Here is a 112,711-nt window from a genome sequence, read left to right on the forward strand (position 1 = left end):
ACGATTCCGCCAGAGATCAAGAAAATCCATAGCTCGAGGCGGATATCATGAATGACCAGGCTCAACGAACCATCACACCCATCTGGCGTATCCCTCTGCCCGATTTCCTCACGAACAACGGCAGTCCGCGCATGGCCTCGGATGCCTTTACGGCGAAATATGAGGCGGACGTGGCGAAGAAGTGGCCATCCATTATGCTCGAGGCAGAGAATCTGCTGCAGGACGACAGTGTCCCGCTCCGTACGCGGGCCGGGCTTCCAGGTCTCGTCCTGAAGACCACCGGGACCAGCTGGGCAGGCGGCATCATCGCCGTCTGGGACGCCACGACACGCGACCTGATCGCCTGGCAAGATGGCGGTGTGCCCTATGTCCTGCCCCAGTTCAGGGGGCGCGGCATCGGTGGCGAACTGTGCCGCATCACGTTCGAAATCGGCCACAAGGATCGCAGGTCGGGGGTATTTTTCTCAGCCGGCGGACTGGCCTCCAGGAAGGCGGCTCATCGCGAGGCGGTGCGGGACGCCCTGCTCGCCGGCGAAATCGTCCCGCACGAGGTCCTGATCGACTACCCGGCTTTCGCCGCGGGCGATCTGAAAAGCCCAGCCGGGGCCGCACGCCCCGATCAGGTTACCCAGCGGGAAGAAGCCAGTCACGAGCTGTTCCCCTCGTCCTGAAGGGCCGGGCTCACCGAGAAGCAGGAGGATCGTTCACCGGATAACGACGGGGCACCGCCACGGTGCCCCAAGCAGCCAGGAGAGAGAGATGCTGGACGTCAACACGCAGAACCTCGATCAGCGCAGGGCACTGCTGCTGAACGGGGATTTCCGACCGATGTCGGTATCCCCGCTGGCAACCCTTTCATGGGAAGACGCCATATCCGGCGTACTGTCTGACCGGTTGACCGTGGTCGCCGAGTACGACGACTGCGAGGTGCGCTCGGCGAGACGGAGCTTCCGGATCCCGTCCGTGGTCGCAAGCCGCGAGTTCGTGAACCTGTCCCGCCCGGCGCCCAAGACCCGCTGGAACGTGATCCTCGCGTACCGCTTCACCTGCGCCTATTGCGGTGCCTCCAGACTTCCGGTTGAGGATCTGACTTTCGACCACGTGATCCCGCGCTCCCGCGGCGGCCCGTCGACCTGGATGAACATTGTCCTGGCCTGCAGGCCCTGCAATGAGCACAAGGCCGATCGAACACCTGCGGAGGCTGGGATGCCGCTGCTCGTGAAGCCTCACCACCCGACCAAGGCGAAGCTGAACGCCCTCGCCCTGCGTCACCTCGATCACAAGGCCAGCCTGCACCGGGACTGGGTCGACTACCTCTACTGGGACACCCGGTTGGAGGACTAAAGCGATGCCGCACTGCCCATCGGTGCGGCATCTAATTTCCCATGATTTTTATTGACTTGATGCTACCGTCAATGTATTCATGGCGCATGCGACAGACACGTCAGCATAGCGGCAGAGCCGTCAGCGATATGCACAGCACCGGGTGGTCGATCCTTTCGACGGCCGGTCAAGCCTGGTCAGGCGCCGTGAGGACGGCGGCCGGGTATCGCATGTTCGCGACACGCAGCCGGATGCGGGGGTAAGGGGCGATAAAGCCCCCTCCCCTGCTCAGACGAGCAAGGGGAGACCTAGATCCCGGTCCACTCGACTCAAAGGACAAAGCTAGGGGCCTCAGGAGGGCAACAAGCCGGTCTCCGGATCGGTGGCAACCAATCGAGGTGTTCCAGATCGGGGTTCAGTGCGCCTGGCGTAACAGCACGAAGCGAAAGCGCCCCGTTTCTGGACAGACCAAGTTCAACGGCTTGGGCTGTCCAGAAACATTCCCGGCCATCCCGGCAGGGCATCTGGAAATCGGGGAAGCGGCAGAGATGGCGCGCTGCGGCGGACTGTAAATCCGTTGCCGACCGGCAAGTTGGTTCGAATCCAGCCTTCCCCACCACCATCAGGCGGATAGCTTAGTGGCTAGAGCTGGCCGCTCATAACGGCCGTGGCGCCGGTTCGAATCCGGCTCCGCCTACCAGACGCGTTGCCTCCGTAGCTCAACAGGACAGAGCGGTCGCCTTCTAAGCGAATTGTTGCGTGTTCGAGTCACGCCGGGGGTGCCAGATCGCGGGTGTAGCTCAGAGGTAGAGCTCCTGCCTTCCAAGCAGGATGTCGTGGGTTCGATCCCCATCGCCCGCTCCACAATCACAAGAGTTCAAAGGATGGCCGCAATGTCAAAGCCGAAGAACGCGGTCACGATGATCGCACAGGGCCTGCTCTATGATGTCTGGGCCCTCCGCGGCGACCAGATCGGGATCGTCAGCCGCCGGAGCGGCGAGATCAGGACGATCCACGAGCGCGAGTGGAAGGGCGCACTGGGCGATCGCGTCGCTGACCCTGCCAATCCCACCATCGACGCCGTGCGCCATATCGATGCGGCCTGCAGGAGGCTGACGTTCAGGCCCGAACCGGCGATGTGAGTGCGGATTCCTTGCGGATCAGGGCGTTCAGCCAGGTGATGTGCTCCCGTCCCGGTTGCCGCCCGGCCGTTCGCCAGGCTTCGATCAACCCGAGACCCGGGAGTGCTTCGAGGAGCCGCTGAAGCCCCTCTTCATCGATATCCGTGAACCTGCGGCCGCCCTCGAACCTCTCGCCCCTTCCCGCCTTCATGCTGAGGTACCAGACGCCGGCGGGCCGCAACGACCGCGCCAGGCGTCTGAATACATCCAGCAGATCTGCTGGGCGGACGTGAAGCAGGGACGCACAGCACCAGATCCCGTCATAACGATCGACGTCCTCGACGGCCTCGAACCTGAGATGACGGACCGGATGCCCGAGCAGCTGCGACGCGTGCTTGGCCATGGCGGCAGATCCGTCGATGGCAGCAACCCGGTATCCGAGGTCGAGAAAGGCCCGTGCATCCCGGCCACTGCCGCAGCCGGCATCAAGAATATCCGCCGGCGGACACCTAACCTCGGCGAGAAAGCGAGCTCGCACTGGCTCCATTTCCACCTTGCCAGTTGCCTCCACAAAAGTGGCGGCATTGCCGTCATACCAGTCGATGCTGTCGGCCATCTCGCGCCCTCTTGGTCGTGGTGGCCTGATCATACTCTACAGGGGTCGCGAGATCCCAAGGAAATTGGAGGATAGTTTAGAGGTAGAACACCCGGCTCTGACCCGGGCAGCCCTGGTTCGAATCCAGGTTCTCCAGCCAACACAACATCGAGGGAGCGCGGTATGCCCGGGATCAGGGTCGTCGGACTTGAAGGTGTGCTCAGTGCGGTAAGGGCACGATACCCCACTGCCTGGCAGGAGGGCAGCACGGGGTTTTCGAGAACCTATTTCGTCAGGAAAGATGGCGAAGCTGTCCTGGTCGCGCGGGCAACCCCAAAACGATTTAGGGGTGATCCGTGGACGGAGATACCGTTCAACCTCGAGTTCGAGGAGCCTGAAACGCTCCCGGGGGTGGCCATGGCCACCCCCGGCGAATGACAGCGCGAATTTCGCCGGCGTAGCTCAGGGGTAGAGTACCCGCCTTGTAAGCGGGTGGTCGGGGGTTCGAATCCGCCCCGCCGGCACCATGGCAGGCTCGTCTCTAGGAGCCGGCTGCGACCATGCGGAAATATCCGTGCGAGCCGCCGCACGATTGGTCGTATTGGTCCTCGTAAATGGCGACGGCGAAATATGGCATCTCGGCATTCGCTACCGCAAAGGCGCGGCCCTGCCGATCGAGCGGAATCCTCAGGATCTGCTTGTCCATGGCAAGCGCAAGGGACTTCACCGCGATGTCCCACTTGCCGTAGTAGTCACCGTCCAGCGCGTCTTTGTAGACCTGTGCGCCGACACAGTGGCATACGCCTTTTCCCTGGGGCTTCTCGGCAAACTTCGCACCCCTTTCGCATGCTGTCTCCATGCGGAAGGCAAACAGCTTGGCCTGATCGGCCGAGCTAATCTGCGGAGGGGGGACAGGGTCAATCATCTGTGCACGCGCCGCGGCAGGAGCCACAAGCAGTGCGGCAAAAACGAAGATCCTGATGGTCATGCTCGAGCGTAATGTCGAGATCCGCCCAGGGTCAACAGGAATCCACTGGCTGCCATCAATACCGGGCAGCCCTCAGGAGCCACGGCTCCTCCAATCACGCCAGGATAGCTCAGCAGGTAGAGCAGCCGCCCGAAAAGCGGTGTGTCGGTGGTTCAATTCCATCTCCTGGCACCAACAACAGGTGGGGTCGACGGGCACCGTGTCGCGCAAGTGACCAGGACCGCCCTCCTTCACCTGTCCTTCAACGGAAGCGTGGCCGAGCGGTCTAAGGCATCCGCTTTGAAAGCGGGCAGGCGCTACGACGTCTCGCGGGTTCGAATCCTCGCCGCTTCCGCCATCACCTCCAAGGAGACCCGACAATGATCCGACCGTCCCCTCCCGAGATCAGTACCAGGCCCGCCGATCGGGGCGGGCCGTCTGGAGGATCTCGACATGAAATCAGAGGCACGTGGCCGGGCGTGGCGCCGGCATAATCGCGATCGCATGATCTGCCGTGCGATCGGCATCGTCAGCCGCGAACAGCCTTGCGGGACGCCGGACGAGATCCGGCGATCGGCGCTGCTGAGGGCCGACAACTTGCGGGACTGCACATGCTCTGCATGCGGCAACCCGCGGAGATACTGGAAAAGCCTGACCCTGGCGGAGCGCCGCGCGCGCAGCGCCGGTCGGCAGGATGGTACCGACTAACCGAAACGGGCCCGTGGCTCAGCGGCGACAGCACCTGCTTTGCAAGCAGGCAGACGAGGGTTCGAGTCCCTCCGGGTCCACCAGACTTCCCGGGGCCATAGCTCAGCCGGGAGAGCGCGTGAATGGCATTCACGAGGTCGGCGGTTCGACCCCGCCTGGCTCCACCAGTATAGGAGACGTGGCCGAGAGGCCGAAGGCACCGGTTTGCTAAATCGGAGGGCCCGAAAGGGCTCCGCGGGTTCGAATCCCGCCGTCTCCGCCATACCCTTTCAAATATGGTTAGCTAATATTGCACACCATCGCGCTGTTAAGGCTCACGCCTGCGTCCTAGAACCATTTTTGGAGGGGCGGGTATGTGCCATCAGAAATTTGCTGGCTTTTGAGTTTCAGTTGGTCATTTGCTTCGATCTCCGCATGCAGAGACTCACACAACGATTTCCAGCCGGGCCAATACGCGTCAGAATCTTTTTTGGCCCACATGTTTTTATCCCAGATATCTTCCCACCAATGCAATTTTGCTATTGATCTGTCGAATATAGCGGATCGATTCACCTGACCTTCACTCAATTCATTCCATATATTGTCTGATACAATATGACTCGAGATCATCGTATCAGATAGCAAATTTGACTTTGTATAAAGCCTGTAAAGTGCTTTCCAGACCAATAGAAGGTGAACCAGATCAAATCTACCCCCGGCACCGGTCTCAGCACTAACATGGTAAGGTGTGTGAAAGGCATCTGTCTTCACGCCCCACTCCCGGACCACCATCAGTTCGCCAGCCTTGCTGTTCCGCCGCACAAAGTGCAGGCGCTTCAGACCTGTAGGGCTGTCGTTATCCACGCCAAGCAACCAGAGCGCCCCCTCAGCCGGCTCGAGCGGGATCCGCTGGTTCCGAATCAGATATGGCGCGCCTCTGCCGAAATTGAGCCATTCGTTTGACACACCGCACCACTCGGCGATCGCCTCCACCTGGCTCATCGTCGGTTCCGCCACCCCCTCGAACCACTGGTCCACGGGAGTCACAAAATCGAGTCCGATACCTCGTGCGAGGTCCGCATGTGTGAACCCCCCTCTATCCTCATACTTACTCGGCGGGGTTTGAGCGGCCAGCGCCAGAGCGGCCTGGAGCCGCGCAGACAATTCGGCGAGTCGGCCGTGCATACTTGGCCTTTTCACCCACGCGTGGAGAGCCTCTCTGGCCTCTGCCTCCATGGATCGTCGGTTTTGAACCGCGAGCTCCTTGAGCTGCGCGACACCAGACTCATCAAGGCTTCGGATTACTATTTGTGCCATTTTTGGTGCCTTTGCAATCAGAATGCAATCAATGTTGATAGCATATCGCCCCATGTCAAGCCCTTTGGAGGACGGAATGAGCAAGCCTCGCTTGGCGCAAGCCAAGCCAAAGCCCCGGAACCACATGGTCCGGGCACTCCACGATCCTCTCTTCCGGTCGCGCTGCGTGCCGACGAAGAATGCGAAGCTGCAGATCCGACGGAAGGGTTGTCTGCGCCGGCAGCTCGCTGCCGCAGCCGACCTTTTCGCCGGATCCCGGCAACTCATGCTGCCTTAGCTCAGATGGCCAGAGCGCCGGTCTCATAAGCCGGATGTCGGTGGTTCGATTCCACCAGGCAGTCCCACGATGGGCGTAGTGCTAACTGGAAACACGCCGGTCTCCAAAACCGCGCAACGCGGGTTCGATTCCCGCCGCCCGTGCCACCCCCTCGCCGCCGTAGCTCAGCAGGTAGAGCAGCCGTTTCGTACACGGCAGGTCGCCGGTTCGACCCCGGCTAGCGGCCCCACAACGACTTGCGAAGCCCATTACGGCATCGCAAAATAAAGGACGTTGGATCCTGGACTCAAATCGTGGTCGTTGCTGACATGATGGCGCCGGACGGGCGCGTATTCCTGAAGAGTGAATTCGCGACGGCGGATTCCAACTGGCCGTGCTTCTCATACTCGAAGCGCAGCCTCGGCGATTTCCTTCGCAGGGAGTACCGGACGGGCCGCGATGTCGTCGTCTATGCTGGAACCGGTGACCCAGAGCGGACGGCCGACCCCGCACATCGGAAGCGCCTGCTCTCGGCCGTCAGCGTAGATCCATCCTCGGAATACGAGACGAAGCGCATCGTGCCACCGGAAATCTGGGAACGGGTCGCACCCAGGTTCGGCGGCAACCCATGGCAGTTCTCGATGCTGATCGTTCGGGCCGCCACCATGACCCGTCGCCCCTTCCCCGCCGCCCAGGATGTCGCACCGGGCGCCTATGCAAGCCTGGGGCAGCCGCGGTACCGCGGCAACGTGGTCGAGGTGTTGGGACGCGAGCGGGAGATCATCATGGATCTGCCGGTCACCCGGGCAGAGCTCAACTTCACCGAGGCTGCCCGGCATTATCTCGACACGAGGGCCGCGGTCGCCGCCGAAACGCCGAAGCTGGTCAAACAGGCCGCCTACAGGATGGCCGAGCGGATCGCCCAGCGCATCGCCCGCAGCGGCACTGTTGATCCGCGGACGAACCCCGTCCGGTTCGGAGCCAATATCAGCGACACGATCGTGATCATCACACGGAAGTGGATGCAGGAGCAGGGCGGTCTTTGCGCCCTCTGTGGCACAGCCCTGGAAGCCACGGATCATCCGCTTCTGCAGCCATCGCCTGACCGGATCGACAGCTCGATCCCGAGCTACGCGGCGGACAACCTCCAGATAACCCACCTGGCCTGCAATCTTGCCAAGAACGCCTGGTCGAATAACCAGTTCGCGGAATGGCTGGAGCACGTGCGCGGCACGGGGACGATCCAGACCGAGAAATAAGCGACAGACAGGCGCATATTTATTGAAATCATAACGACGTTTTTATATACTTCGAGCCTCTTCGAAGGAAGGAAGGCTCATGCCAGACACGAATATCGGCAACATCGAGAGCGTCAGCTTTTCGGACACCCTCGCCGAGCGTTATCTCGCTTATGCGCTATCGGCGACGATGTCCCGCTCGCTGCCGGATGTCCGGGATGGGTTGAAGCCGGTCCACCGGCGCCTCGTCTACGCAATGATGCAGCTGAAGCTCGATCCTGGATCGGGCTACAAGAAATGCGCGCGCGTGGTCGGCGACGTGATGGGCAAGTTCCACCCCCATGGCGATAGCTCGATCTACGAAGCCCTCGTCCGCCTGGCTCAGGATTTCGCCTCCCGCTACCCGCTCGTGGACGGTCAGGGGAATTTCGGGAACATCGACGGCGATAATCCAGCCGCGATGCGCTACACCGAGAGCCGGCTTACCGCCGTCGCGGCGGCCCTCATGGAAGGCATCGACGAGGACGCGGTCGACTTCCGGCCCACCTATGACAACGAGGAGCGCGAGCCGGTCGTCCTTCCGGCGGCATTCCCGAACCTCCTGGCCAACGGTGCGACCGGCATTGCCGTGGGCATGGCCACCTCGATCCCGCCGCACAATGTCCGCGAGGTCTGCCGGGCGGCGCATCACCTGATCCACTACCCGAGCGCGTCGGTGGCCGACCTGCTGGCGCTGATGCCCGCGCCTGACTTCCCCACCGGTGGCCAGATCGTGGACGACCCAGCTGCCCTGTGCGCGATCTACGAGACCGGTCGCGGGGCGATCCGCCTGCGGGCCCGGTGGAGCCGCGAGGAGCTTGACGGCGGTGCGTGGCAGGTCGTCGTGACCGAGATCCCCTACCAGGTGCAGAAGTCCGCGCTGATCGAGCAGATCGCCAACCTGCTCGAGAACAAGAAGGTGCCTCTGCTTGGCGATGTCAGGGACGAAAGCTCGGATGTCGTGCGCATCGTTCTCGAGCCGAAATCGCGGGGCGTCGATCCGGAGCTCCTGATGGCCAGCCTGTTCCGGGCCAGCAACCTGGAGACCCGGTTCAACTTCAACATGAACGTCCTCGACGCCAACCGCACCCCCCGGGTGATGGGGCTGCGTGAGATCCTGCAGGCGTGGCTCGATCACCGCCACGAGGTCCTCGAGCGCCGCTCCCGGCATCGGCTCGAAGCGATCGCCAGGCGGCTCGAGATCCTGAATGGCTACCTGATCGTCTACGTCAATCTCGACGAGGTAATCCGCATCATCCGCGAGGAGGACGAACCGAAGCCGGCGTTGATGACGGCGTTCGGCCTAACCGAGGTGCAGGCCGAGGCGATCCTGAACATGCGGCTGCGCAGCCTCCGCCGGCTCGACGAGATCAGCCTGCGGAATGAGCATGAGCGGCTCACCGCCGAACAGGCCCGGCTGCATGGGCTTCTGGCTTCGGCGGATCTTCGCTGGGCCGCGATCGCGTCAGAGCTCGAGGGTACTGCGGACCGATTCCGCGACCCGCGGCGTTCTCTCATCGCCCCTGTCGCCGACGTTGACGAGGCTCTTCCGGCCGCCGCTGTGATCGAGAAGGAGCCCGTTACGGTGATGCTGACGCAGATGGGGTGGATCCGCGCGGTCCGCGGGCATGTCGCCGTGGACGCCCTGCCAAAGGTGAAAGACGGCGACGCCCTGCACCTCATCTGCCACTGCCAGACGACGGACCGGGTGACCCTGCTCGCCGCGGGCGGACGTGTCTTCTCGGTCGGCGCCGGTGACCTGCCGCGGGGCCGCGGCGATGGCCAGGCGCTGAGACTGCTGATCGACCTGGACATCCAGGACAGCGTCCTCACGATGTTCGTCCCCGACCCCGGGCAGCGCTACCTCCTCGCCCGGTCCGATGGGCGCGGCTTTGTCACGGCGGGGACCGAGCTCTCGGCCGAGCGGAAAGCCGGGAAGGTCCTGGTGGTCACGCAGCCCGAGGCACTGGTCGCCTTCTGCAAGCCGGTCACCGGAGATCACGTCGTGCTGGTCGGCGAGAACGGGAAGATGCTGGCCTACCCCGTGTCCGAGATCCCGCAGATCCAGCGCGGAGCAGGCGCGATCCTGCAGCGCTACAAGAGCGGGGGTCTGCGCGACCTGCAGATCTTCAACCTCGCTGACGGCTTCCGCTGGGTCGCGGGCGGCGCGGCGCGCACCGAGGCCAACTCGGCTTACTGGGTGGCCGGCCGGGCGACCCAGGGGAAGGCCGCACCGAAGAAGTTCCCCGTCAAGGACGGGTTCGGCCTGCCGGGCTGATCGGCCGGTAGCTCGCGGCGACCAGGATTTCATCGATCCTGGTCGTGTAGCGCGGCGATAGGCGCATCGCCCTCGCCTTCCATGGCCGCTCGATCCCGGCCGCGAGAGGCCGTATCGTGTCACGGCCGAACCGGGCATTGATCGCATCGAGCGCCCCCATGATGCGCTTTGACCGCGCGGGTTCTCGCGTCGGGAACAGGTTCGCCGGCTGGCTGGCCTCATCGACGAGATCGAGCAGCATCACACCGGTCTTCGCGTAGCTGAGACCAGGCCGCCAGATCGGCCGAAGCAGCCGCAGTGCCTCGCCGATCAGCGCGAGGGTGTCCGATGTGGCCTCGATGCGGGCGCTGTTGCGATTGCTGTACCACTCCCCCTTCCCGAAAGGCGGGGTGTGCAGGAATACCGTCATTCCTGTCGCCTGCAGGCCGGCCTGACGAAGCTTCTCGGCCGCGCGCGTGGCATAGGCCGCCAATGTCTCGCGCAGCTCGCCCCACTCGGAGACCGGGCGCGAAAAGGCCCGGCTCACCGTAATGCCCTTTCTCGGCGGGGCCATCATGCTGATCGGCAGGCAGGATACCCCACGCAGCTCGGCCTGCACACGCGCGCCCACCACGGTCATGGTATCCCTCACCTTGCGGGAATCCATCGCGACCAGGTCGGCAATCGACCGCACACCCATCCGGTGCAGCGTTTCCGCGGTCCTCCCCCCAATCCCCCAGACCATCGATACCGGCAAGTCCGGATAGACCGCCTCCCGCTCCAGTGGGTCCCGCAGATCGCAGACTCCGCCGAGTTCTAATCTGTCCTTTGCCAGCTTGTTCGCCAGCTTGGCGATCGTCTTGCTGGGCCCGATCCCGATGCATGTCGGGATCTTGGCGACCCGGCGCACCTCCTCGCGCAGCGCGCGGCAGAATGCCGGCAGGTCGGCGGCCACATCTCTCAGGTCGAGGAACATCTCGTCGATCGAGTAGGGCTCGACCCGCGGCACCCGACTGACCAGGATGTCGTACATCCGGCGGCTCATATCGCCATAGAGGCTATAATTCGAAGAGCGCCAGTCGAGGTCAGCCGCGTCGCGCCGCTCGCGGACCAGGTGCCACGGCTCGCCCATCGCCACGCCGCGCTCTTTTGCTTCTGCCGAACGGGCGATCACGCACCCATCATTGTTCGACAGGACGACAAGCGCCCGGCCGCGCAGGGATGGCGCGAAGGCGCTCTCACACGACGCATAGAACGAATTCCCGTCGATCAGCCCGAAGACAGCCATGGTTGTGTGCCTCAGATCGTCGTCCGGACGAGTGCACGGGCGACGGCCCAGACTTCCGCGTCTTCCGGGACCTCCCGGCCAGAATCAGCCCCCTCTCCGCGGATCCACCATGCGCCGCCCCGGCGCTCGATCTCGGCGACCAAAACATCCCCATCTACCATGACCACGACAACCGCCCCATCAAATGGCCGCTCCGCCGCATCCGTAATCAGGATATCGCCAGACCGGATGCCCCGGCCGATCAGGGCATCACCAGACACGCGCACGGGGTACCGCCCGGGTTTGCGGAGATCCAGGGCCTCGGAGAGGTCGATGGGGCCGTCCAGGTGATCGGCCGCCGGCGACGAGAAGCCGGTCGTATTCCCACCGTTATATGAGCGCCTGACATCCATACCGACCTCCGATTCCCGGAACATAATGAGAACATCGACAGCCGGTCAAGCCACCAGACTTGCGAATCCGACAGTATTTGACTCGAACGGGCTCGGCGCATACAGAAAAGCACGTTTTCACGACACAAATTCGAGGAAATTGTACGATATGCCAAAGCTTCCGAAGAAATCTGCAAATTCAAGGAAACAGACCACCGCACGCGGCGAGAGGCCCGCCCGGCGCGAAGCCAGCAAGCCGCTCGCGCGGTCAGATCGCGAGATAGCCGGGAAATCCGCACGAGCGGGGCGTGAGAAGCGCGAGGAGGGCGCGACGGTCCAGCGCCGAAAGAGACCCAGCCGGGCGCTTCCAGCCAAGCCGCCTGCCACGATTTCAGTGAGTGCAGCACGGGACAGGATGACAGGTCTGGTCGATTCGATCATCTTGCATGGCGGATCGACAAACATCCTCTACCACGACAAGGTCGCCGCAACTCTTGCACCACCTGAGGCTGTTCCCGCGGATCAGATTACGAGGGAGTTCACGGTGGACGGCTTGAAAAAATTCCCTCGTGCACTCACAGGGGTTGGTCTCGCGGGGCCCTACGCGCTGGTGCGCAAGGGCGAACGCGTGGCCGTCCTCTACGCACCCACGACTGCCGAGAGCGGTGTGCTGGCAGAAGACCAGATCGCGCTCACCATTCGGACGATGGCGGACGCGTGGACATCTCTCGGCAAACACATCTCAACGGCCAAGGACCACATCCGCGCCGTCAACCGCCTGCGAGCCAACGCGATCGAAGCCACACGCGCTCAGATCGGCCTACTCGAGCGGTCAGGGCGGAAAGATCTCGCGCGCCAGCTCCGCGAAGACATCGACGCGATCGAAGCCAAGGCCGCACGCGACGGATTCGTATAGAAGGGCGGGCAGCCTGACCGGGCTACCCGGTCTATCTTGAACCAGCCCGATGTAAACACCGTCGGGCTGGTTGAAGTCCTCAGGCGGACTCCATCTCGGCGCTGATGCCGGCATAATGCCGGCCTTCGGCAATCTCCCGGACCAGGTCTTCCACGGCGCCTGCCGTGGCGTTCTCTTCGCTGACGTCATCGGACTGCATCGCGGCAAGCTTGGCGCGGCGATTGATCTCCTTCGCCGCACTTCCGCCGGGATAGGCCGCTCCGAGCAGGCGGCGCGCCTCGCGAGGTCCGAGAATCTCGGAGAGGCGCGAGCGGATGGCGCGGTCGATCTGGCTGGTCGAGTAAGCCCAGATCTCGCGCGGCCCCAGAGTGTTGAGCAGCACGTGCTCGTGCTGGCCGTCTCGCATGCGGAAGAGGCCGAGAACGGGTGCGCCATCCCGGCCGGGCCCAAGGACGGTGCGCCGCAAGGCGCCCTTGGCGGATTCAGACAACCCGAAGACCTTCACGGCCTCGTCAACCTCAAAATCGCGCCCAACGCCGCAGATCCAGATGTTCGACGTCGCCTTGACCATGTCCTCGTCGAAGTCCTGGTACTGCTGCGATGCAACCGAGACGTGCAGGCCGTATTTCCGCCCTTCGCGCATGAACTGCGTGGCCATCCGGCGGACAATGTTGACGCCGGTCGTACGGTGGAACTCGTCGAACACGAGACGCTTCGGCGTCTCGTTCAGCATCCTGATCTCCTTGGCGTGGTATTCCCTGAACTCCTCCGGGAAGTAGGCCAGGTCATCCTTGGTCATGAAGAAATCCGACGACGTCAGATGCATCGCCAGCAAATACATGATGGAAGTCTGCTTCAGGTTCGTCTTCGGGGCGAGCTCCGTCAGGTCGATGCCAAGGACGCGGGCGCTGCTGACGTCGATCTGGGTCGGGCCGTCGAGAATGGGGTATTCGTTCTGGGCGCCCTGGATCATCCGCTCGAATGTCTTGGTGAGCGACACGCCGTCCTGATCGGAATAAAGGGCCGTGATCTGCGGCTGGTCCGTCAGCAGAAGGTCCGACATCTGCGGCACCGCGTAGCGCTGAGCGATCTTGGCCTCACGCGGTGCGCCGCGAAGAAGCAGCGCGCGGGCCACCCCGTACCATGTCCGGCATTCGCTGTCCGGGATATTGAGGTGCTCGATCATGAAATCGACGTCGAAGTCCTCGCCCCGAACGTAGCGCCTTGGGTTGCCGCTGCGGGGGTCCTCGCTGGCGATCTCGTAGGCGAGGTCGATGATCCGCCCTACTAGCTCGATCATCCCCGGCGGCGTGCTGATGCCGCCTTCCTGGTCGGCCGGCGAGGCCATGATGCTGATGATCGCGACAATCAGGGCGCGCTGCTGCGGGAGAGGCTTCTGCAGTCCGAGCGGCAGGTCGAAGGGGTTGATGCCGTCCTCGCGCAACATGCGCAGCCGCCGGAACAGGACCTGCTGCTTCATCTCCTCGGGAAGGACATCGCGCAGCAGGTCGAGTGGCCCTTCGATCGACCCGCCGATATCGATCGTGGCGAGCCGCGGCAGCACAGGCATGCCCGTTCGGGTGGAGTTCGATGACAGCACGAAGGCGGTCGCCAAGGAGTTGAGCAGGACGGATTTGCCCCGGCCCGGCGCGCCATAGACGATCTCGGACCATGAATCCTGCAATGGGGAGGCAATCTCGAACGGGAACGGGCGGCCGTCACGCGTCCGCAGCACGAAGCTCCCCTCATCGAACGGGCTGGCTTCGCGCATCCATGGCAGGACGTACAGGATCTCCTCGATGGGGGCGATCCCGGCTGGTGCCGTCGACCTGACATCGATTGCCGGCACGCTGGACAGCACCCCCTCGAGGCGATCACCACAAACCGTGCTGGTGGAAATCGTGCCCCAGTTCTCGACGGCGCGCTGCAGGCGGCTGACACGCTCCTCGATCAGCTGCACATCTTTCTGAGGGCCCCAGGTAGCGAAGGAGATCCGGGTCCTGACCGCGGCGCCGTCATTATCGGCGTAGTCGCGCAGAGACTGAATGGCATCGCGATAAAGTGCTGACTGCGTGGCACCCAGCTTGAAGGGAGCCGTAAGACCGGCCACTGCGTAGTTCACGAGCGTTCCGACATTCGAGAGGCCGCTGCCCTCGATCAGGAAGGATGCACGCCAAGGAGGCTCGTTACCCATCCCGCGCATCGCGGCAATCAGACGGTTGAAAGACCTCAGCTTCACCGGGCCGCGTGTGATATCAACATTGGCATAGCGCCGACCACGGATGACGACCCCGGGGCCGCTATCCTCGATAGCGCCCTCGTCAAAGATCTGCTTGCGCAGCTGCGGCCACATGACATGCGATGCGTCCGGTGCCGGTGCCCCAGGATAGGTCATCCAGGGCATGCGGCCGCCGGCAGATTTCGACGCCTTGGGGTTTGTCACCTCGGGAACGATTAGCGTGTAGCCGTCATGCCCCATGCCAGGGTAAAGCGCATCACGGATCACCCTGGCGGCGCCATGGATGGTGAGCGGCACAACCCTCACCGCCGCCTCCTCGTTGCGAGACAGCTCGAAGGTGACCGCATTGACATACTCGTTGTGCCGCGCGGCCAGAGTCTTGCTCACCCGGTCCAGTGCCTGGGCGTCGACAGCCCGCGGCCACCAGGACGGCCGCGTCTCCTGCATCTCCTCACTGATCCGCTTGCGCTCCAGCCCGCTGAGAACGGAAGGTCTCGTCCAGAGCACGATATGGGTGGCTTCCCGCACCACGTATCTGCGCATGTGCGAGACGCGCTCGTCGAGGATGTCGTGCATGCCATCCATCTGAAGCGCGTCCGCCACGCCGCGCGCGGGGGCAACGGCAGCCTCCATGATCGCGCCGGACTGGTCGGGGTCGCGCTGGAAGCAAAACTGCATGGCATGGCCGCTCGAGGTCATGAACGGTGTGAACGTCTCGGCGGCGTGCTTGCAGAATCGCACGAGATCGCCATCGCTACCAAGCGCGCTGGTGCCGCGGACCTCGAGAACCGTCGCGAGCGAGCCGTCCGATCCGACAAGGTTCCGCTCATACCCGGTCTCAAGCAGGCAGAAAGACGCCATGGGCCGGCTGGTGATCGTGTCCGCCACAGCTTTGGAACGACGCAGGAAGCGGCTCAGCGATGATTTTGCCATAGAAATTCGATACCCCTAATTTCAAGCCAGTCTATGAAATTCAGGAACCGGATTGCAATGGGAATCACTGAGCGAGTTGGCGAATATCGAGCGGGTTCACGTTGGACCAGTTCACCGCCCCGGAGATGGAGGCGACGACGAGCCCGTCTGACCTCACGATTGAGGTATGGGGCAGCACGGAAGCGCGGAACGCCGCGAACGCGGTGTTGTCAGGGCAGGTCAACACTGGCAGTCCAACGATCTCATGCCGGGCGTAGAACGCCTTCACTGCAGCGGCGCCACCGCTGTCGCACGCGATCGGCAGGAAGTTGATGCCATAGATCGAAACCGTCTTCGCCAACGCGATCAGGCTCGGCATCTCCACGGCGCAGGGCTGGCACCAGGTGGCCCAGAGGTTGACGATGGCGCCGCTAGCGGCCAGCCCGTTCAGGTCGACCTCGTCGTTCTGACTGTTATCCAGACGGAACCAGCCTGGCCTGAACGGCGCCGAACGGGGGATGTCCACATCATGCAGCATCGACCTGTCGAAGGCAGTGGCCGGAAAAGCGGCCGCGGGCACCCCTAGCGCCGCAGCAAGCGCAGCGGCACTGCGCAGAAACCCGCGGCGATCCCGCCGCTGTGCGAGAACCTGGTGTAGTGGCCCGTCAGGCTGGGGCGAGCGCTCCATCACGCGGGGAGATCGATCAGGTCGGTGAGATCGGGTTCGTCGCACTCTCCAGAAGGGTCGATCGCCTCGACTTCTCCGAGCACATGACCGGGGCGATTGGCGCCGAATACGTCCTGGAGGATGTCTGCCACATCTTCCTTCAACCCCTCGGCTGTAATGTAGCAGCTCGGCACCTCGGAAACCAGGACGCGGCGCCTCATCCAGTCCTCGATATTACGAAGGCGCACGTGCTGTACGCCGAAGACATAATCGAACGCGTTCATGCGGCGAGGCAGCCGTCTCCACATGTGGCCGATCCCGATCCCGCGCCACGCACTGTCGAGGGCAAGCGCGACACCGTCACACCCGTTCGCGGCGCGCTCAGATGAGATACCGGCCGCCAACAGGGCCTTCTCGATCTTGGGGTGTGACCTCCGGGCGAGAAGGTAGGCCCCAATGATACGAGTTCCGATGCGAGCGACAGGGCTGATGCCGTAGTCGATACGGGCGCCGCCGATCACCGGCTCAACGATTTCCCGCCCCGTGGCATGCTCGAACGCGTCCTCGCAGACGGCAATAACGGCCCTGTAGTTTTCCGGCGTTTCGACCCGGCCGAAGCTGAGAAGTTCACCGCCATGCAGCCCCGTAAGTCCGAGACGGGCTTTCACGAGATCGCCGTCGAAGCCGTCGGGGCCGGTGCCCAAGTCGACAAAGGATCGCGGCTCGAGACCAAGGCCCACCCCACGATCCTCGTATATTTTGGCGACACTTTCGTATGCCGCGATTTCGATTTCCTTCATTTTGTCCTCTAGTTCAGGTCTGCGTTGACCATTGTCGCGGATGAGTCGTTCTGCGCGATGACGACCCAAAGACCATGGCCCCGCGGCTTCCGCGCCTCGCTGCCCGCGAGCGCAATCACTCTGTCCGCATAGCGGATGGACTGAGGCGGCGGGTGTCCGGAAACAACAGCCGACGGCCCGGCGTTGTAGGCAACCAGCGCCTTCCTGACCGATCCAAAGCGAGAGATCAGCATCGCCAGGTAATGAGCTCCGCCGGAGATGTTCTGGCGCCGGTTCCACGCATTGACATTGAGGACTTTTCGCGCCGTTGTCGGCATCAACTGCATCGGCCCGATCGCGCCGGCGGAGCTGACAACGATACGCGGGTTGGCATGCGTCTCGACATGCACCACAGCGGCGACGATACGAGGGGAAACGCCGTACCGATGAGCAGACGCCTCGACAAGCGGAGTATACGACCCGGCCAGATCGCGCAGGCTCTGCTTTGGGCTGACGTCGTGAAATCCGATCGGCGCGCCGACATGTGCGCCTCCCGTCATCGTCGCGCGCGTCTGCCGGACGACTGCAGACATCGGGATCGTCGCCCGCCGAGCAAGGCTGCTCATCAGAAACCTTGCGGGCCGGTTCATTGTGGCTGCAAGCTGGCACGAAATCCCACCCCCGGGGCGCGCTGCGGCCTGGGCCCATCCAGTCAGCCCCGTGACAAGGACTGCTGCCACAAATGTGGTCAGGACACGCCGGCTTTGCGTGAATACCATTCGGGATTTCGAAAACAAAACATCGGCTCCTTGCAGTGCTGCATGGATTATACCTTATGCCTTGTTATGTGACCTAGCTTTTTATATTGCGTTGATCGTCCCGCCTGCAAGCTGATGTCCAGCGCGGACTTCACCCTCGCTCGGAACCGCCCTCAGAAGGACATTTCTGCCGCCGGCGACAGGTTCTGCGCCAGGGGTGCGAAAGTGGTCCGCAGGATGGCTGCGGCACAGTCCTCGGGCGAGGCGGAGCCTTGGAAAATATCTTCTGGTGCCGATGCAATCAGACCAGCAAGATGCTGATGGGTTGTCCTGGAAAGGTCTTCCCGCGCAAAGGAATGCGTCGCGACCTCATCCGGGGTTGGCAACCAGGCAAGACCTGGGTCGGGGCGGGCCTGGATCCCCGCCTGGCGGACGTGGTGCGACAGGATGGCGTCAGCCATTGCCAGGGATGCAGATGCGCATGGCAAGACGGTGCTGCGGGTCGCCCTGATCCTGGCCTTCTGCGCCAAGTAGCCACCCCACCATATCGGACGACGCAGCAGGGAGATGCCGGGGAGCGTGGGCAGTGTCGGCCGCCGATCGCAGATCACTGCGACCTCGAGTCGGATGTGGCGCTGCATCGTCAGGCCACTGTCGACCAGGGCCGACCCGCCGACCTCTACCAGGGGCAGGTTGCCAAGAGCCATATAGAGCGCCTCGGCCACCATTGTATTCGCGGCGTCGGGGTTCTTGAGGAGATTGAAGTAAACCCCTGTTCGGCCGAAATTCTCGACTAGCCCCTTCTGCCGCCACCGAAATGCATAGACGGTCATGGTCTCGATCTCGAGATCGAGTGCGGTTGCGGCCGTGCGCAGGGAAAAGACCTCAGGCAGGTCCCTCAGGCGCTCGAGCGCGCTGACTCTGGATGCGGCCCGGATCTGGCGTCCGGCTGACGGCATCACAGCCCCGCCTCGAGCACCTGGTCGCCCCTTCTCTCCGCGTCTCCAACCCCGGGCAGCGCCGTCCAGCCTGATGCCTCACAACAATCCCGAGCGGCCGCCGCGGCAGACGTGAAGCCTTGGCGCTCTGCCGCGGCGGTGCACCACCCGTAGTCGCCGGATGGCAGGCGTTCGATTTCGCCCCCGCGCATCTCGGCCGTCACCTCCCACGCCGTGCGTACACCGTCGCCATGCGCGAAATAGTACGCGATGAGATCGTGCGCATGAGCGAGGTCCGCCTGTGCCCGATCAAAATGGGCCCTGAAGCTCCCAGTGCCATCGAAGGCCGCGAACATGTCCGGGGCGAACCAGCGCTCCAGGTCGGACATGTAGCGCCCATACCCGTCAACCCCGCCGATCTCGGCAATGCGGGACTCGAGACCACGATACACCGTCAGCAGAGATCCCCGGTGCAGGCGGGTCGCGACATTGATAGCCCGCAGCCGGTCATGCACACTCGCATCGACGACACCCCGGTGCTCAGACAGGAAGCCGAGGTCGAACAGGTCCCGCCATTTCAGGTCCTGCCGGCAGGCGACCGCCTTGACCTTGTCCCCCCAGAGCCCCACCGGCGCCCCGAGCAGCAGTGGAATCATGCCGCCTCCGGGAAGTACGCTCAGCTTCAGCATCACCGGATCCTGACGATATGCCCGGGTGATTGAGGCCGGCACGGGGTGGAACTCAGCGGCAACACGCACTTGGCCGTCACGACGCGCGTGCTCCCAGACGATGTCGATCGTGCTCTGGATCTGATCCGAACCCGACACCCTCGGGTCGCCATTGCCGCAGCGAAAGCTGACCTGGCTGCCGGAAATCTGGGCGCGCAGGCTGGCGGTTACACGGCGCGCAATCCGCTGGCCTGCGCGCCCAAGCGTTTCGGCCTGGGCTTCGGCGATCAGAAAGTCGACATCATTGGAGAGGCGGGGGCTTCCATAACCATAATGCAGGGCGCCGCCCCCCTGCATGATCAGCTGGCCGGGACGGATAGTCAGGGCACGCGTGATCTCGGAGAAGAGCAGCTCATGCATCAGCGTAGCCACCTGCAGGCGCTCTGGATGGGAGAGCGGTGTCCCTCTCCGGCGTGGTTGACCAATTTCGCGCGCGATATCCGTCATCAATCCAATCCTCGGCTAGGCTTCCACCAGATGCTGATTTTTAATATACAAATATGTATATTATCGTTCAATCAAAAACGGTCTCGGAATATGCAATTCTCACCGGCAGTCACGCCTAAAGCCTGTGATACCGAGAATATGGGCGAGGCCAATCCGCTAAAGCCTGGCCATTCGGAAATGATGGCCAGGCAGGAAGAACATGAGCCTTCTGGTGGGTATATAAATTCGAACACCGAATTACCCGCAAAGATCGATACCCAGGTTGAGAAATCAACGATTTTCCCTCGTAATTCGGAATTTTTCCGACTAAATTCTGAATATCGATAACGCTGCAGAAAAAGTGCGAATTATGGATATCATCAGGGTCGCCGACACGGAGACCACCGGGCAGGCGCCAGATTGCGCCATTATCGAGATCGGCTGGACCGACGTGTCGCTCGACGGTGAAATCATTGCTCCACCGCGCTCGATGATCGTCCGCCCCAGCCGCAAGATCGAGGTCGGCGCGATGGCGGTCCATCATATCACCCAGCTCGAGGCCGACGCCGGGTGCGACGAAGCAAGCTGGCACGCCGCCTTCGGAGCACCACCGCCCGGATGCCGGATTGTCGCCTTCGCTGCCCACAATGCGGATTTCGAAAAAAGCATCATCACACACGTCTCGCCGTGGGTCTGCACCTATCGCTCAGCGCTTTCGCTTTGGGATGAGGCAGAGAAGCATAGCAACCAGTATCTCAGGTACTGGCTCGATCTCGATATCGATTCCGCCCTCGCGCATCCGGTGCATCGGGCGGGCCCGGACTCCTACGTGACTGCGGGGATCATGACGCGACTCCTGCGTGAGATGACCCTCGAACAGATGCTGCACGCTACGAACTCACCAATCCTTCTGAAGAAGATCGGGTTCGGGAAGCACTTCGGGATGCGTTTCGAAGATCTCGACGCGGGCTATCTTGGCTGGCTCCGGAACAACATAACCGACAACCCTGATCTGACCTTCACGGTTCAGCACGAGATGGCGCGCCGCGCCGGGCTTGCCCGTTCCTTTGCCACCAATCGCCAGCAAGGGGGGCAGCCCCACGGACCGCAAAGTCCGGCGCCGGCTGCCGGCCATCTCGCTGCTGCATCAGGTTCGCTTGGCCTGCCGGCTGTGCCGGATAAGGTTCCGGCTACCCAGCCAATCCCGCCGATCGAGCCGAAGCAGGGCAATCCGTTCGATCAGGGCCTCGACTTCGGATCCCTGTTCAGCACCGACGTGTCACCACCGGGGCCGACATGACCATGTATGGAATCGACATCAGCCGAGATCGCCAACAGCAACGCTTCGAAGTCGACAGCGTGGAAGAGATCCTGATTCTTGCCCGCGCTGCGGTCCAGGACCAGGATCGCAGCGCGCTGGAGACGGTCGAGAGCCTTTGTCTCGACGCTGTTCCGCATCTCGATCCCACCCGCACGACAGTAATTGCGGGTGCGTCCTTCGTAATCGAGCTCAGCCTCCTGGCGACGGCTCCGGTGGCAGCTGCCTCTCATGCTCCTGCATGACCGTTTCGGGTATCCGGACCAAGTCGCGGACAGGGCGTACCGGCGCGCCAGGCACCGGTGAAAATGACCGCCGCCGAGCCTGCATCTCCAGCGTCATGGATCTGAACCAGGTGTAGACCATCGAGAGCAGGCGAGCGTCGACCAGAGCGCCGTGCTTCTCTCGCTCGTACTTCACCTTCAGCTGGTTCTTCAGCAGCATGTCGAGGCTGACCTTCTTGCCCGGGTCGAGGGCGAGGCGTGCCAGCTCGATCGTGTCGATGATCCGGTTGTCCAACGGCTTGTGCCCCGCGGCCATGAGCTCGGTCTGCAGGAACGCCATGTCAAACTGGGAATTGTGGATGACCAGTGGTAGGCCCTGAATCATGCCAACCATGTCGCCCGCGATCTCTGGAAACCGAGGTTTGCCGGCGACGTGCCGGTCATAGATGCCGTGCACCTGAGACGCATCGCGCGGGATCGAGCGCCCCGGATTCACCAGCCACTCGCGCTCCGCCACGATGTCCTGGCCCCTGAGAATGACGACACCGATCGTGACCAGCTTGTCTCCGGCTTCCGGGGAGAAGCCCGTGGTCTCGGTGTCGATACATGCGACGACATCGGGGACGTCGAAGTCGACCGGCTCGACACCGCCACCGGCAAAGCCTGACGACGCCACTGCATCGATCGCCGCCTGCGCTTCGGCCAGGCTTTCCTCCTCGTCAGGCTGATCATCAGCCTCGGGGTGAAGCCCGTAATAACTGTCACGCTCAACCTGGCCATCAATGCCATGGTCGAGTGGGCTGGGCCCTGTATCGTCAGCGCTGCTCATTGCCTTGACCTTCCATTCAGGGCGTCGGGGCGCCCATGCCGGGGACGATCTGATGCTCCTGCTCGAAGCCCGCCCTGATAGATCCCAGGCGATATTCCATCTCGTCTCGGAGCGCGTCCGGGTGCATGATTTCGTCGACCGAGCCCACGAGGTGGTAGAGCTTCGCGAGATCCGCGTCGGCCATACCGATGAAGTGCTCACGCACTTCAGTAACTGATGAGAAACACCACCTTACCCCGTCGATCGCCTCCAGGCAGAGAAGCGAACCATCGAGAATGGCAAACTCGAACTTGCCGAGGTGCCGGCCCGCGGCCGGCGTGAAGCTGCCCGAGAGAAACAGGTCCATAGTCTCGCGCCACGCCTGCCGAACCACCCGGCCCTCCGCGAGCATGGTGTTCCACACATTGTCAAATGCCGGGTTCGGGGTGAAGTCCTCGAGAGTACCACTTCCGTCATGAGCAGGGATCACGGCATCCCACGAAAGTCGGCACCGACCGTCCGACAGGCGATCAACTCTGTGCCGGAGGAGCCACGACAGGATCTCCGCTCGTGTGCGGTGTCGGAAGGCAAATCGGTGTCCGGATGTGTGGATGCCGGCCGCCAGCTCTGCGGCCTCACGCGTCTCCCTCAGCCTGATGTCCCGATCTGGCAGAGGAGACGAAGTGATCGCGTGTGCCGCGCGCGGTCTTGCCTTGGATTGCAGGGCCGTCGCCGCACGCGCGGGGGCAAAGGTCATGCAGATCGATGCGAATTCAGACGGCGTCGCGCCCTTGAGAGCCTCAAAGACGGCCATCCGCAGCGCCATGTTGTCACTACCCACACCGTCAAAGACAATGCTGCCACGAGTAAGGTTGAAGACTGCCAACCCATCGCGGGCTTGGCCATGCCGCCGGACGATTGCGATCAGGTATGAAACACCGTCGATGCACCGGTCGACCGATGCCGCCGCCTCGAAATTGTAATCCGCTGCGCCCGGCATTCCAGACCCCTCATGCACTACCATCTCAACGGTAGCCGGAGAATCTGTAAGCAACGCCCTATCGGCCGACCGGCACGCGGATATCGGCAGTGCCGTGAAATCGGCCACTTGAGACCCGACACATTCACAAAAAAAGGGGGGTGTAGCCTGAAATGTCGAAAGGCCGTCCATATGGACGGCCTTTCGGTTCATGCCTGAGACGCTAGGAGTGTGGCGAAACTTTAGTTGCCGACGTTCATGGTCTGAACCTGAGCTGCCTGACCGGTGCCGCCGGAGAACAAGGTGTTCACGCCGAGACCAGTGACCCAGGGCAGCACTGTGAGAGCAGCTCCAACGAGGAAGCCGACAACCGGCAGCTTCATTGAGGTGCGCGAATTTTCCTGGTTGGCTTCCCAGATCTTCCAGATGGAAATGCCGGTCACGAAGACGCCGATCACGAAGGCGATCTTGATGCTGAATGAGAGCATCGGGTCAACCTGGCTTGTCGCATCGGTGGTCATCAGACCACCGAGCCCTCCCGCGGCATGAGCGAGCGGAGCGGCGAGCAAGGAGAGCGTGAGCGCGCCAGAAGCAGTCATGAGGACGCGACGAGCGGAATTGCGCGCAAGGGCCGCCGCATACCTGATCGAATTGATGCTCAGCATCGTTCTTTCCTTAGAATATGGCAGCGACGGCTGCCTTGATCCGACCGGCCCGTGCCGATCTCCTGATAGAATATAATATTCTGACCATTTTTCAAATTACTTTTGACTGCGCCACGTCATTTTCATCGATTCTGGAGGTGTAGAGTCTATGGCAGTAAGCATCCACAGATGGGGCGGCCGAGTCCCGCGGCAGGTCATCCGCAAGATCTCTCGGATCCATATCGAGCCGGATTTCCGTGCTTTCAGGCCCTGTGACAGCGGGGCATCCATCTTTCAGTATCCAGATAGCCCAGGCTTTCCCTGAAGCGTAATTTGTGAGAGCGTGGCGAGGACGATGCATGTTCATGCTCCGAATTCGGAAATGATCCGGGGTCCACAGCGAGGCACATTACCGCGCGGTGGTAACCCCCTCCTGTAACTGGTATTTCGGGACGCTGCGCCGACCGTATGGCAGCTCGGGCGCCTCGTCGAGGTAGGCAAAGCATAACTGTGCGATCCCCATACCTGGCGTGAGCAGGATCGGCCGCGGAGCCATGTTGAAGAGCTCGATCGTGATCTGGCCACTCCAGCCGGGCTCGATCAGGGTATTCTGGACAGAGAGTCCGAGACGGGCGAGCGACGACTTGTCCATCACGAAGCCCAACACATCGTCCGGCATCGAGATCCTCTCGACGGCATAAGCCAGCGCGAAGCTTCCTGGCGGCAACCGGAAAGCGGCACTCTCGGTCCAGGAATAGGCATCAGCTGCGGGCGGCGAGTGGGGATTCAGCTCTTCACCAGCCCGGGTGTCCGCGAACATGGCGAACTGGGAGCCCAGCGTCAGGTCGTACCCGGCGCAGCTGAGCCCCTTGGATACTGTACCATCCCGTTGCTGAACGCGCTTGAAGGGTGCGATCATGCCATCGGCGGCGAGCCGGGCGATCGTCCTATCGCTGAGGAACATGCCCAATGATCAGCGCCCTTTGATGAAGCTGCGACGATGATGGGGCGTGAGGCCGCTTGACCGGATTGCCGCGAGGTGTGCGGGCGTACCGTATCCAGCATTCCGCTCCCACGCGTATACCGGGTAGCGCCCCCCAAGAGCCGCCATCAGCTCATCTCGCTTCACCTTGGCCATGATCGAGGCAGCAGATATTTCAGGAACGGCTGAATCGCCCTCCACGATGGCGCGCGCCTCGGCAGGCAGGCCGACCGGGATGAATTCGCCGTCGATCAGGATGGTCGAGATCAGATCCGGATTGATCGGAAGGTGGTCCACAGCGCGCAACATGGCGCACATCGTCGCACGCAGGATATTGATCTCGTCGATCTCGGCGACCGATGCGGCGCCATACGCATAGACTGCTCCGCATTCCTCGAGCCCGCGTGCCACCATTGCACGACGTCGCGGCGAGAGTTTTTTCGAATCCCTGATCCAGGGCCTGATGTCGTCGGGAATGTCGTCCTCATCGGGGAGGATGAAGGCGCAACACACCACTGGGCCCGCGAGACAGCCACGACCGACCTCGTCGATACCGACCTGGAATTTGCGGCGGCTCGGTTCGGTCTGATAGCTGGAGGCCGCGGGCACTGGCGCGGTCCCGCCAGACTGGCTGAAAACAGCTTCAAGCCCGAGCGGGTCGTCCGCGTGGTGACCAAGTGCCTCGGGCGTCGGGACTGACATCACCGTCGTCTCTTTCGTTGCTGAAGCCGGCCCGTGGGGCTCGTGCCGGCGGTGTCACTGAATCTTGAAAATACAAATCGGGGGACGTATTGTCAATTATTTGTATGATTTTACTTGTTTGCGTAGATATTTTTTATATAGCGATTCCAATACAGGGAAGCTCATGAAACATATGATCCTGCTGGCCGTGCCACTCACGGCCGTGTCGCTCGCACCAGTGCCGGCCCGGGCCTGGTATCACAGCGAGACCTCCATTCTTGGCGACATCGCCCGCCATTACGCGATGGAGCACTACGAGCATCACCGCTCAGAGAGCGGCGGCTATCGGTCAAGCGAGCGGAGCTCTCGGACCGTCGGCTATAATCCGCTCCCAAACCCACGGATCACTCCTGGCGCGATCAACGGTGCCGTGACGCAGGCCGACATCGACACAACCATCTGTGTTCGCGGCTGGACGCGTACGGTCAGGCCGCCCGAGTCCTATACCGAGCCTCTGAAGAGACGCCTTATCCGCACCTATGGTTATGCCGACCACGAATTGCGTGACTATGAGCTCGATCACCTAGAGCCCTTGGAGCTGGGAGGTGCCCCGGGCAGTCCGAAAAACCTCTGGCCTGAGCCACATGTCGCCCAGGGCGGATGGGGCAGCCGGGCGAAAGATCGTCTCGAGAACAAGCTGCATTACCTGGTATGCTCCGGCCGGCTGTCGCTCGCCGCGGCCAGGCAGATGATCGCGACAAACTGGATTGCCGCGTTCAAACGCTTCATCGGTCCGAGGCCGTGAGACTCTGCCGTACGTCAGCCCCTTTGTCTGATCAGAGCCACCGGCGGGGCTGACTCGACTTCGGTGGCCCCCGCTTGGGGGCGCTCGACGTAGTAGCCAAATCCGCGCTTGTTCTTGATCAACGCGGCGCCGCCGTGACTGATGAATTTCCGCCGTACCAGCGAGACGTAGACATCGATCACCTGCAGCGCGGGATTGTCTCCGGCGGAGTACATTATATCCATCAGATTCGACCGTGCGATAACCGACCCGGCGCGCAGAGCAAGCGTTTCCACCAGGTCATATTCGCGCGCGGTAAACGGCACCACCTTCCCGTTCATGAGAATCTTGCGTGCGTCCGGGTAAAGCTCCCCTTCCCCGGCACTTCCAAACCTGACACACGCTTCGGATCCCGTTGGAGCCTTTCGCATGACGACATTGACGATTCGCGCCAGCAACTCGTCATCGTTGATTTCCGTGGCGACCAGCTCGTCAACACCGAGCCTCAGGAAGTGGATCCGGTTTTCTATATCGAGGCGCCAGCCCACCACAATAACCGAAAGCGCGGCGTTTGCCCCTTTCAGCTGACTTACCAGCCCAGGATAGGTTGCATCGCCATGAGGGGCGAGGATGACCAGCGCATCGTAAGGGTACAGTCTCGCATGCTCGGCGAGAGCTCCAACGCCAGAGACAAGCTCGAAAACGTCCCGCCTTGCCTTGAGCTTGAAAATCAGCCCCGGGTTTGTCTTGGCTAGTGACCTGTCCAGAAGCAGCTTCATCTTGAAAACTGCAGGGCACACGCCGAGATCGGGACTGCTTCACTTGCTTTCACGCATTGATTGTTAAATCTTATTCATGTGCAACTCAAGAAGGTGAAGCCCCTCCCCTTCAACATCCTTACGTTGGCGGTTTCGCTGGGATGTTTGCGACGGAATCAGGGAAAAATCCAAGTTTTGAGCAGAGTGTTTCAGAGACAAAAGGGATTACAAATCCCACGATTTCGTGAGGTCGACGCCCGAATGGCTGGTTGACCAGAACAGTTCCGATCCTGGAGAGGCGCCGCTCGCCAACCTGGTCTCTCTCAGCAGGCCGCCGGGCGCAACGCATCCTGTGAGCATTATTCGACCCATTCACGCTGAATCCGGGCGGTTGGATTCAGGACCGGTCCCCTCCGGCCGTCCGGCCTGACGGATCCGATCGAGGCTGATCCTGGTTTCGCGGATCGCGGAATCGGCTGCCGCCATGGCTTCTTCCAGATCGCTGAAGTCGAACGCGAGCCGAGGCAGGACGCCACCGGACGGCGCCGGCGGAAGATCGGCGGGCGGAGCAGAGTGTGGCATTTCGGGCTCGATCCGGGGCCGTCCCCTTCCCCGCCCCGGCTGCGGCCGGCGTGGCGGCGCCACGTAATCGCGCATCCGGCCCATGCCCGACAGGCCGAAGAGCCGGCGCTTGCTGCGGTGGGTCAGCTCGACGACCAGCCCGGCCTCGAGCAGTTCGCCGAGCAGGGCGTGGGCGTTCGCCACGTTCATGCCGAGCCGATCGGCGAGCGATTTCGCGGAGATGATCGGGGTTGCCGCCAGGATGTCGATCGCCATGGCGGCCCGGCTGTTCTTGCGCCGCTTGCCGATCGAACCGCGCGCGACCTGCCAGGCCCGATCGAGATCGCGGAGGAGGTCCTGGGCGGCCGCGGCCTCGTTCGCCAATGCATTGAGCAGAAGCGGGATCCAGCTCTCCCGGTCGAAGGGAAGGTCGCCGCCGAGGGCCTGCGGTCCGGTGATCGGAACCGGAAGGTGAAGCAGTCCGCTCTGCTGCCAGAAGCGGATGAGTGCGCCCCGCAATGGAGCTCGTCTCCCGCCCCCAGCCAGCCAGGCATGGGCCGCGTGTGCCGCGCCGAGCAGCGGGGATGCGCGCTCGACATCCCGCTCGATCGCCTTCATCGCCAACTGGATCTCACCCTCCTGATCAAAATCAGGCTCGACGATCCACTGGTGCATCGAGAGCGCGTGGCGGGCCGCATCGAAGATGTCGCCCCGCTCGGCGAGGCTCAGCCATGGGTCCATGCGGAGCCGAACCCCCTCGAGCAGGGCCGCGAGATGCCACGGCTCGATCAGCTGCCCGTCCACCATCGCCTGGCGGCGCACCGCATCGAGGCGAAACCGGTAGAGGAAGGCGCCGCGGAGCGGGTGCATCGAGAGGGCCTGGTCAAGCCGCGCCATGGTGCCGGCCGCTCGCTCAAGTGCGATCATCAGCCGCTGCTGGGCGGACATCTCAGGGTGAGCCATGAGACGCGCCTCCACCATGAAAGACGTCACTTACACATCTCGTCCGTAGCCTCCGGGGGACCGCTCCCATCGCCCCGAGGCCCCAATGCCCAGCATCTCCCGCAGCCGCGACTCGATCGAGGTCCAGCTCGCGACCAGCCGTGACCTCGCCGATCTGGCCTACGAGATTCGCTACGAGGCGTATCGCGCGAGAGGCTACATCGGCGAGCGCGCCGGCGGGTTGTTCAGCGATGAGGAGGACACGCGCGAGAACGCCCAGACCGCCGTGGTATTTCGCGACGGTATTCCGTCCGGCACGGTGCGCGCCCTCCTCCTCGACCCGGGCTCCGACAACCCCGACTTCCACCACATCCCGGCGCTCGACATGTTCGGGCCGGAGATCCGCGAGCTTCTCGCCGTCCGCGGGACCGCGGCGCGCCCGGCCACCGCAATCGAGGCCACCAAGCTGGCCCTGGCGAGCCATGCGGAGCGGGATATCGCGGTGCTGCAGGCCCTCTTCCGGACGGTTCGCTATCTCGTCCACGCGCATGACGCGAATGTCGTGTTCAACGCGGTCAAGCATCATCACATGCCGTTCTACCGCCGCCTCGGCTACCGCAAGATCGAGGATCCCCGGCCCTACCCTGGACTCGCTGTCCAGACCGGGTTGATGGCGTGCTTTCGTGAGGAATTCGCGGACACGGTCGACCGCGTGCCGTTCATGAGTGGCCTCGCCGTCACCGACCCGACCTGCCAGGCGCTGCTCGCCGGCCACCGGGTGCAGATCTTCTCGACCGGTCGGCCAGACGAGCGGCCGGCGCTCGAAGCCCCGAACCGTCTGGGGCGCGCCGCCCCGGCGCCGGACCCTGATGCGGATCAAGAGCCGGGCCCGGGCTGAGCGGAAAGCTTCGACAATCCTCGAACGGAAAATCAATATCTTGATCCGTATTTTTGCGCCATATGCGGTGTAGCACAAAATAACCGTCTTTTTCAGGGGCCTATCAGGCTTTTTTAATTGATTTCCTGATAAATTCGGTTGTCGCTACTACAGAAATTTCATAGGATTCCGGGCGCAGAACCGACCGATTCGCGCTCAGGAGAGGCCACTCGTGCCCGACGACAACGAATTCGCACCGCAAGACCGCCCCGACGCGCCATCGGCCGGCAGCCTGGTGCCCTCCCCGCCCCCGCTCGCCGGCGACGGGCACGCGGTCCGGCGCTGGTTCAGCGAGATCGAGGACGAGCCGGTCCCGGTGGCCGATGGCACGCTCGCCGGTGCCCGCAGCGCCGCCAGCGCCTATGCCCGCCGGGCCAAGGCGGACAACACCAGGCGGGCCTACCGCGCCGCGGTGCGCGTCTGGTGCCTCTGGTGCGACCGCCACGGGCTGACACCCCTCCCCGCCTCAGGCGCGGATGTCGCGGCCTTCCTCGCCGATGAGCGCGGCCGCGGCGTCTCGACCGAAACGCTGAAGCTCCGGCGCGCCGCGATCCGCTACCTGCATCGCCTCGCCGGCTGCCCGGTGCCCACCGATGATGCCTGCGTCGCCGAGACCATGGCGGGCATCCAGCGCGATGCCGCCTCCCGCGGCGAGATCCGCCGCAAGAAGGTGGCGGCGACAGCGACGGTGATCCGCCGGCTGCTGGCGCCGATCGGCGATACCGAGCTGATCGACCTGCGCGACCGCGCGCTGATCCTGGTCGGCTTCGCCGGCGCGCTGCGGCGCTCGGAACTCGCCGGCATCAGGATCGAGCACCTGACACCGTCAGAGCGGGGACTCCGGCTGACCCTGCCGCAGACCAAAGGGAGCCAGACCGAGGCGGTCACCGTCGCCCTGCCCTACGGCGATACCGAACTCTGTCCGGTGCATGCCCTTGAGCGCTGGCGGGTCGCCGCGGGGCTACAGCGGGGCCCGTTGTTCCGCCGGATCTGGTCTCCGCCATCCGGCCGGAAAGGGCGCGAGCGGACCGCGCCGCCGGGGCCGGTCATCGGCGAGCGGGCCCTCACCCCGCAGAGCGTGGCCCTGATCATCCAGCGCCGGGCCATGGCGGCCGGGTTCGGCCGGCGCGACCTGGGCGGGCACAGCCTCAAGCGTGGGGCGCTGACCACCGGGATGGAGCGCGGCGTCCACCCGGCGCGCCTGAAGCGGCTCGGCCGCCACAAGAGCTATGATGTGCTCGGAGAGTATCTGGAGTTCGGCGACCTGTTTGACGGGCACCCGCTGGATGGGGTGCTCTAAATCCGTCTCCTAGCTTAATGCCGCGGCGCAAGTATGCGTGGGTCGTACAGCCATTTCCGGCGCTTGTGAAACTGTATTTTGCGGGCACCTGGATGGGTCGGGTTGATGAGGACGTTCAGCTCCTCGGGAACGATAACGGAGGGGACGAATAATACCGCCGATCTATTGTCCCGGACCCAAGTGGTTCCCAAGTCGATACTCACCTTCCCGGGAGGCTCCGCATCCCACCCCACAAGCAGAGATTCCTCATCATATGCCTCTGCCGATCTGACCAGATCATCCGGGATGATGATCTCGACCAGATATCGGTTCAGCGGCAAACCGCTCCCGTTCAGATGCACCACAGTTTCGAGGCAAGCCAGCGCGCGTGAGGATGCTGCGTAAACCATTGGGGTGCCAACGTCATTCCAGCGTCCGCCCGTGATCTCCGCCCCCTTTCCGCTCCTGTCGTCCGCCGTATAATCCCGAGTGTCTGTCCCGATCCTCCAGAAACTCGCGGTCACGCATAGGCCCCGCTCTGAATGCGGGACAATGCCTGTGAGACGAGGGCTTGCCCCGCCATCGTGTCAAGCAATTTGATAGGCATCTGACCGCCGAGCGCTGGCAATGGCTCGCGCAACCAGCGCGAGAGCCATTCTGCAGCGTTAAATCCCTCTGGATCACCGGATTCCTTCACCATCGCCTCGACCTGCCCCACCAGTCGCGCAATACCGGCAATGCGCTCGCTCTCATCGGCCGGCAGATTCTTCGCCTGGGCGACCTTACGATTCAGGGTGGCTACACTCAGGTTGAGCGCACGGAGCAATGTGTCCTGCTCGATCCTGAGATCACCTGCGATCCGCTTTACGGTGAGCGCGGGAATCCCCCTCCTGATCATCTCGATTTGGCGCATAGGCGCCTGACAAAAGTATTCCAGGTAGGTCATATCGGTCCCACCTTTTGCCGCCGGGGATCCGCGTGATGTCTTGGGAACCTTAAGCGCGCGAGATGTCTTGGGGGCCTTGTGCGAAGGCTTGTTTGCCTTCGTACCTGAAGGTGTTCTGGTCGCGGCCTTGCTCACAGTCGTGGCAACCATGACGATACTCCTTTGCGCAATAATTTAGCGCATTTGCGCATTTGTTCAACATCCCCGCCACGAGGTCAGAGATCCAACACGCTCCTTACAGACCCGGCGGCTATTCTGACCGGACCGATCCCCCGACGATCGTCCGACAGGAGAATCCGCCTTGGCCCAGAACAAGCCGCCGCGCTTCATCGCCGAACTCGAGACTGTGCAGGGGCACGCCTGCTTCTCGGTCCATGTGTCCGTCCGCGCCGCGACGGACGCGCCGGAGGACGCCGTGTCGACCCACCTTCTCCCCGCCGGTGACCCGCAGAGGGCGATCCTGACCGAGGCGATTTCCGCCATCCGCCAGACGCCCGAAGGCGCGCGGGTCGAGCTGCGGACGAACAGCGACTATCTGACCGACGGCATTCTTCGCTGGCGTAGCGGCTGGGAGCGCCGGAACTTTCAGACCGCGAAGGGCAGGCCCGTTGCTCTCGCCGACGTCTGGAAGATCCTGTTCGCCGAAGTCGACGCCCGGCAGGTCCGTGCGGTGTTGAGCACCTCAACGACAAAGAGCCGGGAAGCGACGCACCATGCTCATGACGCCATCTCCGTCGCGGACCATGCGCCACAGATGAGTTGATCCACCGGGTGACGGGACGATCAACGCCTCCGGCGTCCGATCCCGGCACCGATGATCTCGGTACACCCCCCTCACCCACCATCTTGGCCGGCCGCCCGTTCCTTTCACGTCCAGTCGCTATGCTGGCGATGGAACAACCGGTGGCGCCGTCATGAACTCGATATCCCCCTCCCCGCTCGTCCGTAACCAGCAGCTCGTCGTCAACCTGTTCGGCGGTCCCTGCGCCGGCAAGTCGAGCCTGGCGGCGATCCTGTTCGGGCGTCTGAAGCGCGAGCACTACGAGGCGGAGCTCGCCGTCGAGTTCGCCAAGGACCTCGCCTTCGAAAACCGGCGCGACGCGCTGAAATGCCAGATCTACGTCCTCGGCAACCAGTACTGGCGCATCCAGCGCGCCTTCTCCGGCGGCGCCCAGATCGTGGTGACCGACAGCCCCTGCCTGCTGTCTTGCGCCTACCAGACCAGCCCCGGCATCGAGGCCGCGGCACTGGAGGCGCATTTCGCGTATCCCTCACTGAACCTCTTCGTCGACCGCTCGGAGCGATACAGCGCCTATGGCCGCGTCCACGAGCGCGACCAAGCCGAACAGATCGATGAGCGGATCATCGGGATCCTGAACCGGTTCAGCATCCCCTTCACCCGCGTCTCGATCGAGCATGGCGAACAGCAGGCTGTCGCGATGGTGCTCGAGCAGGCACGACGGGCAGCAGAGGCAATCGAGGTGGGTAGTGTCCGGGGTCGTGGTGGACTTTTGGGCCCTGTAACGGTGTAGTTTGAGGTGGCCATCGGATCAGTCGGCTATGGTGGAGTTGCGAGACTTCATCCTGAAGCCTGGAGAACCCGATGACCGAAGATAGATTACCACTGGCTGAGCTACTGGCCAAAGCCGGGGACGGCGATTTTCTGCGCAGCGTCGCGGAGGCGGTGGTTCAACTGCTGATGGAGACGGATGTGGATGGGCTGATCGGCGCCAGCCGCTACGAGCGCAGCGGCGAGCGCGCGACCTATCGCAACGGCTACCGGGAACGCGCATTGGACACGCGGCTTGGCAGCTTGCAGCTTCGGATCCCGAAGCTGCGGCAGGGGAGCTACTTCCCGCCGTTCCTGGAAGCTCGCCGGACCTCGGAGAAGGCGCTGGCCGCGGTCATCCAGGAAGCCTGGATTGGCGGCGTCTCGACCCGGCGGGTAGACGAGCTGGTGCAGGCCATGGGGCTGACGGGGATCAGCAAGAGCACGGTCTCGAAACTGTGCAAGGACATCGATGAGAGGGTGAACGCCTTCCTCGACCGGCCACTCGCCGGCGAGTGGCCGTATCTGTGGTTGGATGCGACCTATCTCAAGCAGCGCGAAGGTGGGCGGATCGTCTCAGTTGCAGCGATAATCGCAGTGGCGGTGAACACCGACGGTCGGCGCGAGATCGTCGGCCTGCACATCGGCCCGTCCGAGGCGGAGACCTTCTGGTCGACCTTTCTCAAGAGCTTGGTCCGCCGTGGGTTGCGTGAGGTGAAACTGGTGATCTCCGATGCTCATGAAGGATTGAAGGCGGCGATCCGCCGGGTGATGGGGGCATCCTGGCAAAGATGCCGCGTTCACTGGATGCGCAACGCCTTGTCCTATGTGCCGAAGGGGCAGCAGAGCATGGTGTCTGCAGCGTTGCGTCAGGCGTTTATCCAGCCGGATCGCGTCAGTGCCAGCCAGACCCTGCGCCATGTGGCCGACCAGCTCCGGGGCAAATGGCCAAAACTTGGCGCGTTCATCGACGACAGTGAAACCGACGTGCTGGCGCACATGGACTTTCCCGCCCAGCACCGAACCAAAATTCACTCGACGAATCCGCTCGAACGCCTGAACAAGGAGGTCAAGCGCCGCGCCGATGTCGTCGGCATCTTTCCCAATGAAGGTTCGATCATCCGCCTGATCGGAGCCGTGCTGCTCGAGGCCAACGACGAATGGCAGACACAGAACCGCTATATGCAGATCGAGGGAATGGTCGAACTCATGGCACCCGCCATCGATGCCGATACACCACGAATTTCCACCGTCGCCGCGTGACCATTGGCCGCTTCAGCTACACCAGAATTTCCACCACATTGACGGACGCTATCATCGAGGTGGAGCCGCTGAGCAGCTTCGACCAGGATAATGCCCCCCTCCCCTGCTAGGCCCAGCCACCCCATGGATGCGTGCATCGCGCTGCGTGCATCACCCATCACGCAGCACGCCTAACCAAGTCCTGCCATCTCGCCTGCCACGGCGAACAGCCATGAAGATCGCACTACGCATCACGCATCGTTCCTCACGGTGCACGCATCACGGTGAACGACTCGTGATGCGTCAGGCACGCATCACGCCCGCCTATCAGGATCCGGCCAGATCCGCCTCCCCTCGGAATATGTTGCAATTCAATGGGATAGCCCCAAAAAGACAGACTCACGCATCACGCCGCATCAATCACGCTTCATGCACCACGCATCTCGCATCACCGGATTACCACCCACGAGCCGGATCAAGCGGCAGTTTGATGCACGCACCACGCATCGTGATGCATCATGCCATCAGATCACATGAACAAGCAGGTCCAACACACTGATCCAAGCCTATAACGCATGGCCTGCGCATCGTGCATCACGCATCCCGCATCACCAATTAATTCAAAAACAGATTTGAATTTCTTGACAGCCATCCGATGCGTGGTGCACGCATCGTGTATCACGAGTCACGCGTCACGGCTCGCGTCTTTGCGGGTCGGGCGCGAGCAGAGGGAAGGGGACATTGATGCGTGCATCACCAATCACGATGCAGTGCGAGCGGCCATGAAGCGGATTGCCCTGGTGCAGCAGAAGGGCGGGGCCGCGAAAACGACCCTGTGCGTCCACCTCGCAGTAGCAGCAGATCAGGCGGGGACGCGGACCGCCATCATCGACACCGATCCGCAGGCAAGCGCATCAGCGGTCTGGGGGCAGGCGAGGGGGGATAGGACCCCGCCGGTCGCCCCGGTCCTGGCTGCTGAGCTGAAGGAGGCGATGGACGCGGCCGAGGCTGATGGCTTCCAGCTGATATTCGTCGACACCCCGCCACACACGGCGCCCGCGCTCGAGGTGGTCGCGCGGAACATCGACCTCGCTCTCGTGCCGGTGCAGCCGTCAATCCTCGATGTTGCTGCCACCCAGGCCACACTTGACCTGCTGCGCGCGAACCGGGTGCCATCGGTCGCGGTGCTGACGAGAACATCTCCCAGACCGGACGAGGAAATCGTCGAGACGGTCAGAGCCCTGAGAGATCTCGAACTGCCTCTACTGAACACCCGCATCGTCGAGCGGAAGGTCTACCGCCGGGCCCTGACCCAGGGGCAGGCCGTCGGCGAGTTCGAACCCACCAGCAAGGCCGCGCGGGAGATCCGACAACTCTGGAAGGAGATCGCGGTCCTGGATGCGATCCAGCTCAAGCCCGCCACAGCACAGAAGAGGAGGTCGTAATGTCGGCACCCCAAAAGCGCAGCTTTTCGAGCTTCGTGAAGCGTACGCCAGATCATCTCACCGAGGCTGGCGGACGTCATGACCAGGCGCCCGCGGGACGCCCCGATCCGGCACAGGCGCCCGCCTCACACTCGAGGCCGGCCGAAGCGGGTTGGCCCGAGGAGCGCCAACCGACCCCGGCGCAGAGCGAACGGCCCGAGGTAGACGAAACAGGGGAGGGGGGTGATGGCCGGCAGAGGGTACGCACATCCACTGGACGTGTTCGAACCTATTCCGCTTCACGGAGCCTGCCGGGGGTCACGTTGCGGCTTTCGGAGGAAAGGTGGGAGCGGCTCAAGCTGCTTTCCGTCCAGGAAAGGCGGCCCATCCAGGAGATCCTCGGCGAGGCCATGGACGCCTACATGCGAGGGCGAGGGCTCAGATGGTAGCGGATGATGCGTGCTTCGTGATGCACGCATCATCCGCTACCGCGTCGCGTGGTCGGGAGATCGCTCCGACTCGAATTGTCCACAATATCCACATGGGATTTCCTGACTTCGCGCTGCACAACTGATGCAATCCACAGATGAGCACGGTTTTCCACGGGGATTTTTCAACCGAAGCATGGGATTTTCCGACCAAAACACGAGTCGCCCCGTGGGAATTCCTGACCATACTACTAATAGAATCAAACTAATTACTAATAGCTCGGTCGAGAAATCCCACTCGAAATCGGTCGAGAAATCCCACAATACTTTGGTCAGAAAATCCCACATTTTGCAGGTCAGAAAATCCCACAGTTGACATCGACTCGATGAGAAGGCGAAAAGTCGCTTTGGAGGGTGGCTATGATCAATCGCCTGGACCAGAACGTCGCACAGCTGGTGCTCGATTATGGCAGTGAGAGGGCCCGGGAAATCGTCGGTCCCCGCTACCGCGCGCTTGTGGATATCGCCAACGAGGTGCTGACAGACGAGCGTCAGCAGATCGGCATCTCGTATTCTGGATTCTGCCTGACCAGTCTGCCCCACAAGCGCCTTTCCGACAGCGCCGTGTGGCAGCGGAAGGGGCACAAGGTTACCCTGCTCGTCGAACCCGGGGTAATGCGCTCCAAGGGCCGCACGGTCCTGTATGGCGTCCCGTTCGGGGCTCGAGCCAGGATGATCCTCCTCTACCTCCAGACTCAGGCGATCCGGACGAACTGCCGCGAGATCGAGCTCGGCCGGTCCATGAGAACCTGGATGGAGCGCATGGGGATCGCCATCGGGGGAGAGACGACACGAGCCCTGAGGGAACAGGCGGCGCGGATATCGGCCTGCAGCCTCAAGTTCTTCTGGGAAGGCGACGGCGCCGAGGGATGGACCAGGGGCGGGATCGTCTCATCCGGCCTTCGCTTCAAGAGCGTGGTTGATGACGACGACCAGGGGAAGCTGTGGGACGACCGCGTCGTGCTGGACGAGACGTTCTGGCGTGCGCTGAAGGACCATCCTGTTCCCCTGCAGGAGGCTGCAATCCGGGCTCTTGCCCACCGCTCCCTGGCGCTTGACGTCTACATCTGGCTTGCCTGGCGTTGCCACGAGATCAAGGGTCCAACGGACATATCCTGGATCTCCCTGGACGCGCAGTTCAACACGACAGGCCGGCCGCTGAAGTACTTCAAGCCCCTGTTCACGGACGCTCTGCGAGCGGCCATGGCGGCCTATCCCGACTGCCGGCTGGATGTGGAGGATCGGGGCATTACCCTCCGGCCCTCCAAGCCGCCAGTGCTCAAGCTGATCACATAGGGTCGCGGCGCCGTGGGATTTCCCGACCGATTGGGGATTTTCTGACCAAAATGGGATTTCCCGACCGGACTTGCTGATCAGCCGGGCGGGCGAGGGCACCAAACTCAGAAGCCAAGGCCGAAAATTCGAATTTATCTCGGTTTGACATGCGGCTCCGATACGCAGGGCACTTATTTCGCCGTGGGTGTGGGATTTCCTGACCAATCGGGGATTTTCTGACCAAAATGGGATTTCCCGACCGAGGCGAGCCTGAACTGGAGATCGCGGCGGCAAAACCCGGCTATCTCAACAAGATCTCTCTCCAAAAATCGAATTCTGTCGGTGGAAATCGTCTCCAACGTCCTGAGGTCAGACAAAAATATCAAATATTTTCATGGTGTTGCAGAGTTTGTCTGGCTGATGGGGGAAATGTGGGATTTCCCGACCGCTCTGGCCGAGTCGCGCTCCGTCGCCTCCTGAATTTATGGGATTTTCCGACCGAAATAACCCGCCCTGGCATGGTGTGGGAATTTCCGACCGGCCGGAACTGAAGCACCAGCATGGTGTGGGATTTCTTGACCATCGGGCACATGAATCCCGCCACTCGAAAAATATTTCATATTTTCAGTAAGTTGTTATGGATGTGCCGCCCGGGTGAAGGTGGGATTTCCTGACCGGCGGACGATCTCGCCTGTGGCAGCAACATGCGACCAGGCGGTCAGGAAATCCCACATACCGGCAATGGCCCGTGAGGGTGGCAGGCTAGAGGCCCCAGTGGCAGGTGTGGGATTTCCTGACCGCCTGGAAAACCACGAAAAATCAAAAGGATTCCAAAACACCGGAGTTCGGGCGCAAGGCGGTCGACAGCCTGTATGACTGGGGTAGATCCACGGTCGAGAAATCCCACACCGATCAGCGGCCTGAAACTCGGCGATGATGCCGGTCGAGAAATCCCACACCCCTCATTCAGTGCACGCAGCCGGCCGAGGTAGCCACTCTCTTTGGGTGTGGGATTTCTCGACCGGCTGAAAAATCCGCGGCACATACATCACGGCGTCAGATTCGCCGCGAATATAAGGATGAGGTGACCGCCTCCAGAGGGTATCAGCCGCAGCCGGGGGCCAGGCCATCTGGGGCAGGCTGGTCGGGAAATCCCACACGCTGCTGTTCCACCCAAGCCTTCACGACCGGGCCTTCGCCGTCGAACCAGCGCCGGAGGGCGTCGACCGAGAACCAACCGAAGTTGTGGTGGCGCTGCTCCATCGGGTTGAGCCAGACGGTCAGGTCGTCCTCGGTCGGCCGGGCCGCTAGGTCGGCCTTCCGGCGCTCGATGAATTCCCGGGTCCAGGTCGGCCGGATCCCGAAATAGGCAGGCTTGGCGTTCGGGCCGAACAACGGATCGGTGCCGCGGCGCTCGGTAAAGCGGGCAGGGAGGCCGGTGGCCTTGAACGTCGCATCGAGGAGGTCCCGATCTTCATCCTGCTCGCGCAGACGGTCGAGGTCGGCCGGCTGGATCCGTGAGGCAATCACGATGGCCAGGCCACCGCGGCCGAAAGGCGTGAGGGCGCGTGTCGTGCTGAGCGCGATGTCGCAGCCCAGAAACGCGTTGTAGACCGCCTCGAGATCCCGGCGGGCCTCTTCACCGAGCGCCCGGACCATGAACGACCGCTCGCTCCAGGCCCCGATGGTCCCTGCGTTGTACGCCTTCCAGGCTTCCCGGTCGGCGGCCTTCGAATGGACAGGCAGGACCCGCACCCTGTCGTCCTTGTCCCGCCAGGTCGGAAGGAAGGCGACCACACGGTCGGCGACCACGATGTCGAATCCCTCGTGCCGCGTTGCGAGGCCACCGGTGATGCCGGGCTTGCCGACCAGCTGGGAGACATTGGACGGGTGCGAGCAACAGAGGATCGACTGGTCGAGGTCCGGGCGGTCGCAAAACACGAGTGCCGACCGGCTCGACAGTCCGGATATCCGGTACCGCTCTATGCCGGGCGGAGCCTTGCTGGAGATCCCGAACTCCCGGCGGAGCTCCTCGATCCCGGACTCGTGTTCTGCGCAATAGTCGCCGCCGAGCACCAGACCGCCCACCTCGCTGGCCTCCCCGATCCGGAAGAAGCCCGTGCTTTCCTTGCCTGTCCGTGCCGCGCGCATCGCGAACTCCCTGCCTGAATCGAGTTCTGCTCAACCCAGGCCGAGGCCGAGATCGAGATCGAAGATGGATTCGTGATCCTCGAGAACCGGCGCCGGCGCTTCCGCTTGCTCCTCTCGGATGGGCGCAGGCGGCACCGCGAGGCCATCGCCGGCGGCGATGCCGTGCTGACGGGTGAACTCGTCCATCACCTGCTCGACGGTGTGGAAGTACCCGGCCTCGCTCCAGTCGGCGCGGTTGCCGACGATGTAGAGGACTTCCTTGGCCCGCGTGACGGCGACGTTCGCGATGTTCGGGCGCCCGCCCGCCCAGCCGCGTGCCCGCTTGAATGCCTCGCCCTGATGGCCCAGCACGAAGATGACACCTTCCGCCTCCCGACCCTGGACCTTGTGCACGGTGCCGATCCGTCGGGTCAGCTCGCGGGCCTCGGCGAAGGAGATGCCGATCCCGGCATGGTTCTGGATGACCATGTCGCGCAGCCGGCTCTCGATGATCCGGAAGGGGCTGATGATGTAGAGGTCGAGCTTGCCACCGCGGGCGACGATATCGCGGAGGAGATTGAAAACGACCATGCCCTCCTGCTCGGACCATTTCTCGTCCACGGGGTCGTGGACATCAATCCAGCGCGACGGCCCGCAGGCATCCCGGATCGCGGAGGGCGAAGGCCGCTTGGCGTTCACCATCAGGCCGCCGTAGCCGATCTGGTTCGAGATCGAGAACATCGGCTCGGCGCACCGTCGATGGGCCAGCAGCGGCATGCCGACCCGGCGCGCGCCGCCCTCGCAGGGGTATTCGGCGAACACTTCGGATGCCGCGTCCGCGAAGGTCTGCACGGACCCCCAGGGCGCCATATCGACCTCATGGTCGATGCCCATCGCCTTTGCGATCTCGACGATCATGGGTTCGTTCAGCGTGACGACGGGCTCGACCTGGATCGGGTCGCCCACAACGAGCGCGTTCCGGCTGCGCTTGATCGCGCCGACCGCCGATTGCGGCGTTGCCTGTCCGGCCTCGTCGATGAACAACCAGCCGATCATCGGCTCTTCAACGTCGCGCAGCATCCTGCGGACGCTGGCGAAGGTGGTCGACAAGACCGGAACCGCGATGAAGAGCGTACTGAGGACAGACTGGACGACTTTCGGCTTCCGCCCGTTAAACCGACCGGCGAGGAGTTCCATCGCCGCCGAGAGGTTGGAGCCGACTTCCGTGGCCGCACCCTCCATAAAGGCGCGGTGAAGATCGACTGCCGCCTCGAACAGATCCTCGCGCTGTCTGTGGTCTGCACCGGAAAGCCACGGCGAGGAGGTATGGAAGTGAAAAGGGTCACTCTGGTCGAGTTCACCGGTCGCCGCCTTGTTTACGTCAGACAGGCTTTTCCTGACCGTGTCGAGCAGCTGCAGGAAGCGATCCCGCTCCCGGTTCCAGCGCTCCAGCGCCGCATGCCGGCCACGCGCGGGCCGGTGTGCCTCAAAGGAGGCGGGGATCCGTTTCGCTCCAGTCTTCTTATCCACGATGACCGGCGAGCGGCCGGCTGCCAGAGCGAGCTGGTTCCTGAGACCCCAGTCTTCATCAAACCAGAATTGGTCACGAAATTTCGCCCGGTTTGCCGAATTGCCGAGCGCGGCCGAGACCAGCCCCCAGCTCTCGCGCTCATGCAGCCTGGATGCTGTTCCCGGGTAGTATCTGGTTGTCGCATCATCAGCGATCGCGCCATCGTCCGGCCATTCGGTCGAGACGTTTTCGACTGCGCCGTTGTTCGAGGAGGCAACCAGCATCTCGAAGCCGATCAGCTTGGGATCGAGCTCGAACAAGGATGGGCCGGCGCGCCCGGAGGAACGCGTTCCTCCGGATCCGTATACACGAAAGGCGTGGGAGGGGTGGATGAAATCGCTCATCGCGATAGCGCGACGGACGATCAGCGCCGCGGCAGCATCCTTCAGCAAAGTGGTCTTTCCGGTGCCCGGTGGACCATTGACACCGATCACCTTGTTCCGGCGGGCCTGCGCGGGGTGCAGCGCATAATTGATGATCGACTGCTGCATAGTGACCAGCTGGTTGCGGCCCGCGTGTGGCCACTTCCCCTCCGGGAAAAACCCGGGGCGCAGCAGCGTGTTGATGGCCTTCGGGTCCTCGAGAATGTTGATCCGGCGCACCTGCTCCTTCACGCCGAGATACCGGTCGAGGAGAGGCTGCTCGATACCCTTCGCCAGATCGCGACGGGCGTCGAGCAGGTCGCTGAGAAAAAAGCTGTTCATGATCAGGGCGTCGGGCATTCGCTGTTTCGGCACCGGCGTGCCGTCAGGGCTTACCCTCTGGTAGTAACCGATCACCTTCGCGGGCTTGCTGACCACGTCGGACTCTCGTGATGGCCGTGAGACCTGCTTCTCATCGAACCCCAGGCTGTCGAGCATCCAGTAGTAGATCTCGAGGATGGCAGCCTTGTCGATCGGCTTGTCCTTAAACCGGTCGTCGAACAAATCGCGGAAACTCTTGCTGATGTCAGCGGCGGCACGCTTCCAGCCTGGCATTGCGCCCAGATCCCGGTTCAGCGCGCGCACGAGCCCCCATCCGTAGGCCGATACAGAGAATGGCGACCCCCCCTCCTTGAGATCGAGCGTGCCGTTCGGCGCCACGCGGAGCGTGGCGAGAATCGAAACGCCCGACCCGGCGCCACCATCTCCAAAGCTCTGGCCATAGACCTCCTCGAGCCTGACGGCTGCCTTGGCTTCCGGGATCGACCCGAAGATGACATCATAGGCGAGGTAGCCAGCACGCAAGTTCGGGAACTCTGTCTCCGGATAGCCCTCTTCCCACGGCAGCGCATCTCCGTAGACGAGATCGAGCGCCGCCATGTCGCGCTCGCGGCCCGAGACGATATCCTTCAGGTCCTTCACGGTCTCCGGCGTCAGGACCTCCGCGGCGATCCACGCATCGAGCACCGCCAGGCCCTTCTTCTGCGACGGACTGAGTTCGACAGGTTGCTCTGCCGAATTGGCAGCTTGAGCCGGCTGGGCGGGCAGAACAGACTCATCGTCCTGAGGCTGCACGGGCTGCCCGGCGGGCGCGGCCCGCTGTGATCCGGCCACGCGGATGGGCTGGCCAGTACCGATCTCGGCCTTGCGGCTTTCCGCGACGATCTCCGCAACCTCGGGGACATCATCGTCTGTCGCGCCGATGAATTGCGTCGGCGGGCGTCTGCGCTGGGTCGTGCTCATACACAGCAGTATCGGCGCCAGATATGAAAGGGACTAAGGACGGATGCAGCAGGACTTCAGTCGATAAATCCAAATTTATTTCGAATTTTCCAACGACTCCTCCAACAAGCCGCGAGCAGGATTCATTGGAATCGGGCCACCGTTTCTCCTATGTCTGATGAGCGGCTGAGATGATGGCCGCGTTCAACCGGGCGCGTCATGAGCAGTAATTCCGACCAGAAAATCGATTTCTCCGCGACATTCGGACTCTCGAAGAGCGTGCCCGCGATGATCGAGGCTCGAGATCATCTCGGGCGGCATTTTCCGACGCGGCCTTGGGAGGACATTCTGCTTGGTGCGGTCCAGCCGCCGGCACCGATCGAGGTCGTGCACTACAGCACTGGAGCGGTCGCGATCTTCTGGACGCGTGGCGCATCGATCGTCTGCCTGCTCTACCAGGGCGACGGGTGCGTCTTCCATGGCCAGGGTTCGGACGGCCGGGACTGCGCCCGGCTTGGGACGATGAGCTATGTCGAGGAGGTGCTGCCTCGCTCGGTGATGCTCGAGATCCTGGCGGTGTGCCGGCAGAAGGGGTGATCGACGAGGCTGGGTCTCGCAGGACGTTCAACACATAATTCACAAAACCGTTGGAAATTATGCCCAACGGCAACCACAAACACTCTGCACACCGGTCTCCAGCCGCGCATCGCGCGGCGCCATAGCAAGGAGACCCACGATCCATGAAATCTCGCACCCTCATTACGTCGTCAGCGCTCATCGTGATGCTGACTGCCGGCAGTGCCCTCGCCCAGACATCTGCCGGAGGCCAGGCCGGTGTCGGCGCCTCTGTGGGTGTCGGAGCAAACGCCGGTGCCGGCGGGCTGGTCGGCAGCACGCTGGGTGCCGCACGGTCGACGGCCGGGAATGTCGGCGGTGCGGTCGGCTCAACCGCCGCGGGCGTGACGAGCAGGGTGGGCGCGCAGGCGAATGGCATGGCAAGATCTGCCGAAGCAACGTCTGCCGATTTCTCGGCGGCCACTATATCCAAGGCGAGATTGGCAACCAGGCAGATCGCCGTTCTCGAATCGCGTGAGCACCGTGAGATGCGGACAGCGAAGACGACCAGCCGCCGCCATGCCATTGAGGCCAAGGCGCGGGCTGAACGTATTCGGGTCATCAGGAGCCATGGGATGTCAGTGTCGGAATATGATCATATCGTGAGCGAGGCCCGGAGCAATCGCGGCCTCGCCAGTCGCATCGGGCTGAGCGTATCTGCAGGTGCCGGCGCGCAGATGAAGTGAGGCGCATTCGATAGCCGGAAGGCAGAACGCCCGGGTGCCGTAGCTCCCGGGCGTTTTTTTTGTGCGGTCAAACAGGATGACGCCCGCGGGCGCCATACGCGCATGACATAGAAGTACAGAAGCTATCATGTGGGAAGCCACACAAAAGCCGCGGCACCGCATTCTGCTGACATCAGCGATCGAAAGGAGACCGTTGATGGAACGCAAGACGATCGGACTTATTGGGGCGATTGCCGGGCTGGCTGCCGCCGCCCCCTTGTATGCCGCGAAGGCCGAAGCGGCGCCCCTGCCAGAGGCAGGCTCATATGCCGAACTACTCGCACCAGTGTCGGATCCCGGAATGATCCTGCGGGCACATGATGCACATCTGGAGCACGCAAGGACTGAGGAACCAACGGCGCGGTTGATGCAGGTCGACGAGTATCAGCAGCATCACCACCACCACCACCACCACCACTCATACCAGCGGGGCGATTACCGTCCCTACAATCGCCGCTACGAACACCACCACCATCACCATAACCAATTCCGTGCTCACTACGGCTGGAATGTCTGGGCTGGCGGGAACTGAACGTCGAGCAGGTTGCCTGATGGTCCCGACTGACGGGAAGGGGCCGGACGAAGGTCCTGCTGGAAGAGGCGAGCCACCGTGGTGTCTGGCCTCTTCCTTGGTTGCTCCCGCCTCTAGTTCGGCGTCGCCTTGATCGGGGATGTCCGCGGATGCGGCACGCTCAGGCTGGGCTCGGCGATGATCTTCACCACCCGATCGCCTTCGCGCATGTTCTGACCGGTGCCGGTGACGCCGAGCGTCTTGGCTTGGACGACCGGAGCCGAGACCTTACCTTCGTCATAGAGCTTGCGGTAGCGGATCATCCCGGTGAAGTCGCGGTTCAGCTGGTCGAGGTCGAGGCGGAAGATCGTCTCGCCCTCCTTCACGCCCGCCCGCCAGCCGGCCTTCACGTAGTGCTTCCAGACCGCCTCTTCATCGGAATTATGGGGCAGCCCGGCCTCGAAGGGGCGGTGCGGCGCCTGCCAGGTCCGGTAGAGATAGCCGTACCAGAGCGGTGCTGATGGAACGAAGCGGGCCTGGCGGACGATGTCGTAATAGGTGTCAGCCACCCGGATCGTCCGGCCGAAATCGGAGGACTGGTACAGGTTCCGGCTTTCGGAAATCACCGGCGGCAGGATCTGCACGCCGCCCGGCTGATAGGTGACCAGCCGCGAGAAGTCGTAAATCTGGCTCAGGCGCGCGGCGTTCGCGCGAAGCTCGCCGTCGATGATCCGGGTCGCCCAGGCCACGCCGCCCTCGGCGCCGTAACGCAGCGCGGTGTCGCGGATGACCGGAAGCTCGACCATCTCTTTCGCGGCTTCCTTGCTGGCTCCCGAGCCATTGCGGTGCATGCGGCTCATCGCGGCGAGGCTCGGGAGCTTCTGCCGGGCGGCGTTGCCGGTCTGGACCGGGAACATCGAATCACCGTCATTGATGTGGATGCCGACCATGTCCGGCGGGACGGGCTTCGCCGACGCGGCCTTGCCGGGCGCACCCTGCAGGTTCGCGCAGCCGGTCAGCCCGAGGAGGATGACCGCGGCGGGGAGGGCGGCCGATCGGAAGCGGATGCGCGCCATGATCAGGTCCCGGCTGCCTGGTTGACGTCGAACTGGATGGTGCGGGCCGCCGGCGAAACCACGAGCTTGCCGTAGGTGCGGATCCGCGCGCCGATGTCCTGCAGCACGATCGCCGCCGGCACCTTGTTCTTGACCAGGACGATCGTCGGCGGGGTCGCGGGCGTGTGGGTCGGCGGGAGGACCTTGTAGTTGATCTGGGCCGCGAGTTTCCGGATGGCGCCCTCGACCGGCCCGTTCCAGCGGATCGTCACCGGGCGGCGAAGCTGGGCGGGGAGGCGGGCCAGATCGATCTTCGGCAGGGCCGCCTGGACCGGTGCCGCGGGGGCGGCGATGGCGACGCCCTTGGGGGTGGCCACCTGCTGCGGGTCGACCGGACCATTGTCGAGCTGGGAAAGCGCCTGGCTCGCCTCGGTGAACGCCCGGGCGAGATTGCTTTCAGCCTCGGCCTGGACGGCCTGGGTCTCGGTGGTCATGGCGTCTGCGTGGGCAAGTGCCGGCATACCGGCAACCAGCGCGAGCACGGCGAGAACGGCCTTGGAGCGAATGCGTACCACGCTCTGATCCTTCTGTCGGTGAACCGCCGCTACAATACAATAGTATGCCGGTTATTTTCCACATAAAAAATACCGGCCGCTATCGCACCCGGTTGAGCATCATGAGCGTGATCTCGACCACGAACCGGTGGGGCGGACATGCACGATAATGGCGGCGACGTCGTCACCATTGCGCGGAAGCTTGAAAGGCGGAGAAATGTCGAGATCTGATAAATGTGCAATTTTGCACACCTTGGCGAAGTATAAGCGCCGATTACCTTCATGAGTGTCGGACTTCTGCAACCTCGCGGGGGCGAATTATCATCTATTTTGCGCTGGAATGTGCTCTATTTTACGAAGTAATAGGCTACATTTTACCAAGGACAACCATACAATTTAGGCTCAGATATCCTACATCTTATGTCGGAATATCCTACATTTTACCTCGGATTATGATACATTTTACCAAGGAATGTCCTTAATTTTACGCAGGAGTGCGATTAGGTAACGGGGGGTAGAACAAAATCGGGTGGAAATTCCTCCTCAAACAGCCATCCCGCGCCATAAGCGGAAAACCAGCGCCAGGGGCGTCACCGGAAACCAGCAAAATTCGGAATATCAGACGGAAGCGGGAAAACAGCGGAAAATAGCGTAGCAGGGGAGTGGAAATTCGAATTAATCGGAAAATCAGGGCGGGGAAGGGGAGGGGTGAATCGGAAATCGGGTTTCCCGTCGAGGCGGGCGAACAGCATACACACCTAAAATGCACCTTAAAAGACAGCTGCTAAACACCACCCCAACGGCCGCGCATTTCCCAAAATAAAAGCCGACCCCGGACGGAAATCCAGGGCCGGCTCGGCAGCACGAATGCGGCCTACTGAGGGGTGGGCATATCCTCTGGCACCACTGCCAAGCTCCCGTCCGGTCGCATGAAGGGTGCCGGATTGTCCGACCGAATACGGCTCATGATCCGTTCCACATCGACCCTCGACGGTCGGATCATGATTCCGCCGGTTCCCTTGCCGGTCCACCCATCCCGCTTCCGGCCGTAATGCTCGGTCGCCGTCTCAGGCACCGAATGCCCGGCCAGCGCGGCGACCTCGACGGGGCTGTAGATCGTCTTCCAGTTGGCGATCGCCTGGTGACGGAAGGAGTAGGGGGAGTATTTCGCCGACATCCCGGTGGCTGCCCCGATGTGATTGATCGCCTGGCGCAACCGCCTGATCGTGGGCTCCGTCCCCTCCTTGGGCGCCTGGCGCTGGAAGAGGGCCATCGTGAATCGGATGGGCTCGATATCGATCCGAGACAGGGGAGACAGGTCGAGCACCCGCACCAGCCCGTTGGCCCGCCCGTTCGACGCCTTGGCGTTGCAGACGAAGAGCCAGACATTGCGGCCGTACGGCGCGTCGGGGTTCGGGCAAGTCCGTAAATCGCAGGTTGCCCACTCCGAGGGCCGCATGCCGGTTCGGATCGCGGCGCGGGCGAAGTGGAACATGTTGTCCGCCCCGACACCACGGCCACGGTCGAGGCAGAACTTCAGGAGCTTGTTGTAATCCTCGAGCCGGAAGAACTTCGTCCCCTTGACCCCCTCGGACGCTGCTGCCTCTCCATCATCGGCGCTCACACCATCAAGGATAGCAGCCGCTGCCTGTGCCGAGGGGTGGGTTGAGTCATAAAGGTAGAAGGCGATCGCGGCCTTGTATGACCGCCATGTCGAGGAACTGATGTCCGGCTTCATCCTGATCAGCCACCTCACGAAGTCGACCGGGTCGATGCGCTCGTCCTCATGGATAGAGGTGGCGTCATCCACCAGTGGGATAGCGCCCGGCCGCCGGATATATCGGGTCAGCAGACTGTGGGCGCGGTCCCGATAAAGCTGCACCGTGGACGCGCTGATTGTCTGCAGGCCGCGCCGTTTGTGAAAGCTCTCGACACCACTCAGCCGCCCGATATGGTCACCCATTGACCATACGGCCCGGCGGGATGCGGTCTCGAAATCAGGGCATTCCGACACCTCGACGTCAGGAACAATCTGAGCCTCCGGCGGAACCAGCGAAGACAGGTGAGTCGCCTTCAACTCCAGGGATTCCGGCAACACGGATGTCGAAACACTCGGTTCACGTGCCAGGTCCGGCAAGGCAACATCCGCCGCGCGAGCCGGATCCATCCACTTCGACGCGGCGCGATCGGCTTCCGCGGTATCGCGTCGGCCATTCTGCGCAGGCTGGACATGGCCCACCTTGATGTTCCTGGAGAGGGTGACATCGAGCGGGCTCGCCATGGCAGCGGCCGCTTGCTCCTCGGTTCTGTCTTCAGGCACTGGATCATCCTTCCGGTTTGGTGCGCCAGCCTCATCGGGATGCGCGCAGATGCTCCAGTATATCGAGCAGAGGCGATCCAACCAAAGAACTACTTTCAGAATTCGGATTTTGTGAGCTCGCTGAGATCGTGAAAATAATTGATAATTATTTTTGAATTTATATGCTATAAGCATTCCACGGGCGGATCTTCGCCCAGCCAGATCAAGGATCAGGATCGTGACCACCACAGCCGCCATCCCCGTCGACCGGCCGTCTTACCACGAAGGCAAACGGCTTTACCGCCGCCTGGTCGCCGGCGACCTGTCGCACCTGGCGCCCGTGCTCGCATCCCTGCAGCCCCTCGTCGGCGCCGCCGCGGCGGGCCTGGCCGCCCGACTCATCGAGGCCGGGGTGGATGCGGATGAGCTCCTAGTCCGGGCGACTCTTGCCCATCACGTCCGCCGGCCCGGCTACCTGGAGCGGATGGCCGCGCCGGACAGTATGCGCCACGACCTGGATGGCAATCCGGTGGAGCCGGTGTCAGCGCGCCACCGCGACCATGCGGCTGCGACCCGGAAGGCAATGGGCCCCAGTCTGGCGAAGGGCAGGCAGCAGGCGCGGCGCCGCACGGAGCGGGAGGCTCGCTCGAGATGGCGTGCAAACCCGGCTCCGGTCGTCGAGGTGAAGCAGGCCGGCCGACGTCGGCTGGCGGCTCCGGGCGGGGCAGGGGGCTGTGGCGAGCCTTCGCGATCGGCTGGGCATTGCAGCGCGCCTGTCGCTGGGCTGAGATCCTAGTCCTTATGTTGGTAATCAATCCACAGTGTCGCCGGGCGGAGATCTCGGAAGCTGCCGAAATTGCTCAACTGCTGCGGTCGTCAATTATCGAGCTCTGTGTGGCGGACCATGAAAATCGCGAGGCGCCACTGCAAGCTTGGCTGGCCAATAAGACGGCTGCGAACGTAGAAACATGGATTTGCAATCCGGCCAACATCATGCTGGTGGCGATCATCGAGAGGCGCATTGGTGGAGTTGGCTGCCTCCGCGCGAATGGCCGTGTGATCCTGAACTACGTCTCCCCGCTCTACCGGTTCAAGGGAGTCAGCAAAGCTGTCCTTGAGGCGCTTGAGCAGCACGGCCAGGCATTGGGCTTGCGATCCTTAGGACATGAGCCTGGATAACCGCTTCAGACATCAGGGGCCCTTGGGATGAAGGTGTAGTTCCACTCGCCGTGGAAGTTGGCGGGTTGGATGTTGAGGCTGGCGATGTCGGCGTCGGAGACCTTGATTCCCTTCTCGTAGCTGTTGGTGTCGAGCCGACAGGCGACGGTGAGCCCGGTCTTGGTGGTGGTGCTGGCGATCAGCTGCACGATGACCTGGTGGCTGACCAGCGGCTTGCCGCGCCAGTTCTGGGTGATGAAGGCGAACAGGCGGTGCTCGATGCGGTTCCACTTGCTGGTGCCCGGCGGCAGGTGGCAGACGCTGATGGCGATACCGAGTTCGTCGGCCAGGACTTGCAACTCGCGTTTCCACAGCCGCACCCGCGCGCCGTTGCTGCCGCCGCAATCGGCGGTGATCAGCAGTTTCGTCGCGGCGGGATAGCGGGCGGCGCCAAGTTCGTGCCACCAACGACGTATGGCCTCGACGGCGAAAGCGGCGGTGTCGTGGTTCATGCCGACACTGACCCACCCGGCATTGGCGGCGATGTCGTAGACGCCGTAGGGCACTGCCTTGCCGAGTGCGGGGATGACGAAATCGTGGACACGCACGGCTTCGGGCCGACCCTTGGGCCGCAACTCTCGTCCGCCATTCTTGAAGTCCCCGACAAGCTCCTTCTTCTTCGTGTCGACGGAGATCGCCGGCTCTCCGGCGGCCTGGAAGTCAGCCACGGTGGCGTTGATGTGCTCGAACTGCGCGTTGCGGTCGGGGTGCTGCGTGCCCTCTCGGGTCTTGCGGTTGGCCTGCAGGCTGAAGCCCAGCCGGCCGAGCAGGCGGCCGACCAGCTTCTGCCCGGCGCCGAACCCACACGCCGTCAGTGCCGCCGAGAGATGGCGCTGGCTCTTGCTGACCCAACGCAGTGGAGCCTCCGGATCACCGCGAATGGAGGACTGCACCAGTTCCTCCAGGGCGGCCAAAAGTCCAGGCTGCGTCTCGGTCGCCGGCTTACCCCCGCCACCGGGTCGGCGCACCCGCGAGTTGCACAACGCAGAACCAGAGCGCAGATCCGTCAGGCCGCGGCCGATCGTGCTCCGCGCAATGCCGGTCACCTCCGCAACAGCCGCGATCCCGCCGCGCCCGGCCGCACGCGCCTCGCTCGCCGCAAAGAGCCGTCGGTCCCGCTCGTTCAGAAATGGAGCCAATGCATCGAAACGAGCTTTGATGCCGGATTTGTCGATCACACCCGTAGGGTAGCAGAAGACCCGCCCGCTTCATCCAGTTTTCCGGATTCGTTCCTTGCGTTCTTTCGGCCGTCCCGATTCTTTCCTGCCGATTCGGTTGTCCAGGCTCAAAGCCTTAGAATTGGAAAGCACCAAGACGGCACATCGCTTCTACCGGAGGGCGGGTTTTGCAGACACCGGCGCGCCTGAGACCAAACATGGTATTCCCGCCTACCCGATGGCGAAATCGTTGGTTTAGATGGAGTAACGTGCCGCCCCCGGAGCGGGTTCGGGAGGTGATTGATTGGGTGGCTGTCCCTCGGAATGATGGTGTCATTTGACAGGACGATGCAGGTGAAGACCGATCGCAAGGAAGCCCAAGGCATCGCCCAGCTGCTACGCTTGGGCTGGTTCCGGCCCGTGCACTGCAAGTCAATGGCGGCGCAGGAACTCCGGGCGGTGTTGACGGCGCGGAAGTTGATCCACGGCAAGCTGCACGATGTGGAGATGAGCCTGCGCGGCATTCTCCGCAGCTTCGGATTGAAGGTTGGCCGGACCACGCCGCGCAGCTTCGCCCAGCGTGTCCGTAACCTTGTGGCCGGCCATCCGACCTTGGAAGGTGTCGCTGCGGCCCTTCTGTCGGCGCGGGCCGAGCTGAGCCGGCAATTCAACGGGTTCCAGGCGCAGGTTCGGGCCCAGGCTCGGCGCGATGCGCGGGCTCGCCTGCTGATGTCGACACCCGGTGTCGGCGCCATCGTCGCGCTGACCTATGTGGCGGCGATCGACGATCCGGCGCGGTTCCAATCGTCGCGCGACGTCGGGGCACATTTCGGCCTGACGCCGAAGCGATATCAATCTGGCGAGACCGATGTGAGCGTGCGGATCTCCAAGGCTGGCGATGTCGGCGTCCGCACCGCGCTATATGAAGCGGCGAATGTCATCCTCACCCGACCGGTGAGGGGATCGCGGCTGAAGAGTTGGGCGATGCGCGTGGCTGGTCGCGCCGGCATGCGCAGGGCCAAGGTGGCGTTGGCCCGCAAGCTCGCCGTCGTGCTGCATCGGATGCTGGCCGATGGCACCGCCTTTGACGCCACGCTGGCCGCCGCGGCCCGCGTATCGGCATGAGCACCGTCTAGCACAGGAGGAGATCCCGAGTTCGGGCGAGGCCGACATCTCTCGTCCGGAGCAGGTCAGGGAGTGCCTTGCGGCCGTTGTTGACAATTAGATCTCCGGGGAACGCGTGGCCGCTGGATGCGATCGCCGAACATCATGGCTCCGCGCCCCGCTGGCTCGGCGGCTCCCATTCCTGATGTGCTACGGAGCCGAACTCACCCCGAACGCCATGCTGAAATAGCAGCGGGATCGCGGTGTCGCATGGCACTACATCGCGCCAGGAAAGCCCATGCAAACGGCTTCGTCGAGAGCGTTAATGGCCGCCGCAGGGACGAATGCCTCAACGAGCATCTGTTCCGCAGCTATCGCCACGCACGAGACATCATCGAAGAATGGAGGATCGGCTACGACCTGAACAAACCACACACGAGCCTCGACGGTCTCACCCCGACCGAATTTGCAACCCGGTCCAGAGCGGACCAAAACACGAACAGCGCCAACTTATGGACGCTGACAAATTGGGGAGCAGGTCAATTCCCTCATTTATTCGACATTCGGAATCGACTCAGCTCGGTTGCCTGACCGAGGATCGAGCGATCTCCGAAGCGGACGCAGCCTGCAATAGCGGCACGACCTGCGCCCGCAGCCATGCGAGTGCCGGGTCACGGTCGTTCTGCATCGACCACACCAGAGCCACTGAAGGCAGGCGAAGGTCGAGTGGAATCGCCGCGATCGTGAGGCCGAAGCGCGGCGCATAACGTGCTGCCATTCGCGCCGGCAACGTGGCGATGACCGGTGCCTCGGCGGCAGTAGCCAGAACGGTGAGAAAATCGGACGCCGCCAGCACCACATGCAGCGCCTTGCCGGCGCGCGCCAAAGCCTCGGACAGGCAGCCCTGGATATCGTCCTTCAACGTCATCAATGCATGCGGATGCGCAATGTAAGCGGCAGCGGTCAAAGGCAACCCGGGCTGCACGAGATCCGGATTGAAACAGCAAGCAAGTGACTGTTCAAACAGCGGCGTGCCGCAATGCCGTTCCAGCTCGTAGTCGAAACAGCCGATGGCAAGATCGAGTTCACCGTTATCCAGCATGCGATGTGCGTCACCCCGCGCAACCGAGCGGGTCAGCAAGCTGATGCCCGGAGCATGGGCCTGCAAATAGGCAGTCAGCCTGGGGAGCAGTAGAATCTCCAACTCAGACGAAAAGCCAAGCCTTACTATTCGCGTTTCGGATTGCGGGTCGAAGGGCTTGCCGTCTGTCAGGGTGTTCTGAATCTGCAACAGAAGCTCGCGCAGCCGCGGCGCCAGCGCGATCGCCTTGGCAGTCGGATTCATCGCCGTGCCGACACGGACCAGAACCTCGTCATCTAGGAGAAGCCGCAGCGTTGACAGCGCGTGGCTCATGGCCGGTTGACCGAGTTTCAGCCGCTGCGCCGCCCGCGTCACGCTGCGCTCGGTCATCAGGGCGTCGAAGGCGACCAGCAGGTTGAGGTCGAAGGAACGGAGATTGAAGTGATCGATAGAGCGCATGACCGAAATCGATTTGCATGATGGCTCTACGGACCATAGCTTCCCGTTCATGACGCAGCAATCCTCCAACGGCGCAGAATCCCCGCTCTCCTTCCGGGTCGGCGATGCGCTCGTGACCCGTATCCCTGAACTCCGCTGGACGAATGCCGATCCTGCCCGGCTCTATCCCGATCTCGACGCCGCAGCACTGGGCGCCTATGGCAGCCAACTTTCGGCCGGCTCCTACAATCCTGATACGGGCAAGCTCGCCCAGGGCACGCATTCCTGGCTGGTGCGGCATGCCGGGCGCGTCATTCTGATCGACACCGCCACCGGCAACGACAAGCCGCGGCCCAGCGCCCCGATGCTGGACCGTCTCGACACGCCCTATCTGTCCCGCCTTGCGGCCGCCGGGGTGACGCCGGAACAGGTCGATCTCGTCCTGCTGACGCATATTCATGCCGACCATGTCGGTTGGAATACGGTGCTGCAGGATAACACCTGGCAACCGCTCTTCACCCGCGCACGACATATCTATTCCGAAACAGAGGCGCGTTACGCCGCCGCCTTGGACGGCTTCGCGCCTGCGCCCGATCTGCCTCCAGCAGATCTCGGCCGCGCGGATCATCCGCCCATGCCGCAGGTTTATACCGATAGTCTGAAACCCGTGATCGACGCCGGGCTGGGCCAGGCCATCGCGATCGACGGCAAGGAGATTGCGGACGGCCTCTCCTTCCATCCCGCACCCGGGCACAGCATCGACCATGCCGTTATCCGCCTACGCTCTCGCGGTGAGGAAGCCTGGTTCATCGCCGATATCATGCATCATCCACTGCAGGCGTACCGGCCCGATCTGCGGTCGGTCTACTGCGAGTTTCCCAAGACAGCAGAGCAGTCGCGCCGCGGTGTATTGGCGCAAGCCGCTGAAAGTGGTGCTCTCTGCTTTTCCGCCCATTTTGCCGAAAGCGGCGCCGGCCGTATCACGCGGAACGGCCCCGGGTTCGCCTGGAATTTCGTAAATCCCAAGGAAAACTCTGTATCATGAGCGACCTCACCACCGAAAACCGGCTCATCCCGAGTGATACACCGGGCATTTCCCTCCATCTCCGCCGCAAACGCCGCACCGGCATTGCCGCCTTCGGAGCAGAACGCACCCTGCTGCTCATGCATGGCGCGACGCTCCCGGCCGAAAGCCTCTATGACGTGCCGGTCGGCGAAGGCGCTTTCATGGATGTGCTGGCAGAAGCAGGCTTCGATGTCTGGGCGCTGAATGTGCGCGGCTTTGGCGGTTCGACCCGCCCCGCCGGCATGGATGGGGCGCCGGACGCAGCGCCGCCTCAAGTCTCCACCGCGGATGCGGTACGCGACCTGGCTACTGCTGTGGATCACATCCGGGCCGCGCAGGATCTTCTTCAGTTGACTCTCATCGGCATGTCCTGGGGCGGCACGGTGACTGGCACCTATAGCGCAACTCATCCCACCAATGTCGCGAAACTCGTCCTCATCGCCCCGCAATGGCTGAGCGACGGGCCGCCGCGAATTGATCCTGGTGGCCCGGTGCCGGCCTATCGCCGTTTCGATGTCCATGCCTTCCGCAACCGCTGGCTTGAAGGCGTGCCGACCAAGCGGCAGGAGGAGATTTTGCCCAGCGCATGGTTCGCCGCCTGGGCCGAAATCATTCTGGCGAGTGATCCGGCGTCCAAGGACGGCATCATTCGCGCCCCTGCCGGCGTCATCCAGGATGTGCGGGATTATTGGTCCGTTGGCCGTCCATTCTATGAGCCGGAAGCGATCACCGCGCCTGTGCTGCTGCTGCACGGCGAATGGGATCTGGATGTGCCGCTGCCGCGCATGTCGGCCCTCTTTCAGCGCCTCACTGGTGCCCGCTATCGGCGCTGGATCGAGATCGGCGAAGCCACACATATGATGGTGATGGAACGCAACCGCTGGCAAATTCTGAGCGAAATCCTGCTTTTCCTCCGCACATTGCCTGGATAGCCGCCGCTCGCGATGCATCGCGAGTGGTCCTGAAAGCCTTCCCCTAATCTCAGGAGGGTCGGCATCCGCATCATCACTTTCGGGGCCTGCTCAGGCTTCATACCAGTTACGGCCCGCTGGATCGCTCAACCGCCCAAGGCGGCTTTTGTCACGAGGCTCCGGCCCGGCCGGTTACCCTGCCACGCCGCTCGTCAGCTACCAGACCTATCGACAATTATCTGGGTGGAACCTCCCTCCACTGGTGTTGCGCGCCGTCGGGGCGCACTGAGAAATCCGGGTTAAGTTCGCTTGTTGCCATCAATCCGAGAACCGGGACCGCCAGCCCTGCCATGATCGCCAGGATCACGAAGGACAGGTAGCTCTGCACGAAATAGGCTGCGAGCAGACCGGCCCGTTCGTGATCCTCCGCCAGAGGCGGCAGCGTTCGGAATGTGCCTGTCTACCCGCTGCCGAAGCCCATACCGGCGATCAGCGTGCCGAGCAGCATCACGGTCGTCGACCCCTGCGGCAGCGCAGCATGTCGCCGCGATGCCGCCGGCCTCATCCGCCGTGGTCCTGCGTCTTCGTGTCGATCCACGCCGGTGCAACCGACGTGCCGTGGCCGAGGAAGAAGCCCATATGGATGTTGAACTCACCGATCGGCTCGAGCAGCCTCGCATTGCTCAGCGGGCCCGCCTCGACCGGCTCGAAGCCCGCCTTCCGCGCCAGATCGGCAACGGCATGCTTCGCGCCTTCGTCGTCGCCGGCGATGAAAACCTGGACGGCCGCCACGTCCTCGCGCGTCGCTTCCGGCAGGATTGCGGCAAAGATCGTGTTGAAAGCCTTGACCACCCGTGCCTCTGGCGCGGCCTTCCTGATCTCCTCGGCGGCGGAAGTCGTATGGCCGATCGTCAACGCCTTGTAGTCGCCGGTGATCGGGTTCGTGATATCCACAAGGATCTTCCCGGCCAGCGGACCGGCGTCACTGACGACCGCCGGAACGGCATCGAACGGCACAGCCAGGATGACCATATCGGCGAGTGCCGTCACGGCGGCGATGCCGCCGCCTTCGACACCCTCCCCGATTTCCTGTGCCAGCGCAGCCGCCCTGGCGGGATCACGGTGCCCGATCGACAGGTGAATACCCTTGCAGGCGAGCAGCCGCGCAAGGCCCGCGCCCATATTCCCGGTCCCGATGATTGCAACATTCATTTGCGTATCTCCTTTGAGTGGATGCACACGCTATGAATTCGAACCTGATAGCGATAAATAATGGCTATGTGAATTTACTCGAAATGGAACGTTTGTAATGGATCGTTTCGCCAGCATGGCGGCCTTCGTCAGTGCCGTCGAAACCGGCTCGTTTGCCGCTGCCGCCGACGCGCTGGATTGTTCCGCGCAACTCGTTGGCAAGCATGTCCGGCTGCTGGAGGAGCATCTCGGTGTAAAGCTCATCACGCGAACGACGCGCCGGCAGAGCGTCACCGAAATCGGCAGGACATTCTACGAGCGGTGCCGCATTATCCTGGCTGAAATGGAGGCAGCCGAGGCACTTGCCGACGAGAGCCGTGCCATACCGCGCGGCCGGATCCGCGTGAACGCGCCGGTCACCTTCGGCGCGCACGAGCTGGCACCGGCGCTTCCGGATTACCTCACGGCGCTGCCCGACGTTTCGATCGAACTCACCCTGGCCGATCGCGTTGTCGACCTTGTCGATGAAGGGCACGACATCGTGTTCCGCATCGGCCCCCTCGCCGACAGCGCCCTGATCGCCGTGCCGCTGAAAAGCTACGAGCTGACGCTATGCGCCGCCCCCGCCTATCTCGCCGCCCACGGCACGCCGCATCGCCCGGAGGATCTCCGCGCACACCAGTGCCTCGGCTTCGCCTATGGCGGCGTTTCAGACCGCTGGACATTCGAGGGGCCGTCCGGAACGGTCAGCGTCGAGGTTGCCAGCAGGTTCTCTGCGAATAACGGGCAGGCGCTGCTCTCAGCCGCCCTGGCGGGCCTTGGCATCATCCTCCAGCCCGCAGCACTCGTCTACGGCGAGATCGAAAACGGACGCCTTGTGCCGGTGCTTCCGGAATTCGTGCCGCCCGCCCGCCCGATGCACCTTCTGTACGCTCCCGACCGCCGGATGACACCGAAGCTCCGCTCGTTCATCGATTTCACGGTCGGTCGTTTCGGCAGATCAACGTGTCTGAGGGCCTGAGGGCGGCATTGCGGTGGGGCTCATTAGCGGCTTTTCGGCCGGTCTGAATCGCGAGGGAATTTCCATTGGCGTTGATTTCTGTTGGGGTGGACGGCCCAACGGCATCCAATGTGCCAATATAGGGTCGAACAACGAACCTAATGAAAGGGCCGCCCAATGGAATTTAAGCGGATTTCTATAGACACGTCCAAGCATGTTTTTACGATCCATGGGGTCGATGACCAGGAGCGCCCGTTACTCCGGCGCGAGATCAGGCGGGCTCAGGTTGAACCGTTCTTCGTCAAATTGGCTCCGACGGAGGTGGTTCTTGAAGCTTGCGCAGGCTCGCACCACTGGGGGCGGGTGTTGGGCGGTATGGGCCACCGGGTCAGGTTGATCCCACCGCAATATGTGAAGCCCTTCGTGAAGCGGAGTAAAAATGATCGCAACGACGCAGAAGCGATCAGTGAGGCAGCATCCCGCCCGACCATGCGCACGGTTCCGGTCAAATCGGTGGATGAGCAAGCGGCAGCAATCATCGTGAAGCACCGGGAACTCTTGGTGAATCAACGAACCCAGGCGATCAACGCGTTGCGGGGGCACGCGGCGGAATTTGGCATCGTTGCCGCCAAGGGCTGCGCGAACGTCTCAGCATTGCTTGTTCTCCTGTCTGCCGAGGAAGCGATTCCAGCAATTGCAAAGGCGATGTTTGAGCAAATGGGTCAGCATGTGACGGATCTCGATGCAAAGATCGACGCACTGGAGAGACAGCTGCTCGAACAGCACAAGGCCAACGCGGTCAGCAAGCTCCTCGCCGCGATTCCCGGCGTTGGGGCAATCACCGCGATCACCATGGCGCTCAATGTGAACCCCGCGAATTTTGAGACCGGGCGGCATTTTGCAGCGTGGCTCGGGCTGACTCCGCGAGAGCATTCCACCGGCGGCAAGCATCGTATGGGAAAGATAAGTAAGGCAGGCAATGAGAGGTTGCGGCAGTTGCTCGTGGTCGGGGCGATGGCGGTGATCCGCTTCGCTAAACCAGGCAGCAAATCAGCGACCGCTTGGCTGTTGCAATTGCTGGAGCGGAAGCCGCGCAAGGTCGCGGCGATCGCTCTGGCCAACAAGATGGCCCGGATCATCTGGGCCATGATGGCGCGTGGTGAAGCGTATCGGCGTCAGCCGGTAGCCGCCTGATCCGCGCGCCGGTGCCGAGGGTTTAGGGGCAAACAGGAGATGGTTATCGGTCGAACCGACGAGCAACAAAATCCGTCTGAATCTACGGCAGTTCCATGCCGCAATTTCTGTTTGGATGTTGCTCGCGGCACCCATCTGGGCCAGCGGTCAGACCACCGCGTCAAAGGCCGGACACATGACCGCATTCGAACCGATACCAAATTCTGCTTTAACGACTTGAACCCAACGGGCCGTCCACACATGATTCAGGATCCGTGCTGGTGAAGGAGGCCGGCATGGATGGGCCAACCACTATCGATGGATCTTCGTCGGCGGCTTTTGGCAGCGATTGATGAGGGGATGAGTCGCCGGGCAGCGGCAGCCCGCTTTGGAGTGGCGCCGGCAACGGCAATCCGCTGGCGAGCGCAGCGTCGCGATACCGGCGGCTTCGCTCCGAAGCCTCAGGGTGGCGACACGCGCGCATGCCGGGTTGAGGAACGGCGGGCGGACATTCTCGCGATCTGGGAAACACGTAAGAACATCTCGCTTGTAGAGCTGCGCCTGGCGCTCATCGAGGTCGGCTTGCACGACTCGGTGGCCGGGCTTCACCGCTTCTTCGTCCGCCACGGCAGACAGTGCCGGGCGTCGGCCCGCTGACGGCGTTGGCGTTCCGTGCCACGATCGACCAGCCGGGCCGTTTTTCGAAGGTCGCGTGATGTCGGCGCGCATCTTGGCCTGACGCCGCAACGCTACCAGTCCGGCGAAACCGACGTGCAGGGCGGCATCAGTCGATGTGGTGACGAACTGGCCCGAACGGCGCTGTACGAGGCAGCCCATCCCTTGCTGATCCGCAGCACCAAATGGTCGGCGCTGCGGGCATGGGGCATGACCGTGGCCAAGCGCCGCGGCATGGCGCGCGCCCGCGTCGCTGTGGCGCGCAAGCTGGCGGTGATCCTACATCGCATGTGGGCCGATGGCAGCGAGTTCCGCTGGGGCAAAGAGGCCACCGTAGCATGATAGAAGGAGTTGCAGCTTTCGCCTGACGAGGGCGGAGTCAGTGTCGTTCCCGTGGGGACGATGGACGAGGTGATCTCGTTGAGAGTCCGGAACCCCGTGACTGGATGTATGTCACGGAGGTCGCGAGTCAGATTGAGACATCTCATCCTCCTGACCCCATCATGCGGCGGCCACGCGCCGACTGCGGAGAGAAGCGAGTGACCTACGGGAATAGCCTACGGAAAGAGGTGCAGCTTGACACCAATAACCCCAATCAGAGAGGGCTCTGAAACGGCCGCTCCATCAGAAAACCTTCCATTCCAGTGGGCATTTATTATTGAAGGCTTGCTCCAAATTATCCATTATATTGGGTGCCAAATATGATCGCGCCCACCCGGCCGGCCGACCTAATCTGGAGATCTTCGACCATGCCAAAGCTCAGCCCCCTGTCGCGCGAGAAGATGATGAGGCTGCGCACCCAGTTGGCCGACGACGTCGAGGCCGGCGGCCTGCCCCTGTCGCTGGCCGTCAGGCGGATGCGCAAGGCGATCGGTTTCACGCAGGTGCAATTCGCCAAAGCCATGCGGCTCACGACTCGCCAGATCTGGGAGATCGAAAACGGCAAGGCCAACCCGTCGCTCGAGACGATGAACAAGCTCGCCCACCCGTTCGGGTTCCGGGTCGGCTTCATCTCCCGGCATCGGGCCGCCGCGATGGAAGAGGCGGATCGAGCACCCTGAGGGCTCTCAAGACTGGGGTTAGCCAGGTTCGTGGGGAATTCCGCCCCCGGATCAGCCGCGCTCTACAAGAGCTAGTAACAGCCCGACCCACCTACCGCAAAAGAGCGTTGCCCCGAGGCGTGGCCGGAATGGTCAGATGGGCAGCAGCAGGCCGGCCGATGAAAGTCGGTTATGGCCCGGCCACACTCGACTGAGCGGCAAGCGTAGGACGGCCCGAACTGTCAGCCGGCGGGTTGGCTAGAGCCATCGTGAAATCTTGCCAACGACACGATCAATGAAACCGGCAGGTGGGATTAAGATAGGACGCAGAGTATCCGCCAGCTGCCCCTCTGCTTTGATCAAGTCCGCCCCAACCAAGTCGCTGCCTGACAGTCCGTAGAAAGTGCTGTGGGCCGCTTGGTAGCGCTGCTTTTCCTGAGCGCCTGCCCCCGCCGCTACTATCGAGCCACTGCCCGGTGACTTTGGTTCTCTAAACTCAAAGCTCTTCAGTTCGCGGAAGCTGGTGTCCAGCGTCGCAAAGCACCTTTTGAGTGTATTCGGAATATCTTCGCTTATGGGCGGCGTTACATAGTAATTGAGCCTCAAAAACGCCCTTTGTAATTCCAGAAGAGAATTGCGTATTTCCTCCATCTGTTGATCGAGGTTCGTTTGCTCCATTCGCGCTACCTTGATCCGTACGGCAAAATCGCGCACGCTGTCGAGGCACCGCTCTGCGAGTTCAATCTTTCGCCCCCCCAGGACCCGAACGCGCCATGTTCCGAGCGCGCCCATCGCGGCTACAAGAAGCCCGACCGAGATGAAGTCTCCCACCCAGATTGCGACACTGCCCATGGTTGGGATTATACCAGAAAAGCGATCCGTCCCCAGTGACACCACTGTTGCCGCGCGTCCCACATAGTGAACGGCGCCGATGCGAAGTAGCCCCCAGACCGCACCAACGAGAAAGCAGGCAGGGCTGGCAATTCCTAGAACATTGATGGCCCGGTTCAGGTGAGGCAATCCCTTGCGCTCGACGCGAGAGAAAACCGACGGCAGAGTCGGCACGATCACACCGGCATCCTTGAGAGCCTGGAGCGCGCGCTGCCCGTGTTCCTCGGAATCCCGCACAGCGCGCACACGCATCATCGACACAATGAGGCTTCCGAAAATCAGGCCGAAGAGAAAGAACCACATCGGACCCGTCAGTGCCGCGTAGGAGATTAGGCTTGATGAATCCCTGCCGCCGGCGAGTGCATCCGCGATGCCGAGGCACGCGACCAAGCCGCCGGCGTTCGCCAGGATCAGAAGATGCACATAGCCTTCCGTCAGCCGTTGCGCGGTGGCGTCGGCAGTGCGCGCATCAGCAATCGCCTGGCGGATGACGGGGCCTTGCTTGGGGTCTGGTTGTTCTGTCACGCAATGACGCTCCCGCCCGCGTCAGGTCGGGCACGCCGCTTCACATCATGGGAGCAACAGTTACCAGACCAGAAGCCGAAGAGCCTCAAGGACCGGCCAGATCAGCGCCCTACGATCCAGCTTATCGGGCGCTGATGTGCTCCACAAGGGCTAGTAGCGATCCAGGCTCCGAATGCCCGCTCCGGGTAAGGGCCAGCGGCACCTACAGCGTTTTTTCGCGGCCAGGAAACTGGACAAGCAATGCCCGTTCGCAAGCCCCTGTCTCGCACACAATCGCACCACCGGGGATTCCAGGCGGAGCCCCTTCGCCAATTTCACCCACTAGACCCGCCTCTCACCGCCCCGCCGGCGCCGGCCGCGGCATCCCGCTAGCCGCCCGGATCCCCCAGATCGACCGCGCCAGGTTCAGCTCGCCGGCCCGCGCCCGGGCCACCATCCCGTGGAAATATCCACCCGGCGAGCCGCGGAAATGGTCGCTTGGCTTCGTCGAGACGATGGCCAGTGCCACGGCCGCCTGCTCGCGCCCCATCGCCAGGCACGCATCCCCCCATAGCGGCTTCGAAACACCGAGGTCATGACGCAGCCAGTCGGCCGCCTCCACGATTTCCGGCCATCCGGGCGATGATTTCGCGAGGTAAGCCCGCAATCGGGGCGCCAGCCTGACCAGCTCGTCCGGCGTCATGCGGAACACCGTGCCGTCCGGCGGGATTTCAGGCTTTGTCGCCCGACTGCCGGTCGGCCGATGCCCGGCTTCCTTCCCATCTCCATTCCTGCCGGTTCTCGTCGAGTCTCCAGCGCTCGTGCCCGCGCCACCCGAGGTCGAGCTACGTTTTCTCGATGCAGATACGTGATCCGTAGGATCAAGAGTCTGGTTTGTATGTGTAATATGAGGCTCATCCGCGAGCCCCTTGGGGCTCATATTTGTTGATTCGACACCAGCCTGCGCGGCCTCTTTCAGCGCGTCCATCGCCGCCTCGAGCCTGCCACGAAGGTCCGCCTGCCGGTTTTCCAGCGTCGTCACGCCGAGCGTCACCTCGTCCAGCTCCTCGATGCGACGGATCCGCGCGACCAGGCGCCTCGCCTCATCCGCCTGGCGGGCCCATCCTTCGGCGATCCCGAGCTCTGTCGCCGTCTCCACGATCTGCTGGATCCCGCGCACGGCGATCGTCGCACGCCGGCGCAGCTGCTTCAGCGCCTCGAAGCGGGCCCGGCCACGCTCTGCGATCTCCCGGAACTCGGCCTGGCGGACCGCAATGGGCGAGAGATCGAAGCCGTACGCCTCGACGATCCGGCCGCGCGGGTCCCGCCGGCCATACCGCTTGCCGTTCGGACTGTCGCGCATGGTGATCAGCCCGAGATGGGCGAGCAGCCGGTTCAGCCGCTTCACCTGCGCCTCGCTCAGGCACAGCGCCTCCATCTGCATCGCCGCCGACGGCCAGACGATCGGCCGTGCGCCCTCCTGCCAGTCCTGCACCTGGGTGAAGCGGAACAGCCAGTCGATCGCCTGCGTGACCCGCGGACCAAACCGCAGATACGGGGCCGCTGCCTTGAAGGCGGCCAGCACCCGGCCGGGGTCGACCTGGCCGCCCCCACTCACCGTACCGAAATCATCGGCGAGTCGCTCTGTCGCAACCATCCCGAGCGTGAGGCGCCGCGCGCCGCGCACGCCTCCTCGTTTGGGGCCCGGCCCCGATTCGGGGCGGAAATTCTCCATCTTGATCCTCCATCAGTGTCGGATCGCGACGGGCAAAGCCCTCCCGTGAGCGGAAACGGCAATTTCCGCTTGGCAGGATGGCTTCCGATGGGTATGTTCGGGATTGCAACATCCGAACGGCTCTCGGAGCCCGTCACGAATTTAGTGAAAGCCCGCCCGGCAAGGCGGGCTTTTGCATGTCTAGGCGGTTCTGGGTGGGGCGCCCCTCCATTCCTCGATAAGCAGCTGGAGCGCCTGGCCGCGGCTACGCAGACCTTTGCGCTCCTTGATGGCGTCGATCAGGCTGATCGTCTCGTTCGGCAGGTGGACGAGCACACCTGTAGCGCCGCGCGCGCGTTGCCTACGCCTGTAGCGTGCGCTCGCATCATCGCCGGCGGTACGTGTGTTCGGCATCCTGTTCACTCCACCATCTCTATGGCTAGTCAGTCACCATTCAGAGATTCACGGAGCGAGTCCACAGATTCTTGCTCCCGAGTCGCACTTAGCGGCTGATTTGAAACGCTTTTCCCGGAAATTTTTCTTTGGGCCCCCGAGTCGCGGCCGGTGTAGATGGCTGGCCTGGGGTGGCGGGGCGAATGCGACTCGGGGCGGGTTCGTATCGCTTGTTGCCGGCGAGGTCGTCTGCAATCCGGCGCTTCATGGCGAAAGCCTATCGGCCCGGCTCTGGTGTCCTGTTCGAATTCTCCACACCATGACCACCTCTGGTCCGCAGCTCGCAAACCTGGTCGAAGATGACCGTCGAGAGATGTGCTGAGTGAATTCTGATCGCATCCCAGCTTTGCCATCGGCCGGCGAGCCTCTTGTATTCCGAGAGATCGACCTGATCGAGGTCGTACGGAAGCGGCTGCGCGAGCTGAACAGCGAGCTGTTGAAGCGCCGACTCGCCACTGGATTGCGGGTATAAGCGGTCGAACGGCTCAAGCGCGCTCGCCACCTGCTCATCGCCCAGGTGGTCGGCGAGCGCCACGAAATCCAGATAGTCGCGCGTGGCGTTCCGCTTGAGGATCAGCACACCCTTGATCCGCAATATCTCTCCTTCCGACGGCACGCGTATTGAATGCCCGAGGTACGACAAGTCACGGGTTTCGAGCGGTGCGGTCCTGATCAGCTGACGGACGCCGGTCTCGATACCGTCGAGGCTCCCGAGGATGAGGACAGGGCGTTTGACGCGCGCTGTTTGCCAACCTGCGACCGACTCCAGCTGTTCCAGGACCACATCGAACCGATCCCTGAGATCTGTGATAACGTGATCGGCGTCCACCGACATGCGATGACCCGCGAAGATCGCGGATGCAGTTCCGCCGACCAAAACGGCCTCAGGCAGAATGCCTTGAAGTCGTGCCGCGGCTGAGAGCACACGCTCCCATTCAGGCAGCTGAGCGGTGCTCTTTGGCATAATTCATCCAGAAAAAATAACGCTGCGCGTATGGGTCGCCGGCATTTGCTATGCAGACACGAGTGATTCGCTCCAGCACCTTTGGATCGGCTCTCGCCGCATCTCTTAGCTCTGACCAGTCATTCCATCGACCGCGCGAGATGATGTCATCGATCGCCGCCAGTGTGTAATCCTCGTGGATGAGGTGTCGATGACGCATTTCTACAAAATACCACTCTGCACGACCACGCCCAAGAGATTTTGTGCGCACAGGATCAGGCATCCGGCATCATCCCGGAGACATACCGGGCTCGTCGCTCTCCTCCGGCCACTGACCCACGATGTCCCGCTTGTGCTCGCCGACGGCCATATAACGGCCATCCGACCTCCAGATGTCGTGGCCGCGCCGGCGCGGCTTGCCTCTGAACATCTTCCACACTGAGCCTTTGACGCAAAACGTGCCTGTGCCGTTCACCTCGTCGACCGTCACACGCGAGCCAACGCGCGTGATGTAATCACCTGGATCGCGGATCGGCCCCGTGTCGTCGCCACCACCGCTCACAGCGACGGCTCCGGTGCCGGCTCATTACCGTCGGAGACCACCTCCTCGATCGACTTGATCCGGCACGTAATACCCTCGAATTTCACGCCACGCGAAACAGCCTCACGCGACCGGCGCAGTGCCTCCGTGATCGCAGCCGGCTTGCTCGTCGCACGGATGTCGTGCTCATGCATGCCGATCACGGCATCGTCGTCGAGTCGCTTCAGCTCGACTTTGGCCGTGAAGCGGCGCAATCCGAGAGCAGCTCGATCTGCCATCTTCTCTGCGAGCAGCGCGCGCAGATCCTGCTGATCGGCGAGCAGGCTGAGATACTCGGCCGGCCCGTCCCCGTACCTGATGCCCACCGAGATCTCGGTCGCTCCCGGCAGCAGATATGCTTCGAGGTGCTCGCCGTGCTGAGCCCATGATGCCGGTGTGAGCGGGCGGATGCCGTACCGCGCCAGGTCATTGAGCGTGACCTCGACGATCCGCGACGCCCACTCCTTTGGCTGTCGCCAGTATGCCATCTCGGATCCTCCTTCAGCAGTTCATCGCGCAGTCGGGCGCGTCGTCATCTTCCACCTGGACCGCAGTCGGCGCGGCGGCGCGGTGCGCCCGGATCTGCTCCGCGACGGTCGGCGAGATCCACGTCGACAGTCCTGCCCGCGCTGGCCGCACCCCTTCGCGCGGCTCGGTGACCAGGCCCAGAATTTCCGCGAGGTCGGGGTGCTCGGCAGTCGTCGCGTGCGAAATGCGGATGTCGTCCGTCCTGAAGATTGGCGCGCGGGCATCGAGATTCCCGCGGCACTGCTCCACGAAATCAGCCGTCAGATCGGTGTACGCCAGGCTGAAAGACACTCGGCCTGTCGGCTTCACCATCCGTGCCAGGTGCACTGCAGGATGTCTGGCCGTTCGGCGGATCGTGTTAATCGCGTGCGGACGCGCCCCATCGAATGACGCGAGGAAATCAATCGAGTCAGCTGCCAGGCAGACTGCCTGGACCAGGATCTCATCGCGATTCTTCGCCCGGGTCGCCCGCACGCCAATCGGCATGACCACATGCCCGCGGTCGAGCATCGACCCGTCCGGCGCCAGGATGGCCGCGCGCGCCTTGCGCGCGATGATCTCCGCCTGCCGGTCGTCCGGCTGATCGAGGCACCGTGCGAGATCCGGGCGCTCAAGAACTGTCCGGTATTCCTCGAGCAGGGCTTTCAGCACGTTCGGTCGCTGCTTAGCGACCAGCGTCGGCATGTCACCAAGCTCGTCGATCACGGTCTCTCCCGGTGCGCCGGCAATCGGCTGGATTTGTGTTGTCGACTGGATCGTGACCCGGCCGTCTCCATCGACGTCCAGCACATGCCGGTCGACGAACGGCCAGCAGCCGAGCATTTCCGCCGCCTCGCCAACCACTGCCGGGTTCGACGGCGCGTAGGCGATCAGCCGGCTCTTCGCGTCGCGGACGATGCGCACCGGTGCCGCACCCGTCTCGTCTTCCACCAGCTGCACGATTGCAGGCACGAGATCCCGGTGCGCATCGAGCCCGAGGCTCGTCCAGACGCCGGCGAGCAGGACATCCCGCGCGCGCTCGAATTCCGGCGTCCCTTGTGCCGGCGTACCATTGCCCCGGTTGCCGGCACAAGGGACGCCGCGCGCGCCGCCGCCTCGATCTCCTCGACGGTTTTGCCGGTGTGCGCATCCATTGTCGCACTCCTCAGCCACTCGATCGCTGGCGCATCCTCCGCTGCTCGGCACGCAGCAGATCACGCACTTCGATCACAATCGCCGCGTAATCGAGATACGCCTCTCGCTGAGATCGGCTGTCGAGATAGAAATCGAGGTCACGGCTGTCGATCGCATCGATGACAATGTAACCGGTCTCGCCGCGCTGAGACGGGTGATTGAGCGGAACCGCGAGCTTCGTGACGCGCTGACGATATTCGTAAGAGCTCCGGTCATACACCTCGCGCGCGATCTCGATGTCGACGACCAGGTCGGCGCCGCTCCTCCGAACTGTCGCGAGCGAGATCGGCTCGACCGGCCTGGCTTTCCAGTTTTCCCTGTGCGTGCGGCTGTCGTAGCTCACAACGTGAGATGCGATCTCTGGCGTGATGAGACGGTGAGCGAATGCGACAATCCTCGAGCCTGGGCGCAGCCTGGCGTTCTGCTGCTTCACATAGTCGCGCCAGGCCGGGCGGTTTGGCCCGATCAGAGCCTGGTCATCCATCACCAGCCGGAAGTTCTCTTGCTGAAACCCGGGATCCGCAAAATTCGTGTACCCGGAGCCCTCCGTGATCGGGCCGAAAATGCCGAGCCGGTCGTGCAGCCCCCACATCATGATGAGAAATCTCTCGTACATCAGCGCCAGCTGACGGAACTCCTCCGTTGCTTTCGCGTAGCCGAGATCATCCTGCCCGATCACCCGGTCGGGCTCATCGCGGTACCACGACCGGCGCCGATATGGTGCATCGATGTCGTCGGGTGTCGGAAACAGCCGCGGCGCTGAGCTGAGAAAGTCCGGTAGCGTGACGTGACAGACACGCTCGCCGTCCCGGACCAGCATGAAGGCCCTTTCGTCCTCCTGCTCGCGCATGATCCGATCGATCGTCGCGCCGATATCGCCTGGAGCAGTGATGCGCTCCTTCTTCCGCCGTCGCGGCTGCATGAGTATCGCGGCGCGCGGCGCGCCGAATATCCGCTGGACCAGTGCGGGGTCGTCCCGCAGCCGCTCAAACAGCGTGTCGACGTCCTCGAAATCGGCCCCGCCGTCGAGGAGGTGAATCAGCAGCTCTTCATCCAGAAACAGCTTCCGCTGGAAAAGATGTAGCGGGGCGTCGGCCGGGGCGGATGCACCGTCGATGATCAGATCCGCGGCGACATTCGTGCCGGCATAGAGCCCGATCGTGTCGACCTGCTCCATGATGCGGCCGGCCACGGCCGCGACCGGCTTGATGCTGGCCGCAGCGGCGATGCCGCGCTCCTCGTAATAGGCGGACAGGCGCGTCGAGCGGGCCTGCATCTGCTCCGCCGATGCTGTGATCTCCGCCGAAATCCTGCTGATCTCCGCGCTCCGCTGCTCAAGGCTTTCGCGCATGCGCACCGCCATCTCCTGACGGCCCTCCACGTCGGCCTCGTCACCGGCGCCGAGCAGACCGGCCGGCCCCGTCGGGACGGAGGCGGCAATCTGCTGAAGGTCGTGCTGCCGGGTCTGGATATCTGCCTGTATCTCGCCGATCTCATAGCCGAGTGCCGCGATCTCGCGATCACGCGACGCGAGCGCATCGGCTTCAGAGACAGGCTCGTATTCGCTGACGAGCTCGTCGTAGAGCATCTGCCAGCCGCTGACTGGGCGCCCCCGGCGGATGTCATCATCGCTCCGGCTCGCGGGCGTGTCGCGCAGGTGAATCGTGTGCGGGGCTCCGTGTGCATACTCGACATCAGTGCACAGCAGGATGCTGCCGGCAGGGGCGGTACGGCCGTGGTGCGACTTCAGGTCCTTCTTCGTCCGCCACCAGCTGCCCGGGCGGACGGAAATTGCGGCGCGCTCCTCGCGGGCATGGGGTGTCGTGCCGCGCACGGCGGGGAGATTGTCGCTCATCACATCTGGGTCCTGCTGGTCATTACCCAGTGAATCTAGCGGGTGGGCGCGTAAGGAACGGCTATCGGCCTGTAGGGGGGGGCGGCCGGACAGGCCCCCCCTACACCTCGTCATCCGGCGGGGCCTGCAGATCACCGCGATAGCCAAACACGGTCTCGGGCCACGTCGTCTCGACCCGCCGCCTGATCAGCCCGATGATCTGGTTGTGCGCCTCCGTCAGCTGAACACCGCTAACCGCGGCCTCATGCAGTGCATCGAGCAGCTTTCCAAAGCTGTGCTCCAGCTCGAGCCCGTTGACTGCGGCGAGCGCCTCCCTGAGCTGGTCCTGAATTCTTTCATGATGTGGAAGTATCGACCGTTCGTCAGACATATTTATGATTTCGAGACAAAAAATGGCGAATTGATGCGGTGCACGGAGCTAGAAGATGAAATTCGATTTTCAACAAAATTCTGCGTCAAGAGCGGACGCACGCCGTGAAAATTATTGATTTACCCGCCTCCGGCGCGATATGCCGGACCAGCGATCTTCGCGGGACACTCGATGCAAAAATCCATCCAGACCGACGATATTCCGAATATTCGATTGCATTTCGACACTTCGATCGCGACGCTGAGGAAGCTGGACGATCTGCGATGCCGGCTGGGCCTGTCGACGTATGCCGAGGTGATCGCGGCGGCGCTGAAGCATGAGTACGACGCGCTCGAGGCCAGGCGACGGCTTGCATCCGCTCCGACGCCACATCCACCGTCGAGCTTCTCGAAGCGGGCCGCGCCTGAGCCAGTCGTGCCGGCCGCCCCGCGTCCCCAGGTTCAGGCGCGGCCGGCGCCACAGAGGGTGCTGGCGTTGGGTGGGCCGCGGCGGTGATCCCCACACTGAACGGCGCTCCGATAGCATTTGCCGCTTGCAGTTAGCCGGCCGGCTCCAATAGGCTGGCCCGCAAAATTTGCTCTTTGATATTGTATTTCGAGTTATTTCAAAGCCTTAAACCAAAGAGGTTCCCCCGTGCGTGCGGGGATAGGCCCTGGACCCGGCACATCGTCGGCTCGCCCGCGCAGGTTCCCCCGTGCGTGCGGGGATAGGCCCTGGCGATGAAGATCGCGCCATGACCTCCTTCAGGTTCCCCCGTGCGTGCGGGGATAGGCCCTCCCTGACCAACAGCGGCTCGACTGCGCTTCCGGTTCCCCCGTGCGTGCGGGGATAGGCCCGTATTTCGCTTGCTTCCCGAGCCCAAGGAGGTGGTTCCCCCGTGCGTGCGGGGATAGGCCCTTGATTTTTCAAGTCCGGTGGCGCGGCGATCAGGTTCCCCCGTGCGTGCGGGGATAGGCCCCCCCATCCCCTGTCGGGGATGTCCCCCCAAGCGGTTCCCCCGTGCGTGCGGGGATAGGCCCTCCCTTCGGCGTCTTTCACTTCCTTTTCTTTCGGTTCCCCCGTGCGTGCGGGGATAGGCCCGAGGACCGGGAGGATCGAAAAGACGACGCCAGGGTTCCCCCGTGCGTGCGGGGATAGGCCCCCCTCGACCGTGAACAGCGGAGCGAATTTCTAGGTTCCCCCGTGCGTGCGGGGATAGGCCCGGTTCAACGAATGGCTTTCGCAAAAGGCCAATGGTTCCCCCGTGCGTGCGGGGATAGGCCCGGTCAGGGGATAGCGCGGATCGCCTCGATCAGGGTTCCCCCGTGCGTGCGGGGATAGGCCCTGGCGATGAACGGCGTCAACCGTCTGAGCGATGGTTCCCCCGTGCGTGCGGGGATAGGCCCCATCGTGATGCGATCCAGAATGCGCTGCACATGGTTCCCCCGTGCGTGCGGGGATAGGCCCTGATCGTAATATTCCTGATAGACCGTATAGGTGGTTCCCCCGTGCGTGCGGGGATAGGCCCTGCCTGATGACCGGGATGACCGACATTACGGGGGTTCCCCCGTGCGTGCGGGGATAGGCCCGTTTTTTCAAGACACCGACGATGGCTATGTGCGGTTCCCCCGTGCGTGCGGGGATAGCCCCCAAAACGAGCGCCGCCGACCGGATACCCGCCATGAAGGCACTCGTTGGTGCTGTCTTGCGGCGAGCACCCCAAAGAGAGGTAATATGGCGGGGGGAGGAGTCCGTTTGTGAGCATCATTTCAAGCCGCCCGCCCTGGGGTAAATTTGACGCTGGCATTACCCATCATCTTGCGCACCACTGCGCCGATGTGGCCGCCTGCTTTGAGGCGATCGCCGATATCCCGACCATTCGCCTCCGTATGGAACATTCGGCCAACAGATCGCTATCAACGGCGGATATCAAGCGCCTGGCGGTCCTTGTGTTCCTGCACGATGTCGGCAAGCTCCACCCAGGTTTTCAGGCCAAGGGGTGGCCCGAAGCCACGTGGCCTGGCGGCCGACATGGGCATGTTCAGGAAGGGGCAGCCCTCTTTCAAAGCGGTGCTCCGGAGGAGGTCAGGGAATCCCTGTGCTGGGATGAGCTGAATGAGTGGGGCGTCTTTGACGACGGAGGTAACCTTCTGGTGGCGGCACTGGCTCACCATGGCCGCCCATTTGCCGTTGAAAGCCGTGCCAAGAGCGAGTGGCAGGCGGTTCCCGGGATCGGATATGACCCTGCCGCGTCGGCAGCCGAATTCGGTGAGCTGATCCGGTCCTGGTTCCCTGAAGCGTTCGCGGCCGGCCCCGGCGTCAGGATGCCAACGTCATCTGATTTCCAGCACCTCTTCTGCGGCATAGTCTCGTTGGCGGACTGGCTGGGATCAACGCAAGCGATCTTCAAGTTCATCCCGGACCTTGATCACGGCTACATGGAGAGAGCCCGTGCGCGGGCACGTCGCGCCATCGCGGAAATCGGGCTTGACCCCACTCGTTACCGTGCCGCCGGCGCGGGGCGGACAGACTTTCCAGCGCTCACTGGCGGCAGACAGCCGCGGCCACAGCAGGTTCTCGTCGGCGAATTTCCCCTCGATGAGCGCCTGCTCATCCTCGAGGCCGAAACGGGCTCCGGGAAGACGGAGTCGGCAATCTGGCGATTTGCCCGCCTGTTCGACGCAGGTCTCGTCGACAGCCTCTATTTTGCGCTGCCGACAAGGGCCGCTGCCATACAGCTGCACCGCCGCGTGAACGATGCGATGCGCCGCCTGTTCCAGGATCGCGGCCCCGAGGCGGTTCTCGTGGTCCCGGGGTACATCAGGTCTGGTGAAGCGGAGGGAAGCAAGCTTCCCGACTGGAAGGTGCGCTGGGATGACGACGGCCGCGTAGATGAGGAACGGCTTGTGGCGCGCTGGGCGGCCGAAAGTGCCAAGCGCTCGCTGGCCGCGGCGATCGCCGTGGGGACAGTTGACCAGGTGATGCTTGCCGGACTCCAGGTAAAGCACGCTCATTTACGCGCAGCAGCGCTCTCGCGCAGCCTTCTCGTCATCGACGAGGTGCACGCATCCGACCACTACATGACCGAAATCCAGCGACACCTCCTCAAGATGCATGTCGGCCGAGGCGGGTACGCGATGTTGATGTCAGCCACTCTCGGATCGGTCGCTCGCAGCAGGTGGCTTGGACAGCGCATCGAGCCAAGTTTTGAACGGGCAGCAGCCGAGCCCTACCCGGCAGTATGGGGCAAGGATAAGGCTGCACCCCATAGTTGCGACCCTCAAGGGGGGCAGAAGCGCGTCTCGATGACGCTTGAGCCAACGATGGATGCAGATGCCTGCGCCCGCATCGCGATCGAGGCCGCCCGCGCGGGCGCGCGTGTCCTCATAATCCGGAACACTGTCGGGGCAGCGATTGACCTTTTCGATGCCGTCCGCAAGGTCGACGAACCCCTCCTGCTGAATGCTGCCGGTGGGCCCGCGCTTCACCATAGTCGTTTTGCCCCGGAAGACCGCGCGCTGCTCGACCAGGCTGTCGAAACAGCGCTATCGCCTGCGACCAGCGACACCGCCGGCGTCATTGTCATCGGCACACAGACGCTCGAGCAAAGCCTTGATATCGACGCCGATATCCTGCTCACAGATCTCTGCCCGATCGATGTCCTGCTCCAGCGCATCGGCAGGCTACATCGGCACAGGATGGACCGGCCGGCCGGCTTCGGGGTCCCACAGTGCCATGTCATGATGCTGGAGGACGGCCTCGAAAAGCTGCTCGCGCCAGCGTTCGTCAACGGCCTGGGCGCAATTAAAGGTCGTGGCAGGGACGAGGTATACGGGATCTACATGGACGTGCCGGCACTCGAGCTGACCCGTCGGCTCGTCGTGGATTATCCCGAATGGGTCATCCCTGAGATGAACCGCTTCCTCGTTGAGAGCGCCACTCACCCCGACCGGATCACGGCGCTGAATGCTGAACTCGGTCGCGCCTGGTCAACCTATTCGAACACTGTCTACGGCAAGGGCCTGGCAGAGCGCGCAGCGGCACGGGGCCTTCTGCTCCCGATCGCGCAGCCATTCGCCGAGATAAGGTTCCCGGATGATGAGGCTGGGAGCATCCGCACGCGCCTCGGCGCGGAGGGAGCGCGTGTCACGTTCACAAAGGCGGTCATGGGACCGTTCGGCGTTGAGATTACTGGCTTCACACTGCCAGCTCACTGGTCGCGCGGTGTCCAGACAGCCGAACCTGTAGAGCCGGCCATGACGGAGGGCACTATTCGGGTGGACCTCGATGGCGTCGCGTTTGGCTATGATCGGATGGGTATACGAAAGTAACGAAAATATGTTTGGTTCGCCCCGGGAACGTGTTTTAGGCTCCGCGTTGCAATCGTAATTTCCAGGTGGGTGGCATGAAGTTTCTGGGCTCTATCAGCCATTTTGGAGCTCGCCTGGTTTTGGATCGCATTGATGGATGGCGATGGTCCGTGGCGAGCGCCTCTTTCCCCCGGTGTGATTCGCCCGGGGATAGCCCCATATTTTCGTTCAATCTCGGAGAAATGATGGACTCTCCCCCGCACTCGCGGGGCTACAGAACTGCTATCACTGCCAGCGCCGCGGCCTGTGGGTGAGAGATGCACCATAACCTCCTCACCCACAGGCTGATCCGCACCACCTCCGGCAGCTTCTCTCTATCAGGTCTCCTCTCCGCCCTTGTCCGCGACGAGGTGGACGGTTTCCCTGCGCTGAGGCCCCACCAGGGTCCGGCCCTCCACATGTTCCTGGTGCAGCTCGGTGCAATGGCAATGCGACGTGCTGGCCTCGGCGATCCACCCGCAGAGGAGGAGGCGTGGCGTAAACTGCTCCGCAGCCTCACGCCTGGCTTTGCCGATGATGAGCCGTGGCATCTCATCGTCGAGGATTGGACGAAGCCGGCCTTCATGCAGCCGCCGGTGCCGGCGGACATGAAGCTCTCCAACCCGGTGCCCACGCCGGACGCCCTCGACATGCTTATCACGTCGAGAAACCATGATCTGAAGCAGACGATCGCACGGCAGGCCGAGCCAGAGGACTGGGTCTTCGCCCTGATCTCGCTCCAGACCATGGAGGGTTATGGCGGCAAGGGAAACCAGGGCATCGCGCGGATGAATGGTGGGTCGTCATCACGACCGTTGCTCTCCCTTGCACCACTCCCCGCGAAAGTGAAGGGGACAACGCTCCGCCTCGGGACTCGCTTCCGGCGCGACGTGATGGTTCTGCTCCAGACATACGAAGTCCAGCTCGAGCAGAGCGAATACAATGCTGACGACGGCATTGGACTCACCTGGCTGGGGCCCTGGCCCGAAGGCGAGCAGCTGCAGATCCGCGATCTCGATATCTGGTTCATAGAGGTCTGTCGTCGAATCCGGCTGACCGTCCGGGATGATGGCATCTCGGCAGTTAAGGGCAATTCGGCCGCTGCCCGGATCAATGCCAGGCAGCTCAACGGCGCCCTGGGTGACCCGTGGGCGCCGGTCCACAAAGTCGACCGGAAAAGCCTTACGCTGGCAGGACGAGATTTCGATTACAGGATCATCACCGAGCTCCTGTTCTCGGGAGATTGGGAGATCCCGCTGCTTGCCAGGCTGGCGGATGTTGATGTGCGGCAGCCGATGGCTCTTGTGGCTGAGGCGATCTCGCGAGGGAACAGCAAAACCGAAGGTTTCAAGTCGCGGGTGTTGCCCATCTCCAGCCGCATCGCGCAGGCTTTCGGAACGAGGCAGGCGGACCTAAATGAGCTGGCCAAAGCCCAAGTCGAGGCAATCAGCAGCTTCGCGAAAGCGCTGGGAAATGCACTCTCACTGCTGGCTGCCAAAGGTGATCGAGAACGGCGAAACAAGGACCATTACGGCTTTGCCCGCGCGGCGCAGGACCACTTCACCCGAGCCGCGGACATCATCTTCTTCGATCATCTCTGGGCGCGGTTTGAGGCACAGGAGAGGGGGCAGGCCGAGCTCGAGATCGAGGAGCGCAGATGGGCCGAGGTGCTGGCCAAACATGCGCGGTCCGCGTTCCGAGATGCGCTGCCCACGGTTCCCTGCTCCGGCATCTACCGCGCTCGCGCCGAGGCGAGGGCCGAGCGGGCCTTCGAAGGCGCGATCAGATACCACTTCCCCGACCTTATCAGCAGAGCGCAGCGGGAGACCGAGCATGCCGGATAGCCAGCCTCCACCCGATTTCCGCATCAAGGCCGCCAAACTCGCGGAGGAGATGCGGTCGCTTGGCACAGGCGACCTCGCGGAGTTGCGCCGGATGCAGCGCGGCGCCGCCGGGTGTGCGGCATTCTGGAACCTGGCCGCAAAAAGCGGGTTCATTGACGAGACCGTGCGGACGGACGACTGGATGCTGATCGTCAAGGTGATGGCGATCCTGACGCCAAAGGGCGAACTGCCCCGGAGCGGGAAGCTTCGAAATTCCCTGCATGACCCGAAGAAGCGGCTCGGCGCCCTGCTCTGCGACGGGGGCGATCCGGGATGGAACAGCTCCCAACAGCCACTCCTCTCAGAGACCCGCCTTATGCGCCTCCTTGCCGAAGCCCCGGCTCGCCGCGGCGCTAGTCTCGAGCGGATCGCCAGGCTTCTCGCTGCGAAGCGGAAGACTGATGCCGGGATCGACTGCACTGAAATCGCCGCCATGATCCTCTTCCCTAAGAGCACATTCGCAACGCGCGGCATCGCCCGCGATTATTACCGCCGGCTCGATGCCGCGGCTCCAGAGAAATCACAGAAGGAGCTTGCCTGATGAGCGCACCGCGCTTCCTGCAGATCCACACGCTGCACACCTACACATCGGCCTTGCTGAATCGCGACGACACCGGGCTCGCAAAGCGCCTCCCATATGGTGGCGTGTCGCGCACCCGCATTTCCTCACAATGCCTGAAGCGCCATTGGCGGACGGCCGACGACGACCCGCACTCGCTCCACAGCATCGACGGCGCGGAACTGGCTTACCGGTCGCGCGAGCTGGTGACCACTCTCGTCATCCAGCCCCTCAGGGACCGGTTTCCCGCCAATGTGGTCGACGCGATCGAGCCGGAATTCCAGAAAGCCGTCTACGGAGATAAGGGGGACAAGGGCAAGCGAAGCCGCCAGACCCTGCTGTTCGGCGCGCCCGAGATCGCGTGGCTGGCGAGCGAAGCGGAGCGACTGGCTGCCAGCTCGGACAGCGCCGCGGCAGCCAAGGCTGCGGTCACCGACTGGGCGAAGACCTTCAAGGACAACATCAAGGCGATGCGCGAGAACAGCGCGTTACCGGGCGGCCTGACCGGGGCGCTGTTCGGGCGCATGGTCACATCCGATGTCTCAGCCAACATCGATGCGCCGCTTCACGTCGCCCACGCCTTCACTGTGCACGCGGAGGAAGCCGAGGGAGACTACTTCACCGCGGTCGATGATCTGAAGGGGGATGATGACGACAGCGGCGCCGACACGATCCAGGAAACCGAACTCACATCGGGCCTGTTCTACGGCTACGTGGTGATCGATATGCCGGCGCTCATCCGGAACTGCGGCGGCAATCAAGACCTGGTCGCCCGGGTCGTCCACAATATCGTCTACCTCATCGCCGAGGTAACCCCCGGGGCCAAACGCGGCTCCACAGCACCGTACGGTCGTGCTGAATTAATGCTGATCGAGGCGGGCGATCGGCAGCCACGCAGCCTGGCCGCAGCCTATCGGAAGCCTGTCGATAACGACCTGGATATGGCGGTTTCGGCGCTCGATGCTCACCTCACGAAACTTGATCAAGCCTACGAGACGGGTGAGGAGCGGCGCTATCTCGCCCTCGCTGGCACGGATGTGTCCAGTGCGGAACGGGCGTCGCTGAAAACGCTGGCGGAGTGGGCTGCGTCCCAGGTGAAGGCTGCTTCAGATGCGGATGCCTGATCATCGCTGGCAGGTCCTCCGGCTCGAGGCGCCACTTCTGGCCTTCGGGGGGGTGACGATCGACCAGATGGGGGTGACGCGCGACTTCCCGGCCGCCTCGATGCTGACCGGCCTGCTTGCCAATGCGCTGGGCTGGCAACGGACCGAGTGGGGGAAGCACCAGGCCCTGCAGGACCGCCTCGTATTTGCCTCCCGCTGGGAACGGGGTGGTGATCAAGGCGTGCTTACCGACACGCAGAATGCCCGCCTTGCCGCGAGCGACAAGGGATGGACGACCTGGGGCAAGCCGGAGGGTCGTGACGGCGCCAGCTATGGTGCTCCACATCGCAGGTTTCGTGACTATCACCCGGATGCCTGCGTCATCATCACTCTGCGCCTGGATCCGGAAGATGACGAGCCGTCGCTCGGCGACCTCGCCGCGGCGCTGGACAGGCCAGCCCGTCCGATCTTCATCGGTCGCAAGCCGTGCCTCCCATCCGCTCCGCTGCGGCAACGTGTCGATATCATCGCGCCGACAGCATACGAGGCCCTGCAGAAGGTGCCAGCCGACGAAGGGTGCCAGCGCGAAGGCATGCGCGCATTATGGCCGTTCGGTGAGGGGCCGGATGATGGCCCCGAAGTTCATCGCGTCATCGATCTTCCAGACCTGAGAAACTGGCGTACGGGTCTGCACGGCGGCACGCGTAAGATCGTCGAGGGCATCATCGAGCCGTCGCGGGAAGCGATCGCATGACCACGCTCCACATGGTCAGTCTGCCGATCGATCTGAAATCGTTCAGGCGCTGGGCAGCACAGCGCAACCTCGCCGCGGATGAGGGCGCCGCTCTCCACCATCTGCTGGGCGAGACGTTCGGCAAGTCTGCCTTCCAGCCGTTTCGACTGATGGTCGCGCCCAGATCCGCGAGCGCCACGATCTACGCCTATACGCAATCCACTCGGGATGTCCTTGTGCAGACCGCGCATGAGTTGGCGATGCCGGACGCACTCGCAGTCTGCGACCCCGACCGGATTGCGACGAAAGAGATGCCGGTGACCTGGGCAAAGGGTAGACGCTTGGCCTTCGACGTCAGGGTGCGGCCGGTGCGCCGTCTACTCAAGCCCGCTGGCGGTTTTTCGAAGGGAGCCGAGGTGGATGCCTACTGGCTCGATGGAATCCGGGGACAGTCTGAAGGTGACGCATCAAATCCCAGTGGCAGTTCAGGCCGCGAGGCGGCCTACCTCACCTGGCTGATCAAGCGCATTGGCGAGGCTGCCAATATCTCCAGTGCGCGTATTGTCCGCCTGGAACAATCGGTCGCACTGCGGAATCAACGAACGCAGAACGGACCCGACGTTACTTTTCACGGGGAGCTCGAGGTCAAGGAGCCAGAGCTATTTGCTGCTTGCCTCTCGAAAGGGGTTGGGCGTCACGTGGCTTACGGATATGGCATGTTGCTCCTGCGGCCGAGCAGGCGTTAGCCATGCTCAGCGGTCGGCTTGGACTCGAGAAAGCTCGAATTCCCCATGCCGACCGACATGGTCTTTTATGGCTCGATCGCGGCCGGCTGGAGGTTGAAGACGGCTGTCTCCGCTTCGTCACTGCTGGCGGCGGTGATCTTGCAGCAGGAGATTACCAGATCCCGCATCAGGCAATTTCGATTGTCCTCCTCGGGCCGGGCTCAAGCGTAACACACGACGCGTTACGCCTACTCGCCCGTCATGGTACGGCCCTCGCCGCGATTGGTGAGGGCGCTGTCCGATTCTACACGGCACCGCCTCTGATGCCTGATAGTTCAGCCTTGGCGCGTGCGCAGGTCGCGCTATGGGCAGATCCGAAATCTCGTATAGAGGTGGCGCGCGCGATGTATGCAATCCGTTTTGGCGAGATCGTGCGTACACGTGACATCGAGGTGCTGCGCGGGCAGGAAGGCGCCCGCATCAAGCGCAGCTATCAACTAGCTGCTGAACGATATGGGATCCCATGGCGTGGCCGGCACTATGACCATGCCAATCCAAGTGTGGGAGATGTTCCGAATCAGGCCCTCAACCATGCCGCGAGCGCTATGCGAGCGGCATCCTGTGTTGCGGTAGCTGCCCTTGGAGCAATCCCGCAACTGGGATTCGTGCATGAGGATTCTGGGCAAGCCTTCGTGCTCGATATTTCCGATCTTTACCGGCACGACATAACCCTCGACATCGCTTTCGGCGCAGCAAGGGAGGCTCTGAAATCAACCGAGTCGGTGGAGCGGCTCGCACGTAGGCGCGCCGCTATCTTGTTTCGACAGCGAGGCGTCATTCCCTCGATGATCGACAAGATCAAGCTGCTGATTGTCCCCGATCGGATGGAGACAAGAGTGGAAGGCGTCGACTGATGCCGATGGTTGTGGTCATCACCCGCGACGTGGAAGCGAGGTATCGCGGCTTTCTCGGTTCGGTCATGCTTGAGCTTGCGCCAGGCGTTTATGCTAATCCACGCCTGAGCGCCAGCGTGCGCACCCGTATTTGGGAGGTGCTTGCCGATTGGTATCAGCAACTCCGCCGCGGCAGTCTTGTAATGATTTGGGCTGAAACCGCAGCTAACGGCGGCATCGGTCTCTCGAGTCTGGGCGAGCCACCGAAAGAAATCGTCGCCCATAACGCACTGCTACTCGTGCGTCGTTCGTTTTCAGAAGCGCGTCCGCGTGGCTGATTTTTTTGCTCTTTGACATGGTTTATCAAGTAAACCAATATGTTACCTATCAGAGGTTCCCCCGCACGCGCGGGGATAGGCCCTGGTGCCACGGGTGCCGCAGGACGCGAAGCCAGGTTCCCCCGCACGCGCGGGGATAGGCCCCTTGTGGGCAAGCGATGCGATCGCCTTTCGTCGGTTCCCCCGCACGCGCGGGGATAGGCCCCGGAATGCGCTTGCCCTGCGGGACGCCAAGGTGGTTCCCCCGCACGCGCGGGGATAGGCCCGTCACCTGCTCCGCGCTGCGTGCGTCCAGTGCGGTTCCCCCGCACGCGCGGGGATAGGCCCCAAACGTGGCCATCAACGGCCATCTCCTGACGGGTTCCCCCGCACGCGCGGGGATAGGCCCCATCGTTGGGGCCGCGTTCGCCTGCCAAAGATGGTTCCCCCGCACGCGCGGGGATAGGCCCGGGAGGGGCAGCCGGAGGCGCGTCGGGAAGGCGGTTCCCCCGCACGCGCGGGGATAGGCCCTGGTTTCAGGCCGATCTCTCGACCCGGTTGAAGGTTCCCCCGCACGCGCGGGGATAGGCCCTGATCCGCATGGCCCGGAACAACATCCCGCTGGGTTCCCCCGCACGCGCGGGGATAGGCCCCCCGGCTCCCGCTCCCACCGCTCCCGTTGCGCGGTTCCCCCGCACGCGCGGGGATAGGCCCATAACAGTTACCGGCGGCCCGTTTCGTTTTTTGGTTCCCCCGCACGCGCGGGGATAGGCCCGCTGCCTCTCTCTCCTGCCAGTCCTGGCGCTTGGTTCCCCCGCACGCGCGGGGATAGGCCCTTGACGGTTGCCGAACCGCTCGCGGCGATGCTGGTTCCCCCGCACGCGCGGGGATAGGCCCAAGACGCTAATCTCGCTCTGCAATGCGTTCATGGTTCCCCCGCACGCGCGGGGATAGGCCCGACCAAGGGGGCCAGCACGACGGGCGATCGCTGGTTCCCCCGCACGCGCGGGGATAGGTCCATCCGCCAGACTGAGCCCTTCACGCTGAATGTGGTTCCCCCGCACGCGCGGGGATAGACCCACGTAATCGCCCTGCGGCATGTCGAACGACAGGGTTCCCCCGCACGCGCGGGGATAGACCCTCGGATCGGGATCTGGATTATGTGCGTGGCCCGGTTCCCCCGCACGCGCGGGGATAGAACCGTTTTTGGCGATGCTGGGCGGAATGAAAGTGTGGTTTGTCAGCGGCCTGATGATTTTGTGCAGATCGTCGTCGGTCATGGCTCGCCTTGCTCGTCGAAATTCGAATTTTCTGGTGCTCCACCACGAGCCCCTTCCGGACTCACCCCAAATTCATCTGGTCATGCCCGCATAATTCGGAATTTTCACGCCGTTCTGGGCGATCGATAAACCGTCGTTCCATCATTTCCGTCGAAAATTTCGAAATACGTCGGATATTCGGCAGCTTCGGTGTCACCCGCGTCGATCGCGTGCTCGATTTCTCGACGCTACTCCTCGAGCCATTCATTTCCGCAGGCGCGGGCCTGACTGATTTCCTCGAAGTTCTGGGAAATTCGAATTTCCACGTTTTGGCGGCGTGGCCACCGTGCCATCGCTTAGCTGTCCGCCCGCATCGAGATAACGGAGAATACAATATCTAGTTCTACAGAGATAATATTTCCGATGCATGACTCAGCGAAAATTCGATCATAGCCTCGTGTTCCCGCGCACGCCGATGGGGACCGAGGATTTGATCCGCGACGACCGAGCGGAGATCTGGCACGAGATTCTGATCGGGGACGACGGCGTGGGCAGGCACGAGGTTCTGACTGGTGACATGCTGATATTGATTGCCGACGTCAACCGACGTTTTCGTCCGCCCAAGACGCCCGGATTGGCCGGGTATATGGGAAATGTCGGCTTGATCCGGTGCATGCGCTATGGCAACCTCCATGCGGTGTGCGCCAGCGCCATCTGGCATCAGGGGGGTCACCATGAAGTATCTCGGCACCAACGAGGTTGGCTTCGATCGGTTCAATCTGGGCTTTCCTAGCGTCAAAACCTGCCAGGCAATCGTCTACCAAACCTCGTTCGGCCTGTTCGGCTTCCACGACGCGCTGACCAACAAGGTGCCCTTCACCCGCAAGTGCGAGGCATTCCGCACCTTCGTGCAGAACCTCTCGGTCCCGCACACCGAGTTCGCCGAGTGCCTGATCGGCGTCATTACCAGCACCGAACGCTTCACTCTCAACGACCGGGCAGGCTGGGCCACCCAACTCTTCGAGGTGGCACGCCACCTCGCCTTCAAAGGGGCAATCTACGGCGTCAGACTGACCAAACACATCGCGAACAACGACTCAGCCTATATCCGCTACGACTACGAACCGAAACGTAGCAAAATCAGCTACAAGACCTGGGGCAAGATGGACTTCGACAATGTCGACCTGGACAAGGACGCCACCTTCCACGCCCTGCTGCGCCCTCAGAACGTCCTCGTCACCACCGTCGCCGAACGAGACAACCGAGCTTTCGACGCAATCGAACCAACCGAGCGAAACCGCTCCGTCCACCGGCGCGGACGCACCGACGAAGGTAACCTGAATGTCGTCACGCCCGACGAGTTCCAGGTGTTCCGCTGAACACCCCACATCCGCGCCCATCCGCCCTTCACACGCCCTGGCAAAGCTCAAGGCGAAGCCAAGCAAAAGGCACTTGGGCCCGATAGGACCCAAACCACGTTAATTTTCGGTCCCGCTTGCGTCGCTGGAGCTGGCCTCGGGTGGAGAGGTGATAATTCAGATCCAGGATCGAATTTTCCCCGCGGACGAGCGCCGGGGCCGGGCGCACGAATGGCACACGCAACCTCCGGACCTGACGGCGGCGAGAGGACGAAGAAGCGGACATATTTGCCGTGAGTCAAAATCGGCGTCCGCCCCAACGTGCTGACTACGAGTTCGATTTAATCGGATAATTCGAAGAAGCTTGACTGCGTGATCGGACAAATTCGAATTATCTGATGAATTCTCTACGCAGCGAGAATTAAATCGTCAAAAATTGATTTTTCATCATCAACAGCGGCGTCGTTGTGATGTGTGGTCGATGCTGCGAAATTGGATTGAGCCTTGGGCCTGGAAAATTCAGGCCGCCCTGCCGGCTACGGCGTAGCGCTCAATTCCCAAAGCAAGGCCGCCATTCAGACAGCGCTTACCCCGCAGGCGCGGGGATGATGGTCGGCTATGCCTCGGATTCCGGGGCCTTATGGTCCAGACCACCATAATCAGCGTCGAGACCATCGAGGGTGCGGTCCAGGTGGCGCCAGAAAACCGACACGGAATATACCGGCTCGGTCAGCGGCCTGATGATTTTGTGCAGATCGTCGTCGGTCATGGCTCGCCTTGCTCGTCGAAATTCGAATTTTCTGGTGCTGCACCACGAGCCCCCTCCGCTCTCACCCCAAATTCATTCGGTCGTGACCGCATAAATCGTAATTTTCACACCGATCTGAGGGATAAACCTTCGTTCCATCATTTACGTCGAAAATTTCGAGATATGTCGGATACTCGGCGGCTTCCGCGTCGCCCGCATCGATCGCGTGCTGAATTTCCAGACGCTGCTCCTCGAGCCATTCAGCTCCGTAGGCGCGGGCGTCGTTAATTCCCTTGAATTTCTGGGAAATTCGAATTTCCACGTGACCTATAACTAATTTGACGTCGTAGCGGTCGGACATTCCGAATAATCCCGTCTGTGGCCGTCAACACATAAATCAGGAGCTGGGCATCAAAGAATTCGAATTTTGGTTACGCTTGTCACTGTGCCGTCGTCTAGCTGTCTGCCCGCATCGAGATTCAGAAGAATACAATATCCTGTTCTACAGAGGAAATAGTTTCGATGCATGTCGGTGACGACGGCCTGACCCGGCACGAGGTTCTGATCGGCGACGACGGCCGGAACCGGCACGAGATTCTGATCAGCGACGACGGCCTGGACCTGGCACGAGGTTCTGATCGGCGACGACGGCCGGAACCGGCACGAGATTCTGATCGGAGACGACGGCCTGGACCCGGCACGAGATTCTGATCAGCGACGACGGCCTGACCCGGCCCGAGATTCTGATCAGCGACGACTGACCGCGGGCGACCGAGATTCTGATCGGAGACGACTGACCGCGGGCGCCCGAGATTCTGACCGGCGACAACGGCCTGACCCGGTCCGAGATTGTGACCGGCGACGACGGCCTGGACCTGGCACGAGGTTCTGGTCGGTGACGACGGCCTGACCCGGCCCGAGTTTCTGATCAGCGACGACTGACCGCGGGCGACCGAGATTCTGATCGGAGACGACTGACCGCGGGCGCCCGAGATTCTGATCGGCGACGACGGCCTTACCCGGCCCGAGATTCTGATCAGCGACGACGGCCGGAACCGGCACGAGATTCTGATCGGAGACGACGGCCTGGACCCGGCACGAGATTCTGATCAGCGACGACTGACCGCGGGCGCCCGAGATTCTGACCGGCGACAACGGCCTGACCCGGTCCGAGATTGTGACCGGCGACGACGGCCTGACCCGGCGCGAGATTCTGATCAGCGACGACGGCCTGGACCTGGCACGAGGTTCTGATCGGCGACGACTGGCCGCGGGCGCCCGAGGTTCTGATCAGCGACGACGGCCTGGACCTGGCACGAGATTCTGATCAGCGACGACTGACCACGGGCGCCCGAGATTCTGATCGGCGACGACGGCCTGACCCGGCCCGAGATTCTGATCAGCGACGACTGACCGCGGGCGACCGAGATTCTGATCAGCGACGACGGCCTGACCCGGCACGAGGTTCTGAATAGATGGCGCGAGCTTCCGGCGGCGATATAAATTCAAAATCCAAGCGCAATTTCTTGGGGCGACCGACGACGGACCAGGCGAGTGGGGGCGGGTCGGATCCTGCCTATGCCGCGAGCCGGGTTTCGCCCAGATCGGGGTTCAGCCAGGCGATACTGCCATCGTGGGCGTAGATGACGTGATTCTTCCCCATGCGCTCGCGGGCATAGTCGTCGATGAAGGTGATTGTCGGGGCTACCGCGGCCTCGAAGGCGAGAGGAGCGACATCGTCTCTGAGCTTCACGATTTTCGGGCGGAGACAATCTCTGCCGGCACCGATCACGAGCGCGAAGACCGGGTTGTGGGCATGAACTATGGCCACCCCGGCCTCCGTGCCCATCCCCGTCCACTTACCGGTCCGCCGGATCACGCACTGAGCCGGAGCAGAGATCTGGTTCCTGTAGCCTGAGCGCTCCTGTCCAGCTGAGGTCTGATGGTCCTGCCCTGACTGGTTTTCCGAATGATCCAGAGCCTTTTTATCCAAGCACTGGATGTGACACTCGGGCACGACCGCGGCCGGGGTGGCCGGGGCGGCGGGCTTTACGATCTGCTCAGCCGCTCTGTCGCGAATTTCCTCGAGCAGGCGACGTCCGTGGCCGAACTCGCTCTTGTGACGGTAGATGGTCATGCGGGAGACACCGGCGGCCCGCGCGAGCTCGGCCACTCCGATCTCCTCGGCAGGCTGACCGATCTCCTCTGCGGCGAGCGCGATCTTGACCAGGGTGTTCTCACGGCACTTCAGCGCGGCGTAGCGCCCGCCTGCCTCCTGCTTCTCCTGCTTCGAGAGCGCCGCCAGATACTCGGGCTCACCTGCCATGGCGCCGCGCTGGCGGTTGTCCGAGGCGATCCGTGGATCGAAGCGGGTGAAGTAGTATTCAGCGCTGCTGGTGCACTGCTTCCGCAGGTCAGGCGTATCCGGGAAATGCCCGAGAGCGGCCCTTGTGAGCGCGGTCTCGAAATCGTCGAGGGCCTGCTCCAATCCTGCCTGTTTTGCGCGGACGCGCGCAGACCGGCGATGTGACGCGGGGTGGAATTCATGGACCATCTGCGAGGCAAGCCAGCCCACGACCTTGAAGAGGCCGTTCGAGCCTGTCTGACCGTTCCGGATCGAGTGCACGATCGATGCAAAACTCCGGATGCCGTTGCGATATTTCCCGATATCGAGCAGGTCGCAGAGCCCCTGTGTGCCAACGCCGTTTCTGCCGAGGCTGTACGGCTCGCTATTGACGATCACCGTTGTCATACTTTCGCAGAGCGGGTTTTTGCCGCGCAGCGAGTTCGTGGCCATCGGGTCAGCGCCGAGGGGGGCCAGACGCTGTGCCAGCACCGCCGAGACCAGCTTGAACAACGCCTGCGGCCCAGGGCGACCATTTACCGTGAAGCAGACGGCGTGCTTCAGGATATAGTACAGATGAGGGTTCCGGACCATTCCGTCATCGCCGGACCAGGTTATGAAGTTCGGCATCGGCAGGTTGAGTTCGTCGATCAGCCGCAGCAGCTCTTTTTCCGATTTGAAGCAGCCATCGATGTCGATGCGGATGATCCTGCGCATATCGCTGTTGAATTCGACGTATGCGCAGTCCAGCGCGAGGATCTTGCTGGTATATTTTTCGACATGTGCCTTGTCCCTTCCCGCCGCGATCGAGCGCTTCCGGCTCCGGCGGGTGGTGCGACGGCCCCGGCACAGGCCGGCGACGAAGTATGTCAGGATCGGGCTCAGCCGTGAGCGCAGCCCTTGCACGGAAAACGGTTCGATCTCGACGCCACACACGATCGCGGGCAGGGTGGACAAGCCGTCACTCATGCGGGCTCGAATGGCGCTCCCGGCTTCCCGGGCCTCGTCCGCGTATTCTTTCTGGGTCCCCGACTCCTCGCCAGAGCCCCTCTGGATCTCACGCTGCGCCTGAAGAAGCTCGGCCGTCGTCGCACTCATCTGCCGAGCGACGCAGGAGGCAAACAGCGCACGATTCAGTATGGCCTCCGGATGGAACCCGGCCTTGTCGAACTGCGCGGGTGAAATTCCCTTCTTGCGGATTGCCAAGGCCCTGTGCGCGTTGGCTGTGACAAAGTCAGCAGCTCGCCGACGCATCTTCTGGCCGGAGGCACATTTCAACCCCATCGGGTCATAGACGGCGCGGAAGGGGGCGGCCATCGTCAGCTCCCCGGCTTCGGGCTGTCGTCGAGTGCCTCGACGTAGACCCGGTTGGCGTTGGCGAGATTGGCATCGACGGCGCGCTGGGACAGCTCGATCGCTTCCATGACGCCGGCCGGCATCGGCTCGGGCGCCGCCGCGACCGCGGGAGCGTAGCGCAGGTCGTGGATCAGCTGGTTCATGGCGGCGGACTCGCCGAGACGGCGATAGGCGATCACGCCGTGCACCGCGGACATGGCGCCCAGCTTCGGATGGGTCTCCAGCACATAGGCAGCCTGGTTGGCGATCGCCTCGGAGAGGTGCAGATCGGCGCGCATCGCCGCCTTGGGCAGTGCTGCCGAGATCTCGCGGGCCACTTTCGGAACGATGCCGCGGGCGGCGAGGCTGTCGACCAGGCGGCCGCGCATCGCCTCGACCACCGCGTCCATGCCGACACGCATGGCATCGGCAACACGGGTGAGCTGAGGAAGGGCCGCCTGCGGGCCGCGCGGCGAGGCGGGGGCGATCTGGACGACGGCCCGGGCGATGTCCGGCGCGATGCCGTCCCGGATCAGGGCGGCACGGGTGTTGCGCGCGTCATTCCCGGCAAGCCGGCGGGCGATGCCGGCCGGGGCCATCGCGGCGATCAGCCAGGTGGCATCCTCGTTCTGGGTCGGACTCTCGAGGATAGCCTCGCCGATCTGGTTGGCGCCGGCGGCCGCGACATGGGGATCAAAGCCGGAGGTGGCCAGTTCCGAGGCGAGCCGGTCGCGCGCGGCGAAGAAGGCGCCCTCGAGGAGGGGGATCCGGATCTCTGCCGCCACGTTATACTCCTGACCGTCGATCATGGTGAGGGTCCGGCCATGAGCGGATCGGCCTCGGCCGCCTCGCTCTCGTCACCGAACAGGCTGAGCTGGTCACGCACGGCGACAGGCCCATCCCGGACAACGGTCATATTGGGTATGGCTTCAAAAGTCACGGCAATTTTGTATAGCAACGGCACTTCGTCGACCTGCCGGTCGGTCAGCATCTCCGGATCGGAGATGAGGAGGCGGACGTCATGAAGCTGGCCTTCCGCGATGGCTGAGTCGATCGCCGGCGCGACCCATTCGCGCCAGTTCCGCCGCAGCATCGCGCGCCGCCAGCGGATCAGGCCCTGCTCGTCGGGGAACAGCTCGTAGCGCGTCTGGGCCGGAGCTCCCTCGACACGAAGGATCCCGAGCACAAGGCCACCGGTTTTGCGGGCGCGCGCAGACATGGGGTCAGCATACGGGCGCGATGTGTAAGCAACAGGCGATGGTGCGCCCGGCGGCGAATACCGGTTGGTTGATTACAGGTGCCTTGAATAAGCTCGGATCAGGAGGAGCTTGACGACGCCCTTCGCCCCACCTGGGGGCTATCGAGCCCATCGCAACATGACGGAGCAAGCCTATGCAGTTCACGGTTTTCTGGTCGCACCCGTACCACGGCTCGGGGTCATCCGTCATGGACGCAGAAACAGCGGAGATCGCCGGAAGCGAAGCCGCGGAGTCCATTTCGGAAAATCTGGCTGATGACCCCAAGGACAGCCTCGAGGTGTCGACCATCGTGGATGACCTGACGATCGAGGTCTGGGGAGGCGTTCTGCAGGCTCGTCCGGAGGCGGAGCCTGAGTTCACATTCGCCTGAGCCACACCACCGCCCGACCACCGCGCCAAGCCCCCCCCAGCACCAGGAGCGTATTCAGGGGTGGGTTTCCACCCCTCCTGGACGCACGAATAAAATTGAAAACAATTTTCATAAATTATATTATGATGCTGCAAAGGAGGTAGACTCTAGGCATTGATATTGTGCTCGAAAATGCCTAAAAGTGCCGTATGCGGTCACCTTTTCCTGCCTTTATGTCCACAGGCGAAGCCGCTGCCTATCTCGGGCGTGGCGTGAAGACGCTTCAGCGGTGGGACCGCGAGGGCAGACTTTCTCCGGCCGGCAGGACCAAGACCGGGCGGCGGGCCTACACGCGGGAGCAGTTGGACACGTTCCTTGGTCAGCAGATCGGACGCCCCGAGCCGCACCGGGTCATCGCCTACTGTCGCGTCTCGTCGGCGGCGCAGAAGCCGGACCTGAAAAATCAGAGGCGCGTTCTGGAGGAATTCGCTGCGGCACGCGGCCTTGTGGATGTCGAGTGGATCGAAGAAGTCGGCGGGGGCCTCAACTTCAACCGCAAGCGGTTCCTCGAAATCATGGACGCCGTATCACGCCGGGAGGTGCGGACTATCGTTCTGGCACACAAGGATCGGCTGGTGCGGTTCGGCTACCAGTGGTTCGAGCATCACTGCAAGGCGCACGGCTGCGACATCCTCGTGCTGAACAACGAAAGCCTGTCGCCGGAACAGGAGATGGTCCAAGACCTGATGACCATCGTGCATTGTTTTTCAAGCCGGCTCTACGGTTTGCGCAACTACAAGAAGAAGCTCAGCGAAGCCATCGGCCAGGATGTTAAGCCATGATCCTGGCCCACAAGATCGCATTGGACCCGACCGTCGAGCAGGCGATTCACTTTGCCCGCGCCGCCGGCACCGCGCGCTTCGCATGGAACTGGGGCATTGCGGAATGGAAACGCCTATACGAAGCCGGTGGGAAGCCAAGCGCCACGAAGCTCAAGGCGCAGTGGAACGCTGTACGTCGCACGGAATTTCCCTGGTCGTGCGACGTAACGAAGTGCGCCAGTGGTCAGGCAATCATGAACCTCGGCACGGCCTTCGGAAACTTCTTCCGTGACCTGAAGAAACCCAAGGGCCAGCGCAAGGCCGGCTACCCGAAGTTCAAGAAGAAAGGCCAGCACGACAGCTTCGCACTTTGGAACGACCAGTTCGAGGCGCACGGCTGTCGTGAACGGTTCGGCAAGGATCGGGGCGAAATCCGCATCCCGAACCTCGGCTGGGTTCGGATGCGCGAACCGCTGCGGATCGGCGGGCGCATCCTCGGCGCCGTCGTCAGCCGCGAGGCCGGGCGCTGGTTCGTGGCGATCCAGTGCGAGATGCCGGACGCAGAAGCCGCACACCCTGCGCCCGGTTCCGTCGTTGGTGTCGATCTCGGCATCTCGGCGCTGATGGCGTTGTCGCGCCAACTGCTGGATGGACGTACGAAGATCGAGAACCCGAAGTCGCTGCGCAAGGCGATGCGGCGCGTCAAGAAGCTCTCCCGGCGCATCAGCCGGCAGGAAGAGGCCCGGAAGAAGCGGGCCGCCAAGACGAGCCGCCGGATGCGGAACCGCCGCGCTCAGCTGGCGAAGCTGCATGGGCGCGTGGCGAACATCCGCCGCGACGCCATCCACAAGGCAACCACGGCAGTTGCCAGCACCTTCGAGACGATCGTCCTCGAAGACCTGAACGTCGCCGGCATGGGCAAGAACCACGCCCTTGCCGGCTCTGTCTCCGACGCGGCTTTCGGTGAGATTCGCCGGCAGTTCGAATACAAGGCGCGGATGCGCGGCGGCCACGTGCATGTGGCTGATCGCTTCTTCCCGTCCAGCAAAACGTGTTCGGCCTGCGGCTGCGTCGTGGACAAGCTGCCGCTCTCTGCCAGGTCGTGGGCATGTGCCGAGTGCGGCACCGTTCACGACCGCGACGAGAACGCGGCGATCAACCTTGAACACCTCGTGGTAGGCCCGGCTTGGGCCGAACCGTCGCCGGGCAATCCGGCGGCAACGCTCGGGGAGATTGCGGCGCTGGCCGCCTCGCAAGAGGCGGTGAAACTGCGGTCAGTGAACCGAGAGCTAAACCCGTGCGCACATGTGCGCACAAATTAGGAAGCAGACCGCGATGATCACCCAGCTTACGGGGATTCCCCGGCGGATCGGCGACCAGGAGTGCGTCATTGACGTGCATGGCGTCGGTTATGGCGTGCACGCGCCGTCCGCGACGCTCGACATGATCGAGGGCGAGGCGGGCCCGGTCACCATGCTGATCCAGACCCGGATGAGCGACAGCGAGATCTCGCTCTACGGCTTTGCGACCCCGGCCGACCTGCAGACCTTCCGCAAGCTGGTCGGCGTCCAGGGCGTCGGACCGGCGACGGCGCTGAACCTGCTCTCACAGCTCGCCCCCGAGGAGCTCTGGAGGGCCATCCGCGAGGCAGACCAGAAGGCGCTGACCGCGGTGAAGGGGATCGGCCCGGCCGCGGCGAAGCGACTGATCTCCGAGCTGGAGAGCCACGCCGCGAAGATGGCGGTGGAGATGCCGGCGCCGGCCACCTGCCTCAATCTCGGCATCAGTGCCGATCAGCTCGCCCAATCACTGCAGCGTCTCGGTCACTCGCCCTCGTCAGCCCGGGCGGCCGCGCAGTTCGCACTCAACGGCGCGAAGCCCGGTGACACCGAGCAGGATCTCGTCGCCCGCGCGCTCCGGGCCGCCGCCGGCATGACCACGGGAGCGGCGGCATGAGTTCCACGATCGAACGGACGCCGGTCCGGACACCCGTCGCGCTGGAGGATGACGACATGTCGCCGGCGCTCCGCCCGCAGGGGCTCGCCGATTTCGTCGGCCAGGCGGACACGATGCGGAACCTGGCCACATTCATCCGGGCGGCGCTGATCCGCGGCGTCAGCCTCGATCATGTGCTGCTGAACGGCCCGCCCGGCCTCGGCAAGACGACGATCGCCCAGATCATCGCCCACGAGATGAACTGCAACCTGAAGACGATCATTGGGCCCGCCGTTCAGCGGGCAGCCGATCTCGCCGCGGTGCTGACGACGATGCAGCCGAACGAGGTGCTGTTCATCGACGAGATTCACCGGGTGCAGCCGGCCGCCGCCGAGATCCTCTACGGCGCGATGGAAGATTTCACGCTGGACATCCTGATCGGGGAGGGGCCCCAGGCCCGCAGCGTGCGGATCGACCTGCCGCGCTTCACCCTGATCGGGGCGACCACCCGGTCGGGATCGCTGCCGGCGCCGCTGCGCGACCGGTTCGGCATTCATCTCGGGCTGGAATTCTATTCGCCTGAGGACCTCGTGCGGATCGTCACCCGCTCGGCCGGCATGCTCGGTATCGGGATGATGCCGGAGGGGGCCATGGAGATCGCCCGCCGGTCGCGCGGCACGCCGCGCATCGCCAACCGGCTGCTCCGCCGGGTGCACGATTTCGCCGTGGTGGCGGGCGTCGTGGCGATCACCGACACGATCGCCGACATGGCGCTCTCGAGCCTGGCGGTCGACCGCCGCGGCCTCGACAAGCTGGATCGGCGCTACATCGAGTGGATCGACACCGTCCATGGCGGCGGGCCGGTCGGGATCGACACTTTGGCCACCGGGCTGGGGGAGGCGCGCGAGACCATCGAGGACGTGATCGAGCCGTTCCTGGTGGCATCCGGGATCATCACGCGGACCAGCCGCGGGCGGGTCCTCACCCCGAAGGCTTACGAGGTGGAGGCAAGGTGATGCAGGACCGACGCGGCGAAAACGCGGTTTCAGCGGTAGCCCGTGTGTCAAAACCTTTAACATGCGGCGGCTTTTGCTCGCATATGCAAGGATTTTCGGCACGATCGCTTTTCGAAGCATATTTGGGGGCCCGAATATTCATCGGGAGCATCAGAAGCCATGCCAGGGAAACAAGAGGATAGGCACTGGCTGGACCGGGGGGCGGTGCTGACGTCGGCCACCATATCAGGGCGGGGTCGATCGTCTCGGCCTCTCCGGCCGGCGCCTCGGCGACATCATTGGCGTCTCCGAGGCGCAGGTTTCACACTTCCGAGCTGGCGAGGCCATGCTGGCTGAGAAGACAAAGCCGTTCGAACTGACCGCGTTTCTGTATGGGGGTTCACCGCTCAGGTGATGCGCTCGAGTACGAGGGCGATACCTTGGCCGCCTCCGATGCAAAGGGTTACGACGCCACGGCGAATGCCGTCACTCGCCATGGAGTGCAACAATCTTGTCGTGAGAATTGCGCCCGTGGCGCCAATCGGATGACCGTGAGCGATAGCGCCGCCCTCTACGTTCACAATATCCTCGGGAAGCTCGAGATCGTGGATCACTGCCAGCACAATTGCTGCAAAAGCCTCATTGATCTCGATACGCTCGATATCCGTTATCGCCCATCCCGCACGATCTAGCGCCTGGCGAACGGCAGGAACTGGCCCGAGGCCAAAAAAGCCTGGTTCAACGGCGCCTATGCCGTAGGACACTAGTCGCGCCATCGGAGTCAGTCCGCGATGCTCGGCCCAATCCGCATCAGCGAGCAGTACTGCGGCTGCTCCCGAATTCAGACCCGGCGCGTTGCCTGCCGTGATGGTGCCATCCTTGCGAAACGCGGGCTTCAGCTTTGCCAGGGACTCCAGCGTGGTATCGGGCCTATTATGTTCATCGCGGTTGAACTGTATGGGCCCTTTGCGGCTGGGCACCTGAACCGGCGTGATCTCGGCATCGAGCCGGCCGGCCGTCTGCGCCGCGGCAAAGCGCTGTTGGGAGCGAGCCGCCCAGCGGTCCTGACTAGACCGTGATATCTGATAGCGCGAAGCCAAGTCCTCCGTATGCCAGCCCGAATGGCGACCGGAGAAGGCGTCGTTCAACCCGTCCTCAAGCATGGAGTCTACCAATTCGCCAGACCCCATGCGGTAACCCCATCGTGCCTCCCGTTGAAGGTAAGGTGCCAGGTCCATATTCTCCATGCCGCCGGCTATCGCGCAGTCAACAAAGCCAAGCATGATCTCCTGAGCGGCCGACACGATCGCCTGGGCACCCGAACCACACACGCGGTTCACGGTCATCGCAGGCACTTCAACCGGTACCCCAGCGCCGATGGCGGCCTGCCGGGCCGGGTTCATCCGCGTTCCTGCCTGGATGACGTTGCCCATGACCACGGTTCCGACATCACCACCGGGCAAGCGGGATCGCTCGAGTACGGCACGAATCGCGGTTTCGCCCAGCCGTGGCGCGGATGTCGCTTTGAGCGAACCGTTGAACGTACCGATCGCAGTCCGGACCGGGTTGCAGAGCACAACGTTTCGTTGGGACATTGCTTGCCTTCCTTCAATTCGCCTAATCCATTCTATGTGGTGCCGGCAAGCATTGTGCGTTGACCTGCGTCAACCATAACGATTTGTCCAGATATGTGCTCGTTAGCCGGCTGTGCGGCGCACTAGAACGCCGGTCATTTCGACGGCTTCTGCAACCGTATTCGAAATCGTTCCATATTTGCGGATATTGTCGTGCATCAGGGTGAGGCGTCGGTCAGGCTCATTGGTGTCGAGCACGATCTCGTAGTCGATCCGCACCATTTTAGGTGGCCGATCCTGACGTACACCCTGCAGCCGCACCTCGGCGCCAGTGAAGTGAAACGACAACAATGGTGCGATGCGTTCGAGGTTCTTAAGCATGCATGCGGCCACCGCCGCGAGTAGCAGTTCGGCAGGGTTGAACGCGTCGGGACGACCTACAGGATCGGTATCCATGGTAAGCGTAGCCTGCTTGCAGGTGGCAATGCTTTCGCGGTCATCACGACGTATTGCAGATACCGAATAGGTCAACATGGGGTCCTCCAGCGTTCCGGAAGCCGGCCGATGTAGCCATTTGTCAAATCGAGATGGTCCTCACGTTTCCGTTCCTGCCACAAGGAACACCGGCTCCTTGTCTGCCGGCATCGCTGCCAGTTCGGAATCCGTCAGCCGCGCGTAGATCTCGATTAGATAGCCGGTCGGATCGCGCAGCCAGAGCTCGTGCAACGGCGTGCCGCGCCAGGTCGTGCGCGGCGGTTTCACGATCTCCGCGCCAGCACTTCGCGCGCGATGGTAGCTTTCGATCACCGCCTGCTTGTCGGCCACGCGCAGGCTCAGGTGGAATTCCTGGACGGCGGGGATCATCTCGGTCATGTCTGATTTTCCGTGATTACAGGAAGACAACTTGGTGATGCTTGCAGTACTCCGGGTCGGTGCCCGGTGTGCCGGATTGATGCTACGCCTGTGGCGGGTCTTTTGCCTCGTGTCATGTCTTGGCCGAGCGCTCTCCCCGCGTCGCGAAGCCAATTGCTTCCGAAAGCGTCGGGTGTGGGTGAATGGCCGCGGCCAGCGCTTCGATGGGCAGCCCTGCCTGCACCGCCGCGGCGCCCTCGCCGAGTAGCAAGGCGGCACGCTCGGCCAGTATGTGCAGGCCCAGAATCGCGCGGGCCCGGGTGTCGTAAACCAATTTCAGCATTCCCTCGGGATGGCCGGGGACCTGGGCGCGCGCATCGCCTTCGGTCAGCCCGGCGATACCCATCTCCGGCGTAATGAAGGCCGCCGCGGTATTGACCGCCGATGTCGGGAGGCGAGACGGCAACAGTGCGGTAGGAAATACGAACGCCGCCATCATTGCCGGTGATTTCAAACACCCGGGCATCAAGCACCAGATCGATGCCCTGCCGGCCGATATGTGCCTGCAATGCCAGGGCGATCTCCTCGTCGACCTGTGCGAGCATACGGGATATCGTCTCGATCAATGTTACATTGCTACTAAACGCGGCGAAAATCGGCGCCATCTCCACCTCGGTCGGCCCGGCTCCAATCACTTCAAGGCGCCGGTGCAGGTCCGCGATGCTGAGGATCTGCTCGCTCGACAGCACGCTCGGCAGGTCAGTCCCGGGAATTGCCAGGCGTTTCGGGATCGAGCCGATGGCGATGATTGCGTCCGTGGAGGTCACCGTGTGCGGCGTGCCGTCGTATGGAACGATTCGCGCCTGCCGTGGTCCCTCAAGGCTGACGGAGCCGAACTGCACGGTGAGGCTAGGATTGTGCCTTGCCTTCTCCAAGGCGCCGGTCGCGCGGCGGCCCAGGATCTCGGACTTCCGTGCCATGATCGCGGCCCAGTCAATGCCGATCTCTCCCGCGGGAACCTGGAGACCGAACTCGCCGGCGCGCCGTATCGCCATCAGGCGCTGCGCGCTTTCGTAGTGGATCTTCGAAGGAATGCACCCCTCGAACAGGCATATTCCTCCGAGTCCGGCACCCTGCTCCGCCCGGAGCACGTTACGCCCTGCGCTGGCTAGCGCCATCTCTGCCGGCGTGCCGCCCGGTCCACCGCCAACCACCGGGACATCAACCTGCATGATGTGCGCTCTCCTTCATTAGGACGATTGTCTGACCAGAACTGGTGAAGTAAGGTCTAGCAGATGGTTGCGGCGGCAGAGTTGACCTGCATCAAGCCGGCAACACCGCACCCTTTTGATGCTGAATCTGATTGAGCCTGTGAGCGATTTGGATCCTGCCCGCGACCATGTATCCGTATGGTCGCTTCTTTGCGCCTGCTCCCATTGCTCAGCCGCGATGCCTCCGTGAACTTTGATCTACTCTCCTGTGAGCCGGCCGATGAGGCGGGCCCACCCGCGCTTCTTGACGGTCGAAACGTTAGCAGGCGCTGGTGTGTCGGTAACCATTTGCACCGGTGGATCAAACATTGCAGCCCGCGCTCCAATGGCTATAGCGCCCCCGGAAGGCGACAGCGGCATGACGCCATAATGTGCTGCACGAGGCGGTGGAAGCCGCTTGAGCAGCTGCCTGACGCGATGGCTAAGACGGTCGCGCTTCACTCGAAACCTTTGACAGGAAACCAATGCCGGACTTTATGTTAAAGAAAGAAGCAAAACCTTCAACACACGGTAGATACATCTCGCGTGCGCATAGCTTTTCGACACGAAATCCTTGCCTCGGCAGCGTTCCGGGCCTGAATATTTGCTGAGAGGATCTGGAGCCATGCCTGGGAGCCGAGAGAGTGGGCACGGGCCGGACAGGGAATCGGTGCTGACGTCGGCCACCATCAGGGCGGCTGACCGTCTCGGCATCTCCGGTCGGCGTCTCGGCGACATCATTGGCGTTTCCGAGGCGCAGGTTTCACGCTTCCGAGCCGGCGAGGCGATGCTGGCCGAGAAGACGAAGCCATTCGAGCTGGCCGCGCTGCTGGTGAGAGTATTCCGGTCGCTGGATGCAATCGTCGGCGGCGATGAGCGCTCTGCCCGGGCCTGGATGGTCGCGCCGAACTCCGCCCTCGGGGCCCGCCCAATCGACCGTCTCGCCTCCGTGCAGGGGCTCACGGATGTCATCGCCTACCTGGACGCCCGCCGCGCTTCGATCTGAGGCTCAGCCTCTCACGGGAACGGGGCCGCCTCACCAGCCGTATCGGGGCAGGGCGGAAGATCGCTGCGGAAGTTCACGAGATCCCTGTTGTCCCGGAAATAGGCGAGACAGGCATCGAAGCCGCGCTCGATCAGGGGGGCATACTGGCCACGGTGGTCGCCATTCAGGGTGAAGAAACGCTCCATCTGGCCGAGAACCAGGGCCGTCGTGTCGCCGCCATATATGTCGCGGTCGATGTCGTTGTACGACACATAGAAGCCATTGCCGTTCAGGATCAGGTTCGGGCCCACGCCGCGGTACGCTGGCGGCGTATTCGGATTGTTCGTGTGGCTCATGACGTTCCTCCTCAGCCCGGGCCGAATGCCGGGAATTCGAGCAGCCGGCTAGTCGGCTGCTCCTTTTGTGCCATCGCTTCGAAATCGATGCTGAAGATCGGCGCCGGCGCGCTCGGCTCCTCGCCGAGAAGGGCGCCGCCGGGTTCAGCTCCCTCGGGGACGGCTGGGCCGACGGCACCACCCCGCACGGCCGGCTGATGCTGACCGTCCTTGGCGGCATGGAAGACTTCGAGTGGGAGCTGATCCAGGCCCGCGGCGTACGTATGGGCCGCAAGCCCAAATTGACCCTTTACCAGCGCCACGAAGCCCTACATCGGTCTAGATATCATTTTACGGCTATATGTTTATAGTCAATTTGAAATCTTTTATTCATATCATATATGATATTTTCCAAATAGTCCTTGTTTATGTACCCTGAATGATAATATATACGATCATTAATCATGATAACAATATTATTCATACAACAATGCTTCTCTGGTTCTTTTATTATATCATCTACGGACATGTAACTATCTTTATAATAATATCTAAAATATTTGTTTTTTATCAATAATTCCGGATTATTTCCAAGTTCATCAATAATAATAATTTCTGGAATCCCAATTTTATAAAAATAATTGACAATTTCAAGAATAAGACTTTTACTTAAAAACGTTTTATTTATAACATAGACGATAGATGTCGTTAATAGCCACTCTTCGATTCGTTCCATCGAAAAAAATCCTAATTCATTTAAGAATGTCAACATTTTTATATTTCTTTAGTTTTGCATAATTAAAACTCCATTTTCCAATTTTCTATCATAAATCAAGAAAATTTAACTATAAATTGTCAAAATATTATTATTGCATTTGCCGTCATTCTCATAATTTCTAAATGTCCCATTTTGTGATATTTCAATTATGGTTGCCGTGGTTATTATATTAGCGGTCATTTTTGGTCAATATCCTTTGCTATTATCTCTAATTATTTCGACTCCGCCCTCAATGGTGATGACTGGAGGGCCGATCGGTGAAAGCCCGTCTGCGACAAAGGAATTTCCCGAAGCGGTGGAGTGCCTCCCATGTCGACAGAGTGTAGCGTGACGGACGGATTTGCCTGCGCGTCCCGCCACGCATCTTTACAGGCGCCGTATCCGGCTCATTTAAGAGGTGTATTTGTTGACGGAAGCCCACGCCGAATGCATCGCGCGCCTTCACTCACTGCCGTCATGCTGCTCGCTCTCAGTGCTTTCACACCGGCCCGAGCCGCCGAACTCTATCACCTCAACCAGAGCAACAGCACCATCCGCTTCAGCGTCGGCACGCTCGGCTTCTTCCGCGCCCGTGGCCATTTCGCGCAGTTCGATGCCACCTTGCTGATCGATCCCGCACACCCGACCAGCACGAGGGTGAGCGTCACCATCCCCACGGCCTCTGTCGTGACACCTTGGGCGCAGGAAAGTGCGATGATCCGGTCTCCGGATTTCTTCGATGCCGCGCGCTACGGCAAGATCCGGTTTACCAGCGGAAACGTCACGGCCACGGCACCGGGCCACTACGCGGTCCACGGGCAGCTCACGCTGCGGGACGTGACGCGACCCGTGATCCTCGCGGCTCAGCTCGTCAAAACCGCAACGGACCCCACGACCGGTGATACGATCGATGATTTCACAATTACCGGCACCGTCCGCCGCAAGGCATTCGGCATCGTCGCCGACCCGGTTTTCATCGATAACAGGGTCCACATCGTCATCCACGCCCGCATCCTCGTCCTGGCGTCCGGGCATGGCTGAAGCCTGGCGTCCCGCGCAGCGCCGGCTGCACTGGTGGACCGCCGGCCTCGTCGCCACCGGCTTCGCCATTGCGTGGATCATGGTCGCCGTACCACTACGCGATCTGCTGGTGAAGTTCCTCCTCTTCCAGTTGCACAAGACGATCGGCTTGACCGTTTTCGCCCTGGTTGTGTGGCGCCTGGGCTTGCGCAACCGCTACGGCCGTCCAGCCGACGCGGACGGGCTGTCCATCGCCGAGCGTCGCGCCGCCGCAGCGGGGCAGGCCCTGCTCTATGGCTTGCTACTGGAGGTCCCGATCGTCGGCTACCTGACCGCTTGCTCCGCGCCATCGGGTTTCCCGACCCTGTTTCTCGGCGTGATCCCGATCCCCTCGGTGATCGGCCCTGACCCGCATCTTTTCGACCTTCTGGTGCCCATCCATCGCTGGTCGGCAATCATCCTGATCGCTCTCGCCGTTGGTCACGCGCTGCAAGCGATCCGCCACCACCGCCGCGGCCGCCTCCTCCTGCGCCAGATGTGGCGCGCGCCGCCCGCTAACTCGCCGACGTCCTTGGCCCCGATGCACCTCCCCCCCGTGTGAAATCGGGGTTGGCAGTCACCTGCGGCCCTCATCACGACAGCTTCGTCGGCGCAATCAAACCCGTGACGATCATCATCGAGGTATATGCGCCGCCGGCGCGACCGATGCTTATAGGTACGGATCGTCCCGATTCATCATATGCCGTGTCTTCTGGGCAAGACGATAACCGTCTACCGGGCTGCGGTCTTCGATACAGTCGAACGTGTCACTGGGAGCAAGACTGCTGCCGTCGCTGACATACTTGCCGCGACTACGCAGATCGCCTCGCTCAAACCCAGGAACAGCCGGAGTAGAGGCCACAGCCAACGGTTGTGCAAATTCGCCCAAGTCCCGCCGTTTGAATCAAATAATTATCCATATAAATCAGATGAATATGGAATATCGTAATATTTTGTTACGATCTGCAGCTCTTCGCAAAATGTATCCCAACCAAGAATGTGCTACTATGGGTTGCATAAATGAAAGATTTTATATATTTAGCAATATCGTGGGTAAGCGTGAAATTTGTCATTTCATAGGGATAATCCAAAATGATTAATTCGGCAGATTCACAAACAGAGGGCAAGTCGATGTCCGAGTTCGGTCACGATGAAAAAAGTATATATATTAGGGCTGTCGAATATTTGAGGCAAGCTGCAGTGCTTCTGGTAAGTATAAATCAAACAAAAGATAGTTTGATAATCGATAACCTTGCAAATATCATCGAGAATAGACCAAATATATCCAGAAAATCAGCTTCTTTAGCCGGACGTCGGCTGCATAAGAAAGTTTGATTTTGCCACATAAAATGTGGATTTATATAATTCTATATAGTTTCCATCTTTTTTAATCTTGTCGATAGATAATTACTCATAACCGTATCTATTTGAAATTATTTCTGAAAAATATAACTAAATAAAAATATTACTATCGATATATTTCATGATATAAATTTATTTTTTCTCATTTTTTGAAATATATTGCTCTACAAGCCTCATTGCTTGTGAATATTTTTTAAAGTCTACAATGCCGTTTTCATCTTTTAATATAATCCATCCACTTCTTTTACTATTATGGAAATTTGGCACCATAGCCTGCCAGCGAAAGCCAACTTTGGTCCAATTGAGAGTGATCTCACAGCCATCAGTACGATTAAACCGCGACCAGCCGGATCGCAGCCAGAGCTTCGTCGCGTCGTTTGGAATCGGCAGGTCCAGCATTACGGGCAGCTTTCCTTTCTCGCTCGGCATGTAGCATATTTCCCAAGCGAGTTGCACAGCGCCAAGGCACACGAAGCGTCCTCTATCTTACCGGGCCGCAGCCTCGGATGTCCGAGCCTCGATGCACACCAGAACGCCGCATTCTCAGACCTCATCACCTCTTTCAACCATGGCCCTTCATCATTCAATTCCACTCATTTGTCGCGTGGATCCTGCCGCCGGACTGCAATGAGCGTGCGTCTAAAGCGTGCCGAAGATAACCTGCTCGACCATTCCCCTTCACTTGATAAAGCCCTAGGTCAGCCTTCCGTAACAGTGCGTCTGGTCCATCACCGTCTTCCGGGAAAAGAGCGATCCCGACAGATGCAGAGATAGTAAGTTCGATGGAGCCGAACGGGATGGGTCTGCTGACCGCATGTACAACACGGTCGGCCAATTCGTGTGCCTGGTCAGGATGGTCGACGTTGGCTTGGACGATACAAAATTCGTCGCCGCCAAGCCGAGCCACAACGTCGTTTCTACGAATGGTGTCCGTCAGCCTTTTGGCAACGACACACAAGATTTGGTCGCCGGCCTGATGACCAAACCTATCGTTGATCGACTTGAAGCCATCGAGGTCCAGAAGCAAGATCGCAAATCCCTGCGCATTGGCAGTAGAAACGGTGACAGCTTCCTCGAGGCGCTGATTGAGATGGCTTCGGTTGGCCAGGCCGGTCAGTGTGTCATGGAGGGCGCGGTGCGTGGCATTTTTTTCGGCTTCACGAAACCGGGTTACGTCCATCAAGACATTGATAACAAATGGAGTTTCGCACCCAGCCTGTTGTAGGTGAATCAATCGCTTGTAGATCAAAAAAATATGTTGCTCACCCCTGCCATCGGTTAAAATCTCCTCGTTTTCATATGGCTGGCCGCTCGAAAATATTTCATCCGTAATCTTACGGGAGGCGTCGATATTCTTATTTGGAATTATAAAATCATCAGTTTTTCTGAGAAAAACTTCGATTGAACAATTAAAAAGATCACACATAGATTTATTTACAGCAAAAAATCGATAGTTTGAAGCTATTATGAAAATTGGAATTGGTAAATAATTTATTATTTTATGAATTTGATTTATATCAACATTTTCTAATACTTTTGTAATATCCATTTTACTTTACCACATATAGACGATACTTCAGAATTTATTGAAGTATCACTTTTCACGTTAAGACTCATATCAATTCGTAGACCAGTTTACTTTTTTGTTTACCCTTTCACGATTCCAAGAAAATTCTCTTCTTGGAGGTTATTACGTGTGGCTATTGGACGTATCTGAGCCGCTAGATGACATTTGTGTAAAGAAAGATTACCAAATGCACGTGTAAGGTCAAGAGTTATCCAAAAATCAACCGTAGGTTCGGGCTACGGGTTCGTGCAAATGTCTGCCCAACGGACCAGCGCCTGTGCGCTGCCGGCACCCGAGAGATGGCTTCCGGCTGCCTGACAAAACCCTTGCGCTCATCAATGATTCAAAAAAGGCCGGCCGATGCTGAGCCGTAACCTGGTAATCATTTAGCGGCGTCAGCCTGTAACGGCTCTGTTCCCATCCAGGGGCTCCACGTCCATCGGCATTACGCCAGGCAGATTCATCTGTCCGTCCCTCAACCAAGGCCGGACACTAATCCCAGACGGAGTAAATTATCCTGGCAGGTCACCATCTTGCGTCCGTTATGGTCGTCCGGGGTTCATGTGAGTCGTCTTACTGGCTGTGCGATATGGTGAGGGATGAGGATTGAGGTTCTCCAAAATGTCGATATTGTTTGTTTCGAAAGGCGAATTTAAGAGAAGATTCTAGTCAAGAGAGGACGCCATGTCGGGCATTATGCCGCCTCCATTACCTTCTCCCTCACAGAGCTTTGCCTCGGCTCTTCGGGCATTCCTTGACACACTGATCGCCGTGGCGGCTTGGCGCGGTGAAGATTTCCGTCAGGTGTGGGTTGTTGAATCGGCCAAGGCAATTCGGTCAGCCATGGAGCAGGGGCCAATATGGCCGACGATGGAAGACCTCATTCCTGACGATGATGACTTTCTGAGCAAGGTGACATTTGATGTTCTTGAAACAGAGATGCTTTATGTGGCCTTCCGGTACCGCCGCCTTTTGCCTGAAGAGAGCCGCAAGGTCGTCGCGAGCGTGGAAGAGCGATTTGCAGGTGTCCAGGAGGGTGATCCGACCGCGCCCGACGCTGTTGATGACATTGAGACAGTGAAAGGAAGCATTGAGAGACAAATCAAGAAACTTCCAAAGTGGCTGCAGCGCATTCTTGAAGTTCTGATGGAGCTTCTCAAGCTGACAAAGGGTATGGTTCACTGATTTGTACGGCACCGCGGCGCAGAGCGTCGTCGAATTTACTAACCTAGAGCACGTCTGGTTTTCAACGGCGGGCGACTCACGGTCGGATTCATTGCCACGATCTGATCGGTATTGAGCAGATATGTCCGATTGTCCCTTGCGCTATATTGCGCATGATAACGTCCTTTATCATGCGCGACGTTCAACCCGCGACGTTCGGTAATTGAAGAGTTTCGGAAATCGAACAGCCCCTCCCGGTCCTACGCCCTGTCTTTAGCCGGGTTGGCGCTGGCGAATTTCGTGGGGATCGTAAGCCCCGGGCAGGCGTTTCTGATGGTGAGCCGGGCGGCGGCGGTGGCGGCGTGTTTCGGCATGGCGATGGCGATGGCGATGGCACGGTATGCATCGCTTTACCGGGCGATCCAGATCGTGGGCGGGCTGTATTTGATCTGGCTCGGGGTCGGAGCGTCGCGGGCCAAGCCGCGTTCGGCCGAGACGGGCGCAGTTTCAGCGCGGCCGGCGGGGCTGACGCGCGGGATTTTGACCGGAGCGGTGCTCAATCTGGGCAATCTGAAGATCGTGATCTTCTTCACCAGTATTTTCGTGGCGCTGCTGCCGGCCTCGGCGCCGCTCTGGGTGCGGCTGGCGGCGACGGCGATCGTCGGCGCGCAGGAGGCGGCCTGGTATATTCTGGTGGCCATGTTGTTTTCGCGGCCTCGGGCGCAGGTGGCTTATCGGCGGGCGGGCGTTTGGATCGAGCGGGTGGTAGGGACGGTTTTGTTCGGGATCCGGGCGGATATCGTCGTCGCGAGTGTGAAATCGGGCGTGTGAGGGCGCTCACCCCAGACGGAGCACGGTGGCACCCGCCGCGATGATGGCGATGGCGGTGAGGCCGCGGCTTCCCGGGCGTTCATGCAGGAACCACCAGGCGAAGAGCACTCCGAACAGCGGGCGGTTTCGCGCAGGGCGGCGATGGCGCCGATCGGGGCCTGGGTCATTGCCCAGAGGGCCAGGGCGTAGGAGGCGATGGAGCAGGCGCCGCCGCCGAAGCCGCGCAGAAGCGGGCCCGGTTTCAGGGCCGCGCGCAGGCGGGTGGGGCTGAAGCGGGCGAGGATGAGGATCGCCGGGATGGCGGGGAGCACGAAGGTCCATAGCGCATAGGCGAGGGGGGCTTCGGAAAGGCGGACGCCGACGCCATCATTGGCGGTGTAGAGGGCGATGATAATGGCATTTGCCAGGGCGAGCACCAAGGCGCGGCCTTCCCCCGCCTCGCCGCGCCGGCGGGCGAGCAGGCCGACGCCTGCCGAGATGAGCAGCAGGCCGCACCAGCCGGCGCCCCCGAGGGTTTCGCCGAGGAAGATTGTGGCGATCAGCGCGGTCAGCGCCGGGGCGGTGCCGCGCATTACCGGATAGATGAGGCTGACGGCGCCGCGCGCATAGGCTTCGCCGACGAGGTTGAAATAGACGATGTGCAGCAGTGCCGTCGCCAGCAGATGCGGCCAGGCGGCGGCGCGGGGCTGTGGCAGGAAGGGCAGCGTGGCACCGGCAATGACGGCGCCGCCTAGGATGAGACCGATTGTCGCGCTGCGGCGGTCGGCGCCGCCGCGAATGGCGACATTCCAGGCGGCGTGCAGCGCGGCGCCCGCCAGGACCGCCGTTATCGCCCAGGGCGGGATCGTCATGGCATGATGATGCTCCGTTGGTTCGGAGGAGCATCACCATGGAATCGGCGCAGGGTCGAGGGTTTAGGCGCTGGCGGCATCGAGTGCCGCGATGGCGGCCGCGCTATTGGTGTTTCTCCAAGGCCCGGTAGAGGGTGGCCCGGTGGACGCCCAGCAAGCGGGCAACCTCGGCCACGGATTTGCCGTCCGCCTCGATGAGCTGACGGGCATGAGCGATCTGGTCGGTCGCGAGAGCAGGCCGCGGCCCAAAGCGCACACCGCGCGCCTTGGCTGCGATCCTGCCGGTGCTGGTGCGCTCGACAATAAGGGACCGCTCGAAATCGGCCATGCCGGCGAACACGGTGAGCACCATGCGGCCGGCCGGCGTCGTGGTATCGGCCCACGGCTCGGCCAGTGAGCGCAAGCCGGCGCCAGCCTCTTTGATACGCTCGGCGACCTCCAACAGGTCGCGGGTGGAACGGGCCAGGCGATCCAGGCGCGTGACCGTCACCACGTCACCGGCACGCAGGTGATCGAGCAGGCGTGCCAATTCTGGCCGGTCATGCTTTGCCCCGCTGACCTTTTCCTCGAAAATGCGGGTGCAGCCAGCCTCCCGCAGCGTCGCGCGCTGCTGGGCGAGATCCTGGCCCTGAGTGGAGACGCGGGCGTAGCCGATCAAGGGGCCGGTTGCAGACTTGTTCATGCACGCTCCTGTTGCACATTATGTCGCGCAATGAATACAACATGCGACAAAGATATGCGACAGGAAAAAGCCTGGCAGACCGGGCGGTTGCCTATGTGTGGCAGGTTTTACAAGATACGCGACAATTGATTGGGTCCGTAGGAGGGCCTCGATTACGCTTGGTTCGTGCCGAATCAGTAACCAACGGTGAAACGCTGACGCACGTGCCGCGGTGCCTCTAACTCGTCAACGAGAGCCATGGCATAATCCTCGAATGAGATGCTGCTACCCTGTTCATTGCTGAGCAATTTGTCCTTCCCAAGCCGGAATTTTCCCGTGCGCGTGCCTGGGATGAACATCACGGAAGGCGACAAGAAAGTCCAATCCAACTGTTGTTCCTCGTGCAGCATATCGAGGAAGGCCACCCCGGCAGATGCTTCAGGTTTCACTGCTGCCGGAATTCGGGGTGTGTCGATCAACCTGACGCCGGGGGCTACTTCGAGGCTTCCCGCGCCGCCCACCACAAGATACCGGCTGACTCCGGATTGGCGTACTGCCCCGATCAGTTTGTGGGGGTCGCTTGCCGTGAAATGGATGGCGCTGATGACAGCATCGTGTCCTGCGACCAGGTTGGCGATCTGCTTCTGATCGAGAACATCCCCTTGCTTTGCGGTGACGCCGGGGAGCGACGGAACACGTTCAGGATTACGCACGATGGCGGTGACCTGATGGCCTCTCTGGACAAGCTCGCGCAAAATTCGTGAACCGGCACTCCCGGTCGCGCCGATGAGGGCAACACGCATTGTGGATCTCCTTTATGGATTGTCTACAGAAATAATGTGCTGATTCTGCAATATGATTGGCTTCAGTATAAGCAGTGCCTGGTTACGTTGATTGTGCATTAACAACCTGCACCTGCTGGTGCCCAAGCGATATCAAGCGTCTCACGAAACGCAACGCGGGTGAGGTGAAGGGCCATGACGTATTCATCAAGTGCGCTCAATTTCGAGGGCCGCGGTATCGAGTGCCTTGGCTATCGCTGCGGCAGCATCGGCATCGAAGTTCCCACGTCTCATCCTCAACCTTAGAGCCATTTTCAGATTTTCCATCCCGCGGATGACCGGTTCCGGCACATCCTCGCGCGTGCCGCCGCCTGCCCAGCTGAGCCTTGCCTGCAGCATTTCGACGGCGCCTCTGTTCGAGGTGAGGAAGGCTTCGCCCTCCGGTGTGATCCGGTAACATTTCCGGCTGCCGTCCTCGGCAGATGGCGCGGCGTACCCCATGTCCTCGAGCCAAGCGAGTGTCGGATAGATCACGCCCGGACTTGGGCTGTAACTGCCGGCCATTCTGTCCTCGATGGTCTTCATCAATTCGTAGCCGTGGCGGGGTTTCTCGCCGATCATGGCAAGGACAAGCAGTCGCAGGTCACCGTAATCAAACGGCCGACCGCCGCGACGGCCGCCGAGCGGATGTCCGCGATGACGATGATGGGGGCCTCCGTGATGGCGGTTCTCTGGATCTTCCGGGCGGGCGAAACGGCGGCCATAGCCGCGTATGTGATCTTCGAACATAGTTACGATATAGCTCACGATATAACGAATATCAAGATATATCTAAATTGAATCAGGGTAATTTGTTGAAGTACCCATCCTATTGATCTGACGCGATTTTATATGATTCGGTGTGGCCTCTGATTTTGAGGTTGTGGGCGATGGAGTTGAAGAAGGTTTTGGAACAGATCCCCGATCTGCGTGGCCGGCAAGGGCGGCACGCGCAGTTCCTCTCGAAGATCACGCTTAACTCATGCGCGGTAGGCCAGCCACGACGATCATCACGAACACTGAATGGCATCAAACAATAGCAGCACGCTCCAGTCTCCCGACCAGCATGCTACGACCGTTTCCAGGATAAAAGCATCAACTCCGAAACAGCTCACCCGGCTCGATTTTTTGGTGTCGCATAACTTAGGCAGACCGTGTGAAAACCCTGCGCGGTGCCTAGCCTGGGTGTTTTCTAGCGCCACTGCGAGGCGGGCTGCAGTTTCGTCAGCCTTTCCGGCCATGGTTGGCGCTATTTTCCACCACCAACGCCGAAGATGTCGGCTTTTAAGCCATCATACCCTCGCTGCGGCGATTAATCCGTGCACGCCGACCACGGTGATGGCCCTTCTGATATTGTAGGCGAGTGCGGTGAGGCTGAACTCGCCACGGACATTCTCCAGCCGTCGCATGAGGAACGCGCCTTGGTTCATCCACTGCTTGATGGTGCCGAACGGATGCTCAACGGTCTCGCGCCGCAGGTCCATCACCTCCGGCCGGGCTGCGAGCCGGGTCGCCATGCCGTCCATTACCGCCTCGTTGTCCAGCCGGGACACACGGCGGTAGCTGTTGGCCGTGCAGCGTGGCTTGAGCGCGCAACCCCCGCAGGCTTTACGGTTGCAGTAATCGACCTTTCGGTTGTCCCGTACTTTGGCCTCGTAGAGAGGCGCCAGCGTTGCCGCACCCGGACAAACATAGACATCCTTGTCTGCGTCATATCGGAATTTTTCCTTGATGAAGAAGCCCTCGCGCGCCGCCGACCCTCTGATTGGCTTTGGCACATAGGCGGTGATGCCGGCCTTCTCACAAGCCTCGATATCTTCGATCTTGAAATAGCCACGGTCGGCAACGGCCGCGATGGTCTCGACACCGAGGGCTTCCATGGCCGCCGCTGCCGTGGGTGCGAGCAGCCCAAGATCAAGCACCTGGTTGCTGACCTCCTGCTCGGCGATGAGCTTGTGCTTCACGTCCACCGCAAGTTGGATGTTGTACCCAACGCCGATCTTGGTCATGTTGGCCATGGCACGGGCATCCGGGTCGGTCAGCGATATCTGGTCTTCACCTGTCCGTTCCAGTTCATCCAACAGCGCCTTATGCCGGGCGCGCTTGCCGCGGATGGCGGCGATCTTCTCCGCCAGCCCAACTTTGCCGCCGCCACCAGCCTGCGCTTCGTCAGCATCACCCTCATCAAGGCGAGTCATGTAGGAGGCCAGCTTTTCATCGGCCTCGCGGATGAATTTTGCCAGAGAGGTGCGGGTGAAATTACGGGTCTTGTTGTTCACAGCCTTGATGCGGGTGCCGTCAACGGCCAGCAACTCACGCCCGAACAGGTTGAGTTGGCGGCACAGCAGAACGAACTGACGGAACACCGGCTTGAACGCCACCCGGTTGTCACGCCGGAAATCAGCGATGGTCTTGAAGTCCGGCTTCAGGTGCCGCAGCAGCCAGATCACCTCGATATTGCGTTGCGTCTCGGCCTCCAGTCGACGGCTGGATCTCACGCGGTTGAGGTAGCCATAGATGTAGAGCTTCAGCAGGTCCGCCGGGTGATAGCCTGGGCGACCCGTCGCTTTGGCTGCGGTGCGGGTGAAACCCATGGCCGCCAGGTCGAGCTCGTCCACGAAAGCCTCGACGAAGCGGACCGGGTTCTCCGGCCCTACATAGTCGTCCACCGCCTCGGGCAAAAGCAAAAGCTGCGAACGGTCCGTCCCTCTGAGATGCGCCATGAAAAATTGTATCATCGCGCGTCAATTCAGGGAATCGTCGGCGGAGGGGTTTTCACACGGTCTGTAGGATTTGTGCGACAGCCTGCCGCCGGTGCGGACTTGCAGGACTGGGCGGGCGAAGTTGTCATTGTTGAAGACTGCATCGGCAGTAGAAGCCGGCGCGCACATACTTTCGTAAATATCGAAGGCTGGCTTATATCGAACCGCATAGAGCTGACGTGTGGCATCTGCCCCACCTAAACGCCCGGCGTCCCGATCAATACCGCGCTGTTCGGAAAGCTGCTCCGAGGTTTCTACGAAAATCGCCAAATCCCAGTCGTCGCGTAGCTCGGGCCGCTGGAGAAAAGTGCCATCTACGATCAATATGGCATCGGCCGACGCAACTTGTGGCTCCTGCTTTATAGGCTGGTCATTGTCGAGATCGAATGACGCCGTGCGATACCGCCGATCGCCGCCCGGCCCCAAGGGGGAAAGCAAAAGTGCGTTGATAGCCGGAAGATCGCGCGCGTCGTAATAGTAGCCTTCGGCGGAGTGACGACCACGCGCATAGCGTTCTACCTTGGGCCGGTGGAATCCGTCGATTGAAGTCCGAATAACCGCCCTTCCTGTCTTGCCGAGAGCTTCGGCCAGTTCATCCGCCAGCGTTGTGTTCCCTGATGCCGTCCGTCCGTCAATCGCGACCCGAATGGGCCTGGCTGACCGGATGCCTGCGATCAAAGAGGCGAGTTCATCCAGCACCGCAGCCCTATCTGAAGATTCCATGTTTCTCCCCATCAGTTGTCGCGAAAATCCCGAGACCTGCGACACCTCCACACTACTGCGCCGGCGCTTGGCGCTGGCACGGTGATGGTGCATTTCTGATCCTTGTATGCGGCGGTAGAAAAGTAGGCCATGTAGCGCAGCGAAGCAGCAGGTTGTGTCGGGAAAGGGTGAATGGTGGTTCGCATACGTCGCTTTGACGAGAAAGATGCTCAGGCCCTAGCCGACTTGATGATCGAGATGGCTGGTTTCTACGGAGCCACTATCAGTTCTGATCTGGTAGTCGCTGAGGACGTGCTTCGCCGTGCCCGGCAGGTGGACATCATCGTAGCTCACGACGATGTTCGACTTCTCGGCTTTGCCACGTTCACATCTCTCTACCCCGTCGCCGGCCTGCTCACATTCACTTACGTCCAGCAGGTTTATGTCGGCCACGCTGCACGCCGCCGTGGCGTCGCACAGAAGTTGATGGCTGGGATTGCACAGGCGGCGAAGGCCGCAGGAAGCACTAGGATCGAATGGTCCACCTCAAGAGAAAACGTGGCAGCGCGGTCGCTCTATGGCGGGCTGGGCGCAAACGGGTCTGACAAGGTTTATTATGTGCTTGAGGGGTCAGCCCTCGATCAATTAGCCGCACGAGGACAGCAAGACGCGTAGGTCTGGTTTCCCCCAAATGCGCTGAGTCTGCGCGAAAATCAGGAAGTTCGCACGAGCGTGGCGAACTTGGGGGGGGTAGCAGCAGCGGGCAGCTGTAATTACAGCGGTCGGATAGGGGTTAAAGGGCTTATTGGAATGGCAAACTCGGCGAGGCTGGTTCCGGAACTGGTGGTTTCAGACTTGGAGGTGAGCCTGCGTTTTTGGTGCAATCTGATCGGCTTCTCCGTAGCATTCGACCGGCCGGAAACCGGCTTCGCATACCTGGACCTTGACGGTGCTCAGGTAATGCTTGAGCAGCGCAACACGGCAGACGACCAATGGGTGACGGGGCCGCTCGAAGCACCACTTGATCGTGGCATCAATTTCCAGATCAAGACACCGACCCTCCGGCCGATCCTAGACCGACTGGCAAAAGCGGGATGTCCGCTATTCAAGGAGCCTGAGGAGGCGTGGTATCGAGCCAACACGGTTGAATTCGGCCAGCGACAGTTTCTGGTCATGGACCCAGATGGCTACCTGCTTCGTCTGATCGAAAACATTGGCCAACGCCCTTTCAATGATACCACCAAAATTTAGTATCTGCTTGTCGATGCGCCTGAATGACCTGCAAGTGTCAAAGCCCGGTCGTTTCCGGTTGGTGCGTAATTCACAAGTTATGCGACAGCCCCGGCTCGCGAGAAATGTGGAGAACACGATCACACGTTTCGATTTTGTTGCGCGGCTACGGTTCATCGCAGTCTGCCAGAAGCGACAAGTTCGGAGAGCTGTCTTGGCAACGCGCAATCCGCAGGCAATTCCAGCGCAGCTTCGGGTGCGCCTAAAACGCTGCGCATGGGGATGATCCCAGCCCATACCGGCACGGCGCTCTCTTCGGGGTCTCCCGGGGCGCCAGTACGGATTTTCACGCTAGCCTCTTCAATATCCATCCACAATACACTGGTTGCTTTCAGTTCCTGCTCTGTCATCGGCCGCAAGCCTTCCCACCGGCCTGGAAACAGCCCGTCGACGAAATAACGCAGAGCGTCACCGGTCTCCTTTTTGTCCTCGATCCTGCGCGCGGTGCCGAAGGCCATGGCTGAACGGTAATTTACGGAATGATTGTAGGCCGAGCGCGCCAGCACATATCCATCCATGAAGCTGACCGTCAGACAGACCGGCACGCCCTGCGCGGCGCGCAAGAAACGGCTGGCAGCCGATCCGTGCCAATAAAGCCGGTCGCCATGACGCCAATGGATGGTCGGCGTCACGTAAGGGGCGCCATCCAGCACATACCCCACATGGCAAAGCGGCGCGGCGTCGAGCACGGCGTAGACTGCTTCTTTATCGTAGCTGCCGCGATGATGTTCACGCCGCACACGGTTGCGTTCGGTGATGGGGAATTGAGTGTCTGTGGTGGTGGTCATCGGCTGATCTCCTTTGCCGCGCAGCCTGTCGCATTTGTGGTATGCTCAAAAGCGCCAGTTTAGAGATAAGGGACAGACCAGTTGGCGACTCGGGGACAGAACGCGCTCGTGGCACTGGAGCGTGCGCGCGGAGATTTGCAGGGCCAGCTTTTCCGAGCCCTGCGCGCGCGCATTCTCAGTGGCATCCTGCCGCCCGGCGTACGCCTGCCTTCAACACGGCAGCTTGCGGTGTCGCTCGGGCTGTCGCGCTCCACCGTCGTCAGCGCCTATGAGCGGCTGCAGGCCGAAGGGTACGTGACCAACGCCGCCGGCAAGGCCAGCCGGGTGGCGGACATCATGCCGCCCA

110 protein-coding genes, 14 tRNA genes, 4 pseudogenes and 2 CRISPR repeat arrays (1 of these 130 cut by a window edge) are annotated in these 112,711 nt (G+C 62.0%); of the genes and pseudogenes, 69 read left to right on the forward strand and 59 right to left on the reverse strand.

What is annotated here, in order from left to right; translation table 11 throughout:
• Positions 1–47: 47 nt before the first annotated feature.
• From HUW10_RS01955 to HUW10_RS01985, 7 genes are all read left to right on the forward strand, one after another.
• Positions 48–671, forward strand: coding sequence for a hypothetical protein (locus tag HUW10_RS01955; RefSeq protein WP_174501965.1), 624 nt, complete (start codon positions 48–50; stop codon positions 669–671).
• 88 nt (positions 672–759) lie between these two features.
• Entirely contained in the window at positions 760–1,344 is a 585-nt protein-coding gene (locus HUW10_RS01960) for an HNH endonuclease (protein WP_174501966.1), read from the forward strand.
• A 512-nt stretch (positions 1,345–1,856) separates the two neighbouring features.
• A tRNA-Tyr gene (locus HUW10_RS01965) sits at positions 1,857–1,942 on the forward strand.
• A 5-nt stretch (positions 1,943–1,947) separates the two neighbouring features.
• Positions 1,948–2,023, forward strand: a tRNA-Ile gene (locus HUW10_RS01970).
• Positions 2,024–2,031: 8 nt separating this feature from the next.
• Positions 2,032–2,108, forward strand: a tRNA-Arg gene (locus tag HUW10_RS01975).
• 4 nt (positions 2,109–2,112) lie between these two features.
• Positions 2,113–2,187, forward strand: a tRNA-Gly gene (locus tag HUW10_RS01980).
• 29 nt (positions 2,188–2,216) lie between these two features.
• Entirely contained in the window at positions 2,217–2,465 is a 249-nt protein-coding gene (locus tag HUW10_RS01985; RefSeq protein ID WP_174501967.1) for a hypothetical protein, read from the forward strand.
• Here HUW10_RS01985 and HUW10_RS01990 read toward each other — a convergent pair.
• On the reverse strand, positions 2,443–3,060 hold the full coding sequence (locus HUW10_RS01990; protein WP_174501968.1) for a bifunctional 2-polyprenyl-6-hydroxyphenol methylase/3-demethylubiquinol 3-O-methyltransferase UbiG: 618 nt from the start codon (positions 3,058–3,060) through the stop codon (positions 2,443–2,445). The genes HUW10_RS01985 and HUW10_RS01990 overlap by 23 nt on opposite strands.
• A 65-nt stretch (positions 3,061–3,125) precedes the next feature.
• On the opposite strand from HUW10_RS01990, the gene HUW10_RS01995 reads away from it, so the two are divergent.
• Both HUW10_RS01995 and HUW10_RS02000 read left to right on the forward strand, forming a co-directional pair.
• A tRNA-Gln gene (locus HUW10_RS01995) sits at positions 3,126–3,199 on the forward strand.
• A gap of 291 nt (positions 3,200–3,490) precedes the next feature.
• Positions 3,491–3,566, forward strand: a tRNA-Thr gene (locus tag HUW10_RS02000).
• A 14-nt stretch (positions 3,567–3,580) separates the two neighbouring features.
• Here HUW10_RS02000 and HUW10_RS02005 read toward each other — a convergent pair.
• Entirely contained in the window at positions 3,581–4,027 is a 447-nt protein-coding gene (locus tag HUW10_RS02005) for a hypothetical protein (RefSeq protein WP_174501969.1), read from the reverse strand.
• Between the two features lie 98 nt (positions 4,028–4,125).
• Here HUW10_RS02005 and HUW10_RS02010 point away from each other — a divergent pair.
• The 5 genes from HUW10_RS02010 to HUW10_RS02030 all read left to right on the forward strand — a co-directional run bounded on the left by HUW10_RS02010 (position 4,126) and on the right by HUW10_RS02030 (position 4,976).
• A tRNA-Phe gene (locus HUW10_RS02010) sits at positions 4,126–4,201 on the forward strand.
• A gap of 72 nt (positions 4,202–4,273) precedes the next feature.
• Positions 4,274–4,364 (forward strand) — tRNA-Ser (locus tag HUW10_RS02015).
• A 357-nt stretch (positions 4,365–4,721) separates the two neighbouring features.
• Positions 4,722–4,797: transfer RNA gene (locus tag HUW10_RS02020), tRNA-Ala, on the forward strand.
• Positions 4,798–4,805: 8 nt separating this feature from the next.
• Positions 4,806–4,881 (forward strand) — tRNA-Ala (locus HUW10_RS02025).
• Positions 4,882–4,886: 5 nt separating this feature from the next.
• Positions 4,887–4,976 (forward strand) — tRNA-Ser (locus tag HUW10_RS02030).
• Between the two features lie 65 nt (positions 4,977–5,041).
• Here HUW10_RS02030 and HUW10_RS02035 read toward each other — a convergent pair.
• The gene (locus tag HUW10_RS02035) at positions 5,042–6,136 is read right to left on the reverse strand and encodes a FitA-like ribbon-helix-helix domain-containing protein (RefSeq protein ID WP_174501970.1); all 1,095 of its coding nucleotides are present in this window, start codon (positions 6,134–6,136) and stop codon (positions 5,042–5,044) included.
• Between the two features lie 141 nt (positions 6,137–6,277).
• On the opposite strand from HUW10_RS02035, the gene HUW10_RS02040 reads away from it, so the two are divergent.
• The 5 genes from HUW10_RS02040 to parC all read left to right on the forward strand — a co-directional run bounded on the left by HUW10_RS02040 (position 6,278) and on the right by parC (position 9,821).
• A tRNA-Met gene (locus HUW10_RS02040) sits at positions 6,278–6,354 on the forward strand.
• Between the two features lie 2 nt (positions 6,355–6,356).
• Positions 6,357–6,433 (forward strand) — tRNA-Trp (locus tag HUW10_RS02045).
• A gap of 7 nt (positions 6,434–6,440) precedes the next feature.
• Positions 6,441–6,516: transfer RNA gene (locus HUW10_RS02050), tRNA-Thr, on the forward strand.
• A 79-nt stretch (positions 6,517–6,595) separates the two neighbouring features.
• The gene (locus HUW10_RS02055) at positions 6,596–7,525 is read left to right on the forward strand and encodes a hypothetical protein (protein ID WP_174501971.1); all 930 of its coding nucleotides are present in this window, start codon (positions 6,596–6,598) and stop codon (positions 7,523–7,525) included.
• 79 nt (positions 7,526–7,604) lie between these two features.
• Positions 7,605–9,821 carry a DNA topoisomerase IV subunit A gene (parC, locus tag HUW10_RS02060; RefSeq protein WP_174501972.1) on the forward strand — a complete coding sequence of 739 codons (2,217 nt, stop codon included), beginning with the start codon at positions 7,605–7,607 and terminating at the stop codon, positions 9,819–9,821.
• Here the strand turns inward: parC and HUW10_RS02065 are convergent.
• Both HUW10_RS02065 and HUW10_RS02070 read right to left on the reverse strand, forming a co-directional pair.
• Entirely contained in the window at positions 9,793–11,088 is a 1,296-nt protein-coding gene (locus HUW10_RS02065) for a Y-family DNA polymerase (RefSeq protein WP_174501973.1), read from the reverse strand. The genes parC and HUW10_RS02065 overlap by 29 nt on opposite strands.
• Positions 11,089–11,099: 11 nt before the next feature.
• Positions 11,100–11,480 (reverse strand): S24 family peptidase, encoded by a 381-nt coding sequence (locus HUW10_RS02070; RefSeq protein ID WP_174501974.1) that lies wholly within the window; start codon positions 11,478–11,480, stop codon positions 11,100–11,102.
• A gap of 148 nt (positions 11,481–11,628) precedes the next feature.
• Between HUW10_RS02070 and HUW10_RS02075 the strand changes: the two genes are divergently transcribed.
• Positions 11,629–12,375 (forward strand): hypothetical protein, encoded by a 747-nt coding sequence (locus tag HUW10_RS02075; protein WP_217425389.1) that lies wholly within the window; start codon positions 11,629–11,631, stop codon positions 12,373–12,375.
• Between the two features lie 79 nt (positions 12,376–12,454).
• On the opposite strand, the gene HUW10_RS02080 is transcribed toward HUW10_RS02075, so the two are convergent.
• From HUW10_RS02080 to HUW10_RS02105, 6 genes are all read right to left on the reverse strand, one after another.
• On the reverse strand, positions 12,455–15,502 hold the full coding sequence (locus HUW10_RS02080) for a hypothetical protein (protein ID WP_174501976.1): 3,048 nt from the start codon (positions 15,500–15,502) through the stop codon (positions 12,455–12,457).
• Positions 15,503–15,611: 109 nt separating this feature from the next.
• Positions 15,612–16,106 (reverse strand): TlpA disulfide reductase family protein, encoded by a 495-nt coding sequence (locus HUW10_RS02085; protein ID WP_174501977.1) that lies wholly within the window; start codon positions 16,104–16,106, stop codon positions 15,612–15,614.
• Positions 16,107–16,213: 107 nt separating this feature from the next.
• Positions 16,214–16,993, reverse strand: coding sequence for a hypothetical protein (locus HUW10_RS02090; protein ID WP_174501978.1), 780 nt, complete (start codon positions 16,991–16,993; stop codon positions 16,214–16,216).
• An 8-nt stretch (positions 16,994–17,001) separates the two neighbouring features.
• Complete coding sequence (locus HUW10_RS02095) at positions 17,002–17,598, reverse strand: transglycosylase SLT domain-containing protein (protein ID WP_174501979.1); 597 nt, start codon at positions 17,596–17,598, stop codon at positions 17,002–17,004.
• Between the two features lie 305 nt (positions 17,599–17,903).
• Positions 17,904–18,689 carry a hypothetical protein gene (locus tag HUW10_RS02100; RefSeq protein WP_174501980.1) on the reverse strand — a complete coding sequence of 262 codons (786 nt, stop codon included), beginning with the start codon at positions 18,687–18,689 and terminating at the stop codon, positions 17,904–17,906.
• Positions 18,689–19,843 (reverse strand): nucleotidyl transferase AbiEii/AbiGii toxin family protein, encoded by a 1,155-nt coding sequence (locus HUW10_RS02105; protein ID WP_174501981.1) that lies wholly within the window; start codon positions 19,841–19,843, stop codon positions 18,689–18,691. Before HUW10_RS02105 ends, HUW10_RS02100 begins: the two co-directional genes overlap by 1 nt.
• Positions 19,844–20,192: 349 nt before the next feature.
• On the opposite strand from HUW10_RS02105, the gene HUW10_RS02110 reads away from it, so the two are divergent.
• Together HUW10_RS02110 and HUW10_RS02115 are read left to right on the forward strand one after the other, a co-directional pair.
• Entirely contained in the window at positions 20,193–21,122 is a 930-nt protein-coding gene (locus HUW10_RS02110; RefSeq protein ID WP_174501982.1) for an exonuclease domain-containing protein, read from the forward strand.
• A complete protein-coding gene (locus HUW10_RS02115; protein WP_174501983.1) occupies positions 21,119–21,385 on the forward strand; it encodes a hypothetical protein in 267 nt (88 codons plus the stop codon). Before HUW10_RS02110 ends, HUW10_RS02115 begins: the two co-directional genes overlap by 4 nt.
• Here HUW10_RS02115 and HUW10_RS02120 read toward each other — a convergent pair.
• The 5 genes from HUW10_RS02120 to HUW10_RS02140 form a co-directional block, all read right to left on the reverse strand.
• Complete coding sequence (locus tag HUW10_RS02120; protein WP_174501984.1) at positions 21,333–22,193, reverse strand: exonuclease domain-containing protein; 861 nt, start codon at positions 22,191–22,193, stop codon at positions 21,333–21,335. The genes HUW10_RS02115 and HUW10_RS02120 overlap by 53 nt on opposite strands.
• 16 nt (positions 22,194–22,209) lie before the next feature.
• Positions 22,210–23,172 carry a hypothetical protein gene (locus HUW10_RS02125; RefSeq protein WP_174501985.1) on the reverse strand — a complete coding sequence of 321 codons (963 nt, stop codon included), beginning with the start codon at positions 23,170–23,172 and terminating at the stop codon, positions 22,210–22,212.
• A gap of 221 nt (positions 23,173–23,393) precedes the next feature.
• Positions 23,394–23,816, reverse strand: a complete 423-nt coding sequence (locus HUW10_RS02130; RefSeq protein ID WP_174501986.1) for a hypothetical protein — start codon at positions 23,814–23,816, stop codon at positions 23,394–23,396.
• A 388-nt stretch (positions 23,817–24,204) separates the two neighbouring features.
• Positions 24,205–24,759, reverse strand: coding sequence for a dCTP deaminase (gene dcd, locus HUW10_RS02135; protein WP_174501987.1), 555 nt, complete (start codon positions 24,757–24,759; stop codon positions 24,205–24,207).
• Between the two features lie 9 nt (positions 24,760–24,768).
• Positions 24,769–25,479, reverse strand: a complete 711-nt coding sequence (locus HUW10_RS02140; protein ID WP_174501988.1) for a ribonuclease HII — start codon at positions 25,477–25,479, stop codon at positions 24,769–24,771.
• A gap of 163 nt (positions 25,480–25,642) precedes the next feature.
• Between HUW10_RS02140 and HUW10_RS02145 the strand changes: the two genes are divergently transcribed.
• Positions 25,643–26,263 carry a hypothetical protein gene (locus tag HUW10_RS02145; RefSeq protein WP_174501989.1) on the forward strand — a complete coding sequence of 207 codons (621 nt, stop codon included), beginning with the start codon at positions 25,643–25,645 and terminating at the stop codon, positions 26,261–26,263.
• A 14-nt stretch (positions 26,264–26,277) separates the two neighbouring features.
• On the opposite strand, the gene HUW10_RS02150 is transcribed toward HUW10_RS02145, so the two are convergent.
• Together HUW10_RS02150 and HUW10_RS02155 are read right to left on the reverse strand one after the other, a co-directional pair.
• On the reverse strand, positions 26,278–27,021 hold the full coding sequence (locus HUW10_RS02150) for a response regulator transcription factor (RefSeq protein WP_174501990.1): 744 nt from the start codon (positions 27,019–27,021) through the stop codon (positions 26,278–26,280).
• 351 nt (positions 27,022–27,372) lie between these two features.
• Positions 27,373–28,524, reverse strand: coding sequence for a hypothetical protein (locus HUW10_RS02155; protein ID WP_174501991.1), 1,152 nt, complete (start codon positions 28,522–28,524; stop codon positions 27,373–27,375).
• An 85-nt stretch (positions 28,525–28,609) separates the two neighbouring features.
• On the opposite strand from HUW10_RS02155, the gene HUW10_RS02160 reads away from it, so the two are divergent.
• Together HUW10_RS02160 and HUW10_RS02165 are read left to right on the forward strand one after the other, a co-directional pair.
• Complete coding sequence (locus tag HUW10_RS02160) at positions 28,610–29,401, forward strand: N-acyl amino acid synthase FeeM domain-containing protein (RefSeq protein ID WP_174501992.1); 792 nt, start codon at positions 28,610–28,612, stop codon at positions 29,399–29,401.
• Positions 29,402–29,612: 211 nt separating this feature from the next.
• The gene (locus HUW10_RS02165) at positions 29,613–30,740 is read left to right on the forward strand and encodes a site-specific integrase (RefSeq protein ID WP_174501993.1); all 1,128 of its coding nucleotides are present in this window, start codon (positions 29,613–29,615) and stop codon (positions 30,738–30,740) included.
• A 14-nt stretch (positions 30,741–30,754) separates the two neighbouring features.
• On the opposite strand, the gene HUW10_RS02170 is transcribed toward HUW10_RS02165, so the two are convergent.
• Positions 30,755–31,243: an RES family NAD+ phosphorylase gene (locus tag HUW10_RS02170; RefSeq protein ID WP_174501994.1), complete on the reverse strand. Its 489-nt coding sequence runs from the start codon at positions 31,241–31,243 to the stop codon at positions 30,755–30,757.
• Positions 31,240–31,665, reverse strand: coding sequence for an antitoxin Xre-like helix-turn-helix domain-containing protein (locus tag HUW10_RS02175; RefSeq protein ID WP_236656153.1), 426 nt, complete (start codon positions 31,663–31,665; stop codon positions 31,240–31,242). Before HUW10_RS02175 ends, HUW10_RS02170 begins: the two co-directional genes overlap by 4 nt.
• 301 nt (positions 31,666–31,966) lie before the next feature.
• Here HUW10_RS02175 and HUW10_RS02180 point away from each other — a divergent pair, with 301 nt between their 5' ends.
• The 6 genes from HUW10_RS02180 (at position 31,967) to HUW10_RS02205 (ending at position 38,123) form a co-directional block, all read left to right on the forward strand.
• Positions 31,967–32,428, forward strand: coding sequence for an RNase H family protein (locus HUW10_RS02180; RefSeq protein WP_174501996.1), 462 nt, complete (start codon positions 31,967–31,969; stop codon positions 32,426–32,428).
• A 151-nt stretch (positions 32,429–32,579) separates the two neighbouring features.
• The gene (locus HUW10_RS02185; protein WP_174501997.1) at positions 32,580–33,197 is read left to right on the forward strand and encodes an ATP-binding protein; all 618 of its coding nucleotides are present in this window, start codon (positions 32,580–32,582) and stop codon (positions 33,195–33,197) included.
• Positions 33,198–33,268: 71 nt separating this feature from the next.
• On the forward strand, positions 33,269–34,477 hold the full coding sequence (locus HUW10_RS02190) for an IS256 family transposase (protein WP_011930484.1): 1,209 nt from the start codon (positions 33,269–33,271) through the stop codon (positions 34,475–34,477).
• Positions 34,478–35,238: 761 nt separating this feature from the next.
• Entirely contained in the window at positions 35,239–35,901 is a 663-nt protein-coding gene (locus HUW10_RS02195) for a ParA family protein (RefSeq protein WP_011930611.1), read from the forward strand.
• 827 nt (positions 35,902–36,728) lie between these two features.
• On the forward strand, positions 36,729–37,664 hold the full coding sequence (locus HUW10_RS02200) for a replication protein RepA (protein ID WP_174501998.1): 936 nt from the start codon (positions 36,729–36,731) through the stop codon (positions 37,662–37,664).
• A gap of 321 nt (positions 37,665–37,985) precedes the next feature.
• The gene (locus HUW10_RS02205) at positions 37,986–38,123 is read left to right on the forward strand and encodes a hypothetical protein (protein ID WP_174501999.1); all 138 of its coding nucleotides are present in this window, start codon (positions 37,986–37,988) and stop codon (positions 38,121–38,123) included.
• Between the two features lie 624 nt (positions 38,124–38,747).
• On the opposite strand, the gene HUW10_RS02210 is transcribed toward HUW10_RS02205, so the two are convergent.
• Positions 38,748–39,794 carry a hypothetical protein gene (locus HUW10_RS02210; RefSeq protein ID WP_174502000.1) on the reverse strand — a complete coding sequence of 349 codons (1,047 nt, stop codon included), beginning with the start codon at positions 39,792–39,794 and terminating at the stop codon, positions 38,748–38,750.
• A 30-nt stretch (positions 39,795–39,824) separates the two neighbouring features.
• Positions 39,825–43,007 (reverse strand): AAA domain-containing protein, encoded by a 3,183-nt coding sequence (locus HUW10_RS02215; protein WP_174502001.1) that lies wholly within the window; start codon positions 43,005–43,007, stop codon positions 39,825–39,827.
• Positions 43,008–43,205: 198 nt separating this feature from the next.
• On the opposite strand from HUW10_RS02215, the gene HUW10_RS02220 reads away from it, so the two are divergent.
• The 3 genes from HUW10_RS02220 to HUW10_RS02230 all read left to right on the forward strand — a co-directional run bounded on the left by HUW10_RS02220 (position 43,206) and on the right by HUW10_RS02230 (position 44,858).
• Positions 43,206–43,583 carry a hypothetical protein gene (locus HUW10_RS02220; protein WP_011930606.1) on the forward strand — a complete coding sequence of 126 codons (378 nt, stop codon included), beginning with the start codon at positions 43,206–43,208 and terminating at the stop codon, positions 43,581–43,583.
• Positions 43,584–43,726: 143 nt separating this feature from the next.
• Complete coding sequence (locus tag HUW10_RS02225; RefSeq protein WP_174502002.1) at positions 43,727–44,287, forward strand: DUF4168 domain-containing protein; 561 nt, start codon at positions 43,727–43,729, stop codon at positions 44,285–44,287.
• A gap of 196 nt (positions 44,288–44,483) precedes the next feature.
• Positions 44,484–44,858: a hypothetical protein gene (locus HUW10_RS02230; RefSeq protein ID WP_174502003.1), complete on the forward strand. Its 375-nt coding sequence runs from the start codon at positions 44,484–44,486 to the stop codon at positions 44,856–44,858.
• 113 nt (positions 44,859–44,971) lie between these two features.
• On the opposite strand, the gene HUW10_RS02235 is transcribed toward HUW10_RS02230, so the two are convergent.
• From HUW10_RS02235 to HUW10_RS18245, 3 genes are all read right to left on the reverse strand, one after another.
• Positions 44,972–45,913 (reverse strand): type IV secretory system conjugative DNA transfer family protein, encoded by a 942-nt coding sequence (locus HUW10_RS02235; RefSeq protein ID WP_174502004.1) that lies wholly within the window; start codon positions 45,911–45,913, stop codon positions 44,972–44,974.
• A gap of 2 nt (positions 45,914–45,915) precedes the next feature.
• Positions 45,916–46,467 (reverse strand): DotD/TraH family lipoprotein, encoded by a 552-nt coding sequence (locus tag HUW10_RS02240; RefSeq protein ID WP_174502005.1) that lies wholly within the window; start codon positions 46,465–46,467, stop codon positions 45,916–45,918.
• A gap of 853 nt (positions 46,468–47,320) precedes the next feature.
• Positions 47,321–48,766 carry a site-specific integrase gene (locus HUW10_RS18245; RefSeq protein WP_236656154.1) on the reverse strand — a complete coding sequence of 482 codons (1,446 nt, stop codon included), beginning with the start codon at positions 48,764–48,766 and terminating at the stop codon, positions 47,321–47,323.
• Positions 48,767–48,983: 217 nt separating this feature from the next.
• On the opposite strand from HUW10_RS18245, the gene HUW10_RS02250 reads away from it, so the two are divergent.
• Both HUW10_RS02250 and HUW10_RS02255 read left to right on the forward strand, forming a co-directional pair.
• On the forward strand, positions 48,984–49,541 hold the full coding sequence (locus tag HUW10_RS02250; RefSeq protein WP_201712566.1) for a ProQ/FINO family protein: 558 nt from the start codon (positions 48,984–48,986) through the stop codon (positions 49,539–49,541).
• A gap of 5 nt (positions 49,542–49,546) precedes the next feature.
• Positions 49,547–49,924 carry a GNAT family N-acetyltransferase gene (locus HUW10_RS02255; protein ID WP_174502006.1) on the forward strand — a complete coding sequence of 126 codons (378 nt, stop codon included), beginning with the start codon at positions 49,547–49,549 and terminating at the stop codon, positions 49,922–49,924.
• Between the two features lie 5 nt (positions 49,925–49,929).
• Here HUW10_RS02255 and HUW10_RS02260 read toward each other — a convergent pair whose 3' ends face one another.
• Positions 49,930–51,141: an ISAzo13 family transposase gene (locus HUW10_RS02260; protein WP_174502007.1), complete on the reverse strand. Its 1,212-nt coding sequence runs from the start codon at positions 51,139–51,141 to the stop codon at positions 49,930–49,932.
• Positions 51,142–51,238: 97 nt separating this feature from the next.
• Here HUW10_RS02260 and HUW10_RS18630 point away from each other — a divergent pair, with 97 nt between their 5' ends.
• The 3 genes and pseudogenes from HUW10_RS18630 to HUW10_RS18250 form a co-directional block, all read left to right on the forward strand.
• Positions 51,239–51,379, forward strand: coding sequence for a GNAT family N-acetyltransferase (locus tag HUW10_RS18630; protein WP_371808609.1), 141 nt, complete (start codon positions 51,239–51,241; stop codon positions 51,377–51,379).
• An 89-nt stretch (positions 51,380–51,468) separates the two neighbouring features.
• A pseudogene (locus HUW10_RS02270) lies at positions 51,469–52,245 on the forward strand (IS110 family transposase); the annotation flags it as partial.
• A gap of 67 nt (positions 52,246–52,312) precedes the next feature.
• A pseudogene (locus HUW10_RS18250) lies at positions 52,313–52,737 on the forward strand (integrase core domain-containing protein); the annotation flags it as partial.
• 61 nt (positions 52,738–52,798) lie between these two features.
• Here HUW10_RS18250 and HUW10_RS02280 read toward each other — a convergent pair.
• Positions 52,799–53,764: a LysR substrate-binding domain-containing protein gene (locus HUW10_RS02280; RefSeq protein ID WP_174502010.1), complete on the reverse strand. Its 966-nt coding sequence runs from the start codon at positions 53,762–53,764 to the stop codon at positions 52,799–52,801.
• Between HUW10_RS02280 and HUW10_RS02285 the strand changes: the two genes are divergently transcribed.
• Together HUW10_RS02285 and HUW10_RS02290 are read left to right on the forward strand one after the other, a co-directional pair.
• Positions 53,763–54,788: an MBL fold metallo-hydrolase gene (locus HUW10_RS02285; RefSeq protein ID WP_174502011.1), complete on the forward strand. Its 1,026-nt coding sequence runs from the start codon at positions 53,763–53,765 to the stop codon at positions 54,786–54,788. The two genes, HUW10_RS02280 and HUW10_RS02285, sit on opposite strands and share 2 nt — an antisense overlap.
• Positions 54,785–55,741 carry an alpha/beta hydrolase gene (locus tag HUW10_RS02290; RefSeq protein WP_174502012.1) on the forward strand — a complete coding sequence of 319 codons (957 nt, stop codon included), beginning with the start codon at positions 54,785–54,787 and terminating at the stop codon, positions 55,739–55,741. The genes HUW10_RS02285 and HUW10_RS02290 overlap by 4 nt, the downstream gene beginning before the upstream one ends.
• A 540-nt stretch (positions 55,742–56,281) precedes the next feature.
• On the opposite strand, the gene HUW10_RS02295 is transcribed toward HUW10_RS02290, so the two are convergent.
• Positions 56,282–56,932, reverse strand: a complete 651-nt coding sequence (locus HUW10_RS02295) for an NADPH-dependent F420 reductase (RefSeq protein ID WP_174502013.1) — start codon at positions 56,930–56,932, stop codon at positions 56,282–56,284.
• Between the two features lie 97 nt (positions 56,933–57,029).
• On the opposite strand from HUW10_RS02295, the gene HUW10_RS02300 reads away from it, so the two are divergent.
• The 5 genes and pseudogenes from HUW10_RS02300 (at position 57,030) to HUW10_RS02320 (ending at position 60,820) form a co-directional block, all read left to right on the forward strand.
• Complete coding sequence (locus tag HUW10_RS02300; RefSeq protein WP_174502014.1) at positions 57,030–57,932, forward strand: LysR family transcriptional regulator; 903 nt, start codon at positions 57,030–57,032, stop codon at positions 57,930–57,932.
• Positions 57,933–58,088: 156 nt separating this feature from the next.
• Positions 58,089–59,105: an IS110 family transposase gene (locus HUW10_RS02305; protein WP_013640371.1), complete on the forward strand. Its 1,017-nt coding sequence runs from the start codon at positions 58,089–58,091 to the stop codon at positions 59,103–59,105.
• 297 nt (positions 59,106–59,402) lie between these two features.
• Positions 59,403–59,741 (forward strand): hypothetical protein, encoded by a 339-nt coding sequence (locus HUW10_RS18635; protein WP_371808610.1) that lies wholly within the window; start codon positions 59,403–59,405, stop codon positions 59,739–59,741.
• A pseudogene (locus tag HUW10_RS02315) lies at positions 59,717–60,101 on the forward strand (transposase); the annotation flags it as partial. The gene HUW10_RS18635 and the pseudogene HUW10_RS02315, both read left to right, overlap by 25 nt.
• A gap of 407 nt (positions 60,102–60,508) precedes the next feature.
• Positions 60,509–60,820 (forward strand): helix-turn-helix domain-containing protein, encoded by a 312-nt coding sequence (locus HUW10_RS02320; RefSeq protein ID WP_236656156.1) that lies wholly within the window; start codon positions 60,509–60,511, stop codon positions 60,818–60,820.
• Between the two features lie 237 nt (positions 60,821–61,057).
• Here the strand turns inward: HUW10_RS02320 and HUW10_RS02325 are convergent, their stop codons facing one another.
• The 9 genes from HUW10_RS02325 to HUW10_RS02365 all read right to left on the reverse strand — a co-directional run bounded on the left by HUW10_RS02325 (position 61,058) and on the right by HUW10_RS02365 (position 69,810).
• On the reverse strand, positions 61,058–62,215 hold the full coding sequence (locus HUW10_RS02325; protein ID WP_174502016.1) for a hypothetical protein: 1,158 nt from the start codon (positions 62,213–62,215) through the stop codon (positions 61,058–61,060).
• A gap of 334 nt (positions 62,216–62,549) precedes the next feature.
• Entirely contained in the window at positions 62,550–63,929 is a 1,380-nt protein-coding gene (repC, locus tag HUW10_RS02330) for a plasmid replication protein RepC (RefSeq protein ID WP_174502017.1), read from the reverse strand.
• Between the two features lie 649 nt (positions 63,930–64,578).
• Positions 64,579–65,325, reverse strand: coding sequence for a hypothetical protein (locus tag HUW10_RS02335; RefSeq protein WP_174502018.1), 747 nt, complete (start codon positions 65,323–65,325; stop codon positions 64,579–64,581).
• Positions 65,297–65,587, reverse strand: coding sequence for a hypothetical protein (locus HUW10_RS02340; protein ID WP_201712569.1), 291 nt, complete (start codon positions 65,585–65,587; stop codon positions 65,297–65,299). Before HUW10_RS02340 ends, HUW10_RS02335 begins: the two co-directional genes overlap by 29 nt.
• A 6-nt stretch (positions 65,588–65,593) precedes the next feature.
• Positions 65,594–65,866 (reverse strand): hypothetical protein, encoded by a 273-nt coding sequence (locus HUW10_RS02345; protein ID WP_201712570.1) that lies wholly within the window; start codon positions 65,864–65,866, stop codon positions 65,594–65,596.
• Positions 65,863–66,372, reverse strand: coding sequence for a hypothetical protein (locus HUW10_RS02350; protein WP_174502019.1), 510 nt, complete (start codon positions 66,370–66,372; stop codon positions 65,863–65,865). Before HUW10_RS02350 ends, HUW10_RS02345 begins: the two co-directional genes overlap by 4 nt.
• Positions 66,373–66,385: 13 nt before the next feature.
• Positions 66,386–67,564 carry a hypothetical protein gene (locus HUW10_RS02355; RefSeq protein ID WP_174502020.1) on the reverse strand — a complete coding sequence of 393 codons (1,179 nt, stop codon included), beginning with the start codon at positions 67,562–67,564 and terminating at the stop codon, positions 66,386–66,388.
• Positions 67,557–69,440 carry a hypothetical protein gene (locus HUW10_RS02360; RefSeq protein ID WP_174502021.1) on the reverse strand — a complete coding sequence of 628 codons (1,884 nt, stop codon included), beginning with the start codon at positions 69,438–69,440 and terminating at the stop codon, positions 67,557–67,559. The genes HUW10_RS02355 and HUW10_RS02360 overlap by 8 nt, the downstream gene beginning before the upstream one ends.
• Before the next feature lie 100 nt (positions 69,441–69,540).
• On the reverse strand, positions 69,541–69,810 hold the full coding sequence (locus HUW10_RS02365; protein WP_174502022.1) for a hypothetical protein: 270 nt from the start codon (positions 69,808–69,810) through the stop codon (positions 69,541–69,543).
• Positions 69,811–69,981: 171 nt separating this feature from the next.
• On the opposite strand from HUW10_RS02365, the gene HUW10_RS02370 reads away from it, so the two are divergent.
• From HUW10_RS02370 to HUW10_RS02415, 10 genes are all read left to right on the forward strand, one after another.
• Positions 69,982–70,305, forward strand: coding sequence for a hypothetical protein (locus HUW10_RS02370; RefSeq protein ID WP_236656158.1), 324 nt, complete (start codon positions 69,982–69,984; stop codon positions 70,303–70,305).
• Between the two features lie 129 nt (positions 70,306–70,434).
• Positions 70,435–71,439: a CRISPR direct-repeat array (repeat unit 29 nt; unit sequence GGTTCCCCCGTGCGTGCGGGGATAGGCCC).
• Positions 71,440–71,546: 107 nt separating this feature from the next.
• Positions 71,547–74,120, forward strand: a complete 2,574-nt coding sequence (gene cas3, locus HUW10_RS02375) for a CRISPR-associated helicase Cas3' (RefSeq protein ID WP_174502024.1) — start codon at positions 71,547–71,549, stop codon at positions 74,118–74,120.
• A gap of 296 nt (positions 74,121–74,416) precedes the next feature.
• A complete protein-coding gene (casA, locus tag HUW10_RS02380; protein WP_174502025.1) occupies positions 74,417–75,982 on the forward strand; it encodes a type I-E CRISPR-associated protein Cse1/CasA in 1,566 nt (521 codons plus the stop codon).
• Positions 75,972–76,562, forward strand: coding sequence for a hypothetical protein (locus HUW10_RS02385; protein WP_174502026.1), 591 nt, complete (start codon positions 75,972–75,974; stop codon positions 76,560–76,562). The genes casA and HUW10_RS02385 overlap by 11 nt, the downstream gene beginning before the upstream one ends.
• Positions 76,562–77,704, forward strand: coding sequence for a type I-E CRISPR-associated protein Cas7/Cse4/CasC (gene cas7e / locus HUW10_RS02390; RefSeq protein ID WP_174502027.1), 1,143 nt, complete (start codon positions 76,562–76,564; stop codon positions 77,702–77,704). The genes HUW10_RS02385 and cas7e overlap by 1 nt, the downstream gene beginning before the upstream one ends.
• Entirely contained in the window at positions 77,691–78,437 is a 747-nt protein-coding gene (cas5e, locus tag HUW10_RS02395) for a type I-E CRISPR-associated protein Cas5/CasD (RefSeq protein WP_236656160.1), read from the forward strand. The genes cas7e and cas5e overlap by 14 nt, the downstream gene beginning before the upstream one ends.
• Positions 78,434–79,162 carry a type I-E CRISPR-associated protein Cas6/Cse3/CasE gene (locus tag HUW10_RS02400; RefSeq protein WP_174502028.1) on the forward strand — a complete coding sequence of 243 codons (729 nt, stop codon included), beginning with the start codon at positions 78,434–78,436 and terminating at the stop codon, positions 79,160–79,162. Before cas5e ends, HUW10_RS02400 begins: the two co-directional genes overlap by 4 nt.
• Before the next feature lie 2 nt (positions 79,163–79,164).
• Positions 79,165–80,055, forward strand: coding sequence for a type I-E CRISPR-associated endonuclease Cas1e (cas1e, locus tag HUW10_RS02405; RefSeq protein WP_174502029.1), 891 nt, complete (start codon positions 79,165–79,167; stop codon positions 80,053–80,055).
• Entirely contained in the window at positions 80,055–80,372 is a 318-nt protein-coding gene (gene cas2e / locus HUW10_RS02410) for a type I-E CRISPR-associated endoribonuclease Cas2e (protein ID WP_174502030.1), read from the forward strand. The genes cas1e and cas2e overlap by 1 nt, the downstream gene beginning before the upstream one ends.
• 54 nt (positions 80,373–80,426) lie before the next feature.
• Positions 80,427–81,553: a CRISPR direct-repeat array (repeat unit 29 nt; unit sequence GGTTCCCCCGCACGCGCGGGGATAGGCCC).
• A 791-nt stretch (positions 81,554–82,344) separates the two neighbouring features.
• Positions 82,345–82,989, forward strand: coding sequence for a hypothetical protein (locus HUW10_RS02415; RefSeq protein WP_174502031.1), 645 nt, complete (start codon positions 82,345–82,347; stop codon positions 82,987–82,989).
• Between the two features lie 595 nt (positions 82,990–83,584).
• Here HUW10_RS02415 and HUW10_RS02420 read toward each other — a convergent pair.
• From HUW10_RS02420 to HUW10_RS02440, 5 genes are all read right to left on the reverse strand, one after another.
• Positions 83,585–83,737 (reverse strand): hypothetical protein, encoded by a 153-nt coding sequence (locus HUW10_RS02420; protein WP_174502032.1) that lies wholly within the window; start codon positions 83,735–83,737, stop codon positions 83,585–83,587.
• A gap of 61 nt (positions 83,738–83,798) precedes the next feature.
• The gene (locus HUW10_RS02425) at positions 83,799–84,077 is read right to left on the reverse strand and encodes a hypothetical protein (protein WP_174502033.1); all 279 of its coding nucleotides are present in this window, start codon (positions 84,075–84,077) and stop codon (positions 83,799–83,801) included.
• Between the two features lie 1,215 nt (positions 84,078–85,292).
• Positions 85,293–87,377, reverse strand: coding sequence for a replication initiation protein (locus tag HUW10_RS02430; protein WP_174502034.1), 2,085 nt, complete (start codon positions 87,375–87,377; stop codon positions 85,293–85,295).
• A gap of 2 nt (positions 87,378–87,379) precedes the next feature.
• A complete protein-coding gene (locus HUW10_RS02435) occupies positions 87,380–88,180 on the reverse strand; it encodes a hypothetical protein (protein ID WP_236656162.1) in 801 nt (266 codons plus the stop codon).
• Positions 88,181–88,200: 20 nt separating this feature from the next.
• On the reverse strand, positions 88,201–88,614 hold the full coding sequence (locus HUW10_RS02440) for a hypothetical protein (protein WP_174502036.1): 414 nt from the start codon (positions 88,612–88,614) through the stop codon (positions 88,201–88,203).
• 173 nt (positions 88,615–88,787) lie between these two features.
• Between HUW10_RS02440 and HUW10_RS02445 the strand changes: the two genes are divergently transcribed.
• The 5 genes from HUW10_RS02445 (at position 88,788) to ruvB (ending at position 92,775) form a co-directional block, all read left to right on the forward strand.
• A complete protein-coding gene (locus HUW10_RS02445; protein ID WP_174502037.1) occupies positions 88,788–89,024 on the forward strand; it encodes a hypothetical protein in 237 nt (78 codons plus the stop codon).
• Positions 89,025–89,236: 212 nt separating this feature from the next.
• Positions 89,237–89,845 (forward strand): IS607 family transposase, encoded by a 609-nt coding sequence (locus tag HUW10_RS02450; protein ID WP_174502038.1) that lies wholly within the window; start codon positions 89,237–89,239, stop codon positions 89,843–89,845.
• On the forward strand, positions 89,842–91,146 hold the full coding sequence (locus HUW10_RS02455; protein ID WP_174502039.1) for an RNA-guided endonuclease TnpB family protein: 1,305 nt from the start codon (positions 89,842–89,844) through the stop codon (positions 91,144–91,146). The genes HUW10_RS02450 and HUW10_RS02455 overlap by 4 nt, the downstream gene beginning before the upstream one ends.
• Before the next feature lie 13 nt (positions 91,147–91,159).
• Entirely contained in the window at positions 91,160–91,780 is a 621-nt protein-coding gene (ruvA, locus tag HUW10_RS02460; RefSeq protein WP_174502040.1) for a Holliday junction branch migration protein RuvA, read from the forward strand.
• Positions 91,777–92,775 carry a Holliday junction branch migration DNA helicase RuvB gene (ruvB, locus tag HUW10_RS02465; protein ID WP_236656164.1) on the forward strand — a complete coding sequence of 333 codons (999 nt, stop codon included), beginning with the start codon at positions 91,777–91,779 and terminating at the stop codon, positions 92,773–92,775. The genes ruvA and ruvB overlap by 4 nt, the downstream gene beginning before the upstream one ends.
• A 386-nt stretch (positions 92,776–93,161) precedes the next feature.
• Here ruvB and HUW10_RS02470 read toward each other — a convergent pair whose 3' ends face one another.
• From HUW10_RS02470 to HUW10_RS18645, 5 genes and pseudogenes are all read right to left on the reverse strand, one after another.
• Positions 93,162–94,349: an acetyl-CoA C-acetyltransferase gene (locus tag HUW10_RS02470; RefSeq protein WP_174502041.1), complete on the reverse strand. Its 1,188-nt coding sequence runs from the start codon at positions 94,347–94,349 to the stop codon at positions 93,162–93,164.
• A gap of 102 nt (positions 94,350–94,451) precedes the next feature.
• On the reverse strand, positions 94,452–94,862 hold the full coding sequence (locus tag HUW10_RS02475) for an OsmC family protein (protein ID WP_174502042.1): 411 nt from the start codon (positions 94,860–94,862) through the stop codon (positions 94,452–94,454).
• 60 nt (positions 94,863–94,922) lie between these two features.
• Positions 94,923–95,201 carry a VOC family protein gene (locus tag HUW10_RS18640; protein ID WP_201712571.1) on the reverse strand — a complete coding sequence of 93 codons (279 nt, stop codon included), beginning with the start codon at positions 95,199–95,201 and terminating at the stop codon, positions 94,923–94,925.
• Between the two features lie 112 nt (positions 95,202–95,313).
• The gene (locus HUW10_RS02485; RefSeq protein ID WP_174502043.1) at positions 95,314–95,586 is read right to left on the reverse strand and encodes a hypothetical protein; all 273 of its coding nucleotides are present in this window, start codon (positions 95,584–95,586) and stop codon (positions 95,314–95,316) included.
• Positions 95,587–95,722: 136 nt separating this feature from the next.
• Positions 95,723–96,412, reverse strand: a pseudogene (locus HUW10_RS18645) (FAD-dependent oxidoreductase); the annotation flags it as partial.
• Between the two features lie 643 nt (positions 96,413–97,055).
• On the opposite strand from HUW10_RS18645, the gene HUW10_RS02495 reads away from it, so the two are divergent.
• The gene (locus HUW10_RS02495) at positions 97,056–97,436 is read left to right on the forward strand and encodes an MbcA/ParS/Xre antitoxin family protein (protein WP_174502044.1); all 381 of its coding nucleotides are present in this window, start codon (positions 97,056–97,058) and stop codon (positions 97,434–97,436) included.
• Positions 97,437–97,447: 11 nt separating this feature from the next.
• On the opposite strand, the gene HUW10_RS02500 is transcribed toward HUW10_RS02495, so the two are convergent.
• From HUW10_RS02500 to HUW10_RS02510, 3 genes are read right to left on the reverse strand one after another with little or no spacing between them, the layout of a single operon-like run.
• Positions 97,448–97,771, reverse strand: coding sequence for a hypothetical protein (locus HUW10_RS02500; protein WP_174502045.1), 324 nt, complete (start codon positions 97,769–97,771; stop codon positions 97,448–97,450).
• Between the two features lie 11 nt (positions 97,772–97,782).
• Positions 97,783–98,073: a hypothetical protein gene (locus HUW10_RS02505; protein WP_174502046.1), complete on the reverse strand. Its 291-nt coding sequence runs from the start codon at positions 98,071–98,073 to the stop codon at positions 97,783–97,785.
• 23 nt (positions 98,074–98,096) lie between these two features.
• Positions 98,097–98,486: a hypothetical protein gene (locus tag HUW10_RS02510; protein WP_236656168.1), complete on the reverse strand. Its 390-nt coding sequence runs from the start codon at positions 98,484–98,486 to the stop codon at positions 98,097–98,099.
• A gap of 498 nt (positions 98,487–98,984) precedes the next feature.
• On the opposite strand from HUW10_RS02510, the gene HUW10_RS02515 reads away from it, so the two are divergent.
• The gene (locus tag HUW10_RS02515) at positions 98,985–99,548 is read left to right on the forward strand and encodes a YceI family protein (RefSeq protein ID WP_236656169.1); all 564 of its coding nucleotides are present in this window, start codon (positions 98,985–98,987) and stop codon (positions 99,546–99,548) included.
• On the forward strand, positions 99,541–100,128 hold the full coding sequence (locus HUW10_RS02520; protein ID WP_174502048.1) for a cytochrome b: 588 nt from the start codon (positions 99,541–99,543) through the stop codon (positions 100,126–100,128). Before HUW10_RS02515 ends, HUW10_RS02520 begins: the two co-directional genes overlap by 8 nt.
• 932 nt (positions 100,129–101,060) lie before the next feature.
• Here HUW10_RS02520 and HUW10_RS02525 read toward each other — a convergent pair.
• A complete protein-coding gene (locus tag HUW10_RS02525; RefSeq protein WP_236656170.1) occupies positions 101,061–101,327 on the reverse strand; it encodes a hypothetical protein in 267 nt (88 codons plus the stop codon).
• 184 nt (positions 101,328–101,511) lie between these two features.
• Entirely contained in the window at positions 101,512–102,477 is a 966-nt protein-coding gene (locus tag HUW10_RS02530) for a sensor domain-containing diguanylate cyclase (protein ID WP_174502049.1), read from the reverse strand.
• Between the two features lie 702 nt (positions 102,478–103,179).
• Between HUW10_RS02530 and HUW10_RS02535 the strand changes: the two genes are divergently transcribed.
• Positions 103,180–103,680, forward strand: a complete 501-nt coding sequence (locus HUW10_RS02535; RefSeq protein WP_174502050.1) for a hypothetical protein — start codon at positions 103,180–103,182, stop codon at positions 103,678–103,680.
• A gap of 351 nt (positions 103,681–104,031) precedes the next feature.
• Entirely contained in the window at positions 104,032–104,490 is a 459-nt protein-coding gene (locus HUW10_RS02540) for a LysE family translocator (RefSeq protein ID WP_236656171.1), read from the forward strand.
• On the opposite strand, the gene HUW10_RS02545 is transcribed toward HUW10_RS02540, so the two are convergent.
• The 6 genes from HUW10_RS02545 to HUW10_RS02570 form a co-directional block, all read right to left on the reverse strand.
• Positions 104,391–105,341, reverse strand: coding sequence for a DMT family transporter (locus HUW10_RS02545; RefSeq protein ID WP_174502052.1), 951 nt, complete (start codon positions 105,339–105,341; stop codon positions 104,391–104,393). The two genes, HUW10_RS02540 and HUW10_RS02545, sit on opposite strands and share 100 nt — an antisense overlap.
• A 103-nt stretch (positions 105,342–105,444) precedes the next feature.
• The gene (locus tag HUW10_RS02550; protein WP_174502053.1) at positions 105,445–106,023 is read right to left on the reverse strand and encodes a recombinase family protein; all 579 of its coding nucleotides are present in this window, start codon (positions 106,021–106,023) and stop codon (positions 105,445–105,447) included.
• A 173-nt stretch (positions 106,024–106,196) separates the two neighbouring features.
• Positions 106,197–106,805: an NAD(P)-dependent oxidoreductase gene (locus tag HUW10_RS02555; protein ID WP_174502054.1), complete on the reverse strand. Its 609-nt coding sequence runs from the start codon at positions 106,803–106,805 to the stop codon at positions 106,197–106,199.
• A gap of 186 nt (positions 106,806–106,991) precedes the next feature.
• The gene (locus HUW10_RS02560; protein ID WP_236656172.1) at positions 106,992–107,591 is read right to left on the reverse strand and encodes a PadR family transcriptional regulator; all 600 of its coding nucleotides are present in this window, start codon (positions 107,589–107,591) and stop codon (positions 106,992–106,994) included.
• Positions 107,592–108,115: 524 nt separating this feature from the next.
• A complete protein-coding gene (locus HUW10_RS02565) occupies positions 108,116–109,546 on the reverse strand; it encodes an IS1182 family transposase (protein ID WP_174502055.1) in 1,431 nt (476 codons plus the stop codon).
• A 21-nt stretch (positions 109,547–109,567) separates the two neighbouring features.
• Positions 109,568–110,401 carry a hypothetical protein gene (locus HUW10_RS02570; protein WP_201712572.1) on the reverse strand — a complete coding sequence of 278 codons (834 nt, stop codon included), beginning with the start codon at positions 110,399–110,401 and terminating at the stop codon, positions 109,568–109,570.
• Between the two features lie 78 nt (positions 110,402–110,479).
• On the opposite strand from HUW10_RS02570, the gene HUW10_RS02575 reads away from it, so the two are divergent.
• Together HUW10_RS02575 and HUW10_RS02580 are read left to right on the forward strand one after the other, a co-directional pair.
• A complete protein-coding gene (locus HUW10_RS02575; protein ID WP_174502056.1) occupies positions 110,480–110,962 on the forward strand; it encodes a GNAT family N-acetyltransferase in 483 nt (160 codons plus the stop codon).
• Positions 110,963–111,097: 135 nt separating this feature from the next.
• Positions 111,098–111,538, forward strand: coding sequence for a VOC family protein (locus HUW10_RS02580; protein WP_174502057.1), 441 nt, complete (start codon positions 111,098–111,100; stop codon positions 111,536–111,538).
• Positions 111,539–111,690: 152 nt separating this feature from the next.
• Here the strand turns inward: HUW10_RS02580 and HUW10_RS02585 are convergent, their stop codons facing one another.
• Positions 111,691–112,365 (reverse strand): pyridoxamine 5'-phosphate oxidase family protein, encoded by a 675-nt coding sequence (locus HUW10_RS02585; protein WP_174502058.1) that lies wholly within the window; start codon positions 112,363–112,365, stop codon positions 111,691–111,693.
• Positions 112,366–112,473: 108 nt separating this feature from the next.
• On the opposite strand from HUW10_RS02585, the gene HUW10_RS02590 reads away from it, so the two are divergent.
• A protein-coding gene (locus HUW10_RS02590) for a PLP-dependent aminotransferase family protein (RefSeq protein ID WP_236656173.1) crosses the window boundary here: on the forward strand, positions 112,474–112,711 show its 5' portion. It continues 1,157 nt past the right edge of the window; 238 of the gene's 1,395 nt are visible here — the first part of the coding sequence; the start codon lies at positions 112,474–112,476; its stop codon lies beyond the right edge, outside the window.

The sequence above is a fragment of the Acidiphilium sp. C61 genome (assembly GCF_905116885.1).
GTDB lineage: Bacteria > Pseudomonadota > Alphaproteobacteria > Acetobacterales > Acetobacteraceae > Acidiphilium.

Coding starts and splice junctions, on each gene's coding strand:
- HUW10_RS01955 (WP_174501965.1), top strand. CDS start 48: ATGAATGACCAGGCTCAACGAACCATCACACCCATCTGGCGTATCCCT.
- HUW10_RS01960 (WP_174501966.1), top strand. CDS start 760: ATGCTGGACGTCAACACGCAGAACCTCGATCAGCGCAGGGCACTGCTG.
- HUW10_RS01985 (WP_174501967.1), top strand. CDS start 2,217: ATGTCAAAGCCGAAGAACGCGGTCACGATGATCGCACAGGGCCTGCTC.
- HUW10_RS01990 (WP_174501968.1), bottom strand. CDS start 3,060: ATGGCCGACAGCATCGACTGGTATGACGGCAATGCCGCCACTTTTGTG.
- HUW10_RS02005 (WP_174501969.1), bottom strand. CDS start 4,027: ATGACCATCAGGATCTTCGTTTTTGCCGCACTGCTTGTGGCTCCTGCC.
- HUW10_RS02035 (WP_174501970.1), bottom strand. CDS start 6,136: ATGTGGTTCCGGGGCTTTGGCTTGGCTTGCGCCAAGCGAGGCTTGCTC.
- HUW10_RS02055 (WP_174501971.1), top strand. CDS start 6,596: ATGATGGCGCCGGACGGGCGCGTATTCCTGAAGAGTGAATTCGCGACG.
- parC (WP_174501972.1), top strand. CDS start 7,605: ATGCCAGACACGAATATCGGCAACATCGAGAGCGTCAGCTTTTCGGAC.
- HUW10_RS02065 (WP_174501973.1), bottom strand. CDS start 11,088: ATGGCTGTCTTCGGGCTGATCGACGGGAATTCGTTCTATGCGTCGTGT.
- HUW10_RS02070 (WP_174501974.1), bottom strand. CDS start 11,480: ATGGATGTCAGGCGCTCATATAACGGTGGGAATACGACCGGCTTCTCG.
- HUW10_RS02075 (WP_217425389.1), top strand. CDS start 11,629: ATGCCAAAGCTTCCGAAGAAATCTGCAAATTCAAGGAAACAGACCACC.
- HUW10_RS02090 (WP_174501978.1), bottom strand. CDS start 16,993: ATGAAGGAAATCGAAATCGCGGCATACGAAAGTGTCGCCAAAATATAC.
- HUW10_RS02095 (WP_174501979.1), bottom strand. CDS start 17,598: ATGAGCAGCCTTGCTCGGCGGGCGACGATCCCGATGTCTGCAGTCGTC.
- HUW10_RS02100 (WP_174501980.1), bottom strand. CDS start 18,689: ATGCCGTCAGCCGGACGCCAGATCCGGGCCGCATCCAGAGTCAGCGCG.
- HUW10_RS02105 (WP_174501981.1), bottom strand. CDS start 19,843: ATGACGGATATCGCGCGCGAAATTGGTCAACCACGCCGGAGAGGGACA.
- HUW10_RS02110 (WP_174501982.1), top strand. CDS start 20,193: ATGGATATCATCAGGGTCGCCGACACGGAGACCACCGGGCAGGCGCCA.
- HUW10_RS02115 (WP_174501983.1), top strand. CDS start 21,119: ATGACCATGTATGGAATCGACATCAGCCGAGATCGCCAACAGCAACGC.
- HUW10_RS02120 (WP_174501984.1), bottom strand. CDS start 22,193: ATGAGCAGCGCTGACGATACAGGGCCCAGCCCACTCGACCATGGCATT.
- HUW10_RS02125 (WP_174501985.1), bottom strand. CDS start 23,172: ATGCCGGGCGCAGCGGATTACAATTTCGAGGCGGCGGCATCGGTCGAC.
- HUW10_RS02130 (WP_174501986.1), bottom strand. CDS start 23,816: ATGCTGAGCATCAATTCGATCAGGTATGCGGCGGCCCTTGCGCGCAAT.
- dcd (WP_174501987.1), bottom strand. CDS start 24,759: ATGTTCCTCAGCGATAGGACGATCGCCCGGCTCGCCGCCGATGGCATG.
- HUW10_RS02140 (WP_174501988.1), bottom strand. CDS start 25,479: ATGTCAGTCCCGACGCCCGAGGCACTTGGTCACCACGCGGACGACCCG.
- HUW10_RS02145 (WP_174501989.1), top strand. CDS start 25,643: ATGAAACATATGATCCTGCTGGCCGTGCCACTCACGGCCGTGTCGCTC.
- HUW10_RS02150 (WP_174501990.1), bottom strand. CDS start 27,021: ATGAAGCTGCTTCTGGACAGGTCACTAGCCAAGACAAACCCGGGGCTG.
- HUW10_RS02155 (WP_174501991.1), bottom strand. CDS start 28,524: ATGGCTCACCCTGAGATGTCCGCCCAGCAGCGGCTGATGATCGCACTT.
- HUW10_RS02160 (WP_174501992.1), top strand. CDS start 28,610: ATGCCCAGCATCTCCCGCAGCCGCGACTCGATCGAGGTCCAGCTCGCG.
- HUW10_RS02175 (WP_236656153.1), bottom strand. CDS start 31,665: ATGACCTACCTGGAATACTTTTGTCAGGCGCCTATGCGCCAAATCGAG.
- HUW10_RS02185 (WP_174501997.1), top strand. CDS start 32,580: ATGAACTCGATATCCCCCTCCCCGCTCGTCCGTAACCAGCAGCTCGTC.
- HUW10_RS02190 (WP_011930484.1), top strand. CDS start 33,269: ATGACCGAAGATAGATTACCACTGGCTGAGCTACTGGCCAAAGCCGGG.
- HUW10_RS02195 (WP_011930611.1), top strand. CDS start 35,239: ATGAAGCGGATTGCCCTGGTGCAGCAGAAGGGCGGGGCCGCGAAAACG.
- HUW10_RS02200 (WP_174501998.1), top strand. CDS start 36,729: ATGATCAATCGCCTGGACCAGAACGTCGCACAGCTGGTGCTCGATTAT.
- HUW10_RS02210 (WP_174502000.1), bottom strand. CDS start 39,794: ATGCGCGCGGCACGGACAGGCAAGGAAAGCACGGGCTTCTTCCGGATC.
- HUW10_RS02215 (WP_174502001.1), bottom strand. CDS start 43,007: ATGAGCACGACCCAGCGCAGACGCCCGCCGACGCAATTCATCGGCGCG.
- HUW10_RS02220 (WP_011930606.1), top strand. CDS start 43,206: ATGAGCAGTAATTCCGACCAGAAAATCGATTTCTCCGCGACATTCGGA.
- HUW10_RS02225 (WP_174502002.1), top strand. CDS start 43,727: ATGAAATCTCGCACCCTCATTACGTCGTCAGCGCTCATCGTGATGCTG.
- HUW10_RS02230 (WP_174502003.1), top strand. CDS start 44,484: ATGGAACGCAAGACGATCGGACTTATTGGGGCGATTGCCGGGCTGGCT.
- HUW10_RS02235 (WP_174502004.1), bottom strand. CDS start 45,913: ATGGCGCGCATCCGCTTCCGATCGGCCGCCCTCCCCGCCGCGGTCATC.
- HUW10_RS02255 (WP_174502006.1), top strand. CDS start 49,547: ATGTTGGTAATCAATCCACAGTGTCGCCGGGCGGAGATCTCGGAAGCT.
- HUW10_RS02285 (WP_174502011.1), top strand. CDS start 53,763: ATGACCGAAATCGATTTGCATGATGGCTCTACGGACCATAGCTTCCCG.
- HUW10_RS02280 (WP_174502010.1), bottom strand. CDS start 53,764: ATGCGCTCTATCGATCACTTCAATCTCCGTTCCTTCGACCTCAACCTG.
- HUW10_RS02290 (WP_174502012.1), top strand. CDS start 54,785: ATGAGCGACCTCACCACCGAAAACCGGCTCATCCCGAGTGATACACCG.
- HUW10_RS02295 (WP_174502013.1), bottom strand. CDS start 56,932: ATGAATGTTGCAATCATCGGGACCGGGAATATGGGCGCGGGCCTTGCG.
- HUW10_RS02300 (WP_174502014.1), top strand. CDS start 57,030: ATGGATCGTTTCGCCAGCATGGCGGCCTTCGTCAGTGCCGTCGAAACC.
- HUW10_RS02305 (WP_013640371.1), top strand. CDS start 58,089: ATGGAATTTAAGCGGATTTCTATAGACACGTCCAAGCATGTTTTTACG.
- HUW10_RS18635 (WP_371808610.1), top strand. CDS start 59,403: ATGGATCTTCGTCGGCGGCTTTTGGCAGCGATTGATGAGGGGATGAGT.
- HUW10_RS02320 (WP_236656156.1), top strand. CDS start 60,509: ATGCCAAAGCTCAGCCCCCTGTCGCGCGAGAAGATGATGAGGCTGCGC.
- repC (WP_174502017.1), bottom strand. CDS start 63,929: ATGGAGAATTTCCGCCCCGAATCGGGGCCGGGCCCCAAACGAGGAGGC.
- HUW10_RS02335 (WP_174502018.1), bottom strand. CDS start 65,325: ATGCCAAAGAGCACCGCTCAGCTGCCTGAATGGGAGCGTGTGCTCTCA.
- HUW10_RS02340 (WP_201712569.1), bottom strand. CDS start 65,587: ATGCCTGATCCTGTGCGCACAAAATCTCTTGGGCGTGGTCGTGCAGAG.
- HUW10_RS02350 (WP_174502019.1), bottom strand. CDS start 66,372: ATGGCATACTGGCGACAGCCAAAGGAGTGGGCGTCGCGGATCGTCGAG.
- HUW10_RS02360 (WP_174502021.1), bottom strand. CDS start 69,440: ATGAGCGACAATCTCCCCGCCGTGCGCGGCACGACACCCCATGCCCGC.
- HUW10_RS02365 (WP_174502022.1), bottom strand. CDS start 69,810: ATGTCTGACGAACGGTCGATACTTCCACATCATGAAAGAATTCAGGAC.
- HUW10_RS02370 (WP_236656158.1), top strand. CDS start 69,982: ATGCAAAAATCCATCCAGACCGACGATATTCCGAATATTCGATTGCAT.
- casA (WP_174502025.1), top strand. CDS start 74,417: ATGCACCATAACCTCCTCACCCACAGGCTGATCCGCACCACCTCCGGC.
- HUW10_RS02385 (WP_174502026.1), top strand. CDS start 75,972: ATGCCGGATAGCCAGCCTCCACCCGATTTCCGCATCAAGGCCGCCAAA.
- cas7e (WP_174502027.1), top strand. CDS start 76,562: ATGAGCGCACCGCGCTTCCTGCAGATCCACACGCTGCACACCTACACA.
- cas5e (WP_236656160.1), top strand. CDS start 77,691: ATGCGGATGCCTGATCATCGCTGGCAGGTCCTCCGGCTCGAGGCGCCA.
- HUW10_RS02400 (WP_174502028.1), top strand. CDS start 78,434: ATGACCACGCTCCACATGGTCAGTCTGCCGATCGATCTGAAATCGTTC.
- cas1e (WP_174502029.1), top strand. CDS start 79,165: ATGCTCAGCGGTCGGCTTGGACTCGAGAAAGCTCGAATTCCCCATGCC.
- cas2e (WP_174502030.1), top strand. CDS start 80,055: ATGCCGATGGTTGTGGTCATCACCCGCGACGTGGAAGCGAGGTATCGC.
- HUW10_RS02415 (WP_174502031.1), top strand. CDS start 82,345: ATGAAGTATCTCGGCACCAACGAGGTTGGCTTCGATCGGTTCAATCTG.
- HUW10_RS02420 (WP_174502032.1), bottom strand. CDS start 83,737: ATGACCGACGACGATCTGCACAAAATCATCAGGCCGCTGACCGAGCCG.
- HUW10_RS02425 (WP_174502033.1), bottom strand. CDS start 84,077: ATGTCCGACCGCTACGACGTCAAATTAGTTATAGGTCACGTGGAAATT.
- HUW10_RS02430 (WP_174502034.1), bottom strand. CDS start 87,377: ATGGCCGCCCCCTTCCGCGCCGTCTATGACCCGATGGGGTTGAAATGT.
- HUW10_RS02440 (WP_174502036.1), bottom strand. CDS start 88,614: ATGTCTGCGCGCGCCCGCAAAACCGGTGGCCTTGTGCTCGGGATCCTT.
- HUW10_RS02445 (WP_174502037.1), top strand. CDS start 88,788: ATGCAGTTCACGGTTTTCTGGTCGCACCCGTACCACGGCTCGGGGTCA.
- HUW10_RS02450 (WP_174502038.1), top strand. CDS start 89,237: ATGTCCACAGGCGAAGCCGCTGCCTATCTCGGGCGTGGCGTGAAGACG.
- HUW10_RS02455 (WP_174502039.1), top strand. CDS start 89,842: ATGATCCTGGCCCACAAGATCGCATTGGACCCGACCGTCGAGCAGGCG.
- ruvA (WP_174502040.1), top strand. CDS start 91,160: ATGATCACCCAGCTTACGGGGATTCCCCGGCGGATCGGCGACCAGGAG.
- ruvB (WP_236656164.1), top strand. CDS start 91,777: ATGAGTTCCACGATCGAACGGACGCCGGTCCGGACACCCGTCGCGCTG.
- HUW10_RS02470 (WP_174502041.1), bottom strand. CDS start 94,349: ATGTCCCAACGAAACGTTGTGCTCTGCAACCCGGTCCGGACTGCGATC.
- HUW10_RS02475 (WP_174502042.1), bottom strand. CDS start 94,862: ATGTTGACCTATTCGGTATCTGCAATACGTCGTGATGACCGCGAAAGC.
- HUW10_RS18640 (WP_201712571.1), bottom strand. CDS start 95,201: ATGACCGAGATGATCCCCGCCGTCCAGGAATTCCACCTGAGCCTGCGC.
- HUW10_RS02485 (WP_174502043.1), bottom strand. CDS start 95,586: ATGGGTATCGCCGGGCTGACCGAAGGCGATGCGCGCGCCCAGGTCCCC.
- HUW10_RS02495 (WP_174502044.1), top strand. CDS start 97,056: ATGCCTGGGAGCCGAGAGAGTGGGCACGGGCCGGACAGGGAATCGGTG.
- HUW10_RS02500 (WP_174502045.1), bottom strand. CDS start 97,771: ATGAGCCACACGAACAATCCGAATACGCCGCCAGCGTACCGCGGCGTG.
- HUW10_RS02510 (WP_236656168.1), bottom strand. CDS start 98,486: ATGGAACGAATCGAAGAGTGGCTATTAACGACATCTATCGTCTATGTT.
- HUW10_RS02515 (WP_236656169.1), top strand. CDS start 98,985: ATGCTGCTCGCTCTCAGTGCTTTCACACCGGCCCGAGCCGCCGAACTC.
- HUW10_RS02520 (WP_174502048.1), top strand. CDS start 99,541: ATGGCTGAAGCCTGGCGTCCCGCGCAGCGCCGGCTGCACTGGTGGACC.
- HUW10_RS02525 (WP_236656170.1), bottom strand. CDS start 101,327: ATGCTGGACCTGCCGATTCCAAACGACGCGACGAAGCTCTGGCTGCGA.
- HUW10_RS02530 (WP_174502049.1), bottom strand. CDS start 102,477: ATGGATATTACAAAAGTATTAGAAAATGTTGATATAAATCAAATTCAT.
- HUW10_RS02535 (WP_174502050.1), top strand. CDS start 103,180: ATGTCGGGCATTATGCCGCCTCCATTACCTTCTCCCTCACAGAGCTTT.
- HUW10_RS02540 (WP_236656171.1), top strand. CDS start 104,032: ATGGCGATGGCGATGGCGATGGCACGGTATGCATCGCTTTACCGGGCG.
- HUW10_RS02545 (WP_174502052.1), bottom strand. CDS start 105,341: ATGACGATCCCGCCCTGGGCGATAACGGCGGTCCTGGCGGGCGCCGCG.
- HUW10_RS02550 (WP_174502053.1), bottom strand. CDS start 106,023: ATGAACAAGTCTGCAACCGGCCCCTTGATCGGCTACGCCCGCGTCTCC.
- HUW10_RS02555 (WP_174502054.1), bottom strand. CDS start 106,805: ATGCGTGTTGCCCTCATCGGCGCGACCGGGAGTGCCGGTTCACGAATT.
- HUW10_RS02565 (WP_174502055.1), bottom strand. CDS start 109,546: ATGGCGCATCTCAGAGGGACGGACCGTTCGCAGCTTTTGCTTTTGCCC.
- HUW10_RS02570 (WP_201712572.1), bottom strand. CDS start 110,401: ATGCACCATCACCGTGCCAGCGCCAAGCGCCGGCGCAGTAGTGTGGAG.
- HUW10_RS02575 (WP_174502056.1), top strand. CDS start 110,480: ATGGTGGTTCGCATACGTCGCTTTGACGAGAAAGATGCTCAGGCCCTA.
- HUW10_RS02580 (WP_174502057.1), top strand. CDS start 111,098: ATGGCAAACTCGGCGAGGCTGGTTCCGGAACTGGTGGTTTCAGACTTG.
- HUW10_RS02585 (WP_174502058.1), bottom strand. CDS start 112,365: ATGACCACCACCACAGACACTCAATTCCCCATCACCGAACGCAACCGT.